This window comes from Pleurocapsa sp. PCC 7327, assembly GCF_000317025.1.
Lineage (GTDB): Bacteria > Cyanobacteriota > Cyanobacteriia > Cyanobacteriales > Microcystaceae > Hydrococcus.
Genome location: NC_019689.1, coordinates 3,811,229 through 3,926,571 on the forward strand (window position 1 = coordinate 3,811,229; position 115,343 = coordinate 3,926,571).

General features: G+C 44.7%; 110 protein-coding genes, 1 tRNA gene, 5 pseudogenes and 1 riboswitch (1 of these 117 cut by a window edge). Of the genes and pseudogenes, 73 read left to right on the plus strand and 43 right to left on the minus strand.

What is annotated here, in order from left to right; translation table 11 throughout:
* The 3 genes from PLE7327_RS17205 to PLE7327_RS24925 form a co-directional block, all read right to left on the minus strand.
* Positions 1-284, minus strand: the 5' portion of a protein-coding gene (locus tag PLE7327_RS17205; RefSeq protein WP_015145071.1) for a hypothetical protein. Its footprint begins 271 nt before the window's first position; only the first 284 of its 555 coding nucleotides appear in the window; the start codon lies at positions 282-284; its stop codon lies beyond the left edge, outside the window.
* A 399-nt stretch (positions 285-683) separates the two neighbouring features.
* Complete coding sequence (locus tag PLE7327_RS17210; RefSeq protein WP_015145072.1) at positions 684-1,670, minus strand: RNA polymerase sigma factor, RpoD/SigA family; 987 nt, start codon at positions 1,668-1,670, stop codon at positions 684-686.
* Positions 1,657-1,809 carry a hypothetical protein gene (locus PLE7327_RS24925; protein ID WP_015145073.1) on the minus strand — a complete coding sequence of 51 codons (153 nt, stop codon included), beginning with the start codon at positions 1,807-1,809 and terminating at the stop codon, positions 1,657-1,659. Before PLE7327_RS24925 ends, PLE7327_RS17210 begins: the two co-directional genes overlap by 14 nt.
* 465 nt (positions 1,810-2,274) lie before the next feature.
* On the opposite strand from PLE7327_RS24925, the gene psb34 reads away from it, so the two are divergent.
* The gene (gene psb34 / locus PLE7327_RS17220) at positions 2,275-2,454 is read left to right on the plus strand and encodes a photosystem II assembly protein Psb34 (protein ID WP_015145074.1); all 180 of its coding nucleotides are present in this window, start codon (positions 2,275-2,277) and stop codon (positions 2,452-2,454) included.
* 78 nt (positions 2,455-2,532) lie between these two features.
* On the opposite strand, the gene PLE7327_RS17225 is transcribed toward psb34, so the two are convergent.
* Complete coding sequence (locus tag PLE7327_RS17225; RefSeq protein WP_015145075.1) at positions 2,533-3,426, minus strand: tetratricopeptide repeat protein; 894 nt, start codon at positions 3,424-3,426, stop codon at positions 2,533-2,535.
* Between the two features lie 136 nt (positions 3,427-3,562).
* Here PLE7327_RS17225 and psbP point away from each other — a divergent pair, with 136 nt between their 5' ends.
* From psbP to PLE7327_RS17240, 3 genes are all read left to right on the plus strand, one after another.
* Complete coding sequence (gene psbP, locus PLE7327_RS17230; RefSeq protein WP_015145076.1) at positions 3,563-4,114, plus strand: photosystem II reaction center PsbP; 552 nt, start codon at positions 3,563-3,565, stop codon at positions 4,112-4,114.
* An 86-nt stretch (positions 4,115-4,200) separates the two neighbouring features.
* Positions 4,201-4,794 (plus strand): nucleoside triphosphate pyrophosphatase, encoded by a 594-nt coding sequence (locus tag PLE7327_RS17235; protein WP_041392280.1) that lies wholly within the window; start codon positions 4,201-4,203, stop codon positions 4,792-4,794.
* Positions 4,795-5,012: 218 nt separating this feature from the next.
* Positions 5,013-6,509 carry an aldehyde dehydrogenase family protein gene (locus PLE7327_RS17240; RefSeq protein WP_015145078.1) on the plus strand — a complete coding sequence of 499 codons (1,497 nt, stop codon included), beginning with the start codon at positions 5,013-5,015 and terminating at the stop codon, positions 6,507-6,509.
* Between the two features lie 31 nt (positions 6,510-6,540).
* On the opposite strand, the gene PLE7327_RS17245 is transcribed toward PLE7327_RS17240, so the two are convergent.
* A complete protein-coding gene (locus tag PLE7327_RS17245; RefSeq protein ID WP_015145079.1) occupies positions 6,541-7,701 on the minus strand; it encodes a DUF58 domain-containing protein in 1,161 nt (386 codons plus the stop codon).
* 113 nt (positions 7,702-7,814) lie between these two features.
* Between PLE7327_RS17245 and hcp the strand changes: the two genes are divergently transcribed.
* The 3 genes and pseudogenes from hcp (at position 7,815) to PLE7327_RS17260 (ending at position 10,261) form a co-directional block, all read left to right on the plus strand.
* The gene (gene hcp, locus PLE7327_RS17250; protein WP_015145080.1) at positions 7,815-9,458 is read left to right on the plus strand and encodes a hydroxylamine reductase; all 1,644 of its coding nucleotides are present in this window, start codon (positions 7,815-7,817) and stop codon (positions 9,456-9,458) included.
* A gap of 224 nt (positions 9,459-9,682) precedes the next feature.
* Positions 9,683-9,916: a hypothetical protein gene (locus PLE7327_RS17255; RefSeq protein ID WP_015145081.1), complete on the plus strand. Its 234-nt coding sequence runs from the start codon at positions 9,683-9,685 to the stop codon at positions 9,914-9,916.
* Positions 9,903-10,261, plus strand: a pseudogene (locus PLE7327_RS17260) (type II toxin-antitoxin system PemK/MazF family toxin). Before PLE7327_RS17255 ends, PLE7327_RS17260 begins: the two are co-directional and overlap by 14 nt.
* Here the strand turns inward: PLE7327_RS17260 and PLE7327_RS17265 are convergent.
* The 3 genes from PLE7327_RS17265 to PLE7327_RS17275 all read right to left on the minus strand — a co-directional run bounded on the left by PLE7327_RS17265 (position 10,258) and on the right by PLE7327_RS17275 (position 13,330).
* Positions 10,258-10,995, minus strand: a complete 738-nt coding sequence (locus PLE7327_RS17265) for a dinitrogenase iron-molybdenum cofactor biosynthesis protein (RefSeq protein ID WP_015145082.1) — start codon at positions 10,993-10,995, stop codon at positions 10,258-10,260. The pseudogene PLE7327_RS17260 and the gene PLE7327_RS17265 sit on opposite strands and share 4 nt — an antisense overlap.
* 270 nt (positions 10,996-11,265) lie before the next feature.
* A complete protein-coding gene (locus tag PLE7327_RS17270; RefSeq protein ID WP_015145083.1) occupies positions 11,266-12,657 on the minus strand; it encodes a 1-acyl-sn-glycerol-3-phosphate acyltransferase in 1,392 nt (463 codons plus the stop codon).
* 70 nt (positions 12,658-12,727) lie between these two features.
* Positions 12,728-13,330 (minus strand): class I SAM-dependent methyltransferase, encoded by a 603-nt coding sequence (locus tag PLE7327_RS17275; RefSeq protein ID WP_015145085.1) that lies wholly within the window; start codon positions 13,328-13,330, stop codon positions 12,728-12,730.
* Positions 13,331-13,397: 67 nt separating this feature from the next.
* On the opposite strand from PLE7327_RS17275, the gene PLE7327_RS17280 reads away from it, so the two are divergent.
* From PLE7327_RS17280 to PLE7327_RS17295, 4 genes are all read left to right on the plus strand, one after another.
* Positions 13,398-14,339, plus strand: coding sequence for a YbhN family protein (locus PLE7327_RS17280; protein WP_015145086.1), 942 nt, complete (start codon positions 13,398-13,400; stop codon positions 14,337-14,339).
* Positions 14,340-14,865: 526 nt separating this feature from the next.
* Positions 14,866-15,375: an inorganic diphosphatase gene (locus PLE7327_RS17285; RefSeq protein WP_015145087.1), complete on the plus strand. Its 510-nt coding sequence runs from the start codon at positions 14,866-14,868 to the stop codon at positions 15,373-15,375.
* A 95-nt stretch (positions 15,376-15,470) separates the two neighbouring features.
* Positions 15,471-16,727 carry a phosphopantothenoylcysteine decarboxylase gene (locus PLE7327_RS17290; protein ID WP_015145088.1) on the plus strand — a complete coding sequence of 419 codons (1,257 nt, stop codon included), beginning with the start codon at positions 15,471-15,473 and terminating at the stop codon, positions 16,725-16,727.
* Between the two features lie 24 nt (positions 16,728-16,751).
* Complete coding sequence (locus PLE7327_RS17295) at positions 16,752-17,108, plus strand: NAD(P)H-quinone oxidoreductase subunit M (RefSeq protein WP_015145089.1); 357 nt, start codon at positions 16,752-16,754, stop codon at positions 17,106-17,108.
* A 163-nt stretch (positions 17,109-17,271) separates the two neighbouring features.
* Here PLE7327_RS17295 and PLE7327_RS17300 read toward each other — a convergent pair whose 3' ends face one another.
* Complete coding sequence (locus tag PLE7327_RS17300; protein ID WP_015145090.1) at positions 17,272-17,547, minus strand: glycine zipper domain-containing protein; 276 nt, start codon at positions 17,545-17,547, stop codon at positions 17,272-17,274.
* 213 nt (positions 17,548-17,760) lie between these two features.
* On the opposite strand from PLE7327_RS17300, the gene PLE7327_RS17305 reads away from it, so the two are divergent.
* Positions 17,761-18,057, plus strand: a complete 297-nt coding sequence (locus tag PLE7327_RS17305) for a 2Fe-2S iron-sulfur cluster-binding protein (RefSeq protein ID WP_015145091.1) — start codon at positions 17,761-17,763, stop codon at positions 18,055-18,057.
* A gap of 63 nt (positions 18,058-18,120) precedes the next feature.
* Positions 18,121-18,228 carry a photosystem II reaction center protein PsbM gene (gene psbM / locus PLE7327_RS23605; protein WP_015145092.1) on the plus strand — a complete coding sequence of 36 codons (108 nt, stop codon included), beginning with the start codon at positions 18,121-18,123 and terminating at the stop codon, positions 18,226-18,228.
* Between the two features lie 136 nt (positions 18,229-18,364).
* On the opposite strand, the gene PLE7327_RS17310 is transcribed toward psbM, so the two are convergent.
* Positions 18,365-19,219 (minus strand): universal stress protein, encoded by an 855-nt coding sequence (locus PLE7327_RS17310; protein ID WP_015145093.1) that lies wholly within the window; start codon positions 19,217-19,219, stop codon positions 18,365-18,367.
* Between the two features lie 591 nt (positions 19,220-19,810).
* On the opposite strand from PLE7327_RS17310, the gene PLE7327_RS24075 reads away from it, so the two are divergent.
* The 3 genes from PLE7327_RS24075 to cobA all read left to right on the plus strand — a co-directional run bounded on the left by PLE7327_RS24075 (position 19,811) and on the right by cobA (position 27,499).
* Complete coding sequence (locus PLE7327_RS24075) at positions 19,811-22,879, plus strand: cadherin-like domain-containing protein (protein WP_083888306.1); 3,069 nt, start codon at positions 19,811-19,813, stop codon at positions 22,877-22,879.
* A 375-nt stretch (positions 22,880-23,254) separates the two neighbouring features.
* Complete coding sequence (locus PLE7327_RS17325; RefSeq protein WP_217523188.1) at positions 23,255-25,831, plus strand: polysaccharide biosynthesis tyrosine autokinase; 2,577 nt, start codon at positions 23,255-23,257, stop codon at positions 25,829-25,831.
* A gap of 135 nt (positions 25,832-25,966) precedes the next feature.
* The gene (gene cobA / locus PLE7327_RS17330; protein WP_015145096.1) at positions 25,967-27,499 is read left to right on the plus strand and encodes a uroporphyrinogen-III C-methyltransferase; all 1,533 of its coding nucleotides are present in this window, start codon (positions 25,967-25,969) and stop codon (positions 27,497-27,499) included.
* Between the two features lie 26 nt (positions 27,500-27,525).
* On the opposite strand, the gene PLE7327_RS17335 is transcribed toward cobA, so the two are convergent.
* Complete coding sequence (locus PLE7327_RS17335; RefSeq protein WP_041392285.1) at positions 27,526-28,350, minus strand: putative toxin-antitoxin system toxin component, PIN family; 825 nt, start codon at positions 28,348-28,350, stop codon at positions 27,526-27,528.
* A gap of 5 nt (positions 28,351-28,355) precedes the next feature.
* Complete coding sequence (locus tag PLE7327_RS25925) at positions 28,356-28,646, minus strand: helix-turn-helix domain-containing protein (protein WP_254658012.1); 291 nt, start codon at positions 28,644-28,646, stop codon at positions 28,356-28,358.
* 277 nt (positions 28,647-28,923) lie between these two features.
* Here PLE7327_RS25925 and PLE7327_RS26180 point away from each other — a divergent pair, with 277 nt between their 5' ends.
* The gene (locus tag PLE7327_RS26180) at positions 28,924-29,055 is read left to right on the plus strand and encodes a hypothetical protein (protein WP_015145099.1); all 132 of its coding nucleotides are present in this window, start codon (positions 28,924-28,926) and stop codon (positions 29,053-29,055) included.
* 69 nt (positions 29,056-29,124) lie between these two features.
* Here PLE7327_RS26180 and PLE7327_RS17345 read toward each other — a convergent pair whose 3' ends face one another.
* Positions 29,125-30,813, minus strand: a complete 1,689-nt coding sequence (locus PLE7327_RS17345) for an MFS transporter (protein ID WP_015145100.1) — start codon at positions 30,811-30,813, stop codon at positions 29,125-29,127.
* Between the two features lie 182 nt (positions 30,814-30,995).
* A riboswitch (Glutamine riboswitch) is annotated at positions 30,996-31,055 on the plus strand.
* 35 nt (positions 31,056-31,090) lie between these two features.
* Here PLE7327_RS17345 and PLE7327_RS24930 point away from each other — a divergent pair.
* Positions 31,091-31,246: a hypothetical protein gene (locus tag PLE7327_RS24930; protein ID WP_015145101.1), complete on the plus strand. Its 156-nt coding sequence runs from the start codon at positions 31,091-31,093 to the stop codon at positions 31,244-31,246.
* A gap of 213 nt (positions 31,247-31,459) precedes the next feature.
* Here PLE7327_RS24930 and PLE7327_RS17350 read toward each other — a convergent pair whose 3' ends face one another.
* Entirely contained in the window at positions 31,460-32,002 is a 543-nt protein-coding gene (locus tag PLE7327_RS17350; protein ID WP_015145102.1) for a pentapeptide repeat-containing protein, read from the minus strand.
* A 137-nt stretch (positions 32,003-32,139) separates the two neighbouring features.
* Positions 32,140-34,656: a primosomal protein N' gene (priA, locus tag PLE7327_RS17355; RefSeq protein ID WP_015145103.1), complete on the minus strand. Its 2,517-nt coding sequence runs from the start codon at positions 34,654-34,656 to the stop codon at positions 32,140-32,142.
* 543 nt (positions 34,657-35,199) lie between these two features.
* Here priA and PLE7327_RS17360 point away from each other — a divergent pair.
* The 5 genes from PLE7327_RS17360 (at position 35,200) to PLE7327_RS17380 (ending at position 39,437) form a co-directional block, all read left to right on the plus strand.
* Positions 35,200-36,327 (plus strand): RNA polymerase sigma factor, RpoD/SigA family, encoded by a 1,128-nt coding sequence (locus PLE7327_RS17360; protein ID WP_015145104.1) that lies wholly within the window; start codon positions 35,200-35,202, stop codon positions 36,325-36,327.
* An 18-nt stretch (positions 36,328-36,345) separates the two neighbouring features.
* Complete coding sequence (locus PLE7327_RS17365) at positions 36,346-36,600, plus strand: hypothetical protein (protein ID WP_041392288.1); 255 nt, start codon at positions 36,346-36,348, stop codon at positions 36,598-36,600.
* Positions 36,601-36,720: 120 nt separating this feature from the next.
* Complete coding sequence (locus PLE7327_RS24935) at positions 36,721-36,888, plus strand: hypothetical protein (RefSeq protein ID WP_186005332.1); 168 nt, start codon at positions 36,721-36,723, stop codon at positions 36,886-36,888.
* A 125-nt stretch (positions 36,889-37,013) separates the two neighbouring features.
* Positions 37,014-38,228, plus strand: a complete 1,215-nt coding sequence (locus PLE7327_RS17375) for a sigma-70 family RNA polymerase sigma factor (protein WP_015145105.1) — start codon at positions 37,014-37,016, stop codon at positions 38,226-38,228.
* 54 nt (positions 38,229-38,282) lie between these two features.
* A complete protein-coding gene (locus PLE7327_RS17380; protein ID WP_015145106.1) occupies positions 38,283-39,437 on the plus strand; it encodes a DUF1822 family protein in 1,155 nt (384 codons plus the stop codon).
* A gap of 7 nt (positions 39,438-39,444) precedes the next feature.
* Here the strand turns inward: PLE7327_RS17380 and PLE7327_RS17385 are convergent, their stop codons facing one another.
* Positions 39,445-40,185, minus strand: coding sequence for a response regulator transcription factor (locus PLE7327_RS17385; protein WP_015145107.1), 741 nt, complete (start codon positions 40,183-40,185; stop codon positions 39,445-39,447).
* Positions 40,186-40,478: 293 nt separating this feature from the next.
* On the opposite strand from PLE7327_RS17385, the gene PLE7327_RS17390 reads away from it, so the two are divergent.
* The 8 genes and pseudogenes from PLE7327_RS17390 (at position 40,479) to PLE7327_RS17425 (ending at position 49,544) form a co-directional block, all read left to right on the plus strand.
* The gene (locus PLE7327_RS17390) at positions 40,479-41,540 is read left to right on the plus strand and encodes a YheT family hydrolase (RefSeq protein WP_015145108.1); all 1,062 of its coding nucleotides are present in this window, start codon (positions 40,479-40,481) and stop codon (positions 41,538-41,540) included.
* 239 nt (positions 41,541-41,779) lie between these two features.
* Positions 41,780-42,208, plus strand: coding sequence for a peptidylprolyl isomerase (locus PLE7327_RS17395; RefSeq protein ID WP_015145109.1), 429 nt, complete (start codon positions 41,780-41,782; stop codon positions 42,206-42,208).
* Between the two features lie 258 nt (positions 42,209-42,466).
* Positions 42,467-43,183, plus strand: coding sequence for a heme oxygenase (biliverdin-producing) (locus PLE7327_RS17400; RefSeq protein ID WP_015145110.1), 717 nt, complete (start codon positions 42,467-42,469; stop codon positions 43,181-43,183).
* An 803-nt stretch (positions 43,184-43,986) separates the two neighbouring features.
* Positions 43,987-44,845 (plus strand): annotated as a pseudogene (locus PLE7327_RS23615) (transposase).
* Between the two features lie 236 nt (positions 44,846-45,081).
* Positions 45,082-45,733, plus strand: a pseudogene (locus tag PLE7327_RS17410) (transposase).
* 773 nt (positions 45,734-46,506) lie between these two features.
* The gene (locus PLE7327_RS17415; RefSeq protein WP_015145112.1) at positions 46,507-47,460 is read left to right on the plus strand and encodes a phosphate ABC transporter substrate-binding protein; all 954 of its coding nucleotides are present in this window, start codon (positions 46,507-46,509) and stop codon (positions 47,458-47,460) included.
* A 67-nt stretch (positions 47,461-47,527) separates the two neighbouring features.
* Entirely contained in the window at positions 47,528-48,937 is a 1,410-nt protein-coding gene (locus PLE7327_RS17420) for a DUF2157 domain-containing protein (protein ID WP_015145113.1), read from the plus strand.
* A complete protein-coding gene (locus tag PLE7327_RS17425; RefSeq protein WP_015145114.1) occupies positions 48,927-49,544 on the plus strand; it encodes a GDYXXLXY domain-containing protein in 618 nt (205 codons plus the stop codon). The genes PLE7327_RS17420 and PLE7327_RS17425 overlap by 11 nt, the downstream gene beginning before the upstream one ends.
* A gap of 107 nt (positions 49,545-49,651) precedes the next feature.
* On the opposite strand, the gene PLE7327_RS17430 is transcribed toward PLE7327_RS17425, so the two are convergent.
* Complete coding sequence (locus PLE7327_RS17430) at positions 49,652-49,915, minus strand: DUF3146 family protein (protein ID WP_015145115.1); 264 nt, start codon at positions 49,913-49,915, stop codon at positions 49,652-49,654.
* 76 nt (positions 49,916-49,991) lie between these two features.
* Here PLE7327_RS17430 and PLE7327_RS17435 point away from each other — a divergent pair, with 76 nt between their 5' ends.
* Positions 49,992-51,431, plus strand: a complete 1,440-nt coding sequence (locus tag PLE7327_RS17435) for a GTP-binding protein (RefSeq protein ID WP_015145116.1) — start codon at positions 49,992-49,994, stop codon at positions 51,429-51,431.
* 244 nt (positions 51,432-51,675) lie between these two features.
* On the opposite strand, the gene PLE7327_RS26185 is transcribed toward PLE7327_RS17435, so the two are convergent.
* Together PLE7327_RS26185 and mnmA are read right to left on the minus strand one after the other, a co-directional pair.
* A complete protein-coding gene (locus tag PLE7327_RS26185; protein WP_015145117.1) occupies positions 51,676-51,798 on the minus strand; it encodes a hypothetical protein in 123 nt (40 codons plus the stop codon).
* Positions 51,799-51,837: 39 nt separating this feature from the next.
* Positions 51,838-52,890 carry a tRNA 2-thiouridine(34) synthase MnmA gene (gene mnmA, locus PLE7327_RS17440; RefSeq protein WP_015145118.1) on the minus strand — a complete coding sequence of 351 codons (1,053 nt, stop codon included), beginning with the start codon at positions 52,888-52,890 and terminating at the stop codon, positions 51,838-51,840.
* 170 nt (positions 52,891-53,060) lie between these two features.
* Here mnmA and PLE7327_RS17445 point away from each other — a divergent pair, with 170 nt between their 5' ends.
* The 5 genes and pseudogenes from PLE7327_RS17445 (at position 53,061) to PLE7327_RS22815 (ending at position 58,083) form a co-directional block, all read left to right on the plus strand.
* The gene (locus tag PLE7327_RS17445; RefSeq protein WP_015145119.1) at positions 53,061-53,564 is read left to right on the plus strand and encodes an SPOR domain-containing protein; all 504 of its coding nucleotides are present in this window, start codon (positions 53,061-53,063) and stop codon (positions 53,562-53,564) included.
* 74 nt (positions 53,565-53,638) lie between these two features.
* A complete protein-coding gene (locus PLE7327_RS17450) occupies positions 53,639-54,922 on the plus strand; it encodes a TldD/PmbA family protein (RefSeq protein WP_015145120.1) in 1,284 nt (427 codons plus the stop codon).
* Between the two features lie 9 nt (positions 54,923-54,931).
* On the plus strand, positions 54,932-56,692 hold the full coding sequence (locus PLE7327_RS17455; protein ID WP_015145121.1) for an FAD-dependent oxidoreductase: 1,761 nt from the start codon (positions 54,932-54,934) through the stop codon (positions 56,690-56,692).
* A 73-nt stretch (positions 56,693-56,765) separates the two neighbouring features.
* Positions 56,766-56,969 (plus strand): annotated as a pseudogene (locus tag PLE7327_RS26705) (IS982 family transposase); the annotation flags it as partial.
* 112 nt (positions 56,970-57,081) lie between these two features.
* Positions 57,082-58,083 (plus strand): hypothetical protein, encoded by a 1,002-nt coding sequence (locus PLE7327_RS22815; protein WP_015145123.1) that lies wholly within the window; start codon positions 57,082-57,084, stop codon positions 58,081-58,083.
* Positions 58,084-58,438: 355 nt separating this feature from the next.
* On the opposite strand, the gene PLE7327_RS24940 is transcribed toward PLE7327_RS22815, so the two are convergent.
* The 3 genes from PLE7327_RS24940 to PLE7327_RS17475 all read right to left on the minus strand — a co-directional run bounded on the left by PLE7327_RS24940 (position 58,439) and on the right by PLE7327_RS17475 (position 60,624).
* Positions 58,439-58,609 carry a hypothetical protein gene (locus PLE7327_RS24940; RefSeq protein WP_015145124.1) on the minus strand — a complete coding sequence of 57 codons (171 nt, stop codon included), beginning with the start codon at positions 58,607-58,609 and terminating at the stop codon, positions 58,439-58,441.
* A 71-nt stretch (positions 58,610-58,680) separates the two neighbouring features.
* Entirely contained in the window at positions 58,681-59,082 is a 402-nt protein-coding gene (locus PLE7327_RS17470; RefSeq protein ID WP_015145125.1) for a hypothetical protein, read from the minus strand.
* A 30-nt stretch (positions 59,083-59,112) separates the two neighbouring features.
* On the minus strand, positions 59,113-60,624 hold the full coding sequence (locus tag PLE7327_RS17475; protein WP_015145126.1) for an FAD-dependent oxidoreductase: 1,512 nt from the start codon (positions 60,622-60,624) through the stop codon (positions 59,113-59,115).
* A gap of 353 nt (positions 60,625-60,977) precedes the next feature.
* Between PLE7327_RS17475 and PLE7327_RS17480 the strand changes: the two genes are divergently transcribed.
* The 11 genes from PLE7327_RS17480 (at position 60,978) to PLE7327_RS17525 (ending at position 71,365) form a co-directional block, all read left to right on the plus strand.
* On the plus strand, positions 60,978-62,030 hold the full coding sequence (locus PLE7327_RS17480; protein WP_144266219.1) for a phosphotransferase: 1,053 nt from the start codon (positions 60,978-60,980) through the stop codon (positions 62,028-62,030).
* A 24-nt stretch (positions 62,031-62,054) separates the two neighbouring features.
* Positions 62,055-62,384 (plus strand): cupin domain-containing protein, encoded by a 330-nt coding sequence (locus PLE7327_RS17485; RefSeq protein WP_015145128.1) that lies wholly within the window; start codon positions 62,055-62,057, stop codon positions 62,382-62,384.
* A 120-nt stretch (positions 62,385-62,504) separates the two neighbouring features.
* Positions 62,505-63,992, plus strand: a complete 1,488-nt coding sequence (locus tag PLE7327_RS17490) for a hypothetical protein (RefSeq protein WP_015145129.1) — start codon at positions 62,505-62,507, stop codon at positions 63,990-63,992.
* Positions 63,993-64,106: 114 nt separating this feature from the next.
* Complete coding sequence (locus PLE7327_RS17495; protein WP_015145130.1) at positions 64,107-65,078, plus strand: glycosyltransferase family 2 protein; 972 nt, start codon at positions 64,107-64,109, stop codon at positions 65,076-65,078.
* A 233-nt stretch (positions 65,079-65,311) separates the two neighbouring features.
* The gene (locus PLE7327_RS17500; RefSeq protein ID WP_015145131.1) at positions 65,312-67,735 is read left to right on the plus strand and encodes a DHH family phosphoesterase; all 2,424 of its coding nucleotides are present in this window, start codon (positions 65,312-65,314) and stop codon (positions 67,733-67,735) included.
* A gap of 238 nt (positions 67,736-67,973) precedes the next feature.
* Positions 67,974-68,273: an RNA-binding protein gene (locus PLE7327_RS17505; RefSeq protein WP_015145132.1), complete on the plus strand. Its 300-nt coding sequence runs from the start codon at positions 67,974-67,976 to the stop codon at positions 68,271-68,273.
* A gap of 272 nt (positions 68,274-68,545) precedes the next feature.
* Positions 68,546-68,902 carry an iron-sulfur cluster assembly accessory protein gene (locus tag PLE7327_RS17510; protein ID WP_015145133.1) on the plus strand — a complete coding sequence of 119 codons (357 nt, stop codon included), beginning with the start codon at positions 68,546-68,548 and terminating at the stop codon, positions 68,900-68,902.
* Positions 68,903-69,002: 100 nt separating this feature from the next.
* A complete protein-coding gene (locus tag PLE7327_RS17515) occupies positions 69,003-69,425 on the plus strand; it encodes a M48 family metallopeptidase (protein WP_015145134.1) in 423 nt (140 codons plus the stop codon).
* A gap of 23 nt (positions 69,426-69,448) precedes the next feature.
* Positions 69,449-70,324, plus strand: coding sequence for a M48 family metallopeptidase (locus PLE7327_RS23625; RefSeq protein WP_015145135.1), 876 nt, complete (start codon positions 69,449-69,451; stop codon positions 70,322-70,324).
* Positions 70,303-70,387 (plus strand) — tRNA-Leu (locus tag PLE7327_RS17520). Before PLE7327_RS23625 ends, PLE7327_RS17520 begins: the two co-directional genes overlap by 22 nt.
* Positions 70,388-70,693: 306 nt before the next feature.
* Positions 70,694-71,365: a hypothetical protein gene (locus tag PLE7327_RS17525; RefSeq protein ID WP_186005333.1), complete on the plus strand. Its 672-nt coding sequence runs from the start codon at positions 70,694-70,696 to the stop codon at positions 71,363-71,365.
* Positions 71,366-71,424: 59 nt separating this feature from the next.
* Here PLE7327_RS17525 and PLE7327_RS17530 read toward each other — a convergent pair whose 3' ends face one another.
* The 3 genes from PLE7327_RS17530 to trpC all read right to left on the minus strand — a co-directional run bounded on the left by PLE7327_RS17530 (position 71,425) and on the right by trpC (position 74,100).
* The gene (locus PLE7327_RS17530) at positions 71,425-72,579 is read right to left on the minus strand and encodes an alanine--glyoxylate aminotransferase family protein (protein ID WP_015145137.1); all 1,155 of its coding nucleotides are present in this window, start codon (positions 72,577-72,579) and stop codon (positions 71,425-71,427) included.
* Between the two features lie 198 nt (positions 72,580-72,777).
* Positions 72,778-73,059 (minus strand): DUF5340 domain-containing protein, encoded by a 282-nt coding sequence (locus PLE7327_RS17535; RefSeq protein WP_015145138.1) that lies wholly within the window; start codon positions 73,057-73,059, stop codon positions 72,778-72,780.
* A gap of 156 nt (positions 73,060-73,215) precedes the next feature.
* Positions 73,216-74,100, minus strand: coding sequence for an indole-3-glycerol phosphate synthase TrpC (trpC, locus tag PLE7327_RS17540; protein ID WP_015145139.1), 885 nt, complete (start codon positions 74,098-74,100; stop codon positions 73,216-73,218).
* A 166-nt stretch (positions 74,101-74,266) separates the two neighbouring features.
* Between trpC and PLE7327_RS17545 the strand changes: the two genes are divergently transcribed.
* The 10 genes from PLE7327_RS17545 (at position 74,267) to PLE7327_RS25410 (ending at position 83,783) form a co-directional block, all read left to right on the plus strand.
* Complete coding sequence (locus tag PLE7327_RS17545; RefSeq protein ID WP_015145140.1) at positions 74,267-74,524, plus strand: DUF6737 family protein; 258 nt, start codon at positions 74,267-74,269, stop codon at positions 74,522-74,524.
* A 101-nt stretch (positions 74,525-74,625) separates the two neighbouring features.
* Positions 74,626-75,825 carry a sulfite exporter TauE/SafE family protein gene (locus PLE7327_RS17550; RefSeq protein ID WP_041392292.1) on the plus strand — a complete coding sequence of 400 codons (1,200 nt, stop codon included), beginning with the start codon at positions 74,626-74,628 and terminating at the stop codon, positions 75,823-75,825.
* A 97-nt stretch (positions 75,826-75,922) separates the two neighbouring features.
* Positions 75,923-76,117 (plus strand): hypothetical protein, encoded by a 195-nt coding sequence (locus PLE7327_RS24480; protein ID WP_144266133.1) that lies wholly within the window; start codon positions 75,923-75,925, stop codon positions 76,115-76,117.
* A 350-nt stretch (positions 76,118-76,467) separates the two neighbouring features.
* Entirely contained in the window at positions 76,468-77,388 is a 921-nt protein-coding gene (locus PLE7327_RS17555; protein ID WP_015145142.1) for a glycosyltransferase family 2 protein, read from the plus strand.
* A 266-nt stretch (positions 77,389-77,654) separates the two neighbouring features.
* Entirely contained in the window at positions 77,655-79,943 is a 2,289-nt protein-coding gene (locus tag PLE7327_RS17560; RefSeq protein ID WP_015145143.1) for a PP2C family serine/threonine-protein phosphatase, read from the plus strand.
* Positions 79,944-80,066: 123 nt separating this feature from the next.
* The gene (locus PLE7327_RS17565; protein ID WP_015145144.1) at positions 80,067-81,716 is read left to right on the plus strand and encodes a CHAT domain-containing protein; all 1,650 of its coding nucleotides are present in this window, start codon (positions 80,067-80,069) and stop codon (positions 81,714-81,716) included.
* 407 nt (positions 81,717-82,123) lie between these two features.
* Positions 82,124-82,354: a hypothetical protein gene (locus PLE7327_RS22820; RefSeq protein ID WP_051036456.1), complete on the plus strand. Its 231-nt coding sequence runs from the start codon at positions 82,124-82,126 to the stop codon at positions 82,352-82,354.
* Positions 82,323-82,688: a hypothetical protein gene (locus PLE7327_RS22825; RefSeq protein WP_051036457.1), complete on the plus strand. Its 366-nt coding sequence runs from the start codon at positions 82,323-82,325 to the stop codon at positions 82,686-82,688. Before PLE7327_RS22820 ends, PLE7327_RS22825 begins: the two co-directional genes overlap by 32 nt.
* Before the next feature lie 13 nt (positions 82,689-82,701).
* The gene (locus PLE7327_RS22830; RefSeq protein WP_051036458.1) at positions 82,702-82,893 is read left to right on the plus strand and encodes a hypothetical protein; all 192 of its coding nucleotides are present in this window, start codon (positions 82,702-82,704) and stop codon (positions 82,891-82,893) included.
* A complete protein-coding gene (locus tag PLE7327_RS25410) occupies positions 82,890-83,783 on the plus strand; it encodes an ATP-binding protein (RefSeq protein WP_051036459.1) in 894 nt (297 codons plus the stop codon). The genes PLE7327_RS22830 and PLE7327_RS25410 overlap by 4 nt, the downstream gene beginning before the upstream one ends.
* 107 nt (positions 83,784-83,890) lie before the next feature.
* Here the strand turns inward: PLE7327_RS25410 and PLE7327_RS17580 are convergent, their stop codons facing one another.
* From PLE7327_RS17580 to cbiD, 3 genes are all read right to left on the minus strand, one after another.
* Positions 83,891-84,274, minus strand: a complete 384-nt coding sequence (locus PLE7327_RS17580; RefSeq protein ID WP_015145145.1) for a type II toxin-antitoxin system VapC family toxin — start codon at positions 84,272-84,274, stop codon at positions 83,891-83,893.
* Positions 84,274-84,516, minus strand: coding sequence for a hypothetical protein (locus tag PLE7327_RS17585; RefSeq protein WP_041393513.1), 243 nt, complete (start codon positions 84,514-84,516; stop codon positions 84,274-84,276). Before PLE7327_RS17585 ends, PLE7327_RS17580 begins: the two co-directional genes overlap by 1 nt.
* Positions 84,517-84,593: 77 nt before the next feature.
* Complete coding sequence (gene cbiD / locus PLE7327_RS17590; RefSeq protein WP_015145147.1) at positions 84,594-85,718, minus strand: cobalt-precorrin-5B (C(1))-methyltransferase CbiD; 1,125 nt, start codon at positions 85,716-85,718, stop codon at positions 84,594-84,596.
* 314 nt (positions 85,719-86,032) lie between these two features.
* Here cbiD and PLE7327_RS17595 point away from each other — a divergent pair, with 314 nt between their 5' ends.
* From PLE7327_RS17595 to menD, 10 genes are all read left to right on the plus strand, one after another.
* Positions 86,033-86,215, plus strand: coding sequence for a hypothetical protein (locus tag PLE7327_RS17595; RefSeq protein WP_015145148.1), 183 nt, complete (start codon positions 86,033-86,035; stop codon positions 86,213-86,215).
* 282 nt (positions 86,216-86,497) lie between these two features.
* Positions 86,498-89,053, plus strand: a complete 2,556-nt coding sequence (gene hypF / locus PLE7327_RS25930) for a carbamoyltransferase HypF (protein ID WP_015145150.1) — start codon at positions 86,498-86,500, stop codon at positions 89,051-89,053.
* Between the two features lie 59 nt (positions 89,054-89,112).
* Complete coding sequence (locus tag PLE7327_RS17605) at positions 89,113-89,361, plus strand: HypC/HybG/HupF family hydrogenase formation chaperone (RefSeq protein WP_015145151.1); 249 nt, start codon at positions 89,113-89,115, stop codon at positions 89,359-89,361.
* A 174-nt stretch (positions 89,362-89,535) separates the two neighbouring features.
* The gene (locus PLE7327_RS17610) at positions 89,536-90,021 is read left to right on the plus strand and encodes a hypothetical protein (RefSeq protein WP_015145152.1); all 486 of its coding nucleotides are present in this window, start codon (positions 89,536-89,538) and stop codon (positions 90,019-90,021) included.
* 175 nt (positions 90,022-90,196) lie between these two features.
* Positions 90,197-90,763: a hypothetical protein gene (locus PLE7327_RS17615; RefSeq protein ID WP_015145153.1), complete on the plus strand. Its 567-nt coding sequence runs from the start codon at positions 90,197-90,199 to the stop codon at positions 90,761-90,763.
* A 208-nt stretch (positions 90,764-90,971) separates the two neighbouring features.
* Positions 90,972-92,123, plus strand: a complete 1,152-nt coding sequence (hypD, locus tag PLE7327_RS17620) for a hydrogenase formation protein HypD (RefSeq protein ID WP_015145154.1) — start codon at positions 90,972-90,974, stop codon at positions 92,121-92,123.
* A gap of 41 nt (positions 92,124-92,164) precedes the next feature.
* On the plus strand, positions 92,165-92,380 hold the full coding sequence (locus PLE7327_RS17625; RefSeq protein ID WP_015145155.1) for a 4-oxalocrotonate tautomerase family protein: 216 nt from the start codon (positions 92,165-92,167) through the stop codon (positions 92,378-92,380).
* Complete coding sequence (locus tag PLE7327_RS17630) at positions 92,381-93,175, plus strand: aminotransferase class IV (RefSeq protein ID WP_015145156.1); 795 nt, start codon at positions 92,381-92,383, stop codon at positions 93,173-93,175.
* Positions 93,176-93,360: 185 nt separating this feature from the next.
* Complete coding sequence (locus PLE7327_RS17635; RefSeq protein WP_144266134.1) at positions 93,361-93,825, plus strand: hypothetical protein; 465 nt, start codon at positions 93,361-93,363, stop codon at positions 93,823-93,825.
* A 203-nt stretch (positions 93,826-94,028) separates the two neighbouring features.
* Positions 94,029-95,774, plus strand: coding sequence for a 2-succinyl-5-enolpyruvyl-6-hydroxy-3-cyclohexene-1-carboxylic-acid synthase (menD, locus tag PLE7327_RS17640; protein ID WP_015145158.1), 1,746 nt, complete (start codon positions 94,029-94,031; stop codon positions 95,772-95,774).
* A gap of 531 nt (positions 95,775-96,305) precedes the next feature.
* Here menD and PLE7327_RS17645 read toward each other — a convergent pair.
* The 7 genes and pseudogenes from PLE7327_RS17645 to PLE7327_RS26710 form a co-directional block, all read right to left on the minus strand.
* Positions 96,306-96,551: a hypothetical protein gene (locus PLE7327_RS17645; RefSeq protein WP_015145159.1), complete on the minus strand. Its 246-nt coding sequence runs from the start codon at positions 96,549-96,551 to the stop codon at positions 96,306-96,308.
* A gap of 109 nt (positions 96,552-96,660) precedes the next feature.
* Positions 96,661-97,890 (minus strand): DUF445 domain-containing protein, encoded by a 1,230-nt coding sequence (locus PLE7327_RS17650; protein ID WP_015145160.1) that lies wholly within the window; start codon positions 97,888-97,890, stop codon positions 96,661-96,663.
* Between the two features lie 30 nt (positions 97,891-97,920).
* Positions 97,921-98,631: a bifunctional demethylmenaquinone methyltransferase/2-methoxy-6-polyprenyl-1,4-benzoquinol methylase UbiE gene (gene ubiE, locus PLE7327_RS17655; RefSeq protein WP_015145161.1), complete on the minus strand. Its 711-nt coding sequence runs from the start codon at positions 98,629-98,631 to the stop codon at positions 97,921-97,923.
* A 600-nt stretch (positions 98,632-99,231) separates the two neighbouring features.
* Complete coding sequence (locus PLE7327_RS17660) at positions 99,232-100,845, minus strand: peptidase domain-containing ABC transporter (RefSeq protein ID WP_015145162.1); 1,614 nt, start codon at positions 100,843-100,845, stop codon at positions 99,232-99,234.
* A complete protein-coding gene (locus PLE7327_RS25425) occupies positions 100,815-101,138 on the minus strand; it encodes an HlyD family efflux transporter periplasmic adaptor subunit (protein ID WP_051036460.1) in 324 nt (107 codons plus the stop codon). Before PLE7327_RS25425 ends, PLE7327_RS17660 begins: the two co-directional genes overlap by 31 nt.
* A 12-nt stretch (positions 101,139-101,150) precedes the next feature.
* A complete protein-coding gene (locus PLE7327_RS25430; RefSeq protein ID WP_217523190.1) occupies positions 101,151-101,357 on the minus strand; it encodes a hypothetical protein in 207 nt (68 codons plus the stop codon).
* 55 nt (positions 101,358-101,412) lie between these two features.
* A pseudogene (locus PLE7327_RS26710) lies at positions 101,413-102,448 on the minus strand (RNA-guided endonuclease InsQ/TnpB family protein).
* Positions 102,449-103,748: 1,300 nt separating this feature from the next.
* On the opposite strand from PLE7327_RS26710, the gene PLE7327_RS17675 reads away from it, so the two are divergent.
* Entirely contained in the window at positions 103,749-104,594 is an 846-nt protein-coding gene (locus tag PLE7327_RS17675; RefSeq protein ID WP_051036462.1) for an NB-ARC domain-containing protein, read from the plus strand.
* 889 nt (positions 104,595-105,483) lie between these two features.
* On the opposite strand, the gene PLE7327_RS17680 is transcribed toward PLE7327_RS17675, so the two are convergent.
* The 4 genes from PLE7327_RS17680 to PLE7327_RS17695 all read right to left on the minus strand — a co-directional run bounded on the left by PLE7327_RS17680 (position 105,484) and on the right by PLE7327_RS17695 (position 107,741).
* A complete protein-coding gene (locus PLE7327_RS17680) occupies positions 105,484-106,137 on the minus strand; it encodes a YqiA/YcfP family alpha/beta fold hydrolase (RefSeq protein ID WP_015145163.1) in 654 nt (217 codons plus the stop codon).
* A gap of 59 nt (positions 106,138-106,196) precedes the next feature.
* Positions 106,197-106,520, minus strand: a complete 324-nt coding sequence (locus PLE7327_RS17685) for a DUF2973 domain-containing protein (RefSeq protein WP_015145164.1) — start codon at positions 106,518-106,520, stop codon at positions 106,197-106,199.
* Between the two features lie 117 nt (positions 106,521-106,637).
* Complete coding sequence (locus PLE7327_RS17690) at positions 106,638-106,997, minus strand: DUF2605 domain-containing protein (protein ID WP_015145165.1); 360 nt, start codon at positions 106,995-106,997, stop codon at positions 106,638-106,640.
* Between the two features lie 75 nt (positions 106,998-107,072).
* A complete protein-coding gene (locus PLE7327_RS17695) occupies positions 107,073-107,741 on the minus strand; it encodes a YdcF family protein (protein WP_015145166.1) in 669 nt (222 codons plus the stop codon).
* Positions 107,742-108,583: 842 nt separating this feature from the next.
* Between PLE7327_RS17695 and PLE7327_RS17700 the strand changes: the two genes are divergently transcribed.
* A complete protein-coding gene (locus PLE7327_RS17700; protein WP_015145167.1) occupies positions 108,584-109,603 on the plus strand; it encodes an aldo/keto reductase in 1,020 nt (339 codons plus the stop codon).
* Between the two features lie 34 nt (positions 109,604-109,637).
* Positions 109,638-110,063: a hypothetical protein gene (locus PLE7327_RS17705; protein ID WP_015145168.1), complete on the plus strand. Its 426-nt coding sequence runs from the start codon at positions 109,638-109,640 to the stop codon at positions 110,061-110,063.
* 13 nt (positions 110,064-110,076) lie between these two features.
* On the opposite strand, the gene PLE7327_RS17710 is transcribed toward PLE7327_RS17705, so the two are convergent.
* From PLE7327_RS17710 to PLE7327_RS17720, 3 genes are all read right to left on the minus strand, one after another.
* Entirely contained in the window at positions 110,077-110,604 is a 528-nt protein-coding gene (locus PLE7327_RS17710) for a Spy/CpxP family protein refolding chaperone (RefSeq protein WP_015145169.1), read from the minus strand.
* A gap of 67 nt (positions 110,605-110,671) precedes the next feature.
* On the minus strand, positions 110,672-111,070 hold the full coding sequence (locus tag PLE7327_RS17715; protein ID WP_144266135.1) for a hypothetical protein: 399 nt from the start codon (positions 111,068-111,070) through the stop codon (positions 110,672-110,674).
* Positions 111,067-111,654, minus strand: coding sequence for a sigma-70 family RNA polymerase sigma factor (locus PLE7327_RS17720; RefSeq protein WP_041392298.1), 588 nt, complete (start codon positions 111,652-111,654; stop codon positions 111,067-111,069). The genes PLE7327_RS17715 and PLE7327_RS17720 overlap by 4 nt, the downstream gene beginning before the upstream one ends.
* 92 nt (positions 111,655-111,746) lie before the next feature.
* Here PLE7327_RS17720 and PLE7327_RS24945 point away from each other — a divergent pair, with 92 nt between their 5' ends.
* A complete protein-coding gene (locus PLE7327_RS24945) occupies positions 111,747-111,887 on the plus strand; it encodes a hypothetical protein (protein ID WP_015145172.1) in 141 nt (46 codons plus the stop codon).
* Between the two features lie 316 nt (positions 111,888-112,203).
* Positions 112,204-114,018, plus strand: a complete 1,815-nt coding sequence (locus PLE7327_RS17725; RefSeq protein WP_217523192.1) for an alkaline phosphatase — start codon at positions 112,204-112,206, stop codon at positions 114,016-114,018.
* Positions 114,019-114,092: 74 nt separating this feature from the next.
* On the opposite strand, the gene pgk is transcribed toward PLE7327_RS17725, so the two are convergent.
* Complete coding sequence (gene pgk, locus PLE7327_RS17730) at positions 114,093-115,298, minus strand: phosphoglycerate kinase (RefSeq protein WP_015145174.1); 1,206 nt, start codon at positions 115,296-115,298, stop codon at positions 114,093-114,095.
* Positions 115,299-115,343: the final 45 nt, after the last annotated feature.

A 115,343-nucleotide genomic window follows, 5' to 3' on the forward strand; every position in this document is an offset into this window, starting at 1 on the left:
TGTACCCGAAAAACGAGATATTCTTGACCGATTTGTTCGGGTTCGGGGGACTGACCGTAGAGATAAATTCCGTCAGCTAGCGGCGACTTCTTGCTAGCTGCTTCGGCGAAATATACTTCCGAGGCGCGATCGCTTGATGGCTCTCGTTCTAGTTGCTTTTCTTCAAGCGACAAAGCTAGTGTGGGAATCGCCATTATTGTTGCCAGTCCGAGACTTAAAATCGGTGCAATTTTGGATGTAGAAAGTTTGGAACCAAGGGCTTGAAAACTTTGCGTGAATAACATAGTTTTTATTAACGCTCGCCAACTGAGCTGTTTTGACAATAACGAACCCTTTGGAGCAATATTTTCGCGGACTAAATAACTGGAGACAGTTTTCTCGCTCCTGGCAAAGAACTTCCTATTAAAGGACTACAATTTATAGCCAAGTCATTCCCGATAAGTTCGGTGGCTTATTTTTTGCTCTCCGCTTTTAACTTGCCCAAAATGATGCCAAATTTCACAAGGATTGGAGTACAATTCTGCCTAAATTTCCTCACACCCTAATTTAATTGTGCAAATAATTGCCAAGCCTTTACAAGTTTTTCTTAAATTCTTAACAACTGGAAAAAAGTCGCTAAAAAAAGCGGTAGCGAGCGCTCGCTACCGCTTTTTTAAAGCCTATGATCTCAGTCTGATTTGAAATTAACTAGCAACAATATACTCTCGGACGTTAGAACGCCGCCTGCGCAATTGAGCGAGAGCTTGATGCTCTAGCTGGCGAACTCGTTCGCGGCTGATGTTTAGTCTTTGACCGATTTTCGCTAGCGACAGTTCTTTCCCGTCTTCTAAACCGAAGCGCAAAGAAAGCACTTCTCGCTGTTGAGGGGTCAATTCTGCCATCAAGTTATTCAAGTCTTGCCGCAGCAATTCTTGAGTAATGTAATTGTCGGGAGAAATTCCCTCATCTTCCAAAAGATCGGAGAGTTCTGTATCCTGGTTATCGCCCACTCGCACGTCTAAGGAAACGGGTTGACGAGCCATGCTCAGATATTCTCGAATTTGAGCGGGTTCTAAGTCTAGCGCTTGAGCAATTTCGCCAGGAGTAGCGCTACGACCTAATTGCTGTGCCAGTTCTCGCTGCGTTTTCTTGATCTTATTGAGCTTTTCGGTAATGTGAATGGGAAGGCGAATCGTTCTTGCTTGCTGAGCGATCGCTCGCGTAATCGCTTGACGAATCCACCAATAAGCATAAGTAGAAAATTTATAGCCTTTAGTTGGATCGAATTTCTCTACCCCTCTTTCCAACCCTAAGCTGCCTTCCTGAATTAAATCCAGGAACTCCATATTACGCTTCTGATATTTTTTGGCGATCGCGACGACTAAACGCAAATTAGCCTCAATCATTTTGCGCTTGGCTCGATTTCCCTGTGCTATCGCTCGATTAAGTTCATCTTCACCGAGCTGGACATAATTCGCCCACTCTGTTAGACTTGGCTCGTGTCCAAGTTTACTTGCTAGTTCTTCTTTCTTTTCCAACAGGGTCATCATTCTCTGTACCTGCTTGCCATAGACAATTTCTTGCTCGTGGGTCAGCAGAGGTACCCGTCCAATTTCGTGCAGATAAGTACGCACCATATCTGCTGAGAAAACAGGCTGTTGTTTGTTTGAGTTAACTTTAGCAGTGGGCATTTTGTACGGTTATGACTCCTTGAAAGCTACAGAAAGTCTGGGTTGACTCAATTCCTTGATGAAATCCGTTCTGTTTGTTTGCTAGAACCAAGAGAAGACTTTCTAGATCGAAGTCAGTATGACTTTGTGTTTCTTCCATTTTAGCTCACCAGTTTAGACGATGGCAGATCTAGAAAAGTTCATCGTTGGGTTTTTACATCGACTTAGCATTAGTGACTCTCTTCTCAAGGTTTGACTGGCGAAATTCCATTTAAATTAGTATCAATTCATGCCAATCTATTCTCATGATGACTTAAAAATGATTAAGATAGAGAGTTGGATCTTGGAGGGATCGCCGAACCAGTAGGGGAGGGTTTCCGAGAAAGGAGAAAGTGTCGCTCGAACCCGTCTGCGAGCGATAACTATCGAGACTGGTAAATATATCATAGAAAAATCGATTGTTTTTAAATTCCTCCTATAGGTAGAAGGTAAGAGAATCGTGGGGCGATCGCGCGATAAAGAAGAAATGACGCGCAGAGCCACCGACTGCTCGCTCTAAAGAATTGTTGTATTATCGTAAGAACAATTGCGAAAGCTCAAGAGAACTTTACAGAGGATTGTAATTATGCCCTATACAGAAGAAGATGGCGGACGGTTGAATAACTTTGCGGTAGAACCGAGAGTTTATCAAGCCTCGCCACCAACGAAAACCGAACAGCGCAATTACATCATTTTGGGAGTTATCGCCGCCTTGCTGGTAGGCGGATTAATAACTGTTGCAGTTTATGCCTCGAAAGTTGGCTAATGCCAAAAGAAAATTATTTGATGAGTGATGGGTATCAATAAAACTTTACCGTTCATCATTCATCATTTCTTGCTCCTCTTATTCCTCAGTGTCTTCTCGATCTTCATTGCTTTCCCGTTCTTGGGTGCCGCGAATATCTTCAAGGGTTTTCAGCGCTTTTTTGGATTCTTCTGGTTTGTTCTGTTCGTTAAACAGTTTTACCGCCTGTTCTATGTCAGCGATCGCTTCTTCTTCATTGCCTAGTTTAGAATTAACAATACCGCGCTGATAGAAAGCATCAGCCAAGCTCTCGTCCAAACGAATGCTTTCGGTATAATCGTCTAAGGCTTTTTGATATTCTTCCAGGGCGCCATAAGCCAAGGCTCGTTTATAATAAGTATTAGCACTATCATCCTTAAGACGAATTGCTTCCGTGTAATCTTCGATCGCTTCTTCGTGCTTGTCGAGAGCATCTTGGGCATCGCCTCGATAGATATAAAAATCAGCCAGTTTGGGTTCGAGTTCGATCGCCTTAGTGCAATCTGAAACTGCATCGTCGTAGCGTTTCATTAGGTAGAAGGCATAGCAGCGATTGCCGTAGGCATAGGCATAGTTGGGATTAAGTTCGATGGCTTTGCCGTAATCATCTATAGCAGGTTGATAATTCCCTAAAGCATGATAAGCATAGGCACGATTGTAGTAAGAATCGGGATCTTCGGGGTTTAACTCGATAGCGCGAGTAAAATCTGCGATCGCGCCTTGAAAATCGCCTGCTTCTATCTTATCTACTCCTTGGTTGTACCACTCCACCGCACTCATCTCTTTTTGTTCGGGTTCTTCTCGTTCCCCTTCCTCGGACTCTTGTGGTTGTTGTGTTAATTGGGTAATTGAAGATGGGGTTAACAGAGAAGATCGAGCATAAGCTGCCGTATTAACTGCGGAAATTCCAGCAATCAGTGTCAAAATACTAAACAATTGTCTGCCGTACTTCATCGCTACTCCTCATTTTCTCTGTAAATATGAATTTGACGAACTTTACGTGTTAAGAATAACAGTCAGGGCGTTGGGTAACTCCTCTGACTTCGACAATAAATATGGGAAAATAAAACAGCCACAATGGAATAAAAAAATGTTTAAATCGCTAATTGTTACTCTACTATTTATAGCCACTCTAACGCTCTCTGGTTGTTCGGTCGGGATTAGTAATTTACAACACTACGCCAATGCCGTCAAAGGCTATGAGTTTTTCTATCCTAATGGCTGGATTGAAGTTAATATCCAAAACGCATCTGAAGAAGTCGATGTCGTTTTTCGCGATCTCATCCAACGCACAGAAAATTTAAGCGTCATTATCAGCAGCGTTCCAGAAAACAAAACCCTCACCGACTTAGGAACGCCGACAGATGTAGGATATCGCTTCCTCAAACAGGTCAACAACAACCCCAATGCCAATCGAGAAGCAGAATTAATTAAAGCAGAAGCTCGCGAATCGAACGGAAAGACTTACTATACCCTAGAATATCAAGTCAAACTGCCCGATAATCAGGAACGGCACGATATCGCCAGCGTCGCCGTCAGTCGCGGCAAACTCTATACCTTCAATCTTTCCACAGATCAAAAGCGTTGGGAAAAAGTTAAGAACCTCTTTGAAACCGTCGTCAACTCTTTTTCTATTTATTAATTAGTTAATGGTTAGTGGTTAGTAGTTAATTGTCTCCCCATCTCCCCATCTCCCTATCTCCCTATCTCCCTCATCACAATTAAATTATGGAACTACCCATGTTTGTACTAGCTTCCGCTTCTCCTGCCCGCCGCAAGCTGTTACAGACGGTGGGAATAGAACCAATAGTCCGTCATAGCAACTTTGACGAATCGCGAGTTCAAAGCGAAGATCCCATCGCTTTAGTACAAATCCTGGCACAGTGCAAAGCAGAAACAGTTGCCAGTCAATTCAGCGATGCCTTAATTTTGGGGTGCGATTCGGTGCTAGCAGTCAACGGCGAGATTTATGGCAAACCGAACTCGACAGAAGAAGCGATCGCGCGTTGGCAAAAAATGCGCGACAATGAAGGTATCCTTTATACGGGTCACGCTCTCATCGACCAAAGGCAAAATAAACAATTAGTATGCTGCGGAATTACTAAGGTTTATTTTGCTAATATTAGCGATGCCGTAATTGAAGATTATGTTGCCAGTGGCGAACCTCTCAAATGTGCTGGCTGTTTTGCACTAGAGGGAAAGGGTGGATTATTTGTCGAAAAGTTGGAAGGTTGTCACAGCAATGTCATTGGGTTAAGTCTTCCTTTGTTGCGTCAAATGTTAGCAGAGTTAGGTTATTGTGTAACCGATTTTTGGAAATGAGGATTACTGAAAATTGATTCTACAGGTGCGATCGCATTTTTCAAATCGCGTATGACGACTGATGGCGGACGGGAATATTTATGGCGAAACTTTAAGGTGCGATCGCGTTTCGAACTCTCATCAACTGAATTAACATCTTTCCTTAACTATCTTAAATCCCTTCCCCAGTCCTGATTAGCTATCATGAGGCTGAGATGCTTCCAACAGAGGTCAGGCGTATGCAAACTTCTCCCCTTACTTGCCTCAACTATATCGACGGTCAATGGCTCCCCGCGCGAACCAAAGACACCGCAGAAAGTCGCAATCCTGCCGATTGGCGAGAGCTTGTCGCTACCTTTCCCCGTTCTACCGATAGCGATGTCGATGCGGCGGTAGATGCTGCCCGTCGCGCCTATAAAACCTGGCGCTTAGTACCCGCACCAGCAAGGGCAGAATTAGTCTATCGCGCGGGCGAACTATTGTTGGACAAAAAAGAAGAAATTGCCTATCTGATGTCTCGCGAGATGGGCAAACCGTTGTCTGAGACGCGAGGAGACGTACAAGAGGGAATTGATTGCGCTTTTTACTACGCTGGCGAAGGTCGCCGTTTGTTCGGGGTGACAACGCCGTCGGAACTCAACAACAAGTTTGCCATGTCGGTGCGGATGCCAGTCGGCGTTTGCGCCTTGATTACGCCTTGGAACTTTCCCATGGCGATTCCCTGTTGGAAGGCAATGCCCGCGCTGGTTTGCGGCAATACCATCATCCTCAAACCAGCAAAGGATACGCCTGCTTGCGCCACTCTATTAGTAGAAATTTTCCACGAGGCAGGTTTTCCGCCTGGAGTCGTTAACCTAGTACACGGTTCTGGCGGAGAAGTCGGTCGAGCATTGGTAAACCATCCTGGGATTGATTTAATTTCCTTTACGGGTTCTTCTAAATCGGGTGCGGAAGTCGGAGAGATTTGCGGACGCACTCACAAGCGCGTCTGTCTGGAAATGGGTGGTAAGAATGCCCAAGTCGTCATGGAAGATGCGGATTTAGAATTGGCACTCGAAGGGGCGCTTTGGGGGGCTTTTGGTACGACCGGACAGCGGTGTACTGCGACCAGTCGCTTGATTTTGCACCGCGAAATCAAAGCCAAGTTTACTGATATGCTGTTGGAGAAAACAGCTAAGCTGCGCTTAGGTCACGGCATCGACCCAAAAACGGATGTAGGTCCCTTAATTAATTCGTCACAACGAGAACGGGTTAGACGATATATAGAAATTGCTTGCGAGGAAGGAGCAAAGGTGTTAATCGGGGGAGACATTGGTAAAGAAGAAGAATTGCAATACGGTTATTTTTTCCAACCAACCATATTGGATGAAGTTACTCCTCAGATGCGAGTTGCTCGCGAAGAGATTTTTGGTCCGGTGGTATCTTTGATAGAAGTGAATTCGTTTGAGGAAGCGATCGCAGTTCTCAACGATACGCCTTACGGACTGTCTTCTTCTGTTTATACTCGCGACGTGAACCGAGCTTTTCAGGCAATGCGGGATATTGAAGCTGGCATTACTTATATCAATGGTCCCACTATCGGCGCAGAAGTCCATCTTCCTTTTGGTGGCGTGAAGCAGACAGGCAACGGTCATCGCGAAGCGGGTAGTGCAGCGCTTGATGTCTTTACGGAATGGAAGACGGTTTATGTCGATTTTTCCGGTCGCTTGCAACGCGCTCAGATCGATAATCGGTAGTTATGGTAGTCGTTATTGGATAGTAATTTGTCTAAAGCGATCGCAACGGTTTTTGCAATTGAGGCTGAAGTGGTTGTTCTGGATTAATAACCAACCCAGAAAAGTTAGACAAGGGACTACCTCGATCGCTATCTTCAGATGAGGCAGGAAAGAAAACCCAACGGCTGCTTACGGGGAGAGAATCTAGAGTTGAAGCATTTTGCGTCAGCCAAATTAGGGGTAGAGTAGGACGCTGGATTTCCCTAGCTTTTGCTTGCGCTTCGACGGCTGCTAGCGTTTCCAAAACGACTCGATTGCCGCGAACCAATCCCGTCCCTGCCGTCCAAAGCGTTACCGCTAGTTGGCAGCGACTGGCATAAAAATACAAAGACGCAGCCGCAATAACTGCGCTTTCAAAATTGTCTTCTTCCCATTGAGCAGCACTGTCTAAGGCAATAACAATTTCTTGTCCTCCCGTAATAACTTCCAGTTCGCGGACGACAAACTCGTCAAAGCGGGCACTGATCCGCCAGTGGATCAAACGAGTGGGATCTCCGTAGCGGTAGGGGCGCAACGCTCTAGTAACGCCTTCAGTAGCAGCTTGATAGCGACGATCGCTCTGAAATTCGATCCTCTCATCTTGTCCCAAACTATCTACTAATGGACAATTTGCCAGAGGCAATACTTGCGGATAAACAATCGCTTTGGCGGGAACTTCCTGAGTGCGGCGACTCCAGAACAATCCCAATGGCGTTCCCGTTCTCAGTTGTACTTCATGCCAGCGATAAACGCCCCGCCGCTTGGCGGTAACATAATAAACCCAGCGATAAACGCTTTTGGGTGGAATAACTTCTACTGCCGTTCCCATCGGTTGGAAGAGGACGTAGGGTAACAGATCCTGGAGTTGCAGTAGCGTTTTGGCAGCCTTGCTGGTATTTTCAATTTCCAACTCAACTGTCAAGATATCCCCCGCACTGATGGGAGTCATGGGGAGACGGCGAATGTTGAGGTGGCGCAGCGATCGCAATGGTAGAATAGCTGCCAATCCCAGCACAGCCAAGATCGTGCCGCTGAGAACGTATAGCCATCCCGCCATGGTATTCGTGGCAGCCCCAAAAAAACACGCGGCAAGCCCTGCCAATACCCAACCGCTATGGGCGGGAGCAACCCAATGGGTTTCTAACCATTCAGCCAAGGCAACAGTAAATTTCATCAATCAAATCAGTTAGCCAACCCAGTATAAATTATAATTTTTGACTTGAGTCAAGGACTTGCCCCCGCGATCGCGCCTAAAGTGGAAGTATAAGGAAACAGGAGACTTGAGATATGTTTTGCGAACAATGCGAACAAACGGCTAGCGGACAAGGATGCCATCAATGGGGAGCTTGCGGTAAAAGCCCAGAGGTAAATGCCGTCCAAGACTTGTTAGTCTATTGCCTGCGAGGGCTTGCTCCCGTTGCACTCCGCGCTCGTCAGTTAGGCATTCCCACTCGCGAAACAGATGTCTTCGCCTGCGAAGCACTCTTCGCCACGATGACCAATGTTAACTTCGATCGCAAGCGGTTTAATCGCTACATTCGCGACGCGATCGCTATTCGCGAGAACTTAAAAGCCCAAATCCAAGCGAAGGAACCGACAGAATGGTCGGCACTATCTTGTTATGAACCCAATTTTCAGGAAAGTTTAGTCGAACAAGGTCAAGACGTTTCCCTCCAATTTATTACTCAATCGCGTCAAAACGTCGATATTTTTTCCCTCAAACTGACCGTTCTTTACGGGATCAAAGGAGTTGCATCCTACACCTTCCACGCCCAAGAACTAGGTCAGGAAGACGATCGCGTTTATGCTTTCATCCATGAGGCTTTAGCTGCCCTAGATCGCCAAGACCTCACTTTAGAAGATTGGGTCAAGCTGGCGCTCAAAGTTGGGGAAATCAACCTGCGAGCGATGGAACTTCTGGATGCAGGTCATACCAGCACTTACGGTCACCCCGTCCCTACGGTCGTGCCGCTCAATGCAAGAACTGGGAAAGCGATTTTAGTGTCGGGACATGATATCAAACAACTCGAAGCCCTGCTCAAACAGTCTGCTAACCAAGGGATTACCGTCTATACCCACGGGGAACTTCTGCCAGCCCACGGCTATCCCCTCTTAAAGCAGAAATATCCCCATCTGTACGGTCACTACGGCACCGCCTGGCAGAATCAGACTAAAGAGTTTGCGAAATTTCCCGGCGCGATCGTTATTACTACTAACTGCCTGATGCCGCCCCACGAAGCCTATGACGAGAAACTCTTCACTATCGGTTCCGTGGGATATCCCGGCATCAACTATCTTCCCGAAACCGACGATGGCACCCCCGATTTTGCCCCCGCGATCGCAAAAGCTCTAGAAATGCCTGGATTCACACGAGATGAAGAACCGCGTCAAGTCATGACGGGGTTTGCTCGCAATGCCGTTTTAAGCGTTGCCGATAAAGTTATCGAAGCCGTCAAAGGCTTGAAAATTCGTCACTTCTTCCTCATGGGAGGCTGCGACGGCGCTAAACCCGATCGCAATTACTACACCGAATTGGTGGAAAAAGTGCCCGAAGATTGTATCGTGCTAACTCTCGCCTGCGGCAAGTTCCGCTTCTTTGACAAACAACTGGGAACTATTGGCGAACTTCCCCGACTCATGGATGTGGGTCAGTGTAACGATGCTTATTCGGCGATTCAGATTGCTCTGGAGTTGGCAAAAGCTTTTGAGGTAGGTGTCAATCAACTCCCCTTGTCGATGATTCTCTCCTGGTACGAACAGAAAGCCGTGGCGGTGTTGCTGACGCTGCTATATTTAGGCATTCAAAATATTCGTTTGGGTCCTACTCTACCAGCGTTTATCTCTCCCAATGTATTAAAGCTGCTCTCAGAAACTTACCATCTCAAACCCATCACTACCCCCGATGAAGATTTAGCCGCTTGTCTGGGTTAGAAAGAAACATCGCGGTGTTGCCTGTTTTCTTTGGATCGGCAATAACCGCTTTTTGCTTTGCTAAATCAAGGTATAAATTGTCATTCTGAGCGTAATGGAGTGAAGCGAAGAATCTCGGTAGATGCTTCATTGCGCGGAGTTTACCCTCTCTCGAAGTGAAGGGCCGCATTCAGCAACGCCCCGCTTTTTTCATCCAGTTTAAGTATGATATAATTATCATATCTATGAAGCGAAAAATCGCAGTCACTCTTGATGAAGACCTAGTTGCCTTCCTCGATACGGTCGCTAAAGGCAATCGCAGCGATTATCTCAATAACCTCCTGGCAACTCACCGCAAGCAAGTCCTCGAATCTCAGTTAATTGCTGCTTTGGCAACCGATGTAGAAGACCCCAATTATCAGCAAGAAATACTGGCTTGGGATAACGTTGCTGGAGACGGTATCGATGCCGAGGGGTAATTTAACTTATCGGCGCGGGGAAATTCGTTGGGTTCGTCTCGATCCGACTTTGGGGGCAGAGATACAAAAACCCGCTCTTGCCTCATCGTTCAAAATGACACGATGAATGAGTATGGATTGCTGACCATCATCATTCCCTTTCGCCCAGGCAGCAAACAAGCGCCTTATACTGTCAATATCAAAGCTAGTTCGACCAATGGCTTAGACAGAGATCGTTCCTTAGATATCGCCCAGATTCGATCGGTTGATGGTCAACGGGTATTAGGACTTGTCGGCGTGTTAGAAAACCACTATTGGCAACAGATTCGAGCTGCCTTAGATATCGTGCTAGGGTTCGCTTTCTAACCTACACCAGCAGCCTTATAATTTTTCACGCGATCCCCTTCTGCTATCCCGATAATCTTTGCTAACCAAGGTGGGGGTGAAGTGGCGATTACTTTTTGTAGTTCGCTTAAGATAGCTCTTGCCGAACCGCCTTCCGTTACTTTCATCGGATAGATCCCTGCTTTGATGACTTTTGCTGCTGCGGGTCCCCCTATCGAGACGATATACAAAACGTGGCAATCTTTAATCAAACTAACTCGGAAAGCATTTTTATCATCTGATAAATCGGCTTCCACTGCCGATCTGATATCTATCAGCTTCATCTCCTTTGCCGATAGCTGATAAATCAAATAACGCAGACAAGAACCAAAATGTCCGTCCAACTGTTCTTGATTGTTAGAAGCCACGGCAATGCGAATTGAACTCGGCATTTCGCCATCCTGGTATGGTTCTATTGGCGGCAGCTTATCTTCATCGTTTGTTTCACCCCACAAAATTCTCACAGCTTCTTTTAGTGCTGCCATGTCGGCAGTCCCGGCATCTTCACCATCTTCATCTGCATCGAGTTGATAGGTTTGTCCGAATGCAGTTTTTAAGTTGGTGACTGTAATTTTACTCAAGGCTGTCTCATCGATCGCATCGCCTAGATATGTATGTAAGGCTCCTATGAGATCGCCCACTGAGGTTCCCGGCAATGCCCTTGCAGCCAATGCAATTCTTAGGGCTACTTCATTTGATAGAGTTTGTTCGCTCATAATCGATTCTCTCTAAATTGTTAATCGAGCGAATACTACTAGGTATTTATTTAGGTCAAAAAACTTGTCGTCAATCTAGCAGTATCTAGTCAATTATTTCCCGATTATATTATTTAAAAACCGATCACTATATTTCAGTACAATTTAATACCATTCGTCGCATCGGGAGTTAATATCATTTTCTTTGGTAACATTGCTCGGTCTTGTGAATTAGTTTGTATACGAGCGATCGCAACACCCAGATCTCTCTATCAATAGCGTTCCAAGCGTTTAACTCTTTGAAATCATCTTTTCTAAAGCAATATGTAAGTCTTGTGTTAAGTCAGCTACAGCTTGTTTAGCCGCCTGACGGCTAGATTGATAAACGTGCCAGCGATCGCTAACTGAAATGGCTTCGCCGACAGTAATTCTCGCCCAACGCCATCCCAATCGAGGGCGACGAGGCATTTTTCTGGTTTTAATGCGAGCCAGCACGTCGAAAATCAGTAAAGCCGTTTCAGCCAATCGCTCGAAGGAAAGATTCTCTTGAAGATAGCTTTCTGTTACGGCAACAAAGCTTTCTACCAGACGCATATGCAACATCCGCAAGTTGGCTTCTTGAGCTACCCAGTCAGCTAAACCCCGATGTAGAGGCGATAGCGCCTTCAAGTCGGATATATCTTCTCGATAAATGTAAGTCCATCCCGCTTCTTCTAAGCGACGGCAGCGTTCGATAATCGTCCCCTTGCTCTGCAAACCAAAATATTCCTCTCCAACTCGCAGGGCGACATCTAGTAATTGGTGAAGTCGCGTCGTTAGATTTGAGCCAGCGCTGCGCGGATCGCTTGGGAGATTTTGGTGGTAAAATCGACGATAGAATTGCTCCATCTCAGTTATCAGGTATTCTCCCAAACAAAACAGGCGTTGAGCGTAAATTTTCTTCAGTTCGTGCTCTTTTCCTCGTTTGCTGTTTCGAGCTAGCAAACCACAATCTGCTTCCAATTGACGCAACAACCAATCCAGTCTCGACCATTGCGGCTTTACATAGCCATATTGAATGCCAATCGGAACGATATATACTTGTTCGGAACGATTGGCTTTAAGCAAATCTTCCACGCACCAGAATCCTAACTGAGCCGCCCCAGGTTCTAGAGGGCTAACAATTTCGCTATAACCGTTTGTAGCGCCTTCGGGAGCAAGCGCCATAGGCAAATCGCCATCAATTAACAGCTTTCGTACCATTTTAATTGCCGTCCAGTCGAACGGCTTGCCCCGATGAATCGGAATTCCACCCAAGCGGGAAAATAGCCAACCCAGCCACGCACCAGCCCATAGAGGCATCCCGCGCTCGTAAATAAAATGACTGTGAATCGGGGATTGTAGGGCAATCCCCTTTCGACGAGCTACTTGCGGGACACGGGAAAGCAGATATAGACCGCAGAGCGGGTCGTCCACCTGACAATGACGAAAAGCCAATAACAAGCGAATTTTTCCCGTCTGAAATTGATGGTAGAGTTCGGCTAAAGTTTCTACATTGACTGCATCAATTCGACTAATTCCAGCTGGTAGCCAGCGTTTCAGCCGAAATTTCAGCAAAATGGGCAGCGATCGCTGCGTAATTTTGAGAATTGAGCCATTAAAAGCTGGTGAAATAAACTCTAGCTTTGGGTGAGCCTGGTGCATAGAAGGTAAGCATTAAATTTAAGAACTTCATGATAATTCTGCAACAGATCTAGGATCGATCCTAATAAATTCATTCGGTTTCCTTAATAAAAATTGTTAGTAAAACTTTACTCAAAAGATAATAATGCCCCAAGCATTTTAAGCCAACCGTTGCACCTAATTGTTCTCGTTGCTGGGGACTGTAAAATCTTATATTTACTTGAGAAATAGAAAGCCTGCGATCGAATGCCCAATCCACTAGATAAAAATATCCTTGAGGGCGTAAGACGCGATTTACTTGAGCAAAAACTCGTTCGGGGTTGGGATAGTGAAGAAAGCTAATCGTATTAAAAACGGCATCAAATTGATTGTCTGCAAAGGGTAAAGATTCCGCATTTCCTCGAACAAAAATTAGCCGTGGACGATGTTGATTGCGCTGTCGTGCTTGACGCAACATTTGTGTTGATAAATCAAGTCCCGTTCCTTGAAGTTCGGGAAATCGATCGGCGAGTCGATTTAAAAGACGACCCGTACCGCACCCTAAATCTAGTACGTTGGGTCGTTCGGGTAATTTGACATATTCTAACAATCGTTTATGGACGGCTTGATAAAATACTGTCGTTAGTAAAAAATCATAGTTGGGCGCCCAGCGATCGAAAAGTTTTTCTTTGCTTTCAAAAATATTATTGGTCATTTTTCAGATAGATTAATTTAAAATTCAGTCTAAGTTTAGTTTTCCAAGTCGATCGAGCGGCAATCGCGTGAAGAAATTTTTACTAGCTGTCAAATTTTCTCTAAGATGGATTATCTTCGGTGGAACGCTATTTTTTATTCTTAAAGCGTTTAAAGATAACTGGCAAAATGCAACAGAAGTGAAAATAGAGCCGAGAGGATGGATTATCTTGGCGATCGCTCTTATGATAACGCTTTTAGCTCATATTTGGTCGGGGTTGGTATGGACTGGGTTACTCAAAGCTTTTAAGCAACCCATAACAAGGAAATGGGCGCTACAAGTTTATTTAATTACTAACCTGGCTAAATATTTACCGGGCAATGTCGGTCATTTTTATGGTCGCATTTCAGCTGTTTACCAAGCAGGCGGTTCTTTACAAGTAGCAAGTATGAGCGTTTTATTAGAGCCATTGTTAATGGCTGCGGCAGCTTTTTTAGTGACTTTATTAGCTAGTGCCATCGGCTTAATTAAGACTAATTTTTCTCCTTGGTTATGGCAAGTTAATTTTATTTTACTAATCGCTATTTTTCTGGGGGTTCATCCTAAAATTTTAAATCCATCTCTAAAATTTTTGAGTCGATTAAAGAGTCAAGAAAAAGAATCGACGATTACTATCGAACGAAATCTATCAATTTATTTCTTAGGAGAAATAATTTTTTTGCTGCTGCGAGGAAGCGGATTTTTGCTAACGTGGATGGCATTATTGCCGCTCGAACTCAGTCAAATTCCCACATTATTTAGCGTTTTTAGTTTTGCTTGGCTGATGGGATTAATTATCCCTGGCGCACCCGGAGGAATTGGCGTGTTTGAAGCCGTTGCGATCGCTCTTTTGTCGGGGCAACAGTTGCCTAAAGGCGTTATTCTCAGCGCGATCGCTTCGTACAGAATGATTAGTATTTTGGCAGAAGCGATCGCGGCTGGACTGGCATGGTCAATTGGTCAATTTTTTCCCATAAATTCGCGTTGGTAGCGTTCGATGCGATCGCGATTCTTTACTTTCTTCTTAATCTAAATTGATTTTTAATGACAAGATTGAATTTATAGTAACGCTTTAGAAGAATTAGGTACAATTGAAAGTAGGAAGGTTAAAATAACACCTATCTCTTCCTAAAAATCTATCGAGTTCAGAGCGCAAAAACATCTCTATGGAAACAAGTAGCCCGTCAGGGAATACTTCCGAACCTCCTAGTTCCAGGTGGGCAAGCCTTATAGGAACGATAATTGCTATATTGACTCTAACCTTGCCTATGGTGGTAATAGCATATTACTCTTCACAAAACCGAATTGAGACATTACCACAACCGAGTTATTTCCTATCGGAGCCAAAGATGACTCAAAATTAATAGTCAATAGAGACTCGCTTGGATTTCCCAGGCAATGGACGCTAGACATTAGCATCCTCAAACTTCTTGCCGGGTCTCTAAATATGATTTAATAAACCTGAGTCTTGAAATTGATTTTAAGAGGCTCATCTTGTTGATTTTCGGAGAGATTTCGTGGATCTATCGCGCATTCCCCCTCAACCCAAGCCCGGTCTAATCAACGTTTTAATCGAAATTCCGGCGGGCAGTAAAAATAAATACGAGTTTGACAAAGATTTGAAAGCTTTTGCTCTCGATCGCGTTCTCTATTCATCGGTTCAATACCCCTACGACTACGGTTTCGTTCCCAACACCCTCGCCGATGATGGCGATCCCCTCGATGGAATGGTATTGATGGATCGCCCCACATTTCCAGGCTGCATCATTCCCGCCCGTCCGATTGGGATGCTAGAAATGATTGATAGTGGCGATCGCGACGAGAAAATTCTCTGCGTTCCCGACAAAGATCCCCGCTACGGCAATGTAAAATCTCTTAAAGATATTGCCCAACATCGCTTAGATGAAATTGCCGAGTTTTTTAAAACTTACAAAAATCTAGAAAAGAAAGTTACAGAGATTCTGGGTTGGAAAGATGTTGATGCAGTGTCTGCCTTGATAGAAAAATGTATTAAAGCCGTGAAATAGAGAAGGTTATCAACTGCGGAGTGAGGAGTTAGTATTAGTAGTTATTTTTCCTCAATTGCCAATTCCGAACTCCGAATTCCAAACTCCGATCGCTGATGAAACACTGGGATTTCACTCCTCCTCCCGAATCGCAATTAAGCGATCGCGAGGTGCCGCTTGAGGGGGAACATTTGCAAGGCAAGCGAATTGCACTTTTGATTACCGGGGGCATTGCGGCAATCAAAGCCCCTTTAATCGCCCGCGCGCTGCGCAAAGAAGGGGCTGATGTCGTCGCTTTTACGTCCCAAGAAGCCTTGCGCTATACTACTATCGATGCGTTAGAGTGGAGTACGACTCGCCCAGTCGTAACGAAACTAACCGCCGCCGCAGAACACCTCAGCGATAGCGCCCCCTTTGATGCCTATCTCGTCGCCCCCGCTACCTATAACACGATTAATAAAATGTGCTATGGCATCGCTGATGGGGTCATTACCTCTGCCTTAGCATCGGCAATCGGTCGCATGGAACGAGGAAGAACAAAGATCGCGATCGCGCCCACCATGCACGGAAGCCTTCACAACTCGATTTTAACCGAATCTCTAAAAACTTTAGAGGCGATGGGCGTTTATATCGTGCCCCCGCGAGAAGCTTACGGCAAGCACAACATCCCCGACGAACGGGAAATCGTTGTAGAAGTTTGTCGCTTGGTAAGCACTTCCCCTCTCAAAGAAGTTCCAATCTTAGTGACGGGAGGCCCTACCCCAGTTCCCATCGATAATGTGCGCCGACTTACCAATCGTTTTAGCGGCAGATTGGGGGCTGAGATAACAGAAGAACTTTACCTCAGAGGTGCAGATGTTCGACTGATTCACGGAGAGGGAACTTATCAACCCCCTGCCTATCTGCCGTACCAAATTGCTAGAACCTATGACGAATATTTGGCATCGATTCTGGAAACGTTAAGCCAAAAACCCTATAAGTTTGGGATTTTTTCAGCCGCAGTCGCCGATTACAAACCAGAAGTGGTTCTTCCTGGAAAAACTCCCAGTGGCGGCGCATTGAAAACGATTAACCTAGTGCCGACTCTGAAGGTAATCGAGGAAGTCAGAGCTAAATTTCCCGACCTACATATGGTAACTTTTAAGTACCAAGAAGGGGTGAGTCACGAAGCGTTAATGGAAATTGCCCAACAGAGAATCAAACAAGGCTATCGTGCCATAATTGCCAATCGCGGCGAAGAAATGGGGCTAGGTGGCGAACAGATTGCTTACTTGGTGACAGCAGATCGACCGCCACAAAAGATGGTTGGGAAAAAAGAGATTGCCAAAGCGATCGCCAATTATCTCGAACAAGTTTGGCATAATAATTCTTAATAAAGATAGCAAAACTGTAATCTTATGCTGCTCAAGTCTACTACTCGCCATATTCGGATCTACACGGCGGAAGTTAAAGATAACGAATTGATCCCTAGCGATAGTGTCCTGACTTTAGATGTCGATCCGGACAACGAATTTAACTGGAATGAAGATAGCCTTCAGAAAGTTTACGCCAAGTTTGATGAATTAGTGGAATCCTACAGCGGAGAAGATCTAACCGAATACAACCTGCGACGCATCGGTTCGGATTTAGAACATTTTATGCGATCGCTGCTGCAAAAAGGTGAAATTAGCTATAATCTCGGCAGCCGGGTGCTTAACTACAGTATGGGACTTCCTCGCGTAGAAAGTCCCGAAAGCGAAGGAAAATATCTTTAATCGGCGATCGCCATGGGAGAACAAGGAGTCAGGAATCAAATTTAAGGGAACTTCAACCCATTTAGTTTAATCTATTTTTCCTTTTGCCTTTTTTCTTAATAATAACTGGTGTCTTAAAGCTGGTAGTAGCCATCGATCGCTACTACCAGCATTTTAGATGAGCTTAACTATAAACACCAATATACTTCATTCGAGGCTCAACGCTCTCCTCGTTGATTTCCTGCCAGAGGTTATCCATTGCCGAGTCTACCATCGAGCCTAACATCGATCCTACAAGCGATCCCAAAACCGAACCAGCCAGCGAACCCAAAAGCGAACCAAGCAGAGAAGCGCCTATTGAACCGCTAACAGCCCCCGCGATCGAGCCAGCTATTGCCCCAACAATCGAGCCGCCGATCGAGCCAATCAATGAACCAACGAAAGAGCCAAGGTTAAACATATTATCCTAGCATATTAGGAACCTACTATCTAACTATACAAGGACTCTCGCGTCCAGATCCAGTTTGTGAAGTAATTTAAACGAGCAGGAGTTAAATCCTAGTTGCTGAACTCCATCTAACCCCAGAGAATAGTAGCGACGCGATCGCCCTATCAACAAACTCTTATAATTTCTTAATATTATGAGATAAAGGGTTAGTACTAAGGAGAGCAGATGGGCAACATTAGGTTCGTTAAAGAAGAGAAGGAAGTCATTGCAGCGGATGGAGCAAACCTGAGAGAGAAAGCATTGCAAAATCGGATTGACATTTATACTCTTAAAGGCAAGCTGACTAATTGCGGGGGATATGGTCAATGCGGAACCTGTATCGTTGAGATTGTCGAAGGCATGGAAAATCTCTCTCCTAAAACGGATTTTGAGTTGCGAAAGCTCAAAAAAAAGCCGGAAAGCTACCGCCTAGCTTGTCAAACCCTCGTCAACGGTCCGGTTAAGGTAAAAACCAAGCCGTAATCTCGATCGCGGTAATGGTATTCTAATGATTGTTAGTCAAGATGACGCAGAGGTAATCGAGCAATGCAAGTTAACGATCTTGGGTTTATCGCCACCATTTTATTCGTGCTGGTACCCACCGTTTTTCTGTTGATTCTGTACATTCAAACTAATAAAGAAGGCGCACGATAATAAGTCAAAATCAGCGAAAATCTATCATTTTAAGGAAAAAAGGAGGGAAACAGAACTATTCTGTTTCCCTTTTTTCTTTTTAAATTGCGAATTAGATTGACCTATTACCTAATAACTGGTGACTGGTAACCGAATCTCAGCCGCCTTCTTTTCGTGCCAAGAGAACCGGACAGGACGCATTGACGCGAACATAATCGGATAGAGAAGTTCCTAAAAGGCGATCGAGATCGGGTAAGCTTTTAGCTACGGAAGGACGGCGATCGGGAGAACCCATCACCAGCAAATCGATATTATTTTCTTCAACTAAATTACAGATTTGCTCCCCTGGCTTACCTCCCGTGACGATGCAACGATAGGGAACTCCCATTCTTTTTGCTTTCTCTGCCGCAGGAGCAAGAATGGGGTTATTTTCCATCTCTGTCCTCGACAAAGGCAGCAATTCCGGCTTCAAATCGGGGTTGACGCGAGCTAAAAATAGCTCGGCATCTGGGTAATCTCGCAGTAGGAATAGCGTCAGATCGAGCGCGTATTGAGCTGCCGCCGACTTATCTAGCGCCACCATTACTCGCTTGATTTTTTTGACGTAGATGTCGTCTTTGACCAACAACATGGGACGGTTAGTGAGTTGAAAGACGTACTGGCTGACAGAATTTTCGAGAATAGCTTCTAAGCGCTTAAGTCCGCGAGAACCCATAATAATCAAGTCGGCATTAATTTCTTCAGCAACCTGGCAAACCGTGTCTTTAGGGTCGCCTTGGCGCAGCATGGTAGAAACTTTACTGGGATCTAGTTGGACGTTCTCAAGGATGCTAGCAATAATTTTGCCTCCTTCTTCCCACTTAGCTGTAACAGCATCGGCTGTAATTTGGGGAGGAATGACGTGCAAGATGGTAATTGCAGCTTTTTTGATGGCTGGGATGTCCATCAAGACCTTGAGCATGTCTTGGGTGGGACCCGTTCCCGAATCGGCGTATAGAATCTTTTCGAGCATGGATTGAAACTGAGTTGTTAACGGCAATTAGCTATTTCTGGGTACAAGGATACTGCCAATCCCGCCCAAGAAATTTAACAACTTGTTAAGTCAGTAGACAAAACTAAACATTAAATCGCGTTATTAAACTTTAAGATCTCGATTGGCGATCGCTCTTTCTCTCACTTCAATAGCCGATCGCTTCTTTCTTGGATTGATTTTTATTTATAGCTATTTCTTCTCCGTATTTTTACTATTTATTAAAAATGCAATAATCCTTAACCTCGATCGCAATTTTCAAAGTTGCTGCGATCGAGTTGGCAGTAGGGCGCAATCGCTACATCAGTTTTTCATTGAATTCGCGCCGTTTGAGGAAAACTCTTATCCTATGCCTTTCTTGAGAGAAGGGGTAGAAAAAAATACGTACATTAATTTACCTAATCAGTCTCAGTAATTCTAGTTAATTAATTACCTCGATAATCAAAAAATACTCAATATTTTTTTCTGTGTCTTAACGGAAGTTGTCTAAAAAATAATTTTGCACAATAACTGTATTCGTTCGAAGGTATTTTTTTGAGGATTAGCTTCACTCAAAAATTAATAGAAAGATAAATGACTATGCTATCTAACAATCGACAAGTTTCTTCTACAATAAGCCAACCATTAGTTGGTATTTTCTCGAACGACGATCTAACCATGCCTCTTAAGTTAGAACAACCTTTTGGAAGTTTAGAGGCTGTTTCATCTCGCCACAAAGAGGATAATAGCGAAAAACTAGACAAAGAGGTAAAATCTGATAAAATTAATGGTCAATTTTCCAGTATTGTTGACTTTAATGGAAATGGCAATTCCACAAAAATTGAAAATGCAAACGATAAAAACCTCCAAAATCATGCTAGGGAGGCAAAATTTATACCAGCTGAATTAGGGGATAAAAATTTTTCTAAAAAGGCTAGTAAAACGAGTACTTATCGCTTAACAAAGAGTTCTGAAAATTTAAAAACGTCCGCTCAAAACCTAAATGCCAAGGAGGCAAAGATGCAAAGCGATCGAGTGTCGAGCGATCGATTAGTAATGCACTTAAAATTTGAAGAAACTTCAGGAATTCAAGCAACAGATTCATCTCCCTATGGAAAAAACCGAGGAGAGTTGCGCAACGGAGCTACTTTTAAAAAAATTGACGGAAGCTTTGGTGGTGTAGTTAGTTTTGATGGAGTCAACGATTACCTTAGGGTTGGCGATTCTCACAATATCAATACAGGTACTTATGCAAAGCGAACGCTTTCTTTGTGGTTTAAAGTTGACGATAAAAATATTGCCGATCGCAAACAAGTTATTTATGAAGAAGGCGGCAGAGCACGCGGGCTAAACATCTACGTTCATAATGGTCGCCTCTATGTAGGCGCATGGAATAATCCCGCTTCCGAAAGCAACTGGAAGGGAACTTATCTATCCACCAATACGATTAGCTCTAACAAATGGCATCACGTGACTGTCGTCCTTAACGCCAAAGAGGGCAGTCCAACCCTACAGGCAGGAGCATTAACCGCCTATCTCGATGGCAGCAAATTCGGTACCGGGCAAGGGTCGCAGCTATGGAGTCACTCCGATGACATCGGCATCGGTGCCATCAATCAAGGTACCCAGTTTCACGATGGCGACGTGCAAGGAACCGGAACGAATGCTTTCAAGGGCAGCATCGATGACGTGCGAGTCTACAACCGCGTCCTGACAGACAAGGAAATTGCCACCTTAGCCAATCATCAGTCTTCAGGAAATACATCCATGACTCCACAATCGGCAAGTACTAATAGTACCACCAATACGCCGCCAGTAGCAAAAGCTGACAAGGCAACTACCACAGAAGATAAACAGATTACACTCTCAGCCACGAAATTACTAGAAAACGATCGCGATGCCAATGGCGATCTCCTCAAAATTACTGGCGTCAGTAATACCACTAACGGAACTGCCGCGCTAGATAAAAACGGCAATATTACTTTCACTCCAAAAAACAACTTCATCGGCGATGCTAGCTTTCAATACACCGTCAGCGACGGTCGCGGGGGAACTGCAAAAGCCACAGTAACGGTTTCCGTATTAGCCCAGCCCGAACCAGCTTCAAGCTCGGTAGTTAGCATAGGAACGAACCTCAGTGGCATTGCCGATTGGTCAACGCAAATGCCCTTCCTCGATGCCTTCAAATCTTCTCGCTCCTGGTTTACCCAAAATAAGTCCACTTGGGATACGAAAGAAGCTAACAAGTTAGACCTAGATAAAAATGGCTGGGTCAAATCTCTACCCAATGCCGACAGCGGTTCTAAATATACTAGCGTCGGCACGCTCCTGTTTCGAGACAAAGGCGGTCGCTATCCCGGCGGACAATACGTCGTCCTTTATGAAGGACAAGGTACAATTGAATACGGCTTTGATGCTAAAAAAAATTCGACCGCCTCTCGTCCCGGCAGAGATGTTATCGATGTCACTCCCTCCAATGAAGGCATCTGGTTGAAAATTACTGCCACCGATCCCAACAAAACCGGCAATTACCTTCGCAACATCCGCGTCGTTCCCATCGACTACGAAAAAACTTACCAAAGTCAAATTTTCAATCCCAAATTTATTGAAAAGGTCGATGACTTTAGTGCCTTCCGTTTTATGGACTGGATGAAAACCAACAATTCTAGCCAGAGTCACTGGAGCGACCGCCCCACGCTACAAACGGCTAGATATTCTACGCACGGAACTCCAGTAGAAGTGATGGTCGAACTCGCCAATCAAACCGATACAGACCCCTGGTTTACCATGCCCCACTTAGCAAGCGACGAATACGTTACCAACTTTGCCAGCTACGTCAAGAACCATCTCGAACCCGAACGCAAAGTCTATGTTGAATACTCCAACGAGGTCTGGAACAAAGATTTTCAGCAAAGTCAGTGGGCGCTCCAACAAGGGAAAAAGGAATGGGGCGGCAGCGGCGACTCCGATACCGTCATGAGACTCAATTGGTACAGCAAGCGCACCACAGAAATTACGCAGATCTGGGATCGGGTTTTTGGCGAAGACAAAGCCCGAGTAATCGGAGTTATGGGAGCGCAAGCAGCTAATATCGGAGTAGCCCAACAAGTGATTTCCTACGATTGGACCGACAAACCGCTGTCTCACCAAGCATACGGCATTGACGCCATCGCGATCGCTCCTTATATTGGTTATTATCTCGGCGCGCCAGAGAATGCCTCCCAAATCGCTAGTTGGACTCGCGACTCAGATGGAGGACGCAAAAAACTTTTTGACGAAATCATCCAAGGGGGAGTCTTGAGCGGAGGTCCTAAAGGCGGAGCGCTGCAACAATCCTATGATGGAATGAAGGCTCATATCGACCTAGCTCGAAAAGAAAACCTACAGCTTATTGCCTATGAAGGCGGTCAGCATTTGGCGGGTTTTAAGGGAGTCGAAGACAACGCAGCCATTACCAAGCTGTTCATAGAAGCTAATCGCGACCCGCGCATGGGAGATGTTTATAGACAATACTTACAAAAGTGGTTCGAGTTAGGTGGCGGGACGTTTATGAATTTCGTCGACATCGGTCAACCCAGTAAATGGGGCAGTTGGGGTTTGCTCGAACACGTCGAGCAAAACGGCTCTCCCAAATACGATGCCATTATGGATATCATTCATTAGGTCGAGCAAAGATCTATCTTTAGTTGGGGGCGAACTCGAACGACCGCCCCCAATTTTTTTAGCTAAATATTTTTAAAGTTTTAGTAAAGTTGTTATAAAGGCTTTTTTAGGCAAGCATTAAAAAAACGCGATCGCGCCCAACCTCTTTCTCAAAAACTCAGATTAGATTAAACTGATTCTTGAATGATTTTATCCTTTCATAACCTTTCTCCGTAAAAGTAATGTAAGCTAAATCTAAATTCCACCCAAGACCGATATTGAGATAAAGCAAACATTAGATCTACATCTCATAAGCAAGTAATGAATCGTTTAGCCATTCCAACAAAAGACATCCCACGCTCGCACAGAGTTGATTTTTCAGCAACGCTGGAAAAGATGCCCCTAGATGAATTGCAGAAAATCGTACAAAAGCTCAAATCCGATCTAGATAGAGCAGTACGATTTGTTAGCGAGCAGGAAAGAGAGCTGGCTTCGCAACGCCGAAGACTAGCTTCATTAGAAGATAAAATTGACAAGGCTACCGAATCCGAGCAGTTGCGCTTGCGCTTAGAGCTAGTCAACGAACAAGAGAAAAAAGAGATGTTGGAGGCGACGCTAATCGGTCAGCGCCGCAACCTGCAAAAACGAGAAGACATCTTCAACCAACACTGGCAGGTGCTTAACCGTCGGCAACGAACTTCTGAAACCGGCGAATACCTTCCTGCTCGTAAATATAATCTCAAACCCCTAATCGGTCAGAGCGAGGAACTACCAAAAACAGACGATCTAGATGAGTTAGAAGCCAGCGCCCAGAAAAACAGTAATTTACGCGCTTATCTGCGAACTTTTTGGCGTAAAGCAGGGTTGATCGCCGGAATTACTGGCGTGACAACCTTTATTGCTCTGCTCATTTCTGCGACCGAGTCCCAGGTCTACACGGGTAACTTTTATCTGCTGGTCGAACCCATCAGCACGGCCGGCAAATTAACCGATCCTTCAACCTTAACCCGCACATCAGGGGTTCCACAGGAAGAATTGTTTTCACTGGACTACCCTACCAATCTTGCCTTCTTACAAAGTCCAGGAATGACATCTAGGATTGCCGAGGATGTCTACAAAAAAGAACTCACGGGCAACTTTCCTGCTATCTGGAAAGACATACGAGAAAATCTATCCGTCAAGCGGATTGGAGAGGGAAGAGAAGCAACGAAAATTTTTGAAGTAACCTACAAAGGCGCCAATCCGCAAGAAGTTCTGACGGTTTTAGAAACCGCAGCCGACACTTTCCTAAAATACAGCGCTGAAGATAGACAAACTAACATCAAAGCGGGAATCGAATTTATTGACAAACAACTTCCCGATCTACAAAAACGACTTGAAAACTTTAAGAGTCAACAGCAACAACTTCGACAACAGCACGAGTTGATCGATCCGATTGCAAAAAGTCAAGAATTAATGGCTCAAATTAGTCAAATCGACGAACAACTCTTGGCTAATCGAAGCCAACTCGACTCGCGCCGGAAACTCTATACGGTTCTACAGAGACAACTAAAACTAAATCCTCAAGAAGCTCTAGCTTCGGCTGCTCTGAGTCAAGATCCGTCTCGTTTAGCTCTGTTGAGCCAACTTCAGGAAGTAGAAAGTCAGATTGCGGCAGAATCATCTCGTTTTACCTCTAGGAGTCCCCAGATGCAAACGCTGGAGGAAAAACGACGAAATATTCAAAACCTGCTTACTCAAAAAACCAAGACCATTCTGACTCAAAACGCTTTCTCAGTTAAAGAGAATTCTCCAGTCTTAGCCTATCAAGATCCGACGCGCTTGAAGCTGATCGATCAATTAGTCGATACGGCTAACCAAATTCAAGTGCTAGAAGTGAATACGCAGTCATTGGCAACGGCAAAGAGTACCCTAGAAAAACAAGCCAGACAACTGCCCAAGATTGCCAATCAATATAGCGCGTTGGAGCGGCAAATCGCCCTAACCAATGAGGTTCTTGACAAGCTCTTGATGCAGCGAGAAACCCTCAAAGTTGAAGCGGCTCAAGATTTGCCTTGGCAACTGATTTCCAAACCGCAAATTCCTCTTAATGCCGATGGACAGCCGATTGGCGAGTCTCCAGGTCGCCTGAAGGTGGTTGCTGCTGGTGCGATGGCAGGAATGTTGATAGGAATGATCCTGGCTGTCTGGTTAGAAAGACGGCGGGATGTTTTCTACTCCAATAACGATATTCAGGATATCCTGTCACTGCCCGTTGTCGGAGATATTCCTTACGACAAACGTTTTTCTCTGGGTTCCGATCTCGTTATCGCGTTAGATAAATCGGCAAAGAAGATAAAAGAAGCAGAAAACGACGAAACAGCGGTTGATGATACTTCCTTCCTAGCTGCTTTTGAATCGCTTTATGCCCAACTTTGTTTTCAGCATAGCGGTTCGTCATTGAACTCTATAGCCGTTTCCTCAACAGAAGCAGAAGATGGACAATCTACCGTGGCGCTATATCTAGCGAAAACAGTAGCAAGAACGGGCAAGCGAGTTCTTTTAGTAGACGCTAATTTCATTAATCCTCAGCTTCACGAGTGGCTCAACTTGCCTAACTATAGAGGTCTTAGCCATCTTTTGGCAGAATCCATCCCCTCGGAAAAAGTCATCCAAAGCGTTCCCGATACCGAGAATCTATTTGTCTTAACCGCAGGGATTTCTCACCCCGATCCTTCTATGCGAGTTTGGTCTTCTCGGATGCAGAATCTGATGGAAGAACTACACTCAAAATACGACCTTGTTATTTATGATGCGCCTAAGTTTCTCGACTTTACGGATACGAGTTTCTTAGCCGCTCAAACCGATGGCATTCTCATGGTTGCAGGAGTCGGTAAGACGAGCCAATCGTTGCTCAAGAAAGCGATCGCTCGCATTAATGGATTCAACTTGACCAGTTTGGGGGTTGTTGCTAACCATCTGACTTCAAAATAGCTAGATAAAGCTAGATAAAGAATGTAACGGTCGCGGTCATTTCGCCTACAAGTGGTGGAATGACCGTTGTTTTTTCAGATCGATCGTTAAAATGTGAAAAATTAAAAAGTTTTTCAATCTAAAATGGTATGACGTATGGGCGATCGCCGTGGCAAAGTTTATCTGGTCGGTGCAGGACTGGGAAGAATTGACTATCTTACCCTAAGAGCACAACAGTTGCTATCGCGTGCAGAAGTTTTAATTTATGATGCCTTAGTCGATCCCCAACTTCTGCAACTCGTCCCCAACGATTGTTTGAAACTGGATGTTGGTAAGCGGGGAGAATTGTCCAGTACGCCTCAAAAGGAAATTAATCAACTCTTAGTCGATTACTGTTTGCAAGGAAAACAGGTAATAAGACTTAAAAGCGGCGATCCCTTAATTTTTGGGCGCGCCAACCCCGAAATGGAAGCCCTACAAGTGGCAGGGTGCAACTTTGAACTCGTACCGGGAATTTCCTCTGCTTTAGGTGCACCGTTACTGGCAGGCATTGCTCTGACAGATAAAGATTTCAGCCGTTGTTTTGTCACCTTGAGTGCTCACGAACCCGAATTGCTTGACTGGGAAGCGATTTCTCGGATCGATACTCTAGTTATTTTAATGGGCGGACGCTCATTAGGAGAAATTGTCCAAAAACTACAAGAAAACGGGCGATCGCCTGGCGAACCCATTGCCATTATTCGTAATGGTGGTCGTCGAGAACAACAGGTTTGGATTGGCACCTTAGCCGATATAGTAGATCGCATTGCTGGCATGTCTCTCTCACCTGCTGTCATCGTTATCGGCAAAGTCATAAACCTGAGAAAAATGACTGATTCCCCATCCCTACCCCTGGCTGGAAAAACCGTCCTCGTCACCCGTTCGGCGGAACAATCGAACAATTTTACCCATCTGCTGCAAGCGCAAGGGGCAACCGTCATTGAAATGCCTGCCCTAGAAATTCGTCCCCCGTCGAGTTGGGAGGCACTAGATAGCGCGATCGCTCGCCTGTGTGAATTTGACTGGCTTATCCTCACTTCTGCCAACGGCGTAGAATATTTCTTTAAGCGTCTGGAAACTACAGGATTAGATGCCCGCGCTTTAGCAGGAATAAAAATAGCCGTCGTTGGCAAAAAGACCTCTGCAATTCTCAAGCAATACGGCGTAAAACCCGACTTTATTCCTCCCAATTTCGTGGCTGATTCTTTAGTTGAAAATTTTCCAGACGCGATCGCAAATAAAAAAATTCTTTTTCCTCGCGTGGAAATGGGTGGAAGAGAAGTTTTAGTCAAAGAATTAACCGCTCAAGGAGCCGAAGTCGTAGAAGTTGCAGCTTACCAGTCAGTATGTCCCGATGAAATCGCACCCCAAGCATGGGAAGCTTTGCAACAAAAAAGTGTAGATATTATTACCTTTGCTAGCTCCAAAACCGTACGACATTTTTGTCAATTAATAGAAAAAGCTTTGGGGGCTAATTCAACGGTAACTTTACAAGAATTACTAAAAGATATTTGTATTGCTTCTATCGGTCCTCAAACGTCTAAAGATTGCTATGAATTGTTGGGAAGAGTGGATGTAGAAGCAAAAGAATTTACTTTGGATGGATTAACTAATGCGATCGCGCAGTGGTCTCAAAATGTCAAGAACTAAAATTTATGTGTTGCTTCTATAGTTTATTAAGAAAAAGACTGACGACTTTGCTCTAGCTCATAATCTAACTTGTGATTAAACTCCTCGAATTTTTCGAGATCTTCTAGTAAGAAATTTCCCTCGATTCTGCCACACTTCGATCTCAGTATTTCACCTCGACTATTTTTGTCAGTAATTGTTAGAGTTCGATTTTTTTGCCATAAACGGTACTGTTTGCCTTCGTAGACTCGTTCTCCGTCAGCTAATACTGTTCCTACAGTTTTTAAAGTCTTTTGTGCAATCTCGACAATAAAATCACCATACTCATGACATAGTATTTTTCCAGCAAATTTAGGAACTTGACGACTTAGCCGATTTAAAACATCCCTTATAGTATTGGGCAGTCTTTTAAGAGATGCTGCTTGTTCCCGAATAATTTGAGCTAATGAGCTGACTGAAAAAAATTCACAAAGATCGAGCAAAAAATCATCGGGATGTTGTGCTTCAATGCCAAAAGGTTCAAGTGCTTCCTTGGGAAAGTCTTTGAGATTAAAAGTGACGATAATATCGGCTTTGGTCTTTACAGCAGCAGCAACCACATGACGGTCTTTTGGATGATTCGTCATCCTTTCAATTAACTGCTGAGGCACTTCTACTATTGCTTCTGGAAATGCATTTTTGATGTGGGCTTGATATCGTGCTGCTTTAGCTTCTGTCATTTTTCCTTTTTCAACAAGATTACGAGTAACCTCATCTAGAATTTCTTGTGAAAAGTAAAGGCGATAAAATTCTGCTTCGGCAGCACGCAGTAAGGTATCACACAAAGGCATCGGGAAAATGACGCAAGTATCCAAAACAACTAGAGAAAGCACAATTTTTACCGTTTATAATCCGAGTCAGAGCCATTCTCATCATAAAATCCTTCTTCTTGCAAAAAAACGGTAAATTCACTGAGAGCCTTACGACGTTTAGCGTCTCTTTGTTTCTTGTATATCAGAATGTCTTGAAAGCGAATACGCCGATGTTTTCCTACGTTAGTGTAAGGAATTTCTCCCCGATCTAACAGTTTGATCAAATAAGGGCGCGACACGTTTAAAAAGTCAGCAGCTTGTTGAGTGGTCATTTCTTGGTCGTGCGGAACAATAGTTATGGCTTGTCCAGATGCCATTGCGTCTATAACTTGCCGTAGTGCCTTATAAACGGATTGAGGTAGTAATATTTCTTCCCCAGTACTACTTACCAATCGAGGTGGTGACTGTTCGGCATTCAATATTTGTTCTAACCTTCTGATAGATATTGTTTCGCTGCTCTGCGCAGTAAAGTGTACTGAAGATATATTTTCTTTGAGCATAATTTTGGTTAAATAACGATCTCATTTCTGACATCACTATAGCAGCGATCGAAAATAATCGCAATAATCGCAATAAAAGAAATAATCGAAAGCCATGAGACAGCATTTAACGGCTCGTTCCTGTGGCACGGGGAAAGGCACTAACCTAAACCTAGATACTTATCCTCAATTGAAAGTCTCTGAAAGTCTCGAAAACTCAATTACTATCAAGAAGCGCATTACATAACAATACAAAGCGATCGCATCGCTAGCCCAGTCATAGCCCAAGTTTATTCCAGCAGATCGGACTGCGATTTTATTCCAGCAGATCGGACTCCGATGGTGTCGTGCCATCTCGATAGCGTTCTTGCAGTTTTAAGCGAATCTCGGCATGAACTTCACGGGTTATGGGGTAGAAATAGGCAAGAATCAAGCCTCCGATTAAAAATAGGGCAGGTAAAGGACCGATCGCAAGGCGAATAGCCCATAAAGCAGTTTCGGGTTGAATTGGAATCGGTTGTCCGGCTTCTCTCTCAATAAATCCTGCCGCTTCGAGGGCAATACCCACTAAAAACAGCCCTAACGCCAAACCAAATTTTTGCAACAAAACCATAAAGGCATAAAATACCCCCTCGCGACGCTTACCCGTTTTCAGTTCGTCAAGTTCGATGACATCCGGGATCATCGACCAAGGAATGAGATAGGCAACTGAAACCCCAAACCCTGCCATGATTGCTCCAAAATACATTAAACCCGCTTGAGATGGTTGCAGCATAAATAGCAAAACTTGAGCGACGATCCAAAGGCTCATTCCCATAAAATAAACAACTTTTTTATCAAATTTTTTACTGACTGTCTGCCAGAAAAATAGCATCACTAAAGCAGTGCCTTGAACTGCCAGAGCAACCATTCCAGACTGCTGTTCTGGCAACCTCATCCAACTGACGACAAAGTAAACCAAAATAGATGCGGTCAATTGAACGGCTAACCAAGAACAAAGGTAAATGCCAATCACGAACAAAAAAGGTTTGTTGGTAAAAACAATCTGTAACTGTTCTTTGAAAGGAATGGAAGGCGCTTGTTGAGCCTCTAATTGTCTGGCTGCATCATCATCGATCAAATGGGATTCGGGGTTAGCAAAGAGAAGCGTAATTCCAAATGCAATTATCAGCACACTTAAAAGCCCAGCCGAAATGTTTTGGTAGTCAACCCCTCCCGACGTGCTAATCAGACGATCGATCCCGCAGAAACCAAAACCCGATCCGATCGCAATTAATAGAATTCCCAGAAGTTTTTTCTGCCGTTGGTTTAAGATCGGGTCAGCTCCTCTTTCCTGGATGCGTAGCGTACACCAAAGTATTGCTACGACTGATACCACACCACAAAGAATTCCCAGCACTTCATAACCTTGAGCTGGATTCTCAGCATAGGAATCGATAATTAGTATATATAGAATCAGAGATAGGATACTGCCACCAATAGAAAAGGCAAAGCGAAAGCTGTTCAGGCTAGTGCGTTCGTTGTAATCCTGAGTCAGTTCGGGAGTGAGAGCAGTGTAGGGCAGGTTAACCATCGTATAGGCAATGTTAAAAAGAATGCCAATCAGGACGTAATAACCAAACAGCCACCATTGATTAGCTGCCCGATCGCTGCTAAAGTGGGGGATAATCCACTGCAAGTAGTAAATAATTCCAAAAGGCACTGCCCCAAACAGCATCCAGGGTAGGCGACGACCCCAGCGAGAACGAGTGCGATCGCTCATGATTCCAACGATTGGATCGTTGATCGCATCGGCAATTTTGCCAATCATGAGAATGCTACTCGCTAAACCAGCGGGCAAACCCGCTACATCTGTAAAGAAAAATAACAGATAAAAGACTAAAATATTAGCAGTGATAGCAGGACCGAGATCGCCAGCTCCATAGGTTAATTTAGTGGAAAATTTTAGTTTTTCCGATTTGGGGACGATCGCTGACGATGCTTCGGACGGGGAGATTCCGCTCATATAAATTATGAATTTTCTAGTTTATTAGTTTGGGAAATTATAGGATTAGAGCTTGTTTGTTTCTTTAACAAATGCAAATTGGTACGAGGGTTAGGTAATTGCCCCCTAAAAAGTAGGGTTTTCCGCCTAATGGTATAACATAGCTTGCCAAGAAAATTGATAAATTAATCAATGAAGGATAAATCGTTCATCTCTGTTAGTAGAGACGGAAGTAAGGAAAAATTTTCCTGAAGGAACGCGCCTCATTCGATGCCACAACAAATTTGAAGGAGGCGACATGAAAACTAATTATCTCGGCATTCAAGCCAAGCGCAATTCTGAATCAATTAGCGAACAGGCTCGCTTGCTGATGAGCCAAAGCCGCCACAAACAGCACAATCGCCAACAATCGATGTTGCACAGAGCGGCAGAAGAAGTGGGGATTGAGGTCTAGATGAATGACTCCTCAGTCAGGAGCCATTTCTAATTCAGAGCAACAAAGGGGATGCCATAGGAACGCATCCCCTTTCTCGATTTTATGTAGGATTAACTCAGATCTTGCACTACGCTTCTGCTCGATTGCGAAAGTCCTCGCCTATAGGACTAAATGATTACTAGATAAGACTTTCAGTCCATTTTAATGGACTTATGCTCTTAGCCAAGAAATTTATTTCTTGGCTTGACCCGACCAACTGACCCAATGGGGAGATCTCGCGGGGAAAATATTTGAGCCAGATCGCTGGTCAATTCCATCGAGTTTGGCTCCAACCGTATCGGCTACGCTTAAATCGGTGTTAACTAGGATCGCTCCACTCAGATTAGCACCACTTAAATCTGCCCCGTCTAGATGAACTTCTCTTAAGTTGGCTTGGCTGAGATTAGCATTATGTAAGTTGGCACAACGCAAGTCAGCTCCGGTCAGGTCAGCTCCACTGAGATTGGCAGAGGTTAAATCGGCTCCGATGAGGTTAATCTCTATTAAATTAGCCCCGACTAAGTTAGCTTTGATGAGATCGGCATCGGTCAAGTTAGCTTGTTTTAAACAAGCACCACTCAAATCGGTTTCACTCAAATCGGCTCCACTTAAATCAGCGCGAGTCAAGTTGATGCCTTGGAACTTCAAACCTTGTAAATTGGCTATGTGAAGATTGACTTCCTCAAAATTGCGTTGATTTTTGAGGTAACGAATGAATAGTTCTCTGACCTTCATAAGTTTGCCCTCCCTTCGCTTTTAAATCGATATTTTTAGTAACTTGTGAAATTTAGCTGCGATCGAATCGTTGAAAAATGTCATCATCTTGTGACTTAATTTTAAAAAAATTTTTCTCCTCAAATCGATTAAAAAAATTAATCTATACTTAACGGATCGACATCAATAGATAGGCTTACTGATTGAGGACATAAATTCCGTAACTCGTTCAAAATTAGTAGATTTTCTCTTGCCTCGGCAGCAAACTTGAGCAGAATATGCCAGCGATAGCGACGTGCCACTCGCATAATATTAGCTGGCGCGGGTCCCAAAATTTCGCAATCCGAATTTAATAGGTTAGTACAAGCATCTGCCACGCTCTGCGCACTATTTTGTACCTCAACCCCATCAATGCCGCTCAGTCTTATCAGAACTAACCGTCCGTAGGGCGGATAATGTAGAGCTTCTCGTTGCGATAATTCGACCTCGACAAAATTGTCATAATCGTGCCGTCGCACGGCTTGAATGACGGGATGATCTGGGGAATAAGTTTGGACGATAACTCGTCCTGGTTCGTCGCCTCGACCCGCACGACCGGCTACCTGAGTTAATGTTTGAAAGGCGCGTTCTGAGGCGCGGTAATCGGAATGGTGCAACAATCCATCTGCCGATACGATTCCGACAAGAGTAACTTGGTCAAGATCGAGTCCTTTGGTCAGCATTTGAGTACCCACTAAAACATCCGCCTCTCCTCTGGCAAATTGACTCAGTAAGGTGCGATGCGCTCCTTTGGTACGAGTGGTATCGCTATCAAAGCGAATCCATCGCAGTTTAGGGAACTGTTGCGTTAGCTCTTGCGTAACTTTTTGCGTTCCGCTGCCAAAGAATTTTAAATAGGGAGAACCGCATTCGGGACAGTTACGCGGTTGCAGGCAACTGTAATTACAGTAATGACAGCGCAATAATTCCGTCGCTCCTTCATGGGTGTAATGATAGGAGAGGGATACATCGCAGTGGGGACATTCCATGACATAGCCGCAACTTCTGCAAGAGACAAAGGTGCTGTGTCCGCGACGATTAATAAACAGAATTGCCTTTTGCTGTCTCTGTTGCAGAGATTCTAGCGCTTCTTGCAGCGAGCGACTGAAAATAGATCGATTTCCTATTTGCAATTCCCGCCTCATATCGACAATTTCTACTGGCGGTAGGGGACGGGATTGGATTCTCTGGGGCAGGGAAAGGTAATAGGATTTTGCCTTAGGGATTGGGAAATTTTTTCTTTCTTCCTTGTGACTTCTAACCTCTACCCAACTTTCTAATGAAGGCGTTGCAGAACCTAAAATTAAGAGACAGTCTTCTAATTCAGCTCGCCATTTGGCAACGGTACGAGCGTGATAGGTGGGAAGAAGTTGGGTTTGTTTGAAGCTGGAGTCGTGTTCTTCGTCTAGGACGATCGAACCGAGTTTGGGTAAGGGTGCAAAGATTGCCGAACGGGTGCCGATGACGATTTGGGGTTCGCCTGCCAGCATCTGTCGCCAAGTATCATAACGCTCACCGTCCGAAAGCGCGCTATGATAGACGCAGACTTTATGACCAAAACGAGCGCGGAAACGGTCAGTCAATTGCGGGGTTAAGCCGATTTCTGGGACGAGGACGAGCGCGGATTTTCCAGATTCTAAAATAGGCGCGATCGCTTGTAAATAGACCTCGGTTTTTCCCGAACCCGTTACTCCGTGCAGTAAGACTTGGGCAAATCCTTCTAGGGCGCGAATCGTCGCTAGTGCTTCTGCTTGGTCTTGCGTCAAGGTTTTTGGAGTATCGCTCGTCGGATGTTCTTCGTTGAGGAGGCGCAGTCTTTCTCGCTGTTGAATGACGATGCATCCTTTACTGGCTAGCGCATCTACAATGGCGGAACTTGCTTTGCATAATTGCAATAATTCATTTAGCCACAGTTCGCCGCCTCGATGTCGCAAAACTTCTAAGACTTCTCGCTGTCGTTGGGTTAAGTCGATGGGAAAACTTTCTACAATTAATGTCACCGCTTTTTGCAGTTTGGGACGGGTAGTTTTTGGAGGTTCGAGATAGCTTTCTACCCAACCGCGCTTGACTAATTCTCGGATGCCTCGATTGGCATTTCTAATCTGGCGTTGCAGGTATTGGGCGCTATAATCTCCCTCTTTTTGAGATTTGAGCAGTCGCAGAATTTGTCCTGTCGATGGGCTGCAAAATGTCTCTGCACCTTGAGGAAGCGCTTCTCGCCTCAGACGAATGCGACGTTGAGATCGCCCTAACAATCCCGGCGGCAAAGCCGATTTAATGACTGCCATTAAATCGGTACAATAATATTCGGCAACGCGGTTGAGCAACTGCCAATAAGAACTGGGGAAAAAACCAGCACTAATGACATCTTCTACCTCGCGAATCCGACTGGGATCGAGATCGGCGCTTGGCGATTTTACCCAGCCAATGGCAATTCCTCCTAAGATCTGCGATCCAAACGGAACGCTGACGATATCTCCGGGTTTGACAGCTAAATCTGAAGGCAGGCGATAGGTGTATAATCCCTGTACGCCGGGACAATCGACTAAGACTTCCAGCCATTTCTCCTCTGACGAGCCAAATTGATATGAAGCGCTAGGCTCAGCTACAACGAGACCAAAATCAGTATCGGACATAGAGCAGCGATCGAGGTAATAAATTCTAGCTTACAGTTAATAGCGTCACTTCTGACTTCTTCATTGGCTAACTGAGAGAGATATTAAGAACCTTTGTCTTTTACTACACAATTTTTAGGCGATCGGCTACAGTGTAGGCAGAAACTCCGATCATTTTTCGATTTTAGGAGAGAAGGCGAGTTCGCTAAACTTTTATTGAAGGCTACCTCTGCGGCGATCGAAATTTAAAAAAAGTATTTATCAAAGAGCGTAAGAGGAAAATGTATGGCAATCTATATAAATCCTAACTTCTTAACACGGTCTTTTCAAATTGCTTTATCTGCTAATTCTAAATCACATTAACTCCCGCAATTTTTGATTTTGTAATTATATAAACAAAAGTTTTTAATAATTCTGCTAGTTTAGTCTATGCTGGGAATCCAGAGATTTTAAAAAAAATTAAAAAGCATTCATCGGTATAAAATGTCAAAAACGGCCAACTAGAAACAAAGAAATTGCTCTAACCAAGTTTAATTTTTGTTATCCAAAATTAACAATTAGCTTATGAAAAGCCTCAAGTTGACACAAGACGATAATCTAAACTCGACAGCCAATCTAGACAGATTAGACGATCTCGAACGAGATAACGAGGAAACCGATTTTAATCCAATTGATATTGAATTTACAGACGATATCGATAGAGCAAGCAATCGTTCTGCATCGGGATATACTAAAACTAATGCAGACGATACAGTTGGCGCTTTCTTTAAAGAGATGGCACGCTACCCTCTGCTCAAACCTGAAGAGGAAATTGAGTTAGCCCATAGCGTCAAATTTCTGGTAGATGCCGAGGAAACGCGCAGGCAACTGCAAGAAGCATTCAAGCGCCCGCCAACAAAAGCAGAATGGGCACAGGCGCTCAAAATGGCAAACGAGCGCCAGCTAGAAAACCGTCTTTATCGGGGACGTTGTGCCAAACGCAAGATGATTCGCTCGAATTTGCGCTTGGTCGTCTCCATTGCCAAACGCTATCTCAATCGAGGCGTTCCCTTCCTAGATTTGATTCAAGAAGGCGCGATCGGGCTAAATCGAGCAACAGAAAAATTCGATCCCAACAAAGGTTATAAGTTTTCTACCTACGCTTATTGGTGGATTCGCCAAGCGATCACGCGCACGATCGCCAACGATGCACGTACCATTCGCCTACCCATTCATATCGTTGAGAAACTTAACAAACTCAAAAAAGCACAGCGCGTCCTCAAACAGAACTTACAACGCAATCCCAACGAGGACGAATTGGCTCAAGAACTCGAAGTTAGCCGCAACCAGTTACGCCAACTCCTGCAACTGAGACGGCAATCGCTTTCGCTCAATCATCGCGTTGGCAAAGGAGAAGACACCGAATTAGTCGATTTGCTCGAAGATAACGATCTCCAACTCCCCGAAGAGAAAATGAGCGAAGCCATGTTGCGACAAGAAATCTCAGAGGTATTGAGCGATGTTCTTACCGAACGCGAGAAAGACGTCATCTCCTTGCGCTATGGCTTAGCCACCAGCCAACCCTATACCTTAGAGGAAGTTGGCGGCATGTTTAATCTTTCTCGCGAACGGGTGCGTCAGATTCAAAGTAAAGCCATGCGCAAGTTACGCCGCCCTCAAGTCGCTCGCCGTCTCAAGGGATGGTTGAATTAGCTCGGTCGCATCGATCCAATGACATTAAGCGATCGCGAGGAGCAATTGCTCGAATGGCTGGAAGACTACGGCGTTATAGAGGCGTGGAAGCCAACCGAACCCCTAGCAATTGGCAACGTCGAAGTCGAGATGCTCGACAAGCTGATGAAACGCTGGCGACACAATCTCACACAATTGAGAGACATGAGGCTGCGCTGGTTTGCTTTCTCTTTTGATGTGGAGTATGGGAGTGTGGGGAGTGTGAGGGGTGTTGGAAGACTGGGAGACAATTAACTACTAACCACTGTACGGGCAGGTTTTTGATAGTAACTGTGGGGAAATCTTTAGCGTTTTTAGATAAACTCGCCCCTACTAACTAATCTCCAATCCAAAATCCAGAATTTAACTCACCTCGTGCAGTTGGTACGCGATCGCGGCGTGGGACGATTAGAGTGGAGCGTTCTAGATTGGAACGATCTCGCCATTGATTTCTATAAAAGCATCGGGGCAAGGATTTTAGAAGAATGGCGTATTTGTCGGATTGCGGGAGATTCGATTTCCCAACTAGCCGATGGGACATAGATAAAAGAAAGTTTAGCCGGCTAAGTCAAATAGCTTTCTTTGTTTTATCCTTGAAACAGCGATTTGAGGAGCGGAGCGAGTCGAAGGATCGCACTCGTCTAACGTTTGTAGGAACTACTTAAATCATGCATCCCCGGCAAAGTCTAATCGAGATTTTTTCTACGTTTGCACAATTTGAGGCAGAACAGTTCAGTCGGTGGGTGACGGATCTCCATCTGCGTCGCAGCATGCAAAATTGTCTAGAGCGAGGCTGGCAAGCAGATAGCTCAGAAAACTTTTGGTGGCTCTACTGGTACAAGGTTTGGCAATCTCAACCCGCTCCAAAAAAGAAAGACGATCTCAACAAAAGTCATGCGCGATCGCACCTGACGGCATACTTACAAGAAGCTTGTTACTGGGCAGCCCAAAAAGCGATCGCTAACTTTTCTAAGACTCAATATACCTTGCCCGATGGTTTTCAAGTAGCGATTGCTCAGATCGAGAAAGTATTAAAAGGCTTTAGTCTGGAGCGAGGTTTTAATCTAAAAAACTATGCCAGCATCATTTTCGCCAACATCATTCGAGAAAATCTGCGCCAGCGTCAAGAAATCGATATCTGCACGCCTTGGGCGATATTGCGCAAGCTGAGTCAAAAACGATTAGTGGAATCTTTAGAGGCAATTGGGTTGACTTCAGAGGCGATTGCCTCTTACCTTCTCGCTTGGAAATGTTTTAAGACGCTTTACGTGCCTTCGATTGGAGAGACTTCAACTCGCCAACTCAACAAGCCAGACCGTTCTACTTGGGAAGCGATCGCTTCTCTTTATAATAAAGAACGTCCCCCCTCCGAACCAGAAGGCACCCCAGAAACCTTAGAACAGTGGCTGCTCGACTGTGCGAAAGCCGCTCGTTCCTATCTCTATCCGACTTTGACCTCGCTTAATGCGCCAACGCCGGGACAAGAATCTGGCGAACTGCAAGATTACCTGCCAGCAACCGAGTCTGAATCTTTGCTAGCCGACGCGATCGCAGCGCAAGAAGAGCGGACAAGGCTTTCTCAACAAACTCAGCTCAATGAAATTTTAAGTGCTGCCTTGACTGGGATGGACGCAGAAGCACAGCATCTCCTACAACTGTACTACGGTCGAGGTCTTAAGCAACAGGAAATAGCCGAGCAACTGGAAACCAAACAGTATGCGGTTTCGCGGCGACTCGCCAAAGCCAAACAATCGTTGCTCCTGACGCTTGCCAGGTGGAGTCAAGAGCAACTGCATATTTCGCTCGCGTCAGACGTACTCGACAACATCAGTAAGGTTCTAGAAGAATGGCTTTCGACACGTTATAGTCAAACCAATTCATAATTGTGAATTATTGTGAATTGCCAACTTCCCATTCATCCAATCGAGAGTAGCCCGATGATTTTTGCTAACTCCACACAACTGTGCCTAGAAATTCTGCCGGCAGATCGCGATCGCGCTAAGCAACAAAGCCAATTGTTTTCAACGCCAGCTTCTCGTTGGAGGGCCTACCTCAACCAACTGTGTCTGAGTGCAGTCCTGCCTTGGTTGCAACAAGAGTACGATCCCCAGGCACGGGTTTGGCTTGGTATGGCTGCCCTGCCCAGCTTTTGGGAAGTTGTCAATGGCGTTGCGATCGCCCTCGATAACATGCGTTTTTTATCGATCCCCAGCGAAGCGATCGATCTCGACGAAATGCGGGTGCAGCAAGAATGGATCGATCTTCCCAGTTGGGCGGCAGATTATTATTTGGCGGTGCAGATCGAGCCAGATGAAGGATGGGTGAGAATTTGGGGATATGCTACTCACCAGCAATTGAAACTTCAGGGAAACTACGATCGGAGAGATCGCACCTATTCTTTAGATGAAGAGAACTTAATCGCAGATTTAAACGTTCTCTGGGTAGCTAGGCAACTCTGTCCGGGAGAACCAACGCGAGCGGCGATCGCATCGCTTCCCGGTTTATCCTTAGAGCGCGCCGAAAATTTGCTCGCTCGCCTGGGCGCTCCCGCCGTTATCGAACCTCGACTTGCCGTACCCTTTCCCCTTTGGGGATCGCTCCTAGAACACGGAGGCTGGCGACAGCGATTGTATGAGAAGCGCTTGGGCAGACAAGAGCAATGGTCGGTGCTTGATTGGCTTCGCGGCGGCGTTTCAGAATTAGCCAAACAAATGGCGTGGGAACGGTTCGAGTTGCAAACGGCATGGCAACGAGCGCGAGAAGAGAAAGCTCCAGCGATTTCAACCGTCCTATCCCGTCAGTTAATCGTCAACCATCAACCTTATGAGTTGCGGGCACTCCCTTTAAGCGATCCCGAAGCCAGAATTTGGCGCTTCGAGTTACGCAGTACCTCCTTAGCTGGCTCGATCCCCAGAGGATTTAAACTGAGACTGTTGACTGAAGATTTACAGTCTTTTGAAAACAACGAGGACATTGCTACAGAAGCCGTAGAGCGGCTATACGTTGAGGTAGCCATCTCGCCGGGGGAAGGATTGGTCTGGGAGGTCGAGCCGTCTCCAGAGAATTGCGATCGCGAAATCTTGCGGTTTTGAGACAGCGCTAAACGGCAGCCGCATCGGATTCTACTGCCACCTGTTCGCTGCTGGGCAACTCCAGGCAATAGCCCGCGCCGTAAACGGTTTTGATATAGCGAGGATGGCGGGGATCGGGTTCTAATTTCGTTCTCAAATGACGGATGTGGACTCGAATGGTTTCGATATCGTCATCGGGATCGTAACCCCATACCTCTTTGAGAATTTCGCTCGGAGCGACGGTTTGACCGTGGCGTTGCAGCAGACAATGGAGTAGCTCGAACTCTAGGTGAGTGAGCTTGACGGTGGTGCCGAACCAGATTGCTTCAAAGCGTTCGGGAACTAAGGTTAGCGGGCCGTAGTTGAGAATTTCCGAATGCTTGGCGGCTTGAGGAATGCGATCGGTTCTGCGTAGCAAGGCTCTGACTCTTGCTAGCATCTCTTCTACTTCAAATGGCTTGGTTAGGTAATCATCAGCCCCCGCATTAAAGCCTTCTACCTTATCCTGAGTCTGACTTAGAGCCGTCAACATCAGGACGGGAATATCGGCTGTGCGATCGTCTCGGCGCAGTCGCTGACAGACCGTAAAACCATCGACTTTGGGTAGCATCAGATCGAGCATGATTAGGTCTGGCTGCAATTGAACGGCAAGCGCTTGACCTTTTATGCCGTCTTCGGCTTGATTCACGTCATAACCAGCCATTTCCAAGTTAATGGAAACCAATTCCGAGATCGAGGGGTCGTCATCAATTACAAGTATTCGAGGCATCAGCAAATAGTTATGACTACGATTTCTGTAAAGGTAAGATAAGAAGTGTGAGTTTAGAATAAGATTCCTGTACTGATTATAAGCACGATCGCAAAATTCTTTCTCGATCTGTCTGACTTTAGAGATGATTTTTTGGCGATCGCACTCGGCTATGTTAAGAATCCTTTAAAAAAAAGAAAACTTTTTCAAATCTAAAGATTTTATTAATCGATTTATCTCTTTAGTTATTATTACTTTCTCTAACTAATATGTAAAAATTTGTAAAAGATTTGTATGCTTTCTTGCAGCCCTAGATGAGCGATCTTTTTCAGACATATCCGTGGTTGAGCAATGGTCTATCAATGACTCTTTATACGGCTTTGAGAGCTGGCAAGACTTGGGAGAAAACCATCTCCGAACCCCAACCATCCGAACGCGAACAGATTTTTTTCGGTGCGGGAGGAGTGCCAATTTTTGGGACGATCGCCATTCCCGATCGCCCGCGAGGTACAATAATTGGCACCTATGGAATTATAGGCGATCTCAACAATCAATGGTATCTCAAATTACTCAGACGCAAGGCATTCGCTCAAAATTACGCAGTCGTTCTTTTCGATTGGCGAGCGCACGGCGCAACAGCAAAATTATCGCCAACCTTAACCTCTGATGGCTTATACGAAGGGGAAGATTTCGTTCGCATTGCCGCAGGTGCGAAAGCCATAGGCTGTCCTGCCCCATTCTGGTTTACAGGCTATTCTCTAGGGGGACAGTTAGCACTGTGGGGGGCAAAAGCAGCGCAGACGCTTGAGTGTTGGGGGCAAGATTTGGAACTAGCGCCATCGGAAATAGGCGGAGTAGCAGTCATCTGTCCCAATTTAGACTCCAATCGATCGCTTTCCTATCTGGTTCGACAGCCCTTGGGCAAGTATATAGAAAAAGCGATTACCAGGGAACTCAAAAAACTCGCTTGGAAACTCCATCAGTTTCACCCACAAGAAATCGACCCGGCGGCGATCGAACGGGCAAATAGCATTTGGGGATTCGATCGCGAATTGGTAATCGAACGCTTGGGTTTTTCCTCGGTTGAAGAATACTACGACGCAAGCAATGCGCTCAAGCTCTTGCCTTCTCTCAAAATTCCCGCGCTGATTCTCTATGCCGCCGACGATCCCATGTTCGATCCGGCGATCGTACCCGACTTGCAAGCCGCTTGTACCAACAATCCAAACATCGACTTGATGCTAACCGCGCGTGGCGGACACGTCGGCTATCTTAGCAGTAAATCGGGCCAGCGTCTCGCCAAGGATCGCGATCGCTGGTGGGCGTGGAATCGAGTATTGGAGTGGTGCGATCGTGGCTCGCCCAAACCGATTTGACAATATTGGTGTAAAGGACTAGGGTGAAAAAAAGCTAGTAAGTTAGTAAGACACGGAACGTTCTAAAAAACTAGAAAACTATTTTTGGTCAATAGCCAAGAAAAGCCAGCAGTCTCAATAGGCGATCGCACTAGAGTCTCGATCGCGAGTTAGTTGTTACCTATAGTAGCTTTAGCATAGATGGATGAGCGATGTTAGCTCCCCAGCCTAAAAAAGAATGAAAAGAAAGGAGTATACAAATGGCACAAGCCCAACCCGGCGATACAGTGAAAGTTCACTATACCGGAAAATTAGATGATGGCACGGTATTCGATTCCAGTGCTACTCGCGATCCACTGCAATTCTCCATCGGTGAGGGAAAAGTCATTCCCGGCTTCGAGCAGGCAGCGATTGGGATGAGTCCGGGCGATTCAAAGACTGTAACCATTCCAGCCGAGCAAGCCTACGGCTCCCATCGTCCAGAATTAGTTATGGTAGTCGAGCGCCAGCGCATGCCAGCAGACTTATCGGTTGAGGTGGGTCAACAGTTAGAGATTCGCCAGTCAAACGGTCAGGTAATTCCAGTCATCGTTACTGATGTTTCCGAGTCCAAAGTGACCCTGGATGCCAATCACCCCTTAGCAGGACAAGACCTGACCTTCGAGATCGAGCTAGTCGAGGTTAGTTGAGGTTAGCTAGTCGTTCTTTCGCTAAGCTCGGGATGTTCGATTTTAGTCATTGGGCAAGCCTTATATCTATAAGGCTTGCCTTTTAAAATGCTAGTCAATAGAGGGATCGATTGCGAATTGCGAATTGACATCGCTCATTGTAAGAATTCTTAATAAAAAGTCTCATCAAATCGGTTTACTCTACCCAAATAGGTAAAATCTCGAACTTTTGTAGCCAGAAATACACCAAACGTTAACTCAAAAGATAGGAAGTTTAGCATGAGTGTTAATTTAGCAACCATGTTGCGCGAAGGGACTAAAAAATCCCACACGATGGCAGAAAACGTTGGTTTTGTCAAGTGCTTTTTAAAAGGTGTTGTTGAAAAAAATTCATATCGCACGTTAGTGGCTAACCTCTACTTTGTCTATAGTGCGATGGAAGAGGAGATGGAGAAACTTCGCCAACACCCAATCGTCTCCAAGATTTATTTTCCGCAGTTGAATCGCAAGCACAGTTTAGAGCAAGATTTACACTACTACTACGGCTCTAACTGGCGCAACGAAATCAAGCTCTCAAAAGCAGGAGAAGCCTACGTTCAGCGCATTCGGGAAATTGCAGCCACTCAACCCGAACTCTTGGTCGCCCACTCTTACACGCGCTATTTGGGAGATTTGTCTGGCGGACAGATTCTCAAAAAAATTGCTCAACAGGCAATGAATCTCAACGGCAGCGGTACGGCTTTCTATGAGTTTCAAGATATTCCCGACGAGAAGGCATTCAAAAATCAATATCGCCAAGCAATGAACGATCTGAGCGTCGATGAAAAAACCGCCGAACAGATCGTTGCTGAAGCCAATGCCGCTTTTAGCATGAACATGAAGATGTTCCAAGAGCTAGAAGGCAATTTAATTATGGCGATTGGTCGCGTGCTCTACAATACTCTCACCCGCCGTCGGACTCCTGGCAGTACCGAATTGGCTACTTCTGAGTCCTAAATTTTCAGTTGCGAAAATTTAATAGATTCGGATTGTTTCAATCTTGAGTAAAATTTGACAATCCTGAAAGCTGGGTTGCGGTGAGTAAAATCGTTATCTAGCTGTCAGGATTGTCGGCTTTTTGAGAGGAATTTTAATTACCAGCACTAGAAAATCGCGCCATTTCTCTAAATCTGGGGGCGATCGCGCCCTTAAAATATAGACAAGTAATTAGCTGGGAGCGCGATCGCTTCTATCCAGGCTTAGTCTGGGAAAGTTTAGTCCAGGACTGTCCTGGACTAAAATGACAGCAATAGATAGATTTTAGCCGTCAGAAAAGACCATCCTAAACCTTCATATACCTTCTCTAATCCTTTCCTCTTTCCTAAATATAATTCCCCTCTAAAGTGGGTCTTAGTTCAGTGATTTCTCGGATTTTTTAGAACTCATGTATATAAAGATTTTCCAGTAAAAATACTTAAATATCGAAGAAAAATTTTGGGAACTATATAAACGAGTTCACCGAAGTTAAGCGAGAAGAAAATGTCGCTAAATGGCAAATTTGCTTACTTTTTAGATGTCCTCTTAAACAAATAGGGAAAATGTAAATGCTAGATAAGACAAAGATTTCTAATTCAAATCTCGTATTTCGTAAAAAACTTGATTGGCTTTCTGATAAAAAACTATACGGACTTGATTTAAAAAAACTTGAATTGGTTCTACTAGATCGTATCTCTGTACAGGACAAAAAATGAGAGTAGAGGTTGCAATAGGTGACAGAAAAAGGGTCTCATAGAAAGTTACCACACAATCGTTGAACCCCTATGAACCAAGTTAACCTACTGCGAGACAGTTTGAAACCCCTTCTCCCATGGCACGGTGCTCGACTCAATTTTCTGGCTTTGTTTTTAATTGCCCTCATCAGAGTTAAAACAATAAATTTGGTAGAGTTAGCGGTAGGGTTTAGGAGCGAGGCGAAAACTGGTTCAAACCATCAGCGATTACAACGGTTTTTCAAAAAATTCGACCTTGATTATTCTTTGATTGCTAAATTGATTGTTGCCTTAAGGAAAATTCCGCAGCCTTGGGTATTAAGCATTGACCGCACAGAATGGTCGTTTGGGCCAACTCGTTTTCATATCTTTAGGCTGGGAATCTTGCATCAAGGAGTAGCTGATCCGATAGTTTGGACGATGCTGTCGAAGAAAGGCAACTCTAACAGTGATGAGCGGATGGATTTAGTCGATAAGTTTCGGGAAATATTCCCCGATGCCAAAATTGATTATCTATGTGGAGATAGAGAGTTTATCGGCCAAGAATGGTTAATTAATTATTATCTCGGATGACTCGCCCACCACAGCTATTACTGACTATGGTAAGCGTTGGAGCGTTGAAACTTTATTTGGGATGTTGAAAACCAGAGGCTTTGGTCTCGAATCGACTCATTTGACTGACTCACAGCGTTTAAGTAAACTGTTAGCTTTGATGAGTTTGGCTTGATGTTGGGCTATTAAAACCGGAGATTGGTTATCGTCTCATCGTCCTCTCAAGGTTAAGAAACATGGACGACAGCAAGCTAGCGTTTTTCGTTATGGCTTTGATTATCTTCGCTCTATTTTCACTGATTTGGATTTGAAATCCGACGACTTTCTCTACTCTTTACAATTTTTGTCCTGTACTTAGAGATCGTATAGAAACTAGAGATAAGACTGAGTATCAGTATCTAATGATGTTGTTAGAAAATAAAGCTCCTAAATATACTGTTTATTCAGAAAAAGTAGAGCGCGAAAAACGATTGGGAGAGCAGATTGGTGGGATACCTCTAGGGTATAAGTTAGAAAGGATAAAACAATATAGCATTTCCCGATCTGGTGAGGTACAATGCAGAGAGCGAGCGCATGACTCGAAGTCAACTAAAAATGAAAGCCTATTCTCTTGACCTAAGACCAAAAATTATTGATGTTTATCATCAAGGCAATATATCTCAACGTCAATTAGCTAAACAATTCGGTGTTGCCTTAAGTTCGATCGAAAAATTACTCAAACAAGATCGACAAACCGGACAGATTGCTCCTAAAGTAAGAATCAAACAAACACCGACTAAACTTAACCCTGAACAATTAAAGGTTCTCCAAGAGTTAGTTAACAGTAATAAAGATGCTACTTTAGAAGAACTTCGTCATCAGTTAGCAGCCACTACGGGAGTGGGAATTAGTCGTTCAACAGTAGACCGGCTGTTGAGTCGGATGAATTTAACTCTAAAAAAAACACTACACGCTCCAGAAAAAGGCACAGAAAAAGTACAAAAGCAACGATTAGAGTTTTGGAAATTGCTCGATTCATAAAGGAGAGAAAATTAGAGCTTTAATTGAAGAAGCTGGGGCTAATTTACTTGATTTTCCTACTTACTCTCCTGATTTTAATCCGATTGAAAATTGTTGGCCAAAACTCAAAAGCATTTTCCGATCTCTTGATGCGAGAACTTATCCTGATTTAGCTCATGCCATTGAATTGGCTTTCAATCAAATCTCTCTTAATGATATTCGTAACTGGTTTGTTCATTGTTGTTAGTGTACCTTGCTAGACTGAAAAATGCTATATCAAAGTTTACGTACCTTAAAACAAATCGCTGATTATATAAGCAATGCCATTTCATATTAAATCTGCTAGTTGAGCGACAAAACTCAAATCGCCCTCACCCCAACCCCTCTCCCCGAGCGGGAGAGGGGCTTTCCACTTAAGACTTTGGTCTAATACCAATTTGAAATAAGAAGGCGACAGATGAATTTACAGAATTCAATCGTAGAAAGGGTTTCCCAATCCAAAATCCGCCGTTCTCCCGGAAGCGGTTCCGGGAGCGTGCGGCGGCTTCGCCAAAATCCAAAATCCAAAATGGTATAAAGTCCCTTCGCCCCTTGTGGGAGAAGGAATTTAGGGATGAGGGGACAAAGATTTGTCAGTCAACCAGTTAAATCCGTCTAATTAGCCATAATAATTAGCCATCATAGGTAGTGCGAAAGATCCTTCGCTTACACTCAGGATGCTTCGCGTCTTGCTCGTAAGCGGGACGTATATCCTAACGGATACGCTACGCTTTCCGCACTACTTGTTATTGTGGTTGTTCAACCGGATTGGATATCAGGTAAATAAACCGTCCCATTCTTACCACATCTTCTTAGCCGTAGCCGGAGATTCAAGCAAGGCGGCTTGTATTGAGGTTTGACCAGTGCTAGGGACAAGTTTCGGTCATCGAGAAAAAGCATTTACCGATCGGAACAGTGATACTAGGAGGCGCTCGAAAATGCTCTTATCATGGCTTTTAAAAGGGTCGTCGAGCTAAAGCTATGAAACAAAAAAACGAAACAGCAGTTTTAATCTTATCTTTGTTGATTACAGTCGGAATCTTAGGCGGCGGCTACTGGTGGTTTAGCCGTCAATCTGGCATGGATTTGAGCAAATTAATCCCAGGAGAGGGAAACCCCTCTCCAACGCCGAACGAAACCGTCAGTTCCCCAGAGAAATTACCCGCTCCAACTTCTCCGACTGCTTCCACTACCTTTTCGGCTCCAGTAACGGTTCCTAGGGGGACAACGGTCAGAATTGACGGTTCTACTAGCATGGTGCAAATTAACCAAGCGCTCAGAAATAGTTTTGAGTTGAGATTTCCAGGGACGAACGTGGATGCTACTGCCGATGGGTCGGATAATGGCATTCAGGATCTTCTAGCGGGGAATGTGGATCTGGCTGCGGTTTCTCGTCCTCTGACTTCCCAAGAACAAGCTCAAGGTTTAGTTGCCATTCCGGTTGCTAAAGACGCGATCGCGATCGTCGTCGGTATTAATAATCCTTTTCGCAGAGGTTTGAAGAAAAATCAAGTCGTCGAGATTTTTCAAGGAAAACTTACCGACTGGTCGGAAATAGGAGGACAACCGGGTACGATTCGGGTTATTAACCGACCTCGCGTCAGCGGAACTCGCCAAGTCTTTCAAGAATTATTTCTCGAAGGCGAGAATTTTGGCAATACATCCAACATTACTGAAATGCAGCGAGATGCAACGACTCCCATCTTGCGAGCATTAGGAAGAGATGGCATCAGTTATGCCACCTCCGCTCAGGTAGCCGATCAACAAACCGTGCGCACGGTTTCTGTGGATGGTTTAGATCCAGAAGCCGCCAATTATCCCTATCATCGGACGCTCTATTACGTTTACAAAAATCCAGCCAATGCAGCCGTTAAAGCCTTTCTCGGTTATGCGACTTCGCCCCTGGGGCAAGAGGTTATTTCTACGGCTAAATAAGCCTATACCCAATCGAGGACGCTAATCTAGAACTATCAATCGCGATGCGGAACTCAATAAATCGAGAATGGCTTCGGAAAAGTTTCGCCATCAGCTGCGCCAAGAAGCAGATCGATGGCAAGCAGAGGGATTAATCGATGAGACATTGTATGCAGAACTAGCTCGTCGCTATCAATTTGATGACCTGGCTATCTCTGAGCGCAACCGTTTTGTTGCTATCTTAATCGGACTGGGAAGCATCCTTTTAGGGCTAGCTACCATTACTTTTGTTGCCGCTAACTGGCAAATTTGGTCGAAAGAACTCAGGGTAGCGTCTTCGGTCGCTTTGTTTGTTGGCGTTAATGCAGTCGGATTTTACCTGTGGCAGCATCCGGTCGAACGATGGCAAGCTCGTCTCGGTAGAGGATTGCTGCTGCTAGGAGCATTAATTTTTGGGGCAAATCTCGCGCTAATGTCTCAAATCTTTCACCGAAGCGGCTCGCTCTATCACCTGTTTCTAGTTTGGAGTTTGGGAGTCCTGGCGATGGCTTATAGCCTGCGCTTGACTTTTTTGGGGGTGCTCGCCATACTTCTGGCGAGCATTGGCTATGTTGCGGGGATTATCACTTTATTTATGCCGGGGGAGGTTTCTGAATTTCGGATCGCGATCGAACATATGCCGCTCTTGGTAAGCTTGCTGGGAATTCCTTTGGCTTATTGGTGTCGTTCTCGTTGGCTTTTTGGTTTGGGATCTGTCTTGGTTATTTTTTCCCTAGAAGCCAATGTAATCATTTTTCTGGCAAATTTTATCAATTTCTCCCCAGGAACTAGGGGAATGATGGGCGCGATCGCCTGTTCGCTTCCGCCCGCGCTACTATGGGCGTATCGCGATTCTCTCTGGAACGTCTCTGTGGAGAAACTTTCCTTCGATGCGATCGCGCGCAATCTGGCACTATTTTTTATTAGCGTTCTGTTTTATCTTTTTTCATTTAACGGGATCTGGAGACCTTTTTCCTATCGCACGGGTTCGGAGATCGCGTGGCACGATTGGGTTAAACTGCTGGATCTCTTGCTGTTGGGCGGTTTGACCGTTTGGGCTTGGTGGCGACTGGGATATGGGACAGGCGCTGGGTGGCGGCTAGAAGGTAAGAACGCGATAGTTGGGGCGGCGATCTTAGTAAGTGCGACAATGGTTTGGTGGCATTTGAGCGTAGGCGCATTGGGCGCGATCGCAACGTTAATTTTCAATGCCCTTTTATTTCTCTTTGCGGTTGGGTTTATCCGCAAAGGGCTAGCAACTGGAAATCGTCTCAGTTTCTGGGGAGGCATTCTTTTAACGGTGTTACAGATTGTCTCGCGGATGCTCGAATATGAAACTGACTTGCTGGCTAAGGCGATCGTTTTATTGCTCTGCGGTCTTGGCATAATCGCGGCTGGATTGGGGTTTGAGAGATATTTACAGACTTTGAAGGCGTTGCGAGCGACAAATGATGAATAAAATTTCCAGTTGGCGGTTTTGGGTTCCCCTGCTTTTCCAATCGGCACTGATTTTAGTCGTGCCCGCTCAAGCGATTTATACCCATTTTTCCGGCAAAACTATCGTGCTTCAAACGCTTCCCGTAGATCCTTACGATCTGTTGCGCGGTCGTTCGCTCAGGCTTAGATACAATATATCTAGGGTCGATGCTCTCGAACGCCTGCCGGGTTGGGAAACGATAGTCCAATCCAATCGGGGGGAAAAGCAGACCGCTTTTCGAACTGGAACGCGATTCTATGTCATTCTCCAAGCCCCCGCTAAAGCAGCAGAACCAGGACAGCCTCCCCGTGCGTGGAAACCCGTAGCCGTCAGCCACGATCGCCCTTCAGATTTACTGAGCGATCGCGTTGCCTTAGAGGGAAAACAGTCTATTTATCCCTGGATTGATTATGGTCTAGAAACTTATTATTTTCCTCAAGAACAAGGCGACGAAATTAAGGCTCGTATCGGTCAAACACTAGGAAATTCAAACAGAGAACGTCCTTTCGCAGTCGAAGTTAAAGTCGATAGTCAGGGTCATGCCATTCCTCTGAGCCTTTGGATAGGCAATAACAATTATCGTTTTTAATTGAGGAGTAGTAAGTAGTTAGTGGTTAGTGGTTAGTTTTCTCCCTTGTCTCCGGAGTCTCCCCACCCTTCCCACACTCCCTGTTCCCCAAGTCTTTCTCTCTCTAACTAAAGCTCCGCGCGTACCGTAAACTCATAATCTCCCCCTGGTTCTAATTGATAATCCCAGCGTTCTAAAAAACGTCCCAGAGGTTCAACGATTAAGGCACGCCCTAACGACGGTTGTATTGATAAATGTCCCCGCCGAAAATTCCATTGAAACTGCCACTCATAGGCGGCTGCTCTGACTTCTCCTTCGAGCTTACCCTGTTGCCAGGACTGGTTAGTAATGCGAACGTAGGCAATAGTTTCTGGCAAATTTCTAGAACTCACGGATGTCTGACTACTTGACTGCTTCAAAAGATTAAAATAACAAATCAGTTCCCAATTGTCAGTTCGCTAATAACTGATGTCTAATCTATCTTTCGATACAAATTGGAATTCAGAAGATTTGGATAGTGCCATTCTGAGCTTTGAAGCCATTCAGGAGGAACTCAACTATAAACAAGCTCAAAGTTCTCTAAGAGACTTAGTTAACAAAATCGATCTAACGGCTCAAGAAAAAATCGGCTTAGAGACAGAGATCGATCGCCTTGCCGATATGCTAGAAAAGCTGGAAGCTTCTGTCGTACAGATTGCTGCTTTTGGCATTGTAGGACGGGGAAAATCTTCGGTTCTCAATGCACTTCTAGGACAAGATATCTTTCAAGCAGGTCCGCTACACGGAGTAACTCGCACGATAGAGAGTGCGAATTGGCAACTTACCCAGGAAAGTCTCGGCGACAATCTATCTGAAATCCAGCGTCTTGCTTTACCGGGTTTGGGCAATTCCCAAATTCAGCTCATCGATACTCCTGGACTCGATGAAGTCAATGGAGAAACCCGTGAAATCATGGCGCGTCGAATTGCCAAGCAGGTAGACCTAATTTTATTCGTCGTTTCTGGCGATATCACCAAGGTCGAATTTGAGGCGCTTTCTCAGTTGCGAGAAGTCGGAAAACCGATGATACTGATCTTCAATAAAATCGACCAGTATCCCGAAGCCGATCGCTTGGCAATTTACCGCAAAATTCGCGACGAACGGGTAAAGCAGTTACTTTCTCCTAACGAAATTGTCATGGTAGCTGCTTCGCCATTGGTAGCAGAGGCAGTGCGAGACAAACATGGCAAGCTGAAGATGCAGCGCCGTCGCGGAAAACCTCAAATCGAAGAACTGAAATTAAAAATTCTCGAAATTTTGCACCGCGAAGGGAAGTCTTTGGTTGCTCTCAATAGCATGCTCTATGCCGATGAGGTCAACGAACGAGTAGTTCAGCGCAAAATGGAAATTCGGGAGGGAGCAGCGAATCAGTTAATTCACAAAGCAATGATGACAAAAGCCGTCGCGATCGCTTTGAATCCCGTTACCGTCCTTGACCTTCTGACGGGTGCTGTTATCGACGTGGCAATGATTATCGCCCTATCTCGTCTCTATGGCCTCCCCATGACGCAACAAGGCGCGATCGCCTTATTAAAGAGGATCGGACTTAGCATGGGAGGAATCAGCGCTAGCGAATTCTTAGCTGCTTTAGGATTGAGTTCGCTAAAAGGATTGTTAGGGATAACGGCACCCGCTACTGGCGGAGCGTCGCTAGCACCGTATTTATCCGTTGCCATTACGCAAGCTGGCGTTGCTGGCGTGGCGTGTTACGCGATCGGACAAGTGACGAAGACTTATCTCGCCAACGGCGCATCTTGGGAACCCGACGGACCAAAAGCCGTGGTAAAAAGCATTCTTAACTCGCTCGATGAAGCTTCGATTCTCAATCGAATTAAATGGGAATTGAGCGCAAAACTGACTCGGCGTTAACTTATATCGGTTTAAAAAATGTTGGCGACAGATAGCTCTCTAAAACGCCCATTAGAAGTACCTTTCAAAATCTGCGTCTGGGCAGTCGCCGCACGCCGCTGGAATTGACGAATTCTTTGAGGGACAAGGGGAAGGGGGAAACGGGAGTGTGGGGGATGAGGAGGTGTAGGAGCTAGTTGAGTGACAAAACTCAAATCGCCCTCACCCCAACCCCTCTCCCCGAGCGGGAGAGGAGCTTTCAACTTCAGGCTTTTGCCTGAAGTCCCTTCGCTCCTTGTGGGAGAAGGGATTTAGGGATGAGGGGACAAACTTTTCCTACACCTCCTACACTTCCCTCTCTTTCCCAATCCCAATGACTAATGACCATTGACAAAAGACTATTCCGCCCATATCGGAGTTAAGAAAACTACGATTTTTCAATAATCCCGCCGCCAAGTAAAACATCTCCGTCGTAGAAAACAGCCGCTTGCCCTGGCGTAATGCCAAACTGGGGTTCGTCGAAAGCCAGCTTGACGCGCGATTCTCCGAGGGGAATCACGTTGACTGGGGCAGGAGATGAACGGTAGCGAACTTGTACCTCAGTGCGAATCGGGGTAGTAGGTTCGGGGATAGAAACCCAATTCATGCGCCCTACCACGCATTCCGAACGTCCGGCGCTGTCGCGATTGCCGACCACAACCCGATTCATAACCGGATCTAGTTTCACGACATACAGCGGTTCGGCTGCCGCAATCCCCAGACCTTTGCGCTGACCGATGGTGTAATGATGGATACCGCTGTGCTTTCCCAAAACTTTTCCGTCTAGATCGACGATCTCGCCTTCTTTTTGGTTAATATACTTATCCAAAAACGCCTGCATAGAACCGTGTGCTTCGATTAAGCACAAATCCTGGCTGTCTGGCTTTTGGGCAGTTTTGAGACCCAATTGAGCGGCAATGCGACGGGTTTCTTCCTTGGTTTGATGCCCCAACGGAAACACTGACGCTGCCAACAAATCTTGCGTTAGGTCGTATAAAAAGTAAGATTGATCTTTATTGCGATCGACGGCTCGCAACAATTGATAGCGCTGGCTCGTCTCATCATAACGAATGCGAGCATAGTGTCCAGTGGCAATGCGATCGCAGTCTAATTGTTCCCTGGCGTATTTCAACATCGGCGAGAATTTCACCGTCCTGTTGCACTGAGAACAAGGCAGAGGGGTAATCCCGTCTTCATAACCGGACACCAGATAATCGATAATATTTGCCTGAAAAACGTCTCGGCTATCGACGATGTGGTGGGGAATTCCCAATTGTTCGCACACCATCGCCGCATCCACCATTCCTTCAGAACAGCATTGTCCTTTACCCTTCATCAGCCAAAGGGTAAGACCGACAACTTCATATCCTTGATGATGGAGGGTGGCAGCAGCAACCGAACTATCAACTCCACCCGACAAGCCGACGACGACTCTGTTCATACCTGTTAAAATTAAAGACTTATTTCTGCTTTTTCTAGGCTAACATTATCAGTATTAAAATTCAGGGTATCGAGTTAAGCTCTTTTCCAGTCGGGGAAAGAACTTGACCCAGAAGAAGGTAGGCAAAAAAGCCTTCTTGAGTGAGAATCAAAGGTGTGAGGAAAACTGAGATGAAATTGCAAACCAGTGGATTTCTTATTTTACTGGGACTCGAAGGCGGTTTGGGATTTTTCTATGCTGCTGTTGCAATTGCGCAAAATCCGCCACCCGTCTTGGAAAGCCTGCCGCCGCCCCCTCCCGTTCGCGAGGTTCCCAATTCTCCAACTTCGTCCGATAATAATGCTTCGGTAGTTCGAGAATACAGGTTTCGGGCACCCCAAACATCTCCCAATCCCATTCCTAGCCATTCTTTGCCTCCTTATTCCCCTACAGCAGCGGAACTCTATCGCGTAGAAGTTTTAGCAAGAAGCGAAGCCATGCTAGCGCGGGTGCGAAAGATAGAACCGACGGCATTCGTGCGTCGGGGAGAGACGGTGATTCAAGTCGGTCTATTTCGGACGCGATCGCAAGCAGAACGGCGCCTCCACCAACTAAAAACGCAAGGCTTATCAGCGCGAGTTATTCGAGTGAAAAATCATGCCGGGGCAGTCGATCGCGAGACGCGATCGAGATAAATTTCTCGATCGGACAATCGAGAACCTATGATGGGTATAAGTAACATTCTGGATGGGTTCGGATTGCACTATCGATGACCATTGACCTGCAAAAACCGATCGATTTAGCGCTAAAAGCAGGGGCTAGCCACGCAGAAGTCTATCATTCTCGCGCCTTGTCTCGACCTGTCTTTTTTGAAGCCAATCGACTCAAACAGTTAGAAAGTTCTCAATCGGAAGGAACGGCACTTAGATTGTGGCGAGAGGGATGTCCGGGGTTAGCCGTGGCTTATGGCGAAGTAGATCCAGAAGTCTTAGTAGAAAGAGCGATCGCGCTTTCGCGCCTCAATCCGCCAGAAACCATCGAATTAGCCGAAGCTAGGATGGCTATCTATCCAAACGTCGGCGAAGAGGTAGCTGTAGAAAAATTAGTCGAAATCGGCAAGAATGCGATCGCGCAACTGCGAGATGCTTACCCGGATTTAATTTGCACTGCGGAGTTAGAAAGCGAACGAGAAACGACGATTTTACTCAACTCTCAAGGACTCCACTGCGAATACACCGATACCTCGGTCAGTTATTTTCTCGGCGTGGAATGGGTTAGAGGAGAAGATTTTTTAGGCATTTACGACGGGGAATACACGAGAGGTTCTCTCAATCCCGACAAAGTGGTCAAGCAGATACTACAGCGCTTGCAATGGGCACAAACCAATGCTCCCCCTCCAACAGGGCGCATCCCCATTTTATTTACTGCTAACGCGGCAACGATGTTATGGGGTACGGCAGCGGCAGCGTTAAATGGCAAATCAGTTCTAGAAAAATCTTCGCCCTGGAGTGACAAACTCGGCGAACTCGTCGCATCCGAGATGCTAACGCTTTCTCAACAACCGGATAAGGAACCCTATAGCTGTCCCTTCGATGACGAGGGAACGCCAACCCAAACCCTTTCTTTGATTTCCCAGGGACGAGTCGAACAATTTTACACCGACCGAACCACGGCGCGCGCGCTAGGCACTCAAAGTACTGGAAATGGATTTCGTCCTGGTTTGGGTCGCTATCCTACACCAGATTTAGTTAACTTGCTAATCGAACCCGGTAAAGGTTCTCTAGAAGAGTTAATCGCCCAATTAGATGAAGGATTACTGGTAGATCAAATGTTGGGCGGCGGTGCGGATCTTTCTGGCGATTTTTCGATCAATGTCGATTTAGGCTATCGAGTTGAAGGCGGCAAGATCGTTGGGCGGGTAAAAGATACGATGGTAGCGGGCAATGTCTACACGGCATTAAAGAAAATAGTTGCTTTAGGCGGCGACATTGATTGGAATGGTTCTTGCTATACGCCTTCGTTAATCGTGCAAGGATTGTCGGTAGTGGGATAACTCAAAAGAATGATCGCTCAACTCAGCACTGATGTTCTCGTTGTTGGCACAGGAACGGGCGGAACTGCCGCCGCTATTCAAGCTGCCCGTCGCGGCGTTCAAACTATTTTGGTTAGCGAGTTCGCTTGGTTGGGCGGAATGCTGACGGCAGCAGGCGTTTGTGCCCCCGATGGCAATGAATTAGCGGCCTTTCAAACCGGGCTGTGGGGGGCTTATTTGCAAGCTTTAAGGCACAGACAAAGAGGAGGATTAGATAACAGTTGGGTTAGTCTGTTTGCCTACGATCCTCGCACGGGAGCGAAAATTTTTGCCGATTGGGTCAAGCAGCTACCGAATTTACATTGGATTAGCGGGCAAACTCCCCTAGAAGTTATACGTCGGGGCGATCGCATTATAGGAGTTAGATTTGCCGATTATATTATTAAAGCCAAAATTACTATCGATGGCACAGAACTAGGAGATTTACTCGCTTTAGCAGAAGTTCCCCATCGTTGGGGTTGGGAGTTACAAAGCGAATTTAACGAACCTAGTGCCCCTACCTGTTTTAACGAACTAACTAATAAATATCCCGTACAAGCCCCTACTTGGGTATTCATTTTAAAAGATTACGGAGACTCTCCCTCTCTCTTTCCCTCCCCCCATTTCTCCCTCTTCCCCTCTTCCTTCCAGGGTGCCTGGAGTAACTATGGAGGAGAAAAATTTTTAAATTATGGGCGGCTTCCTGGAGGATTATTTATGATTAATTGGCCCATCTGTGGTAACGATTATGGAGAGAGGATGGGACGATTAATTGAATCCGAAACGTCGCGACAAGAGTTTCTTCAACAAGCGTATTGGCACAGTTATAACTTTGCCCATTTCATTCAAACAGAATTGGGACAACGCTATGGTCTAGCCCAAAATATTTTTCCGCAAAAATCATTACATCATTCCTTCGCACTCCATCCTTACTATCGAGAAAGTCGGAGAATTAGAGGACAAGTAACGATCGCAGAACGCGATATTTTACCAGTTAATGGCGGGTGCGTTGCAGCATTGCCGAGAACAGAAAATGGAGAAGTCAGCGCGATCGCAATTGGTAATTATGCTAACGATCATCACTATCCCGGCATCAACTTTCCATTGCAACCTAAATCGATTCGCTGGGGCGGACGTTGGACGGGTACGCCTTTTACGATTCCCTATGGTTCTCTAGTACCAACTGCAACAGAAGGCTTGCTGGTTTGCGAAAAAAATATTTCGGTTTCCCACATCGCCAATGGTTGCACTCGCTTACAACCCGTCGTGATGAATATCGGTCAAGCGGCGGGTATGGCAGCGGCATTATGTATCGAGTTAGATTGTCAGCCGCAAGAAATACCAATTAGAAGCCTTCAAGAAGCATTATTAACCGATTCTATTGCTCCCTCTGCTGTTATTCCTCTGTTCGATCTCCCACCCGAACATGGCGATTGGCTTTACTGGCAAAAATATTATTTAGACCATCCAGAAGACTATCCGCTAGATGGAAATTGCCATTGTCAAGAGATAGTTTTTGAAGTACAAAATTGTAGTTGTTTTACGGGAGTCTTTCATTCACGTCAGCATCAGCAATATAGCATTACTTTAACTGAGCCAACCCAACAAGGAAAGAAAACCTGGTCGTTAATTACTACGCGCCCTGAAGTGAATCTGCAATTACAAAATTGTAGGAATGGTCAGTTAGTCTCTCTGTTGGGACAATGTAATTTTTCTGGGGGATGGTTGGTCGTAGAAAAAATAAGGATATAACTAACCTGAGTTCCGGATAAGGAAAAGGACGGGTAGTAAGCTGAAAGTACCAACAATTCAGATAACCTGTCCTATGTTTAGTTTAGACGCTTTATTTTGTCATGTAGATGATTTCTATCAAGAGTTTGAAGCAAAATGGCGACAGAAACTGTTAAATCATGGAGAAAAGCAGCGACATAGGGCTAAAAACCTCTGTTTAAGCGAGACAATGACGATTTTAATTGGTTTTCATCAAAATCATTTCCAAAATTTCCAGCATTTTTATCTATACCAGGTACTAGGGGTTGTTAAATAGCTATCGCATATCTTAAAGAGCAATATGCGATAGGTACGTTAGAAATAAAAATAGTGCAGCTTTGAGCTTTCTTCTTTGTCGAGGAGTACATCAAATGGATGTAGAGTGGCTAGAAAAATGTCAGAAAAGTTCTCATAGAGCATTAGCATGGCTAACACAAAAGATTCAGTCTGATGGTTCATACGGTCTTAAAATCGGCGATCTGGCTTGTTATTACAAATCTCCTTACCTATTTTATCTATCTGGTCTGAGCGAGGAAGCTAATCTCATTTTAAGGACAATTAAAACCAGATTTTTGCAGCTAGATGGCGATTTTAAGACATCATCTGATTTGAAAAGCGCCAATGATGCCTTTGAGGAATATTGGGCATATACAAATGCTTGGATTGCGATCGCGGCTCAAAAAATGGGACGCTTTGATGTTGCTACGAAGGCATATCAGTACCTTAAATCCTTCTTCCATGAAAAGAATGGAGGATTTACTACTAATAAACCTTACGGTAAATCAAATAATGTTGTAGATGTCCTGACAACCGCTCATCTTGGATTAGCTGCTTTGTATTTTGGCGAACTCGATCGAGCTAAAAGCGCAGGGAATTTATTAAAGAAGTTTATCTCGATGCAGCCAGAGCTAAAATCGGGTTTTTATCTTCGTCTAGATGACAATGGCGAACTTATAACTAATTATGCTCAGGAGAAAGAAATCTTTTATCAAGTTAGTGCCGTTAAACCATTACAAGCATATTTTATGATTGGATACCCCATTGCCTTCTTAGGCAAGCTTTATCAGGCAAGTAATGAAGATGGCTATCTAGATTGTGCTAAAAAATATCTTGATTTTGCGCTCGGCTGTCACGAAAACATTCGGGAATTTCATTTTAGTCATAAGGTAGCATGGGGTTCAGCAGTCATGGCTAATCTGACTAGAGAAACACGATATATCGATTTGGCTAAAAGCATTGTAGATTATCTTTTAAACATTCAAGATCCAAGTGGTGCTTGGTTGAAAGATGAACCTTCCCACGTTTCCTTCGATCAAACAGCAGAAATTGCCATATGGTTGAGAGAAATATCTACAGAACTAGTAGGAATATAACTGAATGGCACTAAGAATTCCCATCAATCATAGATGCGATCGCAATCCTTGAAGAAATTGAGCATGATTTGAGTCAATGGTATGGCAATCGTCGGTTAGTCGTATAAAGTCTGGCTAGAGAGACTAGAGAGAATAGTGAGGTAGCTTTAATCGTTGCCACTGCGATCGCCATTTCTATTGTTATCTATGCAGTATCCAAATCGGTAGCCGCCATCATCACGGCTTGGCGCAAATTCATGGTTTCGAGCAACTAAATTCATTTATGGAAAACAAAGAAAAACATAGCATCGATATTCGAGTAACTAGATCGATCTATGGGGTATCAATTACGAATTACGAATTAAAGCGAAGCGACTTAACCTGCTACTTCTCCTGTCAAAAACGCACCCAATAGCTGCTCTAAGTAAATCTCTTCGGAGTCTGATAAGACTGTATCGGGAGCGCACACTCGCGTGACTTCGGCTTTGAGAGCTGGGGTGAGATAACCGTCTTGTAATGCCTGTTTGACAATTTCTTGAAGACTCATAGCGAAAGAATTCTCCTCCCTTTTTAGTCAGTCTTAAACTATCGTTTAACTGTTAACTGCTAAAGAGTACTTCAACCATCATGGTCGGATTTCCGCATAGAAGTCCCACTAAAATTAGTTTCTGTCGAGACAAATATATTTTTGATATCTTCTATCACATCTATAATATCTTGTAAAGAAACTTTTAAAAGAGATAGGATACCGATCGCGATGAGAGTCGTTCCAATCAAGAAATTATTATCGTATAAAACCAATCCAACAATAACAATGAAATAGGGAGAGATAATTCTGCTAATTTTTTCCACCGTATTGACAAGTTCAGAACTCTCTTGAGTAGGTTCTCGATTGGAGCGATCGAATAACTCAAACTCCTCCGTTTTTTCTTCTGTTTTCGCTAGTTGAGATGACATCATAGTATCTAGCAAATCGGCAGGATCGGAGGGTTTATTTTCTTTTTGCGGTTTTCCAAACATTTTCTAATCGCATCTCCTATAACATCTTTACTATGGTAGCCAAAAATTCGGCAGAAGATTCTTACCAATGTCGCGTACTGTTTTATTAATCGTTCGCGCTATCTGAATATGGGGTTCGTCTGCTTCTACTGGAATGATTTTTGCCGCTTCTCCTATGCCAAAGCGTTCAATAACGAGATTTGCCGCCTCCAAACCCGTCACGTAAGCTTTTTCTTGCGACCAAGAACCATGATTGGTTACAATCCAATCGCCACTCATAAATAAGTTAGGAATGCTAGTTTTTGCTCTCAGGAGATATTGATAGCTACCTGGGGCAAAATGAGTCACTCCTTGACGAACTCGAATAATACTTCTATCTACGACTTTTGCCTCTCGAAATTCAGGAACGCAAGTGGCTAAATCTTGATGAACTTTTGCTACAATTTCTTCGTCAGTCATAGGCAATAATTGATTAGCGTGATAAAAATCCGCTTCTACTACGCTACCCGATTCGTCTTTGTATTCGTCCTGTAAAGTATTGAGATCGAAAAATGTCCATCCCGTCGTGGGATCGAAACCAAAACAAGCATTAGATGGCAGAGAAATGCTAATCTTGCGATCGAACCACAACCGCACGGCTAATACATCAATTCCTCCCAAATTCATTAAATTACGAAATTCTGGAGAAGTATTTAATGTCTTGCTACCCGCGACAATCTTTTTAATCCCACTAACGCTAACGGCAAAAATTACGGCATCTGCATCGAAAGTTTCCTCTCCACAAACAACGGCTTTAGCATTACCCATTGCATCTAAAATAACGTCATCAACTCGTTTATTAGTAAGGACTTTTCCGCCTACTTTTTCTATCTTCTCCACCCATGGCTGAAAAATTTTTTCTCCTACCGTTCCCCGACACCAAACAACATCAAAATCGGGTTGATGAGCCAATATAAAATAATAGAGCATTCCGAGGGCAGCAGCGGCGCTACATTGTTCCCCTGGTGTAAATAAACCCACCAATAACATGGGTTCAAAAGAGTCTTTATACAACCTTGCAGAAACGCCAAATTGTTTAAACAATTCCCTGGCAGTTACTTTGTCATAGCGCTGCCACGCTTCGTCAGAATTATCGAAATCTATGACGGCATAGAGAAAGGGTAAGGCAGAGAGTCTATCGATTAGAGGTAAGCGTTTGAAGCGAGTATAAAGGAAAATTCCCAGAGGCGTAGGCAATCTCAGTTCGTTTTGAAAGATAGGGGATTCAACTTCCAATCCTGCCGGAGAATATTGAGAGGAACGGGTAAAGGGAGTGAAAGGATTGAGTCCTAATTCGTTGACGAGACTGAAGATATTTTGATAGGGATACCAAAAACCGTGAATTCCTCCTTCTACAGAACGTCCGCCGGGGGTTTTCCATCCGGCGACTAATCCGCCTGGATAGGGTGCGGCTTCTAGGAGAGTAACATCATAACCCTGTTTGGCAAGGTGATAGGTTGCCCCCAATCCTGCCCAACCCGCACCGACGACAACGACTCGTTTTAGTGGCGATGTTTCTGACATCCTTGTACCTACTAAGTTTCTTGTCCTAGCATGCCACGATCGTAAAGTTGCGTGAAGCCTAGACAGATAGATTGATTGACAAAAGCGATCGCAACTTTCCAAAATCATTCTGTCAAAGTTGTGTTTGTAGCTAAAGATACGACAGTTTTGCTTGGGGTATTCTAAATTAATTTGAAAAGCTTTTTAATGCAAAATTGCCAAAAACTTATGCATTAAGACAAAAGCAAAACCCGTACTAGAAACGATCCTTTCTTCAAAAGATTTACAAAATTTAATAAATAGTTATTTTTCTTAGTAAATAATTATAAAAAATCTTTTATTGAATGGTGCAGACACTAAACATCGGGGGAGAAATGCACGTGAACTTATTATCATCTCTAGAGTTACTAATACCTGAAAGGCAGTCGAAAACCAAGAAGCTGAATAGTACCTTTCCTACTGTCTGTTCTATACTTGCCCCTGGCGCTTTAGCGTCTTTAGTCTATTCATACTATGATGTTGAACTTGTCAAAAATTGTCTATTTTGGCGGCGGGGATTGAGCGATGTTTATTTAGTAGAAACCTTATCCAAGCCTTATATATTAAGGGTTTCTCACCATCATTGGCGATCGAAAAACGAGATCGATTTTGAACTAGAATTGCTGGAGTTTTTACGCGATCGCCAAATCCTCGTAGCGTCTCCTTTGAGGACAAAAGAAGGAAACTTATCAATTGAAATTGATGCCCCTGAAGGAAAACGCTATGCAGCTTTATTCCATTATGCGCCAGGAGAAATTGCATTAGGAGATTTCAATCATACTCAAAGTTTTCTATTAGGAGAAACCGTTGCCAAGCTGCATCAAGCGACTAAAGGATTTAAGACGGTTGCCTACCGCCAACCGCTAGATTTAAAACATTTACTCGACGATTCGCTACAAATTATTGCCCCATTCTTGCACCGCAGACAGCAAGATTTGAAATATTTACTAGAAGCGATCGCTTTGATTAAATATCAACTAAGCAGTCTGCCAGCCAAATCGCCTTATTGGGTGGTCTGTTGGGGCGATCCTCATAGCGGCAACGTTCATATTACCCGCAATAATCAAATGACACTCTTCGATTTCGATCAATGCGGGTACGGATGGCGCGTTTTTGACATCGCTAAATTCTGGCAAGTTGGGTTACAGACGGGTTTGAGTCGCACTATCAGGCAAGCTTTTCTCGATGGCTATCTTTCCTATGAGAAAATTACCGATATAGAACTTGAGTGTTTGCAAGCTTTAACGCAAGCAGCATATATTTGGGCATGGGCGATCGCGCTCAATTATGCTAAATTTTACGACTATAGCAGGTTGGATAACAGTTATTTCTCGCAACGGTTGGAACGATTTAAGCAGTTGAATTGCAAAGATTGGCAATTATTTTAGCCACTCTAGCAATTAGCAATACCTATGGCTAATATTTTTGACTTACTTTCATTCTTGCCCGACAAAGAATTATTTGAGCCTTTACTATCGGCTAATAACCTGCTCATAGAACGCATTATTTCTACCGGACAAAATACCCCACCAGGGCAATGGTACGACCAAGAAAAAGATGAGTGGGTAATTCTTTTGCAGGGAGAAGCAGAACTTTCCTATGAAGATGGTTCTAGAATACAGCTTGAAGCAGGAGATTATCTTTTTATCAAAGCCCATCAAAAACATCGAGTCGAACATACCACGGTCAATCCTCCCTGTATTTGGCTAGCCATTCATGGAAATTTAAGTAGAGAAACATAATTGAAACTGGGTAGGTTTGAGTTATTAGCTGTTGGTTAACTGATAGGCTATATTGATTGAGTTAGGCTCGGTTTTCAAAAAGCTGAAGTGCTTCCATAACAGCCTCGATAGAGTATTTCCATGACAGATAAAGATGAAATTTACTCTCTCAAACAAGACGACCCAGACAGCAACCAACAGGTATTCAAGATTTCTCTAGCCCTTGGAATTGGCGTAGTGTTAATTTATTTAGCCTTTTTAAAACCCGGTATCTGGGGCATTGATGGCAACGATATGTTCTGGGTTTCTTACTCGATAGTGACTGAGGGAGACTTCAGCACCGGACCGCAAATAGGAGTACTGGGGCGCGGCGGTGAATACTACTCGATTCGATATCCTCTGCTACCTATCCTAGCCACTCCTTTTGTTGTCGTCGGCATCGTGGTAGGTAATATATTGGGCATCCCCACGCGCTACACTGCTACCCTCTGCGCCCTTGTCCTGCCCCTTTTGCTGACGGCTATTACCACCTCTTTAGTAGCTTTGCTAGCCCTGCGACTGGGAAGCTCAAAAAGAGGTGCCTATCTGGCTGCTATAGGCTACGCATTCGGTACGACTGCTCTAGTTTACTCTCGCGAGTTTTTTGCCGAACCTCTACTGGCTTTGTTGACGACTGCCAGCATCTATCTAGCTTTAGGAAAAACTTATCGAGAACAGGCAGGGGCGAGTATTCTAGCCGGTTTAGCCATTACAGCCAAACCTGCCGGGATCGTTATCGGACCTCTGGTGTCTTTTTATTTTTTGTGCAAAAAATATTCCTGGCGAACCGTTATTACTCCTCTCGTAGGGACGGCGATGGGCGTATTTCTTTACATGGGATACAATTACTTGCGCTTTGAAAGTTTTTTTGGTAGCGGTCAAAGTAGCAATCGCATTCAACTATTAGGAATGCCAGAACGATTGCTCGGCATGCTTTTTAGCCCTGGGGCCGGCGGCGGATTGATTTGGTACTGTCCGCCTACGATTTTGGCAATTTACGGATTTCGCAAAGCTTTTAGAACGAAACCTTTAGAAGCCCTTCTGCTATTAGGAATCTTTTTAGGTTATTTAGTACTTCATTCCTTTTGGATCTTCAGAGGCTGGAATTGGGGACCGCGCTTTCTCGTTCCTGCCCTGCCCGCACTCTTGGCGCTAGTCGCCGTTTTAGAAAAGAAATGGTGGGACTGGATTGTTGCTTTGACTTTACTAGGGTTGTTTTGGAATGCTCCGACCTTAGTTTCCTATTATCAACGCTACTATGCCGAGGCAAGCGATCGCGGCGATTTTGCTAAAGCTATAGCTTTATGGGGAGATCCTCTAGATGCACCGCTATTCAACGCTTGGGGGGCTGCTTTCCGCCAACTGGGCACCGCCTTAACCTCGAATGTCGCTGAGGTAATTCACAACGTTGGCGAACCCCCAGGAAGAGGCAATTTAGCAAGTTCGGATCTTTTGAGAATCGTTGCTGTTTGGTGGTGGGTTTTGCCCGCTGTGGGTATCCCTATTTGGGTAGGGTTTGTCATTGCCATTATCCTAGTCGGACTGGGGATTTGGCTATTGGTTCGAGGCTGGCGGGAGATGGGGGAGTAGGAGAAGTGTGGCGAGTGTGGGGAGACAAGGGAGAAAACTAACCACTAACCACTAACTAATCTCCAATCCAAATCGAAAATCCTTTCATCCAAAATCGAATAACCAACAACTGAAATGAAACTGATTATTCAAATTCCTTGTTACAACGAAGAAGCAACGCTAGGATTGACCCTTTCTCAACTTCCCCGTCAAATTCCCGGCATTGATGAGGTAGAATGGCTGATTATCAACGATGGTAGCCTCGATCGCACCGTAGAAGTCGCGAAAGCCTGCGGTGTCGATCATATCGTGGACTTCGACCACAACCAAGGTCTTGCCAAAGCTTTTATGGCAGGAATAGAAGCCTGTTTACTAAAAGGGGCAGATATCATTGTCAATACCGATGCCGACAATCAGTACTGTGCCGACGATATTCCGAAACTGATCGAGCCTATTTTAGCAGGGACGGCAGAGATTGTCGTTGGCGCTCGACCCATTCAAGATATTAAACATTTTTCTCCTGTCAAAAAATTCCTACAAAAATTGGGAAGCTGGGTGGTTCGCATCGCCAGTAAAACCGATATTCCCGATGCGCCGAGCGGTTTTCGCGCCATCAGTCGCAACGCCGCCCTCCAGATGAATGTTTTTAACGAATATACCTATACCTTGGAAACGATTATTCAGGCAGGACAGAAGGGAATGGCGATTACTTCCGTTCCGATTAGGACTAATGATTATTTGCGACCGTCACGCCTGGTTAAAAGCATTCCCTCTTACATCCAGCGCTCTATTGTGACGATTATTCGCATTTTTATGACCTATCGCCCCCTTCAGTTTTTTATGACGCTGGGGAGCGTGCCTTTCTCTTTGGGCTTTATTCTCTGTTTGCGCTGGTTGATGCTATATGTAGGAATCTTTGGCGATAGCCCCGAAAAACCCCGCGTTCCCAGTTTGGTGTTTGCTGCCATCCTGATTCTCATCGGCTTTCAGTTGTGGATGTTTGGTTTGGTTGCCGATTTGATGTCGGTCAATCGAAAGCTTTTAGAAGATATTCAATTGAGGTTGCGTCGCTCGGAAATACATGCAGCTAGCAAACGGCGATTTTAGGCTTTTTCCCTTGGGGCTAGCCGGTAAAAATTCTAGGTAGACATGCGATATGTTGAAATTAGTTACAGGTTGTCCCAAAAGTGTAGAATGTCATGTTGAGCGTAGCGATAGCAAATAGCTCTTCGTTATATTCTACTGCACTCAGAATGAGAAAATATACTTTTCAGATGTCCTCTTAAAAGCGATCGCTTTTTTCTTGAATTTGTGATATTATACCTAATAATCGATTGACGATGCTTCAACCGCAATGGCAAATTTCACCCCTACAAAAAATTCCCTCCTGGTTTATTGAAGCCATTCGATTTTATACGCCTGGTTCAAACGGAAAGCATGCAGCGCAAATTCTATGGCAGCGGGGAATCCGAGAGCATCAACAATTAATCGAATTTCTCGATCCAAATGCCTATCGACCCACCAGTCCTTTTGCCTTTGGACAAGAAATGAAGCGAGCAATTCAACGTCTTTTAAACGCTCGCGAAAAAGGAGAAAAAGTAACAATTTGGGGAGACTTTGATGCGGATGGAATAACAGCCACTAGCGTTCTTTGGGAGGGATTGGGAGAGTTTTTTACCCAACACCAACAACTCAGTTATTACATCCCCAATCGCCTCACTGAATCTCATGGTTTAAATTGTCCGGGAATCGATAAACTAGCAGCATCGGGAACGAAACTCATCGTTACTTGCGACACGGGAAGCACCAATTTAAACGAAATCGTTTACGCTAACCAACTAGGAATAGATATTATTATTACCGACCATCATACGCTTCCTGAAGAAAGACCTCCAGTTATTTCTATTATCAATCCCCGCTATTTTGCTAAAACTCATCCCTTATTTCATCTCTCTGGCGTAGCCGTTGCCTATAAATTAGTAGAAGCGCTTTATCAAACTTTACCCGATATTCCTCAACAACCTGTAGAAGAATTATTAGATTTAGTTGCAATTGGTTTGATTGCCGATTTAGTACAACTGAGTGGAGATTGTCGCTATTTAGCTCAAAGAGGTATTCAAAAATTACAAGAACGATCGTCCTCAGGCAAAAATCAAAAGCCAACTCGTCCCGGTGTTGCTTTTTTATTAGAATTCTGTCAAAAAAATGGCGATCGCCCGACGGATATTTCCTTTGGGTTAGGACCGAGAATTAATGCTGTCAGTCGCATTCATGGCGAGGCGAGTTTCTGCGTTGAATTACTTACCAGTCGAGATGCCAAACGTTGCAAACAATTGGCAGAAGCAGCAGAATTAGCCAATGCCCGTCGCAAAGCATTGCAAAAAGATGTTACCGAACAAGTCAAAAAGCAACTATCCCGCATTGATTTATCGACTACAAGCGTAATAGTTTTAGAAGATTCTCAATGGCAAAGTGGCGTATTGGGATTAGTTGCAGGACAAATCGCTCAGGAATACAATCGACCGACAATTTTATTAAGTGTTGCCGAGAATGAAGAGAGGGAGACGGAGAGACAGGGGGACAAGGGAGAATTAATCCAAAATCCGCCGTTCTCCTTGAAGAGGTTCGAGGAGCGTGCGGCGGCTTCGCCAAAATCCAAAATTGCTAGGGGTTCTGCGCGTTCTGCTAACAATATTAATTTGTACGAGCTAGTGGAATCGCAAGCTCATTTATTACATCGATTTGGAGGTCATCCTTTTGCAGCAGGATTGAGTTTGCTTGCAGAAAATATTCCTTTATTTCGAGAAGCGATTGATTGCCAGTTACGTCAAAAATACACAGACTTAGCTTTAAAGCAACCCATTATCCAAGCCGATTTAATCGTAACAGTTTCCGAGTTAGGGAAATCTCTATTCCGAGAACTGAAATTAATTGAACCTTATGGTATGGGAAATCCGGCCCCCAAATTATTAATTAAAAACTGTTGGTTTGAGAACGTTTGGCATCAAAATACTCAAGATTTTAGAGGGAAAAAAATCCCCTACATAAAAACAACTTTTAAAATTTGGGATGATTCAAGCTCAAATGGTTTTCCTGGAATGTGGTGGGGACACTATAAAGATGAAATTCCTTTAGAGCAACGTTGCGATGCAATTGTCGAACTTGACTTTAATCCCTATAAAAAACACTATGAAGTGCGATTAATTAATATCAGACAGAGTATCTCTTTGACAGAATTTAAAAGCAATTGCGCTGAAGACTCTTTGTTCGATCTCAGAAATAGCAAGAATTCTTGCGAGCTTAGAATTTCTAATTCACCATTTAAACCGATCAAAGATTGTCCTACGAGTTGGAATGAAATTCAGAAAGAATATCGAATTGCGATCGCACAAAAAGAAAAACTCGCTCTAGCTTATCAAGCGCCACAGACAATCGATCCCCATCAAATTTGGCAACAGTTAATCGGTATTGCTAAATATCTAAATCGCACGGGTAAAACCATTACTCTAAAACAATTACAAGATAAATTAGAATTGAGCGATCGCACCCTCGCCCTAGGTCTAGAAGCACTTTATCAGCTAGGCTTTAAGTGTCAAAAGCACGATAGTTTGGTACAAATACATTATTGTTACTCCGAGATTTCTCAAGAAATAGAAATAACAATTACCCGATTCATAGAAACCGTCAAAGAAGAGCAATTTCAACGTCAATATTTTTATAAAATTTCACTCTCAACTCTACAAGAAAATCTGATTTGTTATTAAGGCTAAAAGTTGGCAATATTTCTATTAAACTACATTGGCGATCGCTAATCTACTAATCTAAAAAGTCTAGCTAATTATCAAGTTAGAGAAAAATCAATCAATTAACTGCGTCACGACCCGCTTACCTGTGTTAAACTTTGGGCGTAAGAGTTATATTCGGCAATGCAGTTCGTTCTCCCTCTATTAGGTAACGTCTCTCCGAATCTAATTCTTGAAATTTTCCGTTCGGAGAGAGAGCATGTCCATCTTTATTGGTAATTTACCTTACGAAGTTAGTGAAGACGACTTAAAACAAGTTTTTGCAGATTACGGAACTGTCAAAAGCGTAAGACTACCGATGGATCGAGAAACAGGTCGCGTTCGCGGTTTCGCTTTTGTGGAAATGGACACGGAAGCTGAAGAAACTGCGGCTATTCAAGCCTTGGATGGGGCTAAGTGGATTGGGCGTAGCTTAAAAGTTAGCAAAGCCAGACCTCGCGAAGATAAACGGTCGTCTTTTAGCGACAGAGGCAACCAGAAGTATTCTCGCCGCTACTAAGACTTTTCTTGGCGTACTAAAAACCCAGAGTTTGATAATATATTCACTAAAAGCTGGCAGTTTGATTAGTACGTTTTTTATCGTAGCAGTATTTTTTTAAACTTCTCAATTGAACTCGGACAGTTGTTGCTCCGAGTTTTTTTTAGTCAAACTGTTAAACTTGAAGTAATTTCGATAAGAAATCATTCCAATTAAAGATATCAATCTAAACTCGTTATTATAGAAAATAAAAAACTTTAGTAGCCGATCGCTATTAGGAGTCACTCAGACAGATGACACAAACAACTCAGACCCAATCAAAAGGAATTCAACTGTCACAAGCAGCACTCAATCACGTTCTTAAACTGCGGCAACAACAAGGAAAAGACCTCTGTTTGCGAGTTGGCGTTCGTCAGGGCGGGTGTTCTGGCATGTCTTACATGATGGATTTTGAAGACGTTAGTAAGATTACCGAACACGATGAAGTATTTGATTATGATGGTTTTAAGATCGTGTGCGATCGCAAGAGTCTTCTTTATCTCTACGGTCTAATGCTCGATTACAGCGATGCCATGATTGGCGGTGGATTCCAATTCACCAACCCAAACGCTTCTCAAACCTGTGGTTGCGGTAAATCCTTTGGCGTATAGCCTCATTGGCTTTTGTTACCCCAATCGCTTATTCTTAGTAATCGGGACAAAACTTATTTGTCTCGATTACTTCAATACAAGCGAAAAAGACTGACATCGGATGACTGACTCGGCTACTTCCCTTCTAGAAAAAGGCATAGAACGCTACAAAGCTGGCGAAAAACCAGAAGATTTAATTCCTGTTTTTCAGGATATATGCGATCGCGCTTCCAAAAATGCAGCAGTGTGGTCGAGTCTAGCTTGGTTATATCTCTTAACCGATAAACCTAAGCTAGCATTAAAAGCTGCTCAGAAAAGCGTTAAACTCGATAGTAGAGCGCCACAAGCCCGCATCAACCTGGCCGTAGCCATGTTGGAGACGGGAACGGCAGGCGTTCGACAACACATTGAAGCAGTCCAACAAATGGTGTCACTCGACGCGCAAATCCGTCAAGATATAGAAGAAAATATTGAAGATGGGTTAACCAGAAAACCTGACTGGAAAAGCCTAGAGCGAGTCAAAAGCTGGTTGCTAACCTCATAAACTAAAGTATCGATCGAGCAGGTATGGGATTCTCTAAAACGCAACTAATCGGTCTTAGGGCTGACGACTTTCGCCATCCCCTAGACCTACAAGCCACAACTGCACTCAAACAATTACCGGGACTAGATATGCTAGTTCGCAGTCTACTCGGTCCGGTAGCGGAACAATTTTTCTATCTCAACAATATCGCCTCTAGCATTCTCGTTGGGGAAAATCAGCTACCCCACCTGCATAAGCTACTGCTAGAAGCCTGTCAAATTCTCGACCTAGAACCGCCTCAGCTATACGTTCAGCAAAACCCCATTCCCAACGCCTACACCTTTGCTATGCGAGGGAAACAGCCTTTTATGGTCTTGCATACCTCACTAATCGAAATGCTGACCCCAGAAGAAATTCAGGCAGTGATGGCACACGAGTTGGGTCATCTCAAATGCGAACATGGGGTTTACCTGACCCTAGTCAATATTGTGGTGTTAGCAGCAGGTTTGCTGCCAAGCTGGGGAACGGTTATCGCTCAGTCTTTAAGAGAACAAATGCTACAATGGGTCAGATGTGCGGAATTTAGCTGCGATCGGGCTGCACTCCTAGCCATTCAAGACCCAAAGGTAGTCATGTCAGTGCTGATGAAGCTGACTGGCGGTTCTCCTACCCTTGCGCCTCAATTAAACTTAGATGCTTTTATCGAACAAGCTAGGGCATACGACGCTATTAGCGAAACCGAATTGGGTCAGATGCTCAAAACAGCTCAAACCGCTCAACTAACCCATCCCGTTCCCGTCCTGCGAGCTAGAGAAATCGATCGCTGGGCAAGCTCTCAAGATTATCAACGCTTGTTGCAACGTCGCCAAATAGAGTATAATCGAAAAGCCGATCCCAAGGGCGGATGGCGAAATTGGTAGACGCAGCAGACTCAAAATCTGCCGCCCTCTAAAGGCATGAGAGTTCGAGTCTCTCTCCGCCCATCGTATTTTCAAAAATTTATTCAAGTTCGGGCTGGCGCGCGAAAACCCAGACCTCGTGCCCTTAGCTTTATTGTGTCATTGGTCATTCGTAAAAAAACAAAGGACAAATGACGAAGGACTTAACAAATAAGGCAACGTCGGGCTTGAGGTGATAAATAAGTATTTATACCAACCGTAATTTTGCGGATACTGGCACAAAATTCCGCTTGCGTAATTCTGTAGTTTTACTGGAGATTTTTCTCCTTCATTCTGAAAAACTTGAATGAAAAGACTTGAGAAACTTCGGGTATGCGCGGGCAAACTAGATTGAGTATCAACAATAACGATGTCATCCTTTATCGCGTAGGCAGCCATTGGAGCGCTAAAGTAATCAATATCAATAAAGAATACGATGGGTTTGTTTCCAAGAAGACAGCGATCGCAATTCTGACCGATTTGTTACCTTATGTTTCTTGCGAAACGCATTTACTTCAAGAATTAAGAGAAATAACCCAGCAATACAAAAAAGACAAACAAGCCAAAAAGCGATCGCGTCCGGTAAAACGCCCTCACGATCGAATTTTGAGCCAGTACGAAGATTCCAATGCCTATACCCAGATCGGTTTAGTATTGCGCGAAATCAGTAGCCATGCGATCCTCGCTCAAAATGATGACGAAGCTCGCGATCTCATTTTGGAACATCTTGAGGAACTCGCTGAAGATGACGGTTTAAGTAGCGATTGCGCCTCGTTGTTATTTGATGCTCTCGACTATGCCGTTACGGATGCTCTAGGGTGGGATGCTTCAACGGTGATTCAGTTTGAAGACGAGCGTTTGGGCGATTTGGAAGCGAAATCCGATGAAATTTTTGAAAAAGCTAAAGCGATCGCCGACTCCAACATTTCTAGATTAATACGACGCTTTCCCAATCTCGTCAGGGCATGCGATAGTTATGCTCAAGTTCATCGTTCTCGCATTCATCGGATTTGGGAAAGCTAAAGGCGCGAATTCCCCCGACTTAGCCGATGCTAAAAGTCGGGGCATGGGGAGTTCGCACCTCAAGCATTAGCAAACGCACTAGCCGCCGCCGCAACGCCAGCACCGGGCGAAAAGCTTTCATAGCCTAATTCAACCAAAGTCGCTTCTAGTGAGGCAATAGCGGCTAAAATATCGCGATCGCTCACAAATCCCAAGTGACCGATGCGGAAGATTTTCCCTTTGAGATGGTCTTGTCCGCCTGCTAGGGCAATATCGTATCGCTTTTTCATTACCGAGCGAATTTTTTCGGCTTCTACGCCAATTGGCGCAACTGCCGTGATGGCATTACTAGCCGCTTCGTCGGAGGCAAACAGAGGCAATCCCAGCGCCTTAATCGCCGCACGAGTGGCTTGCGTTAAGCGCCGATGGCGGGCGAAAATGTTCTCTAACCCTTCTGCTTTCATCATCTGCAAAGAAGCTTGCAGCCCATACATGAGATTCACGGGCGGCGTAAAAGGAGAGCTGTTTTCATCGGTTGCTTTCTTATATTTCTTCAGGTCTAGGTAAAACTTAGGAAGTTTGGCTGTTTCGTAAGCTTTCCAGGCTTTCTGGCTGACTGAAACAAAACCCAAACCTGGCGGAATCATATATCCCTTTTGCGATCCCGAAGCAACGACATCCAAACCCCACTCGTCGATAGGAACGTTCGTCGCGCCCAAACTGGTAACGGCATCGACGATAATCAAACATTTGCCGTGGTTTTTGACGTATTGATTGATGGTTTCTAAATCGTTGAGAACCCCGGTGGAGGTTTCTGAGTGAGTGATGATAACTGCCTCGATCTGCTTTTGGGTATCGGCTGCTAATTTTTCGCGAAAGGCTTCTGGGTCGAGAGCTTTACCCCATTCGGCGGTAATTTCTTCTACCTGCAAGCCAAAAGCTCTGCTTATCTTCGCCCAGCGATCGCCGAATTTTCCGTTATTCCCTACCAAAACGCGATCGCCAGGACTCAAGAAATTAATAATCCCGGCTTCCATTGCCCCAGTTCCGCTAACGGTCAGCATCAGGACATCATTCTGAGTCTGGTGCAGCCATTTGAGATTTTCTGTCAATTCTGCTATAACTTTGCTAAAGTCGCCGCTTCGATGACCAATGGGATGCTTTGCCATCGCCAGCAAAACTTTTTCGGGGACTGGCGTAGGTCCCGGAATCATTAGCATATTTTTGTCTTCCATTCGATTATTCCTCTCTGTTGGCTCTCTAGATCGGTAACGAACCGTATTTCCCCAGCTTTTAAGTTAAGTAGCAAGCCCTTCATCTTATCCCATTTTTTTTCTCCGTGCAATCGCACGAATGAGATACAGATATTCGTTGGCGTCAATCTCTACTATAGAAACAAGAATAGTTTGACTGCCAAATTGTTAATTGTTAATTTAAGATTCCTCGTTCGGTTTTGTTTGAGTAGCTAGGAAATCCGGCGCTTTCTCTGGACGACCGCTATTGAGCGACCAACGATGCTCGAACGATACATAGGTTTGTTGACAGGTGGCTTCTAATTGTTTTTGTTGCGCGAAGGCTTTACGCAGAGTCGCAATCAGTTGCTGAACTTGGTCTCTTAGCACCGGGTTTTGATTGGCTGCAAATAAGGTTTGGCGTTCCAATAATTGCAGCAGCAATTCGTAGTGTATGTGAGAAGGAAGGGGAAGTGGTTCCATAAAACCTGCATCGGGTTAAAAAAGCCAGCAAGAATTACAAATAATAGACTTGTAATTGAGCTGACCGATCTTCGGGCAACTATAAATCTTAACTTTCGCTTACTTATTGAAGTTAGCTAGGGGAAAAGCATTAGCTAGCCCTTGGTTAACTTTATTTTAAATAGTAAACAATGCCGCGATCGCGTCTTTGGGATCGGGTTGTTTGACGAGTGACTCTCCAATTAAAACGGCATCGGCACCCGCATTTTTGACTAAATTGAGATCGGCAGGCGCATGTAATCCAGATTCGCTCACCACTAAAATATCTCGCCGTTGCAGTTGTTCTCGCCTTGCTTCCAACAATTGGCAAGTCGTTTGCAAATCGACAGAAAAATTTTCTAAATTGCGATTGTTAATTCCGACTAAGCGAACGCCTTCGATCGCCAATACCCGATCTAACTCTGTCAAAGTATGGACTTCGACCAAAGCTACCATGCCCAAAGCGTTGATAATTTTGACAAAGTATTGCAAGTCCTTGTCGCTTAAAATGGCAGCAATGAGCAAGACGGCATCCGCTCCCTTGCTGCGAGCGAGATAAATTTGGTAGGGATAGATAATAAATTCTTTGCACAGTAAGGGCAAATCGACTGCTTGACGGACTAGGGCTAGATTGTCAAAACTTCCCTGAAAAAACTTTTCATCCGTCAATACCGACAAACAACTAGCTCCCCCTTGTTGATAGGCAAGTGCAATTTCCACCGGATCGAAGTCTTCGCGGATGACTCCTTTGCTGGGAGAGGCTTTTTTGACTTCTGCAATCAAAGCGGGTTGGGTTTTTCCCTGCTTGAGTGCGGCAAGGAAGTCATAAGGAGGCGGTAAATCTTGGACCTGCTTGCGCAACTCCAGTAGAGGCAATCGTTCGCGCAGGCGATCGACTTCTTTTTCTTTATGCCAAACAATCTCCTCTAAAATATGCCGGGGGTCTCCATCAGGCACTTTAATGGTATAGCGAAGGCTTTCGACTTCAACAGCGGGATTTGGGGGTCTTCTTCTAATTTGCATCGTTTTGAGTAAAGCGCGTTTGTTTGGACGGAAGCAACTCCCTAAAGTTTTGCGGATTTACGCCCTATTTTAGCTTTTGTCAACCCGATTCTCTGAGCTGCGATCGCAAAATACGCTATACAAAAAATGGATATTACATAAGAACAAGCGTTAGGAATTCCTCATTTTGTCAGAGCCAAAATCTTTGAATGTCTGGAACTATAAGCCTTGGTGGTGTCAGCCCTGGTCGATTTTACTAACTGGAATTTCGACTGTTGGCGGCAGCTGGCTGTTAGCCAAAAACCTTTGGATTACCGGGGGGTTATCCATTTCCGTTCTCCTGTGGTGGAGCTATTTTCTCATTCTCTATCCGAGACTGGTGGAAAAGGTATTCACGAGCAATTCTTCAACTGCTGAGCCTGAAACGAATCGCTTTGGATCTTAAAATCGCGATCGCTTCTAAAAAAGTGTTAGTCAAAGTAGCATGAGATTAGTAGAAAAAAGTCATTGCTCCTCTTGGATACGACAGCGATCGATCTGCTACTGATGGCCACCCTGGGGTTTTTAGGGAGTTTCGGTCATTGTGCGGGAATGTGCGGTCCTTTAACCGTGGCATTTTCCCTATCGCAGCAGCATTCAGAAACCCCGAATTGGCGATCGTATCTGGGATTTCACCTACTAATCAATTTAGGACGAGTTATCAGTTATGGATTGGTAGGCGCAGCGTTAGGTGGGGTTAGCGAAATTTTAATCGATCGCGGTCAATTGTTAGGAATTGGCAGCGAACTGCGTCAGGGAGTGACAATTGTAACGGGAACGATCTTGATTTGGTTTGCCCTCGGACAAATCAAGCCCGATTTTTTGCCGCCGCTGCCGATTTTACATCCCCTGCAAGCCTTGCATCGGCGCTTAAATACTGCCATGCTGCGACTGTCTGTATCGGAGCGCTGGTGGACTCCGGCTTTGCTAGGGCTACTTTGGGGGTTGATTCCCTGCGGTTTTCTCTACGCGGCTCAAATCAAAGCCGTAGAAAGACAAGAGCTTTGGCTAGGTGCAGCCACGATGCTAGCCTTCGGATTGGGGACGATGCCGATGATGGTAGCAATAGGCGCATTGACCTCGCGGCTGAGCGCTAGCAAGCGCAGCCAGTTGTTTCGCTTGGGAGGGTGGATAACGCTCGCGATCGGGATTTTAACCCTCTTGCGAACAGACGAAATGGTGGATTTGACAGGTCACGCCGCTCTTTTGTTGCTGATGCTAGCCTTGATAGCTCGTCCCCTCAGCGGCTTCTGGGCAGCTCCGTTGCAGTACCGAAGAGCGATTGGGGTGGGAGCTTACGTGCTGGCGATCGCGCATACGGGGCGCATGCTCGACCATTCTTTCAACTGGAACTTGGGGACTATCTCCTATTTGCTGCCGATACACCGAGTCGGAATAGTGACGGGCGCGATCGCGCTGTTGTTGATGACTCCTGCTGTTTGTACCAGTTTCGACTACTGGCAAAAAGTGTTAGGCAAGCGCTGGCGACAGATTCATCTTTTGTGCCTTCCGGCTTTGGGGCTGGCAATCGTTCATACTTTGCTGATCGGTTCTCATTATTTGGGCGAGTTGCATTGGGATTGGGGCGATCGCTGGCGTTCCATTGGGCTTGTCGCGATCGCGGGGGGAGTTTTGTTGTTAAGATGGCGTTTATTTTGGTTACTTTTTTCGCTAGATAAGTTTTACATCCGTCCTAATAAACGTTAGGCTTCCTGTCTAAATCTTTACAAAAACTTTACGGTCTAATTACTACTTTTGGACTGTTGGAATTATGCACTTAAACATTTCTGTAAGGGGTTGAGCCTTGCCAAAACCCTACGAAGGAATGCGCTTTTTGGCAATCGAGTGCAACTGCCGTGCTATTGTCTTTCAAGGCATTATAATGCCGCAACCTATAGAAAATAAGCGATCGCTAAAGATAACCGCCCAAGGTTATTGTGGGAATCCTGCCGAAGAGGTTATAATGAGGCGCAACTCAGTCGATGAGATTGGTTTTTAAAAAATTTCTAACCAAATTAATGTAAATGCCAATTTTTTTATGAAAAATTATTGACAGAAACTAATGCTTTCAAGCTGTTATTTTGCCATCAATAACCCTTCGCGATCGCGATTAAAAATTAGCCAGAAGCGGGATAATATCGAGCCAACGACCTCAGTATATTTACGATGATGGCACGAATAATCCTTCTCAAAGATCCATAAGACTTTGAACGCGAACGATGCCAAATTTAACTTACTAAGGCTTAGATGAATAAAAAAGCTCAGCAAAAGCACTGATGCTTGGCATCAGCTTTTTCGTTTACGAAGTAGATATAAGCCTAGCCATCGATCTAAAAAAAGCAATCATAGATGATATCTATATATATCCTGACCCATAACGAAGAAATAGATATAGCCGCTTGCATCGAGTCTGCGCTGCTGTCCGACGATGTTATAGTCGTCGATTCCTTCAGTACGGATCGCACAATTGAAATTGCCTCTCGCTATCCCGTCCGCGTCGTTCAGCACGAGTTTGAAAGCCATGGAAAGCAGCGCACTTGGATGCTAGAAGCCATTCCCACCAAGTACGAATGGGTGTATATCCTAGAAGCAGACGAGCGGATGACTCCCGAACTCTTTCGAGAATGTCTCAAAGCAAGTCAGAGTCAGGAATTTATCGGCTACTACGTGGCAGAGCGGGTAATGTTTATGGGAACGTGGATTCGCCGCAGTACCCAATATCCGCGCTATCAAATGCGTTTGTTCGAGAAAGGAAAAGTCTGGTTTGGCGACTACGGTCATACCGAAAGAGAAGTGTGCGACGGACCGACGGGTTTTTTGAAGGAGACTTATCCTCATTACACTTGTAGTAAAGGATTGAGCCGCTGGATTGAAAAACACAATCGCTACTCCACCGACGAAGCTAAAGAAACCCTGCGTCAGTTGAAAAACGGAAAGATCGATTGGTACAGCTTATTATTGGGCAAATCGGAAGTAGAAAGACGGCGCGCTCTCAAAGATTTATCCCTACGCCTTCCGTTTAGACCGCTTTTGCGTTGGTTTTACATGTACTTTATGCTGGGCGGTATTTTAGACGGACGAGCGGGATTTGCTTGGTGTACCTTACAGGCGTTTTACGAATACTTAATTCTCCTCAAGGTAAGGGAAATGCAGCAAGCATCGCACGATGGCTTGAGCTTAGAGAATTCCGTTACCTCTTTCGAGATTTCCAGTTTTTCCAAGCTCTCGGAATTGGTTTCGGGCGATCGCTCCTCTAGTCAGCGCCGATAGCAGCTAGACGGAACGCATTCCATTCAAAATTAAAGAGGAATATTTGACCGAGAAAGCAGATATTTTTCCTTTTTCGTTTTAGCTATCTTCAGCCTAAAAGCCTGCGTCAAAGATTTTCAAAGAAGTATTTCTGCATGGATTGCTAAAATTTGGGAATAACCTACCAGACAAAACCGTCTTTAAATGCAGTTGAGTTTTAGGCAGCCTCTACAGAGGCATGCACGCAGCATCCAATTGTCGATCGCCCAAGGGAGCGAATAGTTTTCATGGAAAATTCTGTGGCAACCATTCAATGTTCAAATCCCAGTTGTCAGGCACCCAATCTCCTAACCGATCGAGACTGCCACAAATGCCGAACACCTATTGTGAGGCGCTATCTATGGACTGTAGGACAGTGGGAGAGAGACTTTAGAGAGGGAGAGTTAATTGGCGATCGCTATCTTTTTATCAGACCGCGCATCCTTCTCGACACCCAACCCGCCATACCGCCCATAACGCCAGAAGAAGTTCCCGATAACATGCTTCCTTATTTGAAGCTTTTGCCCTATCGACTGCACGTTCCTCTGGTTTACGGCTACCTTCCCAGTCCGGACGAACAGTTGGAGCTAGAGATTTGGCTCTTAGAATACAACAGCGTTCCGACCGACGAATCGGGCAAATTGAAATACGATGAACTCTTTCCCAAATTAACCGAAGTTTGGCAGAAGGCAACTGGATTAAGACAACTCAACTGGTTGTGGCAAATGGCTCGCCTGTGGGAACCGCTACAGAATAGGGGCGTAGCTGCTAGTTTGCTCGCTCCATCGCTACTGAGGGTCAATGGACCCCTGATTCAGCTCCTCGAATTGCAGTTTGACCAGGAAAAGCAGCCAAGTTTGCATCAGTTGGGACAGCTTTGGTTCTCATGGAGCGAGCAAGCATCGCCGAACCTGACCGAGTTTTTACAAAAACTATGCGAGCATCTAGAGCAAGGGAAAATCGAGCGAGCCGAACAGCTCGTCGCTCTCCTAGAAAAAGCCATAGAGCAAGCCGCTCGCCTGCAAGAGCGAACTTATCAGATTTATACCTGCACCGATGCCGGGCCGACTCGCGATCATAACGAAGATGCCTGCTATCCGCCCAGTGGCAAAACCGTTACGATTGGCGATCGCAACAGGGCGCTAGCGATCGTCTGCGATGGGATCGGCGGACAAGAAGGCGGAGAAATCGCCTCGCAACTGGCGATCGATACCTTGGTTGAGGACATCGATCGCTCCCTCGGCGACGCAACCGAGTCCGATCCCAAAATTTACATGCAGGCAATAGAACGCGCCATCTGCGACACCAACGATTTGATTAGCGATCGCAACGACAGCGAAAATCGTCAGGAACGACAGCGCATGGGAACGACGCTAGTTATGAGTCTGGCTCGCGCTCACGAAATCTATATCGCTCACGTTGGGGATTCTCGCATCTACTGGATTACGCCGACAAGCTGCCATCAAGTTACCGTTGACGACGATTTGGCATCGAGAGAAGTTCGACTGGGCTACCTGCTCTATCGAGAAGCCGTGCAATATCCAAACGCTGGCGCATTGGTACAAGCTTTGGGCATGAGTTCATCTGCCTCGCTTCACCCAACGGTTCAGCGCCTCATTTTAGATGAGGACTGCGTTTTCCTGCTTTGTTCTGATGGGCTGAGCGATTTCGATCGCGTCGAGCAGTATTGGGAGAAAGAAATCGCTCCCATTTTAGAGGGCAAACGAGATGTGATGGAGGCGGGAAAACGGTTGTTAGCCCTTGCCAACCAAAGAAACGGGCACGATAACGTAACGATTGCCTTAGTTCACTGTCAGGTGCAACCGAAAGCGGGTGCCGAGTCAACCCCTTTAGTCTATCCGGAGTTTGAGGCTAAATCTATCGACGAACCGCCGTTACCCGAATCAGAAGACCTTGAGACAGACGAGGAGGCTGAAGACACGGTGTTGACTGCGCGATTTGAGGCATTCTCATCTCCAGAAACTCCGCCCCAGCGCTCGCCATGGCTTCTAGTCTTGGCAATGGCTTCTCTTGGTTTGCTCGCCTTGGGTGGGGGCTATTGGTTATGGCAACTGGCAAACAGCGGCACGGAGGATACGCGAGTTCCTATCGTGACTTCCGATCCGCAAGTGACTCCAATTGTTCCCGAACCAACGGTTTCTTCCCAACTGCCGCTAGCAGCAGGAGACGCGATCGAAATCTTTAGAACCATTACGCTTCTCGACAGCCCTGCCGCTGAAAAAAGAGTGGGTGATGTGCCAAAAGATAGCATGCTTAAAGTCGTGCAAACCGAACCCAATTCTACTTGGCTGAAGTTGCAAGTCTGTCAGGTCGATGAAAAAGCCACTTCCCATAGCATTGGAGGTGAGACCTCTTCTCCGTTAGGAAAAGAGGGGTGGATCAAATTGGAAACCTTAAAGGAATTGGGGTTTCGAGCCATATCGCCTGCGGCTGACAACTGTCTTGCTACCGATTCTTCCGATCCTACCGAGATGCCCTCTCCACCACCATCGCAACCCGAACAGCTACCCCGTTGACTTATCATAGTTATGACCGATTGGCAAGCCAGTTACTCAATTGAGAATTTAGAATTCTGCATTCAGAATTCATAGGAGACTGTGTAACAATACTTTCATAGCGCAATCAGTAAAAAAGAAAGAATGTCTGTCAGGGAAATTCCCTGCCTCAGTCTGGCGATCGCTCGTTTGACCTCAGCAGGACCTGAAAATTTTGCTACTTGGGTAATTCAATCTCCCTTACCGGGAGGTTACGTTCATCACGACTCTATTTGGTCGCCAACTTTAACGCAAAAATGGCTGGCATGGCAGGAAATGTTTTCCTTACAAAGCGAATTTCACATTCCCGTCGCTCACCGAGACCCTTCTACTTCTCTACCGCCATTTAACTTGCCGCTCTCTAGTCCGAAAGAAAACTATGGCGGACGGCTGATGCAGGAGTTGGGGATCAGTCTCTGGCAGTGGGTGTTTGACGATCCCATCCGTCAGAGCTTAGCGCAAAGTCGGGGAATGGCGATGGGACAAAATAAACTTCTGCGGGTGCGATTAGAAATTCGCGACCCCAATTTAATTCCGCTACCGTGGGAGATTATGCAACCGGAGGTGGGCAAACAGTCTATTTCTCTCGATCCTCAGATCCTCTTCAGTCGAACGACCAGTAATGTAGATCCCCTAGCTCCTCAACAATCAGGCGACTCCCTCAATATTTTGTTAGTGCTCGGACAAGACCAAAACCCGCCAGATCCGCGAGAAACGCAGTCGGACTCGATTCGCAGTTCTTCTAAAACCTTACAACTTGAAACCGAAGCTGCTGCTCTCGTACAAGCGATCGAAGAAGGAGCGTGCGTTGCTAGCGCGATTAACTCTTCGGCGTTCCGGGTGTCTGCTAGCGTTCGCACTCTCGTACAACCTACGCCAGCACAACTGATCGACGCTTTAGATACGGGAATGTACAACGTTCTCTTCTATGCAGGTCATGGCATGCCCGCGCCCGATGGCGGTTTGTTGTTTTTGGGACCGAATGCCATTATGAACGGGACGGAACTGGCGCAAGTCCTAGTTCGCAATCGCGTTATTCTATCGGTGTTTAACGCCTGTTGGGGCGCGCAACCCGATTGCATGGGACAACAGACAATCGAGCGCAGTAGTTTGGCAGAAGTTTTAATTCACCATGGAGTTCCTGCCATTTTGGGGATGCGAGATTCCATTGCCGATCGCGAGGCATTGAGTTTTATTCAAGCATTTACTAAAGCCCTAGCGCAACGCCTGCCGATCGACCAAGCAGTCCGAGTTGCCAGACAACAGTTGCTCTCCCTCTACAAATTCAATCAACCTGCTTGGACGCTGCCGATTCTTTACATGCATCCCCAATTTGATGGCGAACTGCTTCAACCCATCGAGGAGGGAATTACCCAACTCCCAACCACGATACCGAGTGTAGATCGCGACGATTTTCCCGCTGCCTATCTTCATTCCCTAGAACGCAGCGATAAGATTTGGCGAATTTATGGCGGATTGATGAGAGTGGGTCGTCATCCAGAAAACGACTTGGTACTTCAGGAAAGATGGGTTGGTCGCCGACACGCCGAGATCATCTGTCGAGATACGTCCTCCACCGCTAACAGACAATACACCTATTTCCTCAGAGATTTTTCTCGTTTCGGAACGCTCGTTTACTGTGCTGGCGAATGGCACAAAGTTCACCATCAAGAAATCTCTCTAGAGTCAGGCGTACAGTTGAAGTTTGGCAGTCCTTACGGTCAAATTCTTGAATTCGTGATTGAAGATTCATGAACTATCAGACGCTGACCGCTTATAAAGTCTTTTCTAATAAAACTTGCGTTATTCAACGTTAAGCAAATAAAATTTTTAATTACATAAAATACTTATCTAAAAGCTCTTTCTAGCTTCACCAGAACTTATTTAAAAATTACAATTCAATCTGTTTAATTCTTAACAAAAGAAAAATAAAAACTCCTTATTATATTTCTTAAAAGCGATAAAGCGATCGCTCTGGTAGAATTCAAGTCATTTATAGTAGCGCTGGAAATAAGAATAAAAGAAATAAATATATGATTGAAGCTAAGCAAGTTAGTGTCAATAAGAATAATTCGAGCTCCCAAACACAAATTCCCTTACGGCTTCTTCCGATCGTTCCTTTTGTCTTGCAAATCTTCGTGGCAGTTGGACTGACAGGATAGTTGTCTTTTTACAACGGACAGAAAGCCATTAGCGAGCTAGCAACCGAATTAGAATCTCAAGCGAGCGATCGCGTTGACCAGCACCTCGACCAATACTTAGCAATTCCTCATCAGATCGACACAATAAATGTACGTGCGATTGAATTAGGTGCGATCGACCCCAAAGATCTTCGCCTTTGGGCGCTACTTCTGGACGCAAATGCGTACTTTCAAAGACTTTGGCTATATTAACTTTGGCAATCCTCAAGGAGACTCGATCGGGATCTATCGCGTTCCTGACGGTAGCTTGCGCATGGATTTTATCGAACAAGCTTATCTGGGAAAGTACTATGGCTATGCGATCGATAACAAGGGCAATCCCACCAAGCGAATTATCGTCGATGAGTTTGATTTTCGCAAAGATAGCTGGTACACCGATGCAGTCAAACAAAAAGGATCGATCTGGAGTGAAATTTACAACTGGGATGGCGATCCTTCTGTCATGTCTATCTCTGCTAGTTATCCCATCTACAAACAAGATGAATCGCTGTTGGGGGTCATCGACATCGACTTGGTAGTTTCTTAGTATAGGCGATTACTTGCGCCAGTTAAAAATAAGTCCATCGGCAAAAATTTGGATCGTAGAACGCAATGGACTTTTAGTAGCGGCTTCAAGTGACGAAAAATTTTACACCATGAAAAACGGCGAAGCCCAGAGACTCGCCGCTATTGACAGTAAAGATGCCACAATTAAACAGACACTGGCATACGAGCCGATGAAAAACGATTGAGACAAATTCTGCTCAACCTTTTGGGGAATGCGGTCAAATTTACCGATCGCGGTCGGGTAACGCTTAAAGTCAGTACAATTGGAACTATCAAACTTCCCGAACCTGAAACTTTATTCCAGACAACCCTACGTTTCGAGGTCAGCGATACAGGAGTCGGGATTGCTCCCCAGGACATCGAGAAAATTTTCCAACCCTTCGAGCAAGTCGGTAATGTCAAACGGCGCACCGAAGGAACTGGTTTGGGGTTATCGATTACTCAACAACTCATAGAATTAATGGGCACTCAACTGCATCTAACCAGCGAACTCGGTAAAGGCTCAACTTTTTGGTTCGATCTAACCGTGCCTGTCGTTCGGGTTTCAGAAGTGCAACCGCTCTCAGTTTCCCCAGTGGCAGCAGTTCCTCAGTTCGAGCCAAATGGAGCAGATGCAAAAAATCTCGATGGCGAGTCAAACGGAGTCACTCCGATAATAGAGAATTCCAAGACCGAGGCGCGATCGACATCGCTTTCAGCCGCGACGGGTTACAAAGGCAGGCAACGTAAGCTTCTCGTTGTGGACGATCGCATCGAAAATCGCGTGCTCCTCGCCAACATTTTAGAACCTTTGGGGTTTGAGGCGATCGTGGCAGAAAATGGCAAGCAGGGATTGGAACTTGCCTGCCAAAATCAAATCGATTTGATTTTGACTGACATATTAATGGACATTAAAACTGGCTTGACGATGGTGAGAGAGTTGCGCCAGATGCCTCAGTTTCAGACAATGCCGATCGTAGCTATTTCAGCCAGTATTTATGACATGATGGAGCCACGGAGTCTGGAGGCAGGCTGCAACGCATTTCTACCAAAACCCATTGACGAAGAAAAATTACTATCGCTTTTACAGCAGTAAAAGCAACTGGAGTGGACTTTTGATGCCGCAGTTGTCTAGAAATAACTTTGGTCGATCTGCTTTTTAAGCAGACAGCACAAGCATTTCTTCTTTATATCTAGATCTATCTAGATGACGCTGACTGAGTAGGCAAGAATTGCTGCATCTACAGTCGCAATTATCAAGCCATGATGCAAGGCTTGACAAATAAGCATCCGATCGAATGGGTCGCGATGTAGTGGTGGTAGCTTGGCAAGTTGAGCAACGCTACCTTCATCTAAATTGAGGCTGGTAATTTGATGGAGATCGCGCTGTTTTGGCAGATATGTTTCGGCAGACTCTGGTAGAGGTAGCTTGCCCAAGTGATACTTGACGATGGACTCCCACACCGAGACAACACTCAGATATACCTCGTTGTCTAGATCGCGAATAGCATCTCGCACATCTATTGATAACCTATTGTCGCCACTGATGAACCACAAGAAAATGTGAGTGTCCAGCAAGATTTTCATTAACTCTCAAACGCACTCAGAATATCTTCCGGTAAAGGAGTATCAAAATCATTGGGTACTGTAAACTCTCCGGCACACAAGCCGAATGGTCGCAACTTTTTGGGAAGAGGGGTTGATGTAATTGGTTTCAGCTCAGCAATGGGTTTGTCAGCTTGTACGATGATAAAGCTCTCACCTGCCTCAACTCGATGCAGATACTTTAAGGGATTGCGCTGGATTTCATCGACAGAGATTTTCAGCATCATCAAAATTGTCTGGGCGGATAGTTTCAATTGTAGACTTGGAAAGTAAGGTACAGCCGAGTCGATCTTGGGATAATTCATCTTGCGCGAAGGCGATCTAGTAAAATTTTTCCCATCGGAGAACCGACGAGAATCGATCGCTTTCGGTCAAATAAAATCGAACCGACTTGCACTTCTTTTTCGGCTTGCTTGCGAATATAGTCTTGAGAACGGCGATCGATAGTTTGCGCGATCGCGCCGTACACTTGCTCAACCCAATTGCTTCCCTCTCGTTCGTCTAACTCCCGCAGCAGTTTCAAAGCGGCTTCTGCGGTAGAACTTGTAAATATTTGTTGCAAAATTGGTGTGGGCAATCCAATTTGAGCGCAATGAGCCGTCAAAATTTCCAAGCGTCCGTCTGCCAAGTGGTGATGCGTGTGGAAAATTCCGCCTGCTAATTTAATCAGTTTGCCGTGGTAGCCAAATAGCAAAATCGATCGAACTTGTTGCATAGCTGCGGCAACTAACATAGATCCCAACCAATTAGCGGTTTTAATTAATTGTTCTGGGTTAATTCCCATTTGCTGGGCTAAATCTAGTCCATTTTCTCCTACACAAAAAACCAAACGATCGCATTGTTTTGCTTTAATTGTTAATTCTTCCTGAAAGGCTTCCAACTGACTCGGTGCGCTCAACGGTTGAGAAATTCCTGTCGTTCCCAGTAAAGACAGCCCTTCAACTACGCCGAAAGCCTCATTGGAGGTTCGTTCTGCTAGCCTGCGTCCCTCCGGTAAAACAATCGTTACGAGAATTTTCTCTTCTGGTTTGAGGAGTCTTTGCAGATTCTCTCGTAACAGCCGTTGGGCGTAACTATAAATTGCCGCTTTCCCTTTGTTATCGATTTGTTTGCCAACTCCTTCGCCGCCTTGAATGATAATCTGTTCTGGACGCGATCGCTGCACCTCTATTTCTACCAATGCCCAAACTGGAGTATTGCGAGTTAAATCTAAATTATCCCCTGGATCGCTGCGAGTAATTGCCAGAGCAGTATTTTCGCCAATACGAGCGACTTGTTCGATGGAAATTTCAACAATTTGGGCGGGTTCGATTAAATCCAGCGAAACTGTATCTCCAATCTCGTCTCGATGCAAATAGCGCAACGCCGCGATCGCAGATGCACAAGCAAACACGGGTAAAGTATATCCAGAACGAGGGGTAGACATTGTGAAATTGAATTTGTAGATAACTTATCTTTCCAATAACACAGAATCATCCCCAAGGTAAAATAGCTGTGTCACAATTGAGGTATTGTATATATCTATTTCTCCAACTATAGAACAAGCCTTAAAAGCAATAGAATTTTGTCAGATTCGCTCCGAGTTTCCTAGGAGATTCGAGCGGATAGCTTTAACAATCGGACAGGCTAAATTTAGCCGCTTAAAAATACAATTTACAATAAATTATTTAAGTTGAGTAGACTATAAAAAGCCTCACAGAACAACTTCTATTGATTTTGTCATTGTCTATAGGAGATTCCATGGAAGCACAAACCAATGAAATCAAGCAGATTGCCGCTCAGTTACTAGCAGGAATGTTAGCTAATCCACACATTTATGCCAGGGTTAGTGATGAGGGAAGCAATGGACAACAAGAGCAAGCCTTAATGTTAATGGCAATTGAGATGGCGGAAAGCTTGATTAAAAGAATTGAAAAACAATAAGGCGATAAAAAACAATGAAAACGTGCTTTAAGATTAAAACCCGATCGCGATTAAAAACAATCTTTAAAGTAGGGTTTATTTATGTTAACAGCCGTCGGCAATCTTAAAGAAGCACAAATTAGATTAGCCGAGATCGCTTCGAAAGTCGTGTCAAATTTGCGGCAGGACGGCAATAATTGCTAATTCTGGAAATAATCGCGTTTGATTGATTCTAGTTTCTTCAAATGGGGTTTGGGATTTTATCTCACGCAGAGGCGCTCCAGACGCAGAGAAGGAGAGGAGATGGTTCGACTCAGATCGACTAACGCAGAGATAGCGGAAGAAATTCGAGTACGGGGAACAGTTCAGGGGGTAGGGTTTCGTCCTACCGTATATCGTCTGGCTAAAGATTGTCGGTTACGGGGAGAAGTTGGCAATGATGGCGAAGGGGTATGGATTTATGTGGCGGGCAAGCGGGACGCGATCGATACTTTTGTAGAAAGATTGCGTGTCGAATGTCCTCCTCTAGCAAAAATTGAAGCCATTATTCGCCGTCCTTATGAGGGCGATCGCACTTTTACCGATTTTACTATTGCTGAGAGTAGCAGTACTTCTATCCGCACCGAAATCGCTGCCGATGCTGCCACTTGCCCCGCTTGTCGCGCTGAAATTTTTGACCCTTTCAGTCGCTGGTATCGTTATCCCTTTACCAACTGCACCCACTGCGGTCCTCGTCTGAGCATTATTAAACGCCTGCCTTACGATCGCAGCAATACTAGCATGGCGGAGTTTAAGATGTGTCCCGATTGTATCAGAAATTATGAAGATCCGAGCGATCGCAGATTTCACGCCCAACCAACTGCCTGTCCGGTATGCGGACCTAAAGCATGGCTGGAACGTTTCGATGGGAAGCCAATCACCGCTCATATGTTCTCGATGCTAGATGACGTGGATGTTGTCTGTACGCTTATTCAACAGGGACAGATCGTTGCTATCAAGGGATTGGGAGGCTTCCATCTCGCCTGCGATGCCACTAATGAAGCAGTCGTGCAAAAGCTACGTTACTCGAAGCGTCGTCCCGACAAACCACTGGCTTTAATGGCGAGAGATATTAATATTATCGAGAAATATTGCCTCGTAAGTGCGGCAGAAAGAGAACTTCTTGAAAGTCCCGCCGCCCCGATTGTTCTCTTACAAAGGAGAGAACGAGATAATCAAAGCGATGAATCTAAAATCCAAAATCTCATCGCCCCTTCTGTCGCGCCCGGTCAAAATTACTTGGGCTTTATGCTTCCTTACACTCCCTTACACCATTTGGCACTGAAGCGACTAGAAATTCCTATCGTCCTCACTAGCGGTAACTTATCCGACGAACCCCAATGCATCGACAACGAAGATGCCCGCAAGAAGTTAGCAGGAATTGCAGATTACTTTCTATTCCACAATCGAGATATTGTAAATCGCGTCGATGATTCAGTCGTTTGCATTATCGGTATTAGAAACTCAAAAACACTAAATTTCTTGCCAAAACCTCTCACCCGCCAAGAAATTAATTTCTTGGCTAATAAACAAAATTCTCTTAAGAGGACTTGTGCGGTTAGCTTGGGAATTGATTCTCAATCAGAAGTTGGGATTCAGGCAAGAAATCGATTCCAAATCCTTCGCCGCGCCCGTGGTTATGCGCCTGCACCCATCAATTTACCAGAAGGATTCAAAGACATTCCACCCATTCTAGCAATGGGCAGTCAACTGAAGAATACATTCTGTCTGCTACGAGATGGACAAGCTATTCTTTCTCAACACATTGGCGATTTAGAAAATGCCGCTGCTTCTGAAGCTTATAAAAAAACACTCGATCTCTATTTGAGTTTACTAGAGCATCAGCCAAAAGCGATCGCGATCGACCTCCATCCCGAATACCTTTCTACCAAACTCGGCAAAGAATTAGCTGCTGCCAACTCTCTGAAACTGTATGCCATCCAACACCATCACGCCCACGTTGCCGCTTGCATGGCAGAAAATCATCTACCCATCGATGCGCCGCCCGTGTTAGGCATTGCCTTAGATGGGTTGGGTTACGGAGAAGACGGTACGTTATGGGGAGGAGAATTCCTTTTAGCCGACTACCAAGGCTATAAAAGGCTAGGGACTTTCAAACCCGTGGCGATGCTTGGAGGAGAACAGGCAATCTATCAGCCATGGCGCAATACTTATGCTCATTTGAAAGCTGCGTTTGGGGCAGAATTACCGCCAGAAAATTTAGAACTTCTGACCTTCCTCAAACAAAAGCCCCTAACTCTCCTCGACCAAATGATGGAAAAAGGCATCAACTCGCCCCTCGCGTCTTCGGGCGGGCGCTTGTTTGATGCGGTAGCGGCGGCAATAGGAATATGTCGAGAGTCTTGTAGCTATGAAGGACAAGGCGCGATCGCACTCGAAGCCATAGCCGAATCTTGTATATTAACTCACTCTGAAGAAATCGAGGGTTATCCCTTTACTATCGCTAATCTAGAAGGTAGGGGACGATCGCCTCTTCCCTACCTGGAACCTCGTCCGATGTGGCAAGCACTTTTGGAAGACTTAAAGCAAGACACCCCTCAAGAGGTTATGGCTGCCAAGTTTCATCAAGGACTCGCTAACGCGATCGCGTCTATGGTCGATCGCATTCGTTACGGGGAAGAGAAGATTAATCGAGTCGCCCTGACTGGCGGCGTATTTCAGAATCGACTGCTGTTAGTCGAACTATGCGATCGCTTGCAAGCAATGGGAATCCAAGTTCTGACGCACGGCAAAGTGCCGTCCAACGATGGCGGATTGTCTCTCGGTCAAGTCGCGATCGCAGCCGCCCGATTCTTTTAAAACTCAAAAGAAAATAGGGCAAGAAAATTATTAATCTAAAATCTAAAATCCAAAATCGTATGTGTTTAGGAATTCCCGGTCAAATTGTTGAAATTACCGATGCTACCCATAAATTAGCCCTGGTCGATATTGGGGGAGTCAAACGACAAGTTAACATTGCCTGCATTGTCGATGACGAGCATCCCATCGAATCCTACATCGGCGATTGGGTGCAAGTTCATGTCGGTTTTGCCTTGAGTCGCCTTGACGAACAAGAAGCAGCCGAAACATTAGAAATGTTAGCAGAAATGGCAGCAGCGATCGAATAGCGATCGCTAGGGGCGGGTTTAATTATCAAGGCGATAATCTTGTTGCAGAGGAATCGAACCGAACCCGCCCGTACAGTTATTAAAGAATTTTGTAGGTGTATTGGAGTAGATAAATTAATCGCAAACAATTAACAACTAACCACTAACTACTAACTAATACCGGAGTCTTTCAAAATGCAAACCACCGAACAGCAATTTTCCTGGTACGACATTCCAGAGGATATTAAAAACCTGTTAGTTTTAGCCTCCGAAAACTGGGAAAATACAGCCGAATCACAAAAATATGTGAACGAAGCATTGGCAAAAGCTGAAGATAATTTAGACGTTTTGGTAGGTGCGTATCGATTCTTTTTCTACAAAAATAATTCAGAAATGGCAATAAAAATTGCCGAAAAAGTTAGTAAGAAACTCAAGCAAGAGAATAACTTACCAGATGAATGGGAGAAACTTCAACCAATTTTAGCAGAACGAAAAAATGAGTCGCCAATTAGAATGTATTTAAATGCTTATGCTGCTCAAGGATTTCTGCTAGCTAGATTGGGAAAAATAGAGGAGGCAAAAGAAATTACCGAACGAGTGAAAGAAATTGATGAGAAGAGAGAATCCTGCGCGACGACTGTTTTTGAAGTCTTAACGCAACCTCCAGAAGAAGATGAGTAGTAATTGTAGTAATTGTAGGGTGGGCATTGCCCACCTAACTGCCAAAATGATGCGATCGCAAAAAGCAAAAGAAATGACAGATAAAATTAAATTATCGGGTTGATGGAAAATTAAGAGTATCGATTAATAAACATGTATTAATTAATTGAAAGTTGAATTATTTGTGAGGGCTTAAATGACTGATATTCTTAAAGAAATTTTAAATATTTTAAAAGAAAATGAGAATATTCGGTCGATTATTTCTGCTTTGTTACTCATTTTTGTATTTAGATTAAAAGATATTTATGAATTTGTCGATTGTCTTTTAAATAGAAAGGTGACAAGATTAGAAAATCTCCTTAAAGGAGATCTCGATCGAGAGACGAGAGAAGCAGTACAAGAAGAGCTATATTCAAAATACTTTCAACAAACCACAGGAATTAAGGCTGAAAAGCATCTCAGAGAAAAAATAACTAAACTAGTTGAATCAGCAAATGGAAGGATAACATATTCAGATATTAATCATGTTTTTAAACATGACTTTTTATTCTGCGACCATAATGGAGAATTAAGAATCAGAAAAATTAACCGACAAGATAGAATCTCCTATCGATTTTGGAGGATTATATCACTCTCATTTTGGGTTTTAGGGTTATTGTTAATTTTGCTTACAATTTTATTTAAAATTGACGACCCAAGCAAGATAAAAATAGGAATACTTTTGACTTTTTCCCAAGCAGAAATACGAATGAGTTCAGTCTGAAATCTGTGTTAATACTGCATGGAATATCTTGGTGTATATTAGCTTATGTTATGCGCTCACAAACATTTGTTATAAAAATTGTTGACAAAGTAAAGAGTGAGCTCGAGCGGCAATCAGTTGAGAAAAAACGCCCTAAGTCTAAAAGTATTATTAATTTATTTACAAATCTTCTTTCACCAAATAATCCTTTTAAAAGGAAGAAAAAACAATGAAATACGTAACTGAATTTAGAGATCCGCAAAAAGCTAAAGCTTTATTAGAAGAAATAAAACGACTCAGCGAACTGTTAGAAAAAACGCCAGAAGAACCGTTGAAGCTGATGGAAATCTGCGGCGGTCATACTCATTCCATTTTTAAATACGGCATTGAAGAAGCCTTGCCCGCCAGCATAGAACTAATTCACGGTCCCGGCTGTCCGGTGTGCGTAATGCCGAGGGGACGATTAGATGCTGCGATCGCGCTTGCCGAACATCCTAACGTAATCTTTACTACCTTTGGCGATGCCATGCGGGTTCCCGGTTCCAAAAAGAGTTTGCTGCAAGCAAAAGCAGAAGGTGCAGATATTCGCACGATCTACTCTCCCCTAGATGCCTTGCCCATTGCCAAGGATAACCCAGATAAGGAGGTCGTTTTTTTCGGGATTGGCTTTGAAACCACTGCCCCCAGCACCGCTTTAACCGTCCTACAAGCAGAAGCAGAAGGCATTCATAATTTTAGCCTCTTTTGCAATCACGTCCTCGTCGTTCCCGCCCTAGAAGCCCTCCTGGTCAATCCCGACCTCAAACTTGATGGCTTTATTGGTCCCGGTCATGTCAGTACGATTATCGGAATAGAACCCTATCAAATTATTGCCGAGAAATACCACAAACCTCTAGTCATTTCTGGATTTGAACCCCTCGACATCCTACAATCGATTTGGATGCTTCTCAAGCAAATTATCGAAGGTCGCTGCGAAGTAGAAAACCAATATACTCGCCTCGTTAAAGAAGGCGGCAACAGCATCGCCCTAGAAACCATGGGCAAAGTCTTTGAAGTGCGAGACAAGTTTGAATGGCGGGGACTGGGAGAGATTACAGAATCAGGATTGAAAATCAAGGAAGAATATGCATATTTTGATGCAGAAGTCAAGTTTTGCGTTCCCAATCTTAAAGTTGCCGATTCGGCTGCCTGTCAGTGTGGGGAAATCCTCAAAGGAGTTTTGAAACCTTGGGAATGTAAAGTTTTTGGCACGGCTTGCACTCCCGAAACGCCTATAGGAACTTGTATGGTGTCCTCGGAAGGCGCTTGTGCCGCCTATTACAAATACGGTCGCCTTTCTACGCTTGCTAAAGCAGCTAAACCCAACAAAGTATCTGCCTAAAATCCTTTTGAATACAACAAAATAAATAAGGAGGAAATTACGTGCCATTCGTTACTATTCAAATTGCCAAAGGTCACTCCGTCGAACTCAAACGGAAACTCGCCCAAGCGGTTACTGACACTCTCGTTTCTACATTGGGAACGAAACCAGAATGGGTAACAATTCATATCGACGAATTCGATCCCGAAAACTGGGCAGTTGGCGGCGAATTACATATCGATCGACATTCTGACAAACACGCTCAGAAAAAGAGTTAAATGTTTTGGTATGACGGAGAGTTAATTGAAGGTGACTCGTTATCGATTGGAATCGACGATCCCGGATTGCTTTATGGGGCGACAGTATTTACCACGCTGCGCGTTTACGATCGCTCGCTAGATCGTCCCCTGACGCATTGGCAATTGCACTGCGATCGCCTGCGCCATAGCATCCAAGCGTTTGAGTGGCAGTCGCCCGACTGGAGACGGCTGCGACAGGGAGTAGAAATCTTACTTGCGTATTATCCCGTTCTGAGAATCGCAATTTTTGCCGATGGACGAGAATGGATTATCGGGCAATCGCTACCTGTAGATTTAAAAGAACGTCAGCAACAAGGAATTGTCGGATGGGTAGCCGATGAATCGCTATATAGACGCTCTCTAGCCGCTTATAAAACGGGTAATTATTTAAGTGCGTGGCTTGCCCGACAAAAAGCGCAAAAATTAGGAGCAAAGGAGGCTATTTTGCTCGATGAAGCAGGCAATTGGCTAGAAACCAGTACCGGAAATCTTTGGGGATGGAAAGAAGAATGTTGGTGGACTCCGGCTCTAGAGGAAAAGCTTTTACCGGGGATCGCACGATCGCAGTTAATCGAGTGGTTGCAATCTCAAAATATACCCGTCAAACAAAATCGATGGACTCCAGAATTTGTCAGAGACTTGGAAGCGATCGCTTATAGTAATAGCGTCATGGAAATTATTCCCTTTTCACTCATTATTCATCCCTTGGGAAAACAGTTTCTCAATTGCAATCTCTTGGCATTAGAACATTTACGGAGTTATTTTTTAACCTAATATTAAATTAGGCTTAACTTATTTAAAAAGCAGACATAATTTCTCTTAAAATTTACAGATTTAGATTAATTTTTAATTAATCTAAAATTTATTTTTTTAAAATATCTACTTTTTTTAGGTATTCAATTTATCTCAATAATCGTTAAGAATTTCTCTCTCTTGGAAGAAGGAAAAAACAAGAATTATTGTTAGCATTAAAGCGTGGCAAGCGAGATATTGGAGTTAGCTTGATGTTACTTCACATCGGTTTAATTATAGGAATAGGAATAACCTTAGTTGTTGGTAGCTTTAGCGCCAGTGCGGAACCTCTTAACGAGCCAAAACCTTTACCACCAGTAGATGCGTCATCTAGCAGCTCTCTCGATACCATAGAAGTTGGCAATCGCAACAGGGAAAGTTTCTTTCCTGCGAACCCGCAAGGAACGGTTACTAACTACTCCGAATCCAGAAATGAAAATGAATTCGATCCGTTAGGCAAGGGGTTTATACTCGATTTCGGAGATAATCTCAGGAGTAAGCGCGAACTCGATGCATCGATGGCTCCTGGAGATGACGGCGATAATACTAAAGTGCGGCTGTTGATTGATATGACTGAGTTAGACAACAGCACAGATGAGGGAGCAGGAGAGAGAGGGAGACAGGGAAACTAGGAGACGGAGGTGTAGGGAGTGTGGGGGAGTGGGGAAACTCCGAAGACTCCGAAGAAGAGGAACAAGACAAACTACTAACCCCTAACTGAATACCAAGAACCGCAGACGGAAAATACTAAAATACTTGTTCCCAACCTCTAGAAGAAGACAACTGTTGTGATGCATAATCAAAGTTCGCAGGTAGCAGACACTATGGGTTATTCATGCCTCTCGATTTTCGCAACGTCAATGCGCTTTGGTCATCTATTGTGGTAGAAACCTTATCTCGTCTGGGATTAACAGTTGCCGTAATCTGTCCCGGTTCTCGCTCATCGCCTTTAACGATTGCTTTTGCCCGACATCCCGCTATAGAAGCCATTCCGATTTTAGACGAGCGTTCTGCTGCCTTTTTTGCCTTGGGAATCGCCAAAAGAAAGGGATTGCCTGTCGCCCTAATCTGTACCTCTGGAACGGCAGGAGCGAATTTTTATCCCGCAGTCATCGAAGCGAAAGAAAGTCGCGTCTCTCTTATCATAATGACTGCCGATCGCCCGCCAGAATTGCGCCATTGCCATGCCGGACAAACGATCGATCAAGTGAAATTATATGGCAATTATCCCAACTGGCAAACTGAATTAGCCGTCCCTAGTTTGGATATGGGAATGCTGTGCTATTTGCGGCAAACCCTCATTCATGCTTGGGAGCGATCGCGCTTTCCTATCCCAGGAGTCGTCCATCTCAATTTTCCTTTTCGCGAACCTCTAGCCCCTATTCCTAACCCCGATACGGAAGCACTCGCATCCGAGTTTGACTCAGAAGAATTTTTTGCTCGAATCGTTAGCAGCGAAAATTACATTCATCCTTTATCTCGTATCCCTCTTCCCTTAGACAATTGGCAATCCTGCGAACGGGGCATTATTATTGCTGGCGTTATGAGTTCCCACCACAATAAAGAATATTGTCAAGCGATCGCGCGCCTGTCTTGCTTTCTTAATTATCCCGTTCTCGCGGAAGCACTCTCTCCCCTGAGAAATTATGCCGATCTCAATCCTTATTTAATTGCGACCTACGACCCGATTTTACGCGATCGCCAACTCGCTGAAAAATTAGCCCCAGAAATCGTCATTCAATTGGGCGAATTGCCTACTAGTAAAGAACTTCGCACTTGGTTAGAAACAACGCAACCCCACCGCTGGATCGTCGATCCGAGTTGGGAAAACTTCGATCCGCTTCATGGCAAAACGATTCATTTACGGACATCGATCGAACAATTAACTCATCATCTTCCAGAACCAGCGATCGCTAATCCAACCAACTATCTCAAATATTGGTGCGAGGCGGAAACACAAGTAAGACAAACGATCGACCGAACAATGCGAGCGATCGACCATTTTTTAGAAGGGAAAGCAGCTTGGTTACTTTCGCAAACTTTACCGCCAGATACGCCAATTTTTATTGCCAATAGTATGTCCGTGCGAGATTTAGAATTCTTTTGGATGCCCAGAAATAGTGGAATCATACCTTATTTTAATCGCGGAGCTAATGGAATTGACGGCACTTTATCGACTGCTTTAGGAATTGCCCATCGCCATCAAAGTAGCGTTTTGTTGACAGGAGATTTAGCACTGCTACATGATACTAATGGTTTTTTAATTAAACAGAAATTTATCGGTCATCTCACTATTATTTTAATTAACAATAATGGCGGAGGAATTTTTGAAATGTTACCGATTTCTCAATTCGAACCTCCATTTGAAGAGTTTTTTGCTACACCCCAAAATATTAATTTTGCAAAATTATGTGCGACTTATGAGGTTGAATATCAGCTTATTACTACTTGGAAACAGTTAGAGCAGTTATTAAATCCACTCCCAGAAATAGGAGTTCGCGTGCTGGAAGTGCAGACAGATCGCAAAGCTGATGCTCGTTGGTTACAAGATAATTTGAAAAAATTTGCAGGGGATAGATAATACCATTTTGAATTTTGGATTTGGAAACCCTTTCTATGATTGAATTCTGTAAATTCATCTGTCGCCTTCTTATTTCAAGAAGACAGAAGTCGGAAGTCAGAGGAGCGGGGGACTCAGAGATGGGGAGACTCGGAGACTTCTGAGACAAGGAGGACTCCGGCTAGTTAGCTGACAAATCTTTGTCTCCTCATCCCTAAATCCCTTCTCCCACAAGGGGCGAAGGGACTTCAGTCCAAAGTCTGAAGTTGAGAGATCCTCTCCCGCTCTGGGAGAGGGGTTGGGGTGAGGGCGATTTGAGTTTTGTCACTCAACCAGGGACTCCGAAGAAGAGCAAGAAGACAAACTACTAACCACTAACCAATAACTACTAATTACCCCTCAATCCTTTCATCCAAAATCGAAAATCCTTTCATCAAATGACTAATGACTAATGACCAATCCCCAATCCAAAATCGATCTTACTGCAGAAATTTACTCGAAGCGGATTTTTTACGATTTGACTAATGACCAATCCCCAATCCAAAATCGATCTTACTGCTCTAATTCTTTATCTCTTTTAGCTTTGAGTTCTCTAACACATTCTTGGCTAACACCAATTGCAAATCCCAGACCTGCGCCGATGATTCCATAATATTTGTAATGTAGGTCTGAATAGAATTGGCTTTCGTATCGAGGTTGATTGAAATCTTTTTGACCGATGTGAGCTGCGGCTAGTCCGAGAACCGAACCAAGGAGCGCAGTGATTATTCCTGAAAAGATAACCAGTTTGATATTCATGACTCTTTGACTCGTTCGAGCGATCGCGACATTTATTGCTCTAACATAATCCTATCTAGACTAGCCATCAATCAATATTAATTAGAACAAAAACTAACATTTCTTATCTTCATCGCAACAGCAGCAAAATCGTTTGCGTCAAACCAACAATAAACCCCAATATACCGCCCAAATTTACAATAGCTTGCAATTCATTTTTGACAATGCCTTGAATTGCTAACTCTAACTCTTGAGGAGAAGTCGCTTGAACTCTAGCAATAATCACTTGGTCGATCGATAAAATCGGAATGATTTGTTCTACTAGCTTTTCTAAATCTTCTTCCAAATAGCGCTCTAAAATTAGGGCGAGTTCTCGACCGATAGTTTCCAAAGAACTGGTAACGGCTTGGGAAGATTGAAGTCGATTGACGATTAATGAAGCTATTTGCTCCCAGTCAACCGACTTCCCAAACTCTTGCAAGAATTCGGCACCACTTTCTTGAATATAGGTACGAACTATATCGCGAATGGTTTTGCGCAATTGTCGCACTGTGGAAATCGGCAAATGTTGTAAAGAAAGGCTTTGTAACCAGGTTCTCAGGCGATTTCGAGCCTCTAAGGAGAGCAATAGCTCTTTTAGACGAGTATTTGCAATTTCTTTCTCGTCGAGGCAAAATGTTCGCAAACGGGCGAGGGCGTTACGCAGTCCGAATAGATTGGCGACTACCCAATAAGTTCCGCTTGTTTTTTCTCGAAAACTTTCATCGATAACCTGAATGTTGCGATCGGTTAAAAAGTCGATCAGTGCTTGTCGGATAATGTCTGGAGGAACTACTGTTTCTAGCAACCAGTCAGCTAGCTGTCGCGCTTGCAAGTCGCTGAGGCTAAATTCTAATAAAACTTTATCAAAAATTTGATTGATTTGTTCTTCGAGAAAATCTTCTCGACGGGAGAGGGCTTTTAGTAATCGAGGTAGGGATTCTCCAAACAAATCCCGCAAAATTTCTGCCAGGATTTTGGCAGTTTTTTGTTGCCTATCGCCTCGAACTTGTTTGAGTCCCAGATTTAATAACCAGCGAATTGCCCCCTCGACTCGCTCGGTTGCCAACAAACGCTTTGCCAGCTTTTGTAGTTCGTCTGGGGTTAGCAGAGAACCCATAATCGTATCGGAAATTCGTTTAGCAAGGCGTTCTTGGTTGGCAGGAATTAAACCTGGGGTAAAAGGGAGCCGTCGCTTGCCTATATAAATGGCTCTATAGGGGCGAAATAGCATTTTGATAGCTATATCGTTGGTGAAATAGCCAATAATAGCTCCGCCTAGAGGCGGCACGATTAATGTCCAGAGGGTAGCTGAGTCCAAAGCTGCGATCGCGTTTGTAGATTTTTATGTCTATTTAGTAATGACTAATACTCCCATCATGCCACCTGCAATGGGGTAGTGAATAGCCCGAGCAAATCCTGCTTCATAGGCAAGTTTAATTTGTTCTATTCCCGTGGGAAATCGCTCTAAGCTAGGACTGATATAAGCATATTCTTCAGTCAGTCCGAAACGTCGAGCTGTCGGAACGACAATTGTTTGCAGATACCACTGCTGAAAGGCAAGCATCAGCGATTGGTCAGGGCGATGAAAGTCTAGAATCGCTGCCTTAGCACCGGGTTTGAGGACGCGGTACAATTCTTGCAAGCAACGGGGAATGTCGGTCACGTTTCTCAGACCATAGCCCATGGTAGCACAGTCGAAGGTATTGTCATCGAAAGGTAAGCTAAGAGCATCTCCTTCGACCCACTCGATGGGAAAGGGGGAAAATTGGTTAGAATTTCGTTGACGAGCGATCGCCAACTGTTCTTTTGAGAAGTCAACGCCAACAACTCGACCAGTCGAACCGACTTGTCGGGCTAATAGTTGTGCTAAATCGCCGCTACCGCAGCATAGGTCTAATCCAACATAGCCGGGACTGGGTTCGCTCCACTTTACCGCCATCAGTTTCCAAATGCGATGCTGTCCCAAACTCAACCAATTATTTAATTGGTCGTATACAGGAGCAATGCGATCGAATATTGCCTGAATTTCTGATGCAGCAGGCGACATATTGTTGGTCATATCTATTTCCACTATAAACTAGCTACAGATTTTGCCATAGAACAGAAGAAGATTGGACAGACAAGGCGAAGCCGCCATTTTTCTGAAAACTGTGTCCAGAAGAATGGCGGCGACAACGAGGAACAACAGCGGCATTATACCAATTCGCAATTAGTCAACAGCTCTCTTGTATAAGACTCCCTCAAGGAGCATCTGTAGCGCTCTTTTTTAGCAATAGTGTTAATCGTCAAAAATCACCAAAATCGAGACAAAATCCGCCGCAATAGCCGATTAAAGGGCAAAAAACTTCTGCGATTAGATCTCGACATCGGTATGCCAAAAGCGAGGGAGGTTCTTCTCAAGCTGTAATTCGTGTTTGACAAAGAAGAAACATGGCTAGTTTTAAGCGGAAAACTGACTGCATGGGATGCGGATGTATCTATTTCGGTTTGGTCGAAGAAAAAGAAACCAAACAGATTGCCTAGATCGAATCCGCCGACGGTTGAAGGGCTGTCTTTACTGGGAACGAACAGTCTCTTGCTCTTGCTCGGACAATTCGACTAAAAGTTCGGAATTTTCTGGTTTGATAGGCTTAGACATGGTTATTATCCCCTTTGGTGACTATAGCGATAAAAACTTTAAATGTTCGCCAGGAACGGTACGCAAAGACTCTAGATCGCCTGCTACGATTAACCGTCCCTTGTCGAGTAGTACCAGCCATTCGGCTCGATTAATCGTCGTGGGGCGGTGAGAAATCATAATTGTAGTCTTGCCTTGGCGATGTTTTAAGAGGCGATCGAGCACTTCGGATTCGCTGATGGGATCGAGTTCGGCGGTGGATTTATCCAAGATCGGGATAGGCGGATCGTTGACGATCGCTCTTGCGATCGCAAGTCGCTGCCGCTGTCCGCCAGAAAGATTGACCCCAAATTCCCCCAAAACCGTTTGATAGGCATTGGGGAGTTGACTGATAAAGCTATCCGCATCGGCAATTTGACAAGCTTTGACGATGCGATCGAACGAGATGTTGGGATTGCCCAAGCGGAAGTTCTCCAGAATCGAGCGACTCCAGAAATGAGGTTCTTGGGGAACGTAGACGACTTGATCTCGCAGGCACTCTAGAGAGAGATCGTTCAAATTATAGGAACCGATACGAATAGTTCCAGACTGCGGTTGATAGAGTCCGGCAAGCAGTTTTGCCAGCGTACTTTTACCGCAGCCCGACTTGCCAATGATAGCGATCGCAACCCCACCGGGTAGCGACAGCGAAAAATTTTCAAGCAAGGCAACCCTGCCGACATGGTGAAAGCAGAGATTTTGGCACGAGATGCTATCATCGCCGGAGATAAGAACCAATGGCTTTTTTGGATCTCCAAGGTCTTCTGGCGTAGCGTCGATCGTCTCCAGCAGACGAGCGACTGCGATTTGGGAGCGAAAATATTCATCGGTTAAGCTAATCAACGCGCCAATAAAAGCCAGAACTCTAGCCTGCATGGCGTTAAAAGCCAGCAGTTGACCGATGGTCAATTCTTTGTTGATGACCAGCATGCTACCCAACCCCAGCAAAGCAACGCCACCGATGCCAGACATCAGTTGCGAGAAAGTCATATTGATGATGTCGATTTGAATGGTGCCGAAAGTCAGATTGGCGAGACGACCGAAGCGCATCTGAAATTCGTCCCAAAATTGCGAGGCAGCATTCGTGGTTTTGAGTACCAATGCGCCTCTAAACGTTTCGACGAGAACGCCTTGATTTTCTGCTGACAAAACCATCAGGTTTTTATTCTTTCGCCGCAGAGGGGGCAGAAAAGGTAAACTCGATAGCGTCATAATCGTCCCGATCGCGATCGCGGCTAGGGTGAGTTTCCCGTTGTAAAACAACATCAGGCAAAAGGAAATCACCGCCACAAAAAACTGGCTGGGCAGACTGACAACCACCTGAGAGATAAGCTGATTGATATCGTTAATGTCTCGCAATCGGCTGACGATCTCGCCACTGCGCCGGGCTTCATAATAATTTAAAGGCAAGCGAAGGATTTGTCGTCCAAATTCTAGGACTAATCCCAACTGCAACCGCTGACTGAAGTGAGCGATCGGATTGGATTGCAACAATAGCAGGCTGCCGCTAAATAACTGCATGATGACAACGCCAACGATCGCGATCGCAAGTAAGTTGGTATCCTGACGCACGAGGACATCATCGGTCAGAATTTGCAGCAAGAAAGGACTAGCCAAGGGACGGCTTGACCTGTTTGTACCTTGCTAATATCGCGCTCGTCTACCCTGGCTTTGACTATCATAGGGGCGTTGCGGGGGGCAATCTGAGCGATCGCTCCTCCTGGCTGTACTACCTGTCCTGGATTGCGAAGCTGGAGTTGGAGCACGGTGCCGTCAATAGGAGCGCGAATGAGGGTTCCGTCGAGTTCTTTCTCGACTTGCTGGAGTTCTTTTTGGGTGCGGTGGATTTGAGTCTGAATTTCAATGCGATTTTGCCAGAGCTGTTCTTTTTGCTGGTGCAGGCTAGCCAAAGTCGATTCTCCTCAGGCTTTTTCTTGAGCGACTTGCTCTCTGGCCCTGGCAATGGATGCATCTGTCGGATTGATGGCAGCTTTGAGCCGTTGAACTCTGGAAGTAGCGACTTTGAGAGCGGCTTCTTTTTCTATAACTTGCATTTTAGAAATCGCTCCCGTGTCTTCTAGCTTCTTATATCGAGCTAATTCATCAGCCGCTAGATTCATCGATGCCATTGCTTCTTGCAGCTCTGAGTTCGTCGTAATTTGCAACTGTATGAACTACTCACCCCTACTTCGTTGAGGGGTGAGTTTCTACATTCACCCCAGTAGAGTTGAGTTTTTGACGCTTCGTTTGCCCTAGTTGCTTCAAGATCGCCCGCTTGTTTACGAATGCGTAAAGTAGAGCTAGTAGCATCAGCTTCTTCGAGGATAGTTCCTACCCCCGGTAGATTACCTTTAGCCCAATAAAGCATAACTTCAGCAGCAATGTCACGGTCTCGAACATAATTGCAAGCGGTACATCCATGAACTCTTATATCAAGAGTTTTTTTGTGTTGATGACCGCATTGAGGACAAGTTTGACTAGGTTTTACTTTCTTGGTTGGAACTTCCACGAACACACCGCCAATTTGTTCTACTTTGTACTTGATGGCGCTACGTAGCATTCCAAAGCCAACGTCTAGGATCGACTTATTCAAACCTGCTTTTTGCTTTTTCCGCTTACCTTTTTTAGCCTTACTGGTCTCGCCATCAGTAATTGAAAGTGCTGATTTACATCCTAAATCTATTCCAACAGCACCAGTTGGTAAACTATCTGGCTTAAGAACTTGGTCTAACACCTCAACGGTAACAGATGCGTACCATCGATCGTTACGGTAAACAATTGTGCAAGTAGTTGGAACTCCCCAATACTTAGCTTTACCGCGCATTTGAATCCGACCAATTTTAGACAAGTTCAAATAACCATTTTCCCCATTAGATTCTACTGAATATCCGCTTTTTGCCGGATAAGTCCAACCTGAATAATGACGAATTGATTTCAACTTTGGTCGTTTACCTAATCCTTTAAACCAGCGTTCAAAAGCAAAATCAACCCGCTTTAGGGTGGCTTGTAGAGCTTGAGAATTGATTTCTTTATACTCCGTCCAAACTTCCTTAAATGCAGGTAAACAATTCTGTTGCTCAAGATAACTAACCGAATGATTGAATTTCTGATATTGAGTAAAACGGTTATAAACTGTGGCATTGTAGAGGTCTTTATGTAATTTTCGGTGATACCGTCAAGACTGCTCTATCTGCTTATTTGGGTATAACCGAAAAGTCATTCGTCTCGTAGCCACTAAATTATTTACCTCCTTTTTTGATTTTTTATCTGAGATTACATTCGTCATACATCTGAGATCAATTTTTGCGTAGCAAAAACAAATATCAGATGCAATCCTCATCTCCCGCTATTCATCCCCGTCTTACTTCGTTGAAGGTGGGGACTTTCGCGTTCCGTTAAGTTAGCGTTAATAAGAAAAAGAACCACAGCGTTTATAACACTTGTATGAATAATTGAGAACAATGCTGTAGTTATTTCAGCCATTATGAAATTTTTTGTCTGCGGGATCTGTCCATCGAGTTGGGAGCGATTGAAAGTACCTATTGCTAAATCCCCAACAGGGATTTAAAATTCTTTTAATTACTTAACATCTAGTAATCTTTAGATCCTATCGAGCTAATTCTATGTTAGCTTCATCGTTTATTGAGATAAATGATCGGTGAAAGATTTTGGGGGCAAGATAAGTTTTGCTTGAGAACAGGTTAGTTTTAATGAAAAAGCTTTAATGCTCGGATAAACTTTTGGCGATCGCGCCTAAGTCAATCTAGCATTAGATTTAACTCAAGCAGTATTCCCTAATCGTATTTCTAACAGTTTTTTAAAACTGCTTTAACATAACAAAATACACCCTACTTTTCCGACTTTTCCAGACCTTACTTCCGAACTTATCCGACTGACAGAAGCTGGATTTGTTGCAATTATTTAGTTACATAATCGCGGGGTGATTTTATTGTGACTCAATCCCATCAAGAAATTTATTTCTTGGAACCTAAATATTAAGTAACATTAGCCGCCAGGAAATGAATTTCCCGGCTCATAGCTCAAGTCCATTAAAATGGACTAAAACACTTATGCAGTCGTCTTTAGACGACTTTAAATATGAGGCAGCGATATTCTATCGCTGACGGACTTTAGCCTCTTACAGGTTGTTCCAAAAGTAGAAAATATGCAAGGTATTCCGCAGTGAGACGGCGGAGCCTGAAAAGCACTTCGTCATGTTGAGCGTAGCGATAGCGAAGCGAAACATCTGAGTATACCAACTCTAAACAGGGATTCTTCGTTGCGTTTTACTGGACTGGGAATGACAAAATAAACTTTTCAAATATCTTCTTAGACAGAGAATCAATTTTTTAGCGACTTTCAATTGCATTATTTGGTTTTGTAACCATTTTTTAAAATCTGTTCGTATCTTTGTAGCGAATGAGTCAATTTTAGAGGTTTATATCTCTATCAAATGACTGATTTTACCATATAGCAGTTAATGCTAAAAGTCAATTTACACTTTAAGAAACGATTATATTATGACGATCGAGTTAAGAAGAATTGATGTCAATCTTGCAGAAAAACATGAGGAAGCTTTCGACTTGGCTGAGAAAGTTATCTCAGCTAAAAGAGGCAAGCCGCTCAACCGTCTGCAAAGAGCTATCTTAAAAGGAGTTTGGCAAGACCAGACCTATGAAGATATTGCCGAGATGACCCACTGTTCTGAAGGGCACATCAAGGACGTGGCAGCCGATTTATGGAAGCAACTGTCAGACGGATTAGGCGAGAGAGTCGGCAAGAAAAGCTTGAAGGCGATTCTAGAGCGACATATACAAGAATCAGAAATCTTGCAGCTCGAAGGGAGTCTAGGGGATGAGAGGTTTATGTCTCGAAAACGCCGAGATTGCGACTTAGCTCCCGATGTATCGAGATTTTTAGGGCGCACAGAAGAACTGACGACTCTAGAGCAATGGATTGTGGACGAGCAATGCCGACTGGTGCTGCTGTTGGGCATGGGTGGGATTGGTAAAACCGCTCTGGCGGCCAAGCTAATCGAGCAAGTTCATGACGAATTTGAGTTGGTTATTTGGCGCAATCTGCGCAACGCTCCTGCTGTAGAAGAGGTACTCTCAGATCTGATTCGATTTTTAGGCAGAAGGGAGCGCAGCGATTTACCAAGTTCTCTTGACGGCAGTATTATGTTCTTAATCGAGTGTTTGCGAGCTTCTCGCTGTCTGGTAGTTCTCGATAGTGTGGAAGCGATTTTGCAAAGTGGCGATCGCGCGGGTCGCTCTCGAGAAGGATATCAAGGATATGGACAACTGTTCAAATGTGTCGGCAAAACCGTCCATCAGAGCTGCTTGCTGCTGGAGAACCCTGATTGAATACTACGGGGGCAATCCCCTTGCTCTCAAGTTAGTGGCGGCGGAAATTCAAGAGTTATTTGATGTAAATATCGCCAGCTTTTTAGAATTTCTAGAATAAAGGAGATTAGTCATTGACGAACTATATGACCTGTTAGACCAACGATTTAATCGGCTATCAGATTTAGAAAAAGAGGTAATGTATTTGCTGGCGATGAAGCGTCAACCCGTTGACATAGCAGAACTGCAATTAACTTTTTTGTTACCGGACTCGCGACCAAAATTGCCAGAAGTTTTGAGATCTTTGAGGCAGAGATCGCTGATTGAGAAGACAGCAGTCGGTTTTCTGCTAATACCAATGATTAGAGAGTATGTGACCAACCGACTTAATCTCAGATTTCAGCACTCAAACGGGAAAACATAAGAGTGCGTGTTATGGCAACTATTTTTCAGGTTAATATTGCGCTTTTTCGCATTAGTTTGCAAAGAATGAACAACTGTAACGTTTATTAGCTAACAGTTCCTATCTAAAGAAGCCCATGATAATTTATAAATAAGGCACGAGGAAGTAAATCGAAACAAGCTTCCCAGGAAAGTAAAGATTAGAGCCAGTGCCTCCCGTTCTAATCAACCCAACATCTTTCTATTGCTATTAAGACACGGACTTGTAAAGGTGGTTTCGATCCGATAAATTTCAGAGGCTCTGCCCCAACTAAACAAAAAAGGACAATCCACAATCAACGCCTGAGTCGGCAAATAGAGGTCTAACAAGTGTAGAAAGAGTTGTATGGGAGTTGTGTCCACCTTAGCTAGTAACTAATTGATTAACTACTTAACATCTAGGAGTCCATATCGTTTGTACAGTTTATAACCCGCCCTTGAAGGCGGGTAAATTATTTTAAGGACTTTTTTATTGGAGTTGGCAGAATTTCTGAATGGCTTGCCAAATTTCCGGCAAGACGTCGGTTAAGGCATGATCGCTCTTTAGTTCGACTAATTCTACCCAAGGACGCTGACTGGCATAGTCACGACTGGATTGAATGGGAATGACTTCATCGTTGCGTCCGTGCAAAATTAAAGTAGGAACGGGTCTTTGTAACCGGCGTTCGGAATATTGACTGGCATCGATAAGGAATTGATAATGAAGTGGGAGCGATCGCTGCTCGCCATAATGATAAACCGATAAGTAGCCAGACTCTTGCCATTGACGGATTTGAGCTTCTTCCAACTGGGACAGCCACCGTTCGATGAAGCCAAAGGCAGGTGCTAGAAGAACTAGACACCGAACCTGAGAATAGTTTTCGGCAAGATGAGAAGCCGTCAATCCCCCAAAACTAGAGCCAATTAAAGTGACGGGGGTTTCGGTTTTTTCGGAATCGGGGAATTCTGACGCTACTTGCTCCAGTTGTCGAGTCAGGGTGAGATGGGAAAAATCCCCTTGATTGAGGTCGGGAATTTTCAGGGAAATCTGATGCTCCCAGAAGCGATCGCGCAGATATTGAGCTTTAGTAGAGTAAGGGCTAGAAGCAAAGCCGTGCAGATAGATATAACTCGATACGCTCACGAGCAGTCTCGATCGTCTATGCAAAAATCTGCAACTACGTCATTCTGCATTAGAATTCCTTAAGCGTCTTCTTCCGTTTCTTGGGTTTGACCCGGAGAAGCCTTATAGAGAGCATCGAGTTGTTGGCGCGCATCTTCAACCGTAACAGATCGCATCACCAAAAGGGGTTCGTCAATTGGCTGACCGCTCTCGTCTAGTAACTCTGGATGAACGGTTGTACCAGTCCGATTCCAATTAACTTCTTTTGTGCCAGAAGAAGATTTACCTGCCGCCGAATAGCGACGTTGCGAATCCATGCTCACAGTAACCAAACTGCGAATGAGATTGCTAATAGCAAGAAAAGCAATAACTGTAAAAGCAAGTATGTACATTAAATGTAACATCTGAGTGTCCTCCTGGGAGAAATCAGTCCAAGCAGTTTTTATAAGGGGTTGGAAAAAGCAATCTTAACTGAGAGTTATTTAACTAGCTTATCAAGGATATAGCTAGGTTTTTCATCTCTAGGGAGCGAAGTTTGGATCGCTCGAATCGGAGTCTTGCGAGAGCTTGCCTTTAAGAGAACGCCATCGCATGGCGACTTGCCAACACTGGGCAACTAATTGATGCCAGGGCACTAGCGTAGCCGTGTCTATGCCGGCTTGTTCTCCAGTCGCTTTAAATAGCATCTTAGCCGCATTTACTTCCTGTTGAGCCGTCTTAACTCTTTTTAGCAAATGTGCTTGTTCTTCTGGTGAAAGAAAAGAAATTTGTTCGGATTCTAATAATGTGTGGGCGCGGGAAAACCAATACTGAAAATCTTCCAGTAGAGGTTCGAGAATGGTTTTGAGTAATTCATGCTCGGTTGGGTGTGAGTTTGACATTATCCTATAGTGACTTACTATCCTAAGAAATATCTTAACGCTCTTTACATTTCTTAACTTTAGGGCTAAAAATTGCTAAGATTTGTCCCGATCGACAAAATCCTCAGGAAATCGCCCTGAATGCTTTATTGATTGTATGTTGCGAGATTTGCGCTCGATTAAAGTTTCCCCAGTGCCTCCCGTTGCCAGCCACAGCAGCGCTCTGGCACCATCTCGCAGAGTTTTTTCAATCGGTTCTGACGGCGCATCAGAAGGAACCGAGACGGGTTTAATAACGATTCCGCGACTCCCGAAGACGATCTCACCGATAATGAGAGCGCGACGCATGTGGTTTTCAGAGGTAATAAGATAAACGCTGTCGATGCCATGTGATTTTAGGTCATCAACTAGCGTGGTGAAGTTAGTTACCGTATCGACGGCATGATAATCTAAATGCAGGCGATCGCGATCGATTCCTGCTTCCGCAAAAATCTTTTCTACATATTTTTGCGGACTGCCAGAGGATACCCAAATCAATATATTGGGGTCTTGAGCGGCTAATTTAGCGGCAAAACGTTCTCTGTCTTCGTGTCCTCCGAGAACGATCGCTGCCTCTGGTTTAACCAGGTAACTTTGCCCTTGCTTGTAGCCCAACCAAAGTGAAGCTCCTATAATTGGTAAGAGCAAAAGAGAAAATCTTTTTTTTGTCTTGCGAGGTTGACTGACAGACACTTCTCGTCTGATAGAAGAAATTTTTCCAGGCATCGACACACTCACATCACACAGGCAACGAGCTGTTTTCTTAGAGCACTTATCTCTTTTAACGACGACGCGACGGGGACAGTTATGCTCCCGTTTTTTCGAGGGAATTCACCTGGCGCTTTTTGTCTGAAAATCGCGATCGCGCTAGATTAGACCTTCTTGCTGAAATTTACCGGAAAAAGATAAAAATTTTGATAATAACTGATAAAATCATGCCGTTGAGAAACGGGACTGGCCGGAATCGAACCGGCGACCTAGCGCTTCAGATTAGTGTGAGTTTCCTCACTCTCTGGACTATTCCTTCACCGTAGGCATCTTGCCTGTAGGTGGTGGCCGTTATGTTGTAGGAAGTTTACTTATAAGTTTGTTTTTCCCCATCGTTTCCTACAACCAGTCTCTGCACCTTCTCTACTGGGGAAGTAGAGCTTGGCTCAAGATTACCTTATCCGTTACCAGACTTAGGCTCCCTTGAATTTGACCACATTCACCCATAAAGTTTCCTTTATGGTGCCCGATGATTCAGGAGGCGCTTGCTCTATCCTGCTGAGCTACAGCCCCATATTTAGTTTTCTTTCCGATCTTAAGCTATTTTTCCCTAAAATTGTGCGATCGCTCCAACAATCTCAGATCCCACCCCTCTCCCAGAGCGGGAGAGGGGCTTTCCACTTAAGACTTTGGACTGAAGTCCCTTCGCCCCTTGTGGGAGAAGGGATTTAGGGATGAGGGGACAAAGATTTGTCAGTCAACCAGGATCCCACCCTATAGATTATAGATATTTACAACCATCTTTGGCTCCAAACTGAGTATTATCAGTAACTGAATACCTGTTTGCGAGATTGCCAAAGATGCCCTTACCAACGACGAGCCGACTTCAGTTTACGCCCGATTTAAACATCTGTCGCGTCTTAAATGGAATGTGGCAAGTCTCTGGCGCCCACGGACGCATCAACCCCAACCAAGCCATCCAGGAGATGTTTCAATACATGGATGCAGGCTTTACAACCTGGGATCTTGCCGACCATTACGGTCCTGCGGAAGACTTTATTGGCGCATTTCGCCGTCAATTAGCAGCCAGTCGAGGTCAAGAAGCATTAGCTAATTTGCAAGCATTTACGAAATGGGTTCCGCGACCTGCCAAAATGACGAGGCAATTGGTGGAAAAAAATATCGATATTTCTTTGCAAAGAATGGGGGTTGAAGCCCTCGATTTAATGCAGTTTCATTGGTGGGATTATCGGGATACCAATTATCTCGATGCCCTTCACTACATGGCAGAACTTCAGAAAGAGGGAAAAATCAAACATTTAGCTTTAACAAACTTTGATACGGAACGCTTAAAAATTATTGTGGATGCGGGCATTAAAATTGTCTCAAATCAAGTACAATTTTCTCTCGTCGATCGCCGTCCTTTAGTTAAAATGGTCGAGTTTTGTCAGCGAAATAATCTTCAACTCTTAGCTTATGGAACTTTGGCTGGCGGTTTGTTGAGCGAAAAATATCTGGGACAATCCGAACCGGAATTGATGAGTCTTACTACGGCTAGCTTGAGAAAATATAAAAATATGGTTGATGTTTGGGGAGGATGGCAGTTGTTACAAGAATTATTGACCGTTCTCAAGCAAATTGCCGACAAACATCGAGTGAGTATTGCTAATGTTGCCGCGCGCTATGTTTTAGAACAACCGACAGTAGCGGGGGCGATTGTCGGAGCAAGATTGAGCGTCTCGGAACATCTAGAGGATAATGCCAAGGTATTCAATTTCAGTTTAGATGAAGAAGATTATCGGCAATTAGAAACCGTTTTTAGCCAGTCGCGAGATTTATATCGATTAATCGGCGATTGCGGAGATGAATATCGGCGATAAATCGTTTATAATGATTTTGTTAATGAGATGGATAATGATTAATTTTGGAAATAATCCGTCAATTGATGAAGCGAATCGATGGCGCTCTGCGTTGGATGAATTTGTCGCAGAAAATGAGCAAGCTTTGGCGGCTTTGGCTTGGGGATTATTGCAAGAGTGGGGAGATAGCCAAGATGCGCTGGGAATCGATCTCAAACCCACCCCTCATTTTGTCCGTTGTTCCAGGGCGGCGATCGAACGATTGAATCGCCAAGTCAATCGTAAAATTCAAGAAATTTTAGGTGTTTTGGACGGCTACGATCCCGAAGCAGAAGTCGTAGCGATCGCGATTGGCGAAGGACAGTTAAAATTAATCTATTTTCAACCAGAACCGTCACCTCCGGTCTGTTTCGAGCAAATTGAAGGGGATTTAGATACTTTAATCCAGCAGCTTGAAGAGCGCATGCGAGATAAATTCTGAGATTTTTTATTAACTAAAACCAATTATTTTTGTTAAGGCGATCGCCATCGCCAAAACGATTGCGCCAATCGTCTCGACGCGCTTGCAGCATTTGCAGTAACTGAGTTCGTTGTTCGGGGGTCAAAACCTCTCGCATCTCCATCATGCTCTCAAAGCGCAAGTCCCCCAGTTTTTGCCGCAGTTGGACAACTTCTTGTCGTTTGGTACGGATGGCCTTTTCTAACTCAGTGCCTACCATCATGTTAAATAACTCCTCCTGGGCTGCCTGCGCATTGTCCTGGAGGGGTTCGATTTGCCCGCGATATTTTTGACGAATTGAAGCAATCTGCTGCTTTTGGTCGTTAGTGAGGTTCAATTGCTCTAACAATCTGCCTTTACTCTCGTCTTTGACTGGTACTTGCCTCGACATTTGCGCTATGGGTAGCTGCCAAGAACTGCTAGCAAGGGGTTTTGAATGTAGATTGGGATTGGCAATCGCAGCGAGGGCTGCCAATAAAAAAATCGCGATCGCAACAGTAATCGACTTTCGACGCAGTAACATCGTTCTTACCTCCTTTAGGTGATTAGGGATTGGTCATTGGTAAGTCTCACTGTCTTTTCCTCCTCTGTTAGGGATAAGAAACTGCATATCTCGCCTTCGGTTCGGTCATCAGAAGCCAGTCGGCTTCGCTAGTATGGGTTGTTGTCGGGGAAGTGACGGATGTCTCTTCTATCGCACCATTCCAGCTATCGACCAAGAAAGCTTCTAGCTCTTGTTGATTAGTAGCCACCTGTGGGGAAGGATTGAGCCAACGATAACTCCCTACTGCTAAAAGAAGGCTTCCTGCCATGGCGCTGGAAACGAGCCAGAAAAATTGATGGGGGTGTCTGGGAGGTGGCGGGGGTTCTCTGGTGACGAGTTCCATCAACTGAGCTTCCATATCTGCCCTTGCTTGTGGAGGGACGGGACGATATTGCTTCAGAAAAGACACTAATTGTTCGTCATCGTCGGGAAATTGATTCATCATATAACTCCTTGTTGCTGAAGAAATTTTCGCATTTCGTTACGAGCATAAAATAGTCGAGATTTTACCGTTCCTAGCGGCAAATTTAAGATTTTTGCCACTTCTTTTTGCGGAATATCTTCTAAATCGTGTAAGACTAATACAACTCGATGCTCTAAGCTGAGAACTTGCAAGCCTCGCTGAACTAAATCTTGATAGTGCAATTTCATTAAATCGGGCGTATCTTGGGGGCGCGAGGGCATTTTACCGAGTAGCGAATCGTCTTCGGAGTTATCTTCATAGCGTTCTCGTTCTGGTTTGCCTCTTGCTAGTTGTCGCCGTCGATCGGTTGCTATATTCCAGCTAATTCGGTAAAGCCAAGTAGAGAAATAAGATGGCTTTTGCAAGTTAGGCAGTCCTTTCCAGACTCTGAGGAAGACTTCTTGAACTAGATCGTCTAGCATCTCGCTTCCACACAGTTGATATAGCGTCGATCTGACTCGCTGCTGATAACGTCGGTACAATTGACGAAAAGCCGCGCGATCGCCTCGCTGGCACTGTATAACCAGTTCTGTGTCTGTCGTACCAGCTTGGTTATCAGCTAACACCTTTATCACTTGACCTCACCAGTGTTTTCATTTTAGACCCCATCAAGAGTACCAAGGTTCAACCAGAATTCAATTATCGATCGCAGCTCTCGATGAAGTGTCAATTGTGCGATCGCGAAATAGAAAGCTTGACGGAACATCATTTAATCTCCAGACAAGCTGTCAAGCGCAAAAAAAATTATGAACGAACGATGAATATTCGGCGCGATCGCATTTTGATAATTAAATTTTAATAAAAGTTAGCTCTTTCAAAAGTTGAAATTTCCTAATTTATTTTCTTAAATATACAATAACGCTTCCTTAAACTAAACCTGAAAAATTATTGATAGTAAGTGCAATTATCTGAGACAAAATCAAAGCCTGTCAGCTGTATTTTAGCACTCATTTTTTTACTTAATTTTAATCAAATGACACCCGGCGACTCGCCAGCTTAGGAATATTACTTCCTTCGCTCTCTGAGAGACCATCTTCGGTATGGCGATCGAAATTCGGAACAATAACACCAACTCCAAATATGTCGGTTTGAATAAGTTGACTGAGGCAATTTCTATGTTAAGCTCCCAATCTACTTCCGCTCAGCGCAATACGGATTCTAATACTCTTATTAACGACGTTGCCAGCGGCGATACGACCCAGACTTCCACCGTTCTCTGGGCACGCAGTACTGCTGATGGCGAGATAACATTTGAATATTCTACAGAACCCAACTTCGACACTGTTGCGGGGACAACAACAGCAACCGTCACCGATACTAACCTTCCCGCGAAGGTACAAATTAACGGACTGCAACCGGGAACTAAATATTACTATCGCGTCACCGATGCGGCTGGGACAACGGCAACAGGACAGTTTAAAACCGCAGCCGAATTAGGTGCCCAAGCAGGCTTTCGTTTTGGGGCAGCAGGGGACTGGAGAGGCGAACTCTCTCCCTATCCCTCGATTAGCAATGCCCCGCAACGGGATCTCGACCTGTTTGTCGAACACGGCGATACCATCTATGCCGACGTCCCTTCCGATGCTGTCAAAAATCCCGACGGCACCCGCAAGGAACAAGCAGAAACTCTAGATGAATATCGGGCAAAACACGCGGAAGTCTATGGCGATCGTTTAGGGTTTAATACATGGGGCGATCTGCGTTCTTCTACCTCCATTCTCGCCACCATCGACGACCACGAAGTTATCAACGACTTTTCCGGCGGTGCCCCTGCCAATACCGATCCGCGTTTTGGGGAAACGACGGGTTTAATCAACGATACTCAACTGTTTGAAAACGGCTTGCAGGCGTTCCAAGAATACAACCCTATCCGCGATGAATTTTATGGGCAAACGGGAGAGGAACGCACCTCAGAAGAACGCAAACTCTATCGCTATAACACTTATGGCAGCGATGCCGCCGTTATCGTTCTGGATAATCGTTCTTTCCGCGATGCGCCTCTAGAGGAGGCTAATCTGTTAGATTCGGAAGATGTGACGCGATTCCTGAGAGAATCTCTGACTCGCGATCGCACCATGTTGGGGGCACCGCAGCTTGCCGATTTGAAGCGGGATTTACTAGCAGCCGAAAACAACGGCATCACCTGGAAATTCGTTATGGTGCCGGAACCGATCCAAAACTTTGGTCCTGCCTTGGCAGCAGATCGCTTCGAGGGATACGCTCAAGAGCGATCGGAAATTCTCCGCTTCATTCAAGAAAACAACATCGATAACGTCGTTTTTGTCGCGGCTGATATTCACGGTACCGTTGTCAACAATCTTACTTATCAAGAAGCTCCTGGGGAGGAACAAATTGCTACTGGCGCTTTTGAAATTTCCACGGGGTCGGTTGCCTTTAATCCGCCTCTCGGTTTCGTTTTGGCAGACATAACTACTGCCATCGACCCCGAAGCCAGGGCGCTTTACGACTCCCTACCCGTTGCCAACGACCCAGACAGCACCGTTAATGACAAAGACGATTTCATCAAGCAGATAATCAACGAACAACTACAGCCCCTCGGTTACGATCCGATTGGGTTGAATGATAATCTTCCCAACGCTGATGGTTTAATAAATGCGACGCTGTTGCAAGGAGATTATGTTGCTGCCCACACCTTTGGCTGGACGGAGTTCGATGTCGATCCCCAAACCCAACAACTAAAAGTCACAACCTACGGCATCGAACCCTACTCAGAGGCAGAATTACTCGTCAATCCTTCTGAAATTACAAGTCGAACCCCAACCATTGTCAGCGAATTTGTCGTTAACCCCGTCATCGATTCAGGTGCATCTGCACCCGAACCACAAACTATCTATGGAACCCTCAACGATGACACATTTAATGCAGCGATCGCGCTTACTCCCGAATCACTCTTAGGCACGAGTTTCTAGGTTAATAGAGGGCGAGTTTCTGCGCCCTCTACTAAAAACATCAAACAAAATATCTGCGCCAATTAATTGGGGGTTTAAGCATCGTCTAGCGCTGCAATTCCAGGTAAAACTTTACCTTCTAGCAACTCCAAACTAGCGCCGCCACCTGTAGAAATGTGGCTCATTTGTTCGGCTACGCCGACTTTTTCGACTGCCGCTACCGAGTCGCCACCACCGATAATGGTAGTCGCGCCTTTTTTGGTCAAATCGGCTAGAGTACGCGCGATCGCTTCAGTTCCAACGGCAAATTTATCAAATTCAAACACGCCCATCGGACCGTTCCAGATAACCGTTTTACAATCGGATAAAGCCTCTTGGAAAAGCTTGATTGATTCGGGACCGATATCTAATCCCATCCAGCCATCGGGAATGTTTTCAATACTGACGGTTTGAGAACTCGCATCCGCTGCAAAATTATCCGCAACGACAACATCGGCTGGCAGGAGGAATTGAACGCCCTTTTCTTTAGCTTTAGCTTCTAGAGACTTAGCTAGCTCTAGCTTATCCTCTTCTACCAAAGACTTACCAACGCTCAAGCCGCGAGCCTTATAGAAAGTAAAAATCATCCCGCCGCCGATGAGTAGCTTATCGCACTTCTCCAGCAGGGTTTCAATGACGCCAATTTTGCTAGAAACCTTAGAACCCCCGATAATGGCAGCTAGAGGACGCTGAGGATTTTCAATTGCGGCTTGTAGGTAATTGAGTTCTTTTTCGATCAAATAGCCAGCTACGCAGGGACTTAGATAGTGAGTTACCCCTTCAGTAGAAGCGTGGGCGCGGTGTGCCGTTCCAAAAGCATCATTGACGTACAAATCTGCATTAGCAGCTAGCTGTTTGGCAAATTCTGGGTCATTTTTTTCTTCTTCGGCATGGAAACGGACATTTTCCAGCAAGGCTACTTGACCGTTTTGCAGGTTTGCGATCGCGGCTGCTACGGAATCCCCAATGCAGTCGTCGCACATCACGACTTCCTGCCCCAGCAATTCGCCCAGGCGCTTCGCAGTCGGAGTCAAACGCATGCTATCAACCACTTTACCTTTGGGACGACCAAAATGGCTCGTCAGGATAACTTTAGCATCTTTGTTTATCAATTCCCGAATGGTTGGCAGTGCCGCCCGAATCCGGGTATCGTCGGTAATATTGCCTGCTTCATCGAGAGGAACGTTAAAATCGACGCGAACTAAAACTCTTTTTCCAGCTAATTCAGCTTCTGATAAATTTGCTACAGTTTTTTTGGGCACAGCCAGTTCCTCCTTAATCGCTTTTTTATTTTACAAATGATTAAA

What these genes read in the sequence shown, in the direction of transcription:
- PLE7327_RS17700 (WP_015145167.1), top strand. Translation starts at nt 108,584, where the DNA reads ATGCCCTTACCAACGACGAGCCGACTTCAGTTTACGCCCGATTTAAAC.
- PLE7327_RS17555 (WP_015145142.1), top strand. Translation starts at nt 76,468, where the DNA reads ATGATATCTATATATATCCTGACCCATAACGAAGAAATAGATATAGCC.
- PLE7327_RS17510 (WP_015145133.1), top strand. Translation starts at nt 68,546, where the DNA reads ATGACACAAACAACTCAGACCCAATCAAAAGGAATTCAACTGTCACAA.
- PLE7327_RS17480 (WP_144266219.1), top strand. Translation starts at nt 60,978, where the DNA reads ATGCACGTGAACTTATTATCATCTCTAGAGTTACTAATACCTGAAAGG.
- PLE7327_RS17615 (WP_015145153.1), top strand. Translation starts at nt 90,197, where the DNA reads ATGACTGATATTCTTAAAGAAATTTTAAATATTTTAAAAGAAAATGAG.
- PLE7327_RS24075 (WP_083888306.1), top strand. Translation starts at nt 19,811, where the DNA reads ATGACTATGCTATCTAACAATCGACAAGTTTCTTCTACAATAAGCCAA.
- PLE7327_RS17610 (WP_015145152.1), top strand. Translation starts at nt 89,536, where the DNA reads ATGCAAACCACCGAACAGCAATTTTCCTGGTACGACATTCCAGAGGAT.
- PLE7327_RS17275 (WP_015145085.1), bottom strand. Translation starts at nt 13,330, where the DNA reads ATGACCAATAATATTTTTGAAAGCAAAGAAAAACTTTTCGATCGCTGG.
- priA (WP_015145103.1), bottom strand. Translation starts at nt 34,656, where the DNA reads ATGTCCGATACTGATTTTGGTCTCGTTGTAGCTGAGCCTAGCGCTTCA.
- PLE7327_RS17325 (WP_217523188.1), top strand. Translation starts at nt 23,255, where the DNA reads ATGCCCCTAGATGAATTGCAGAAAATCGTACAAAAGCTCAAATCCGAT.
- PLE7327_RS25925 (WP_254658012.1), bottom strand. Translation starts at nt 28,646, where the DNA reads ATGGCATCTGGACAAGCCATAACTATTGTTCCGCACGACCAAGAAATG.
- cbiD (WP_015145147.1), bottom strand. Translation starts at nt 85,718, where the DNA reads ATGTCTACCCCTCGTTCTGGATATACTTTACCCGTGTTTGCTTGTGCA.
- PLE7327_RS17560 (WP_015145143.1), top strand. Translation starts at nt 77,655, where the DNA reads ATGGAAAATTCTGTGGCAACCATTCAATGTTCAAATCCCAGTTGTCAG.
- trpC (WP_015145139.1), bottom strand. Translation starts at nt 74,100, where the DNA reads ATGCAAATTAGAAGAAGACCCCCAAATCCCGCTGTTGAAGTCGAAAGC.
- PLE7327_RS17595 (WP_015145148.1), top strand. Translation starts at nt 86,033, where the DNA reads ATGGAAGCACAAACCAATGAAATCAAGCAGATTGCCGCTCAGTTACTA.
- psbP (WP_015145076.1), top strand. Translation starts at nt 3,563, where the DNA reads ATGTTTAAATCGCTAATTGTTACTCTACTATTTATAGCCACTCTAACG.
- PLE7327_RS24940 (WP_015145124.1), bottom strand. Translation starts at nt 58,609, where the DNA reads ATGAGTCTTCAAGAAATTGTCAAACAGGCATTACAAGACGGTTATCTC.
- PLE7327_RS17710 (WP_015145169.1), bottom strand. Translation starts at nt 110,604, where the DNA reads ATGTTACTGCGTCGAAAGTCGATTACTGTTGCGATCGCGATTTTTTTA.
- PLE7327_RS17705 (WP_015145168.1), top strand. Translation starts at nt 109,638, where the DNA reads ATGATTAATTTTGGAAATAATCCGTCAATTGATGAAGCGAATCGATGG.
- PLE7327_RS17380 (WP_015145106.1), top strand. Translation starts at nt 38,283, where the DNA reads ATGATTTTTGCTAACTCCACACAACTGTGCCTAGAAATTCTGCCGGCA.
- PLE7327_RS17475 (WP_015145126.1), bottom strand. Translation starts at nt 60,624, where the DNA reads ATGTCAGAAACATCGCCACTAAAACGAGTCGTTGTCGTCGGTGCGGGT.
- PLE7327_RS17530 (WP_015145137.1), bottom strand. Translation starts at nt 72,579, where the DNA reads ATGGAAGACAAAAATATGCTAATGATTCCGGGACCTACGCCAGTCCCC.
- PLE7327_RS17415 (WP_015145112.1), top strand. Translation starts at nt 46,507, where the DNA reads ATGAAACAAAAAAACGAAACAGCAGTTTTAATCTTATCTTTGTTGATT.
- PLE7327_RS22815 (WP_015145123.1), top strand. Translation starts at nt 57,082, where the DNA reads ATGGATGTAGAGTGGCTAGAAAAATGTCAGAAAAGTTCTCATAGAGCA.
- PLE7327_RS17310 (WP_015145093.1), bottom strand. Translation starts at nt 19,219, where the DNA reads ATGCTCGAAAAGATTCTATACGCCGATTCGGGAACGGGTCCCACCCAA.
- PLE7327_RS17505 (WP_015145132.1), top strand. Translation starts at nt 67,974, where the DNA reads ATGTCCATCTTTATTGGTAATTTACCTTACGAAGTTAGTGAAGACGAC.
- PLE7327_RS17695 (WP_015145166.1), bottom strand. Translation starts at nt 107,741, where the DNA reads ATGCCTGGAAAAATTTCTTCTATCAGACGAGAAGTGTCTGTCAGTCAA.
- PLE7327_RS17515 (WP_015145134.1), top strand. Translation starts at nt 69,003, where the DNA reads ATGACTGACTCGGCTACTTCCCTTCTAGAAAAAGGCATAGAACGCTAC.
- PLE7327_RS17685 (WP_015145164.1), bottom strand. Translation starts at nt 106,520, where the DNA reads ATGTTACATTTAATGTACATACTTGCTTTTACAGTTATTGCTTTTCTT.
- PLE7327_RS17365 (WP_041392288.1), top strand. Translation starts at nt 36,346, where the DNA reads ATGACATTAAGCGATCGCGAGGAGCAATTGCTCGAATGGCTGGAAGAC.
- menD (WP_015145158.1), top strand. Translation starts at nt 94,029, where the DNA reads ATGCCTCTCGATTTTCGCAACGTCAATGCGCTTTGGTCATCTATTGTG.
- PLE7327_RS24925 (WP_015145073.1), bottom strand. Translation starts at nt 1,809, where the DNA reads ATGGAAGAAACACAAAGTCATACTGACTTCGATCTAGAAAGTCTTCTC.
- PLE7327_RS17470 (WP_015145125.1), bottom strand. Translation starts at nt 59,082, where the DNA reads ATGTTTGGAAAACCGCAAAAAGAAAATAAACCCTCCGATCCTGCCGAT.
- PLE7327_RS17535 (WP_015145138.1), bottom strand. Translation starts at nt 73,059, where the DNA reads ATGGAACCACTTCCCCTTCCTTCTCACATACACTACGAATTGCTGCTG.
- PLE7327_RS26180 (WP_015145099.1), top strand. Translation starts at nt 28,924, where the DNA reads ATGAGACAGCATTTAACGGCTCGTTCCTGTGGCACGGGGAAAGGCACT.
- cobA (WP_015145096.1), top strand. Translation starts at nt 25,967, where the DNA reads ATGGGCGATCGCCGTGGCAAAGTTTATCTGGTCGGTGCAGGACTGGGA.
- PLE7327_RS17270 (WP_015145083.1), bottom strand. Translation starts at nt 12,657, where the DNA reads ATGCACCAGGCTCACCCAAAGCTAGAGTTTATTTCACCAGCTTTTAAT.
- PLE7327_RS17580 (WP_015145145.1), bottom strand. Translation starts at nt 84,274, where the DNA reads ATGAAAATCTTGCTGGACACTCACATTTTCTTGTGGTTCATCAGTGGC.
- psb34 (WP_015145074.1), top strand. Translation starts at nt 2,275, where the DNA reads ATGCCCTATACAGAAGAAGATGGCGGACGGTTGAATAACTTTGCGGTA.
- PLE7327_RS17445 (WP_015145119.1), top strand. Translation starts at nt 53,061, where the DNA reads ATGAAATTGCAAACCAGTGGATTTCTTATTTTACTGGGACTCGAAGGC.
- PLE7327_RS17375 (WP_015145105.1), top strand. Translation starts at nt 37,014, where the DNA reads ATGCATCCCCGGCAAAGTCTAATCGAGATTTTTTCTACGTTTGCACAA.
- PLE7327_RS17385 (WP_015145107.1), bottom strand. Translation starts at nt 40,185, where the DNA reads ATGCCTCGAATACTTGTAATTGATGACGACCCCTCGATCTCGGAATTG.
- PLE7327_RS17675 (WP_051036462.1), top strand. Translation starts at nt 103,749, where the DNA reads ATGACGATCGAGTTAAGAAGAATTGATGTCAATCTTGCAGAAAAACAT.
- PLE7327_RS22825 (WP_051036457.1), top strand. Translation starts at nt 82,323, where the DNA reads ATGCGTACTTTCAAAGACTTTGGCTATATTAACTTTGGCAATCCTCAA.
- PLE7327_RS17300 (WP_015145090.1), bottom strand. Translation starts at nt 17,547, where the DNA reads ATGTTTAACCTTGGCTCTTTCGTTGGTTCATTGATTGGCTCGATCGGC.
- PLE7327_RS17550 (WP_041392292.1), top strand. Translation starts at nt 74,626, where the DNA reads ATGGCCACCCTGGGGTTTTTAGGGAGTTTCGGTCATTGTGCGGGAATG.
- PLE7327_RS17645 (WP_015145159.1), bottom strand. Translation starts at nt 96,551, where the DNA reads ATGAATATCAAACTGGTTATCTTTTCAGGAATAATCACTGCGCTCCTT.
- PLE7327_RS17500 (WP_015145131.1), top strand. Translation starts at nt 65,312, where the DNA reads ATGCTTCAACCGCAATGGCAAATTTCACCCCTACAAAAAATTCCCTCC.
- mnmA (WP_015145118.1), bottom strand. Translation starts at nt 52,890, where the DNA reads ATGAACAGAGTCGTCGTCGGCTTGTCGGGTGGAGTTGATAGTTCGGTT.
- PLE7327_RS17240 (WP_015145078.1), top strand. Translation starts at nt 5,013, where the DNA reads ATGCAAACTTCTCCCCTTACTTGCCTCAACTATATCGACGGTCAATGG.
- PLE7327_RS17725 (WP_217523192.1), top strand. Translation starts at nt 112,204, where the DNA reads ATGTTAAGCTCCCAATCTACTTCCGCTCAGCGCAATACGGATTCTAAT.
- PLE7327_RS17690 (WP_015145165.1), bottom strand. Translation starts at nt 106,997, where the DNA reads ATGTCAAACTCACACCCAACCGAGCATGAATTACTCAAAACCATTCTC.
- PLE7327_RS17305 (WP_015145091.1), top strand. Translation starts at nt 17,761, where the DNA reads ATGGGCAACATTAGGTTCGTTAAAGAAGAGAAGGAAGTCATTGCAGCG.
- PLE7327_RS17605 (WP_015145151.1), top strand. Translation starts at nt 89,113, where the DNA reads ATGTGTTTAGGAATTCCCGGTCAAATTGTTGAAATTACCGATGCTACC.
- PLE7327_RS17435 (WP_015145116.1), top strand. Translation starts at nt 49,992, where the DNA reads ATGTCTAATCTATCTTTCGATACAAATTGGAATTCAGAAGATTTGGAT.
- PLE7327_RS17210 (WP_015145072.1), bottom strand. Translation starts at nt 1,670, where the DNA reads ATGCCCACTGCTAAAGTTAACTCAAACAAACAACAGCCTGTTTTCTCA.
- PLE7327_RS17490 (WP_015145129.1), top strand. Translation starts at nt 62,505, where the DNA reads ATGACAGATAAAGATGAAATTTACTCTCTCAAACAAGACGACCCAGAC.
- PLE7327_RS17295 (WP_015145089.1), top strand. Translation starts at nt 16,752, where the DNA reads ATGCTGCTCAAGTCTACTACTCGCCATATTCGGATCTACACGGCGGAA.
- PLE7327_RS23625 (WP_015145135.1), top strand. Translation starts at nt 69,449, where the DNA reads ATGGGATTCTCTAAAACGCAACTAATCGGTCTTAGGGCTGACGACTTT.
- hypF (WP_015145150.1), top strand. Translation starts at nt 86,498, where the DNA reads ATGGTTCGACTCAGATCGACTAACGCAGAGATAGCGGAAGAAATTCGA.
- PLE7327_RS17345 (WP_015145100.1), bottom strand. Translation starts at nt 30,813, where the DNA reads ATGAGCGGAATCTCCCCGTCCGAAGCATCGTCAGCGATCGTCCCCAAA.
- PLE7327_RS17350 (WP_015145102.1), bottom strand. Translation starts at nt 32,002, where the DNA reads ATGAAGGTCAGAGAACTATTCATTCGTTACCTCAAAAATCAACGCAAT.
- PLE7327_RS26185 (WP_015145117.1), bottom strand. Translation starts at nt 51,798, where the DNA reads ATGGTCATTAGTCATTGGGATTGGGAAAGAGAGGGAAGTGTAGGAGGT.
- PLE7327_RS17715 (WP_144266135.1), bottom strand. Translation starts at nt 111,070, where the DNA reads ATGATGAATCAATTTCCCGACGATGACGAACAATTAGTGTCTTTTCTG.
- PLE7327_RS17290 (WP_015145088.1), top strand. Translation starts at nt 15,471, where the DNA reads ATGAAACACTGGGATTTCACTCCTCCTCCCGAATCGCAATTAAGCGAT.
- hcp (WP_015145080.1), top strand. Translation starts at nt 7,815, where the DNA reads ATGTTTTGCGAACAATGCGAACAAACGGCTAGCGGACAAGGATGCCAT.
- PLE7327_RS17265 (WP_015145082.1), bottom strand. Translation starts at nt 10,995, where the DNA reads ATGAGCGAACAAACTCTATCAAATGAAGTAGCCCTAAGAATTGCATTG.
- PLE7327_RS17485 (WP_015145128.1), top strand. Translation starts at nt 62,055, where the DNA reads ATGGCTAATATTTTTGACTTACTTTCATTCTTGCCCGACAAAGAATTA.
- PLE7327_RS17245 (WP_015145079.1), bottom strand. Translation starts at nt 7,701, where the DNA reads ATGAAATTTACTGTTGCCTTGGCTGAATGGTTAGAAACCCATTGGGTT.
- PLE7327_RS17420 (WP_015145113.1), top strand. Translation starts at nt 47,528, where the DNA reads ATGGCTTCGGAAAAGTTTCGCCATCAGCTGCGCCAAGAAGCAGATCGA.
- PLE7327_RS24930 (WP_015145101.1), top strand. Translation starts at nt 31,091, where the DNA reads ATGAAAACTAATTATCTCGGCATTCAAGCCAAGCGCAATTCTGAATCA.
- ubiE (WP_015145161.1), bottom strand. Translation starts at nt 98,631, where the DNA reads ATGACCAACAATATGTCGCCTGCTGCATCAGAAATTCAGGCAATATTC.
- PLE7327_RS17630 (WP_015145156.1), top strand. Translation starts at nt 92,381, where the DNA reads ATGTTTTGGTATGACGGAGAGTTAATTGAAGGTGACTCGTTATCGATT.
- PLE7327_RS17225 (WP_015145075.1), bottom strand. Translation starts at nt 3,426, where the DNA reads ATGAAGTACGGCAGACAATTGTTTAGTATTTTGACACTGATTGCTGGA.
- PLE7327_RS17495 (WP_015145130.1), top strand. Translation starts at nt 64,107, where the DNA reads ATGAAACTGATTATTCAAATTCCTTGTTACAACGAAGAAGCAACGCTA.
- PLE7327_RS17585 (WP_041393513.1), bottom strand. Translation starts at nt 84,516, where the DNA reads ATGCTGAAAATCTCTGTCGATGAAATCCAGCGCAATCCCTTAAAGTAT.
- PLE7327_RS17395 (WP_015145109.1), top strand. Translation starts at nt 41,780, where the DNA reads ATGGCACAAGCCCAACCCGGCGATACAGTGAAAGTTCACTATACCGGA.
- PLE7327_RS17235 (WP_041392280.1), top strand. Translation starts at nt 4,201, where the DNA reads ATGGAACTACCCATGTTTGTACTAGCTTCCGCTTCTCCTGCCCGCCGC.
- PLE7327_RS17390 (WP_015145108.1), top strand. Translation starts at nt 40,479, where the DNA reads ATGAGCGATCTTTTTCAGACATATCCGTGGTTGAGCAATGGTCTATCA.
- PLE7327_RS17255 (WP_015145081.1), top strand. Translation starts at nt 9,683, where the DNA reads ATGAAGCGAAAAATCGCAGTCACTCTTGATGAAGACCTAGTTGCCTTC.
- PLE7327_RS17455 (WP_015145121.1), top strand. Translation starts at nt 54,932, where the DNA reads ATGATCGCTCAACTCAGCACTGATGTTCTCGTTGTTGGCACAGGAACG.
- PLE7327_RS17565 (WP_015145144.1), top strand. Translation starts at nt 80,067, where the DNA reads ATGTCTGTCAGGGAAATTCCCTGCCTCAGTCTGGCGATCGCTCGTTTG.
- hypD (WP_015145154.1), top strand. Translation starts at nt 90,972, where the DNA reads ATGAAATACGTAACTGAATTTAGAGATCCGCAAAAAGCTAAAGCTTTA.
- PLE7327_RS24945 (WP_015145172.1), top strand. Translation starts at nt 111,747, where the DNA reads ATGAAGTGTCAATTGTGCGATCGCGAAATAGAAAGCTTGACGGAACAT.
- PLE7327_RS25430 (WP_217523190.1), bottom strand. Translation starts at nt 101,357, where the DNA reads ATGGCATCGATGAATCTAGCGGCTGATGAATTAGCTCGATATAAGAAG.
- PLE7327_RS17425 (WP_015145114.1), top strand. Translation starts at nt 48,927, where the DNA reads ATGATGAATAAAATTTCCAGTTGGCGGTTTTGGGTTCCCCTGCTTTTC.
- PLE7327_RS17400 (WP_015145110.1), top strand. Translation starts at nt 42,467, where the DNA reads ATGAGTGTTAATTTAGCAACCATGTTGCGCGAAGGGACTAAAAAATCC.
- psbM (WP_015145092.1), top strand. Translation starts at nt 18,121, where the DNA reads ATGCAAGTTAACGATCTTGGGTTTATCGCCACCATTTTATTCGTGCTG.
- PLE7327_RS17360 (WP_015145104.1), top strand. Translation starts at nt 35,200, where the DNA reads ATGAAAAGCCTCAAGTTGACACAAGACGATAATCTAAACTCGACAGCC.
- PLE7327_RS17450 (WP_015145120.1), top strand. Translation starts at nt 53,639, where the DNA reads ATGACCATTGACCTGCAAAAACCGATCGATTTAGCGCTAAAAGCAGGG.